Origin of the sequence: Megasphaera vaginalis (ex Bordigoni et al. 2020), assembly GCF_900240295.1 — a bacterium.
GTDB classification, from domain to species: domain Bacteria; phylum Bacillota; class Negativicutes; order Veillonellales; family Megasphaeraceae; genus Megasphaera; species Megasphaera vaginalis.
The window spans coordinates 173015-279447 of sequence record NZ_OEQB01000004.1 but is presented as its reverse complement, the minus strand read 5'-3'; the positions used below and the strand labels follow the sequence as shown (position 1 = coordinate 279447).

Annotated in this window: 101 protein-coding genes, 1 pseudogene and 1 riboswitch; of the genes and pseudogenes, 54 read left to right on the top strand and 48 right to left on the bottom strand. The window is 50.4% G+C overall.

The window, feature by feature from the left end; translation table 11 throughout:
- On the bottom strand, window positions 1–1137 hold a 1137-nt coding region (locus C0977_RS07115), incomplete at its 3' end, for an aminotransferase class I/II-fold pyridoxal phosphate-dependent enzyme (RefSeq protein WP_101912897.1).
- Window positions 1124–1600, bottom strand: coding sequence for an NUDIX domain-containing protein (locus C0977_RS07110; protein WP_101912896.1), 477 nt, complete (start codon window positions 1598–1600; stop codon window positions 1124–1126). The genes C0977_RS07115 and C0977_RS07110, both read right to left, overlap by 14 nt.
- Before the next feature lie 461 nt (window positions 1601–2061).
- Here C0977_RS07110 and C0977_RS07100 point away from each other — a divergent pair, with 461 nt between their 5' ends.
- The 16 genes from C0977_RS07100 (at window position 2062) to C0977_RS07025 (ending at window position 16810) form a co-directional block, all read left to right on the top strand.
- Window positions 2062–2376, top strand: coding sequence for a YdcP family protein (locus C0977_RS07100; protein ID WP_000420681.1), 315 nt, complete (start codon window positions 2062–2064; stop codon window positions 2374–2376).
- Window positions 2377–2391: 15 nt separating this feature from the next.
- On the top strand, window positions 2392–2778 hold the full coding sequence (locus C0977_RS07095; RefSeq protein WP_000985040.1) for a YdcP family protein: 387 nt from the start codon (window positions 2392–2394) through the stop codon (window positions 2776–2778).
- A 39-nt stretch (window positions 2779–2817) separates the two neighbouring features.
- On the top strand, window positions 2818–4212 hold the full coding sequence (locus C0977_RS07090; protein ID WP_002368310.1) for an FtsK/SpoIIIE domain-containing protein: 1395 nt from the start codon (window positions 2818–2820) through the stop codon (window positions 4210–4212).
- A gap of 2 nt (window positions 4213–4214) precedes the next feature.
- Window positions 4215–4370 (top strand): hypothetical protein, encoded by a 156-nt coding sequence (locus C0977_RS07085; protein ID WP_002390709.1) that lies wholly within the window; start codon window positions 4215–4217, stop codon window positions 4368–4370.
- 32 nt (window positions 4371–4402) lie between these two features.
- Window positions 4403–5593 (top strand): MobT family relaxase, encoded by a 1191-nt coding sequence (gene mobT / locus C0977_RS07080; protein WP_002368311.1) that lies wholly within the window; start codon window positions 4403–4405, stop codon window positions 5591–5593.
- A gap of 42 nt (window positions 5594–5635) precedes the next feature.
- Window positions 5636–5857: a hypothetical protein gene (locus tag C0977_RS07075; RefSeq protein ID WP_001009056.1), complete on the top strand. Its 222-nt coding sequence runs from the start codon at window positions 5636–5638 to the stop codon at window positions 5855–5857.
- A gap of 116 nt (window positions 5858–5973) precedes the next feature.
- Window positions 5974–6471: an antirestriction protein ArdA gene (locus C0977_RS07070; protein WP_002368312.1), complete on the top strand. Its 498-nt coding sequence runs from the start codon at window positions 5974–5976 to the stop codon at window positions 6469–6471.
- 13 nt (window positions 6472–6484) lie between these two features.
- Window positions 6485–6877 carry a conjugal transfer protein gene (locus C0977_RS07065; RefSeq protein ID WP_025186755.1) on the top strand — a complete coding sequence of 131 codons (393 nt, stop codon included), beginning with the start codon at window positions 6485–6487 and terminating at the stop codon, window positions 6875–6877.
- Window positions 6861–9308 (top strand): ATP-binding protein, encoded by a 2448-nt coding sequence (locus C0977_RS07060; RefSeq protein WP_002368314.1) that lies wholly within the window; start codon window positions 6861–6863, stop codon window positions 9306–9308. The genes C0977_RS07065 and C0977_RS07060 overlap by 17 nt, the downstream gene beginning before the upstream one ends.
- Before the next feature lie 2 nt (window positions 9309–9310).
- Window positions 9311–11488, top strand: a complete 2178-nt coding sequence (locus tag C0977_RS07055; RefSeq protein WP_007556404.1) for a CD3337/EF1877 family mobilome membrane protein — start codon at window positions 9311–9313, stop codon at window positions 11486–11488.
- Window positions 11485–12486: a lysozyme family protein gene (locus tag C0977_RS07050; protein WP_014262668.1), complete on the top strand. Its 1002-nt coding sequence runs from the start codon at window positions 11485–11487 to the stop codon at window positions 12484–12486. Before C0977_RS07055 ends, C0977_RS07050 begins: the two co-directional genes overlap by 4 nt.
- Window positions 12483–13415: a conjugal transfer protein gene (locus tag C0977_RS07045; RefSeq protein WP_041250823.1), complete on the top strand. Its 933-nt coding sequence runs from the start codon at window positions 12483–12485 to the stop codon at window positions 13413–13415. The genes C0977_RS07050 and C0977_RS07045 overlap by 4 nt, the downstream gene beginning before the upstream one ends.
- A 259-nt stretch (window positions 13416–13674) precedes the next feature.
- Window positions 13675–13776: a tetracycline resistance determinant leader peptide gene (locus C0977_RS11230; RefSeq protein ID WP_207719977.1), complete on the top strand. Its 102-nt coding sequence runs from the start codon at window positions 13675–13677 to the stop codon at window positions 13774–13776.
- 15 nt (window positions 13777–13791) lie between these two features.
- A complete protein-coding gene (tet(M), locus tag C0977_RS07035) occupies window positions 13792–15711 on the top strand; it encodes a tetracycline resistance ribosomal protection protein Tet(M) (RefSeq protein WP_101912895.1) in 1920 nt (639 codons plus the stop codon).
- Window positions 15712–15828: 117 nt separating this feature from the next.
- Window positions 15829–15942, top strand: coding sequence for a cysteine-rich KTR domain-containing protein (locus C0977_RS07030; protein ID WP_200814240.1), 114 nt, complete (start codon window positions 15829–15831; stop codon window positions 15940–15942).
- A gap of 28 nt (window positions 15943–15970) precedes the next feature.
- The gene (locus C0977_RS07025) at window positions 15971–16810 is read left to right on the top strand and encodes a pyridoxamine kinase (RefSeq protein ID WP_101912893.1); all 840 of its coding nucleotides are present in this window, start codon (window positions 15971–15973) and stop codon (window positions 16808–16810) included.
- 70 nt (window positions 16811–16880) lie between these two features.
- On the opposite strand, the gene C0977_RS07020 is transcribed toward C0977_RS07025, so the two are convergent.
- From C0977_RS07020 to C0977_RS07005, 4 genes are read right to left on the bottom strand one after another with little or no spacing between them, the layout of a single operon-like run.
- Window positions 16881–17297 carry an EamA family transporter gene (locus tag C0977_RS07020; protein ID WP_101912892.1) on the bottom strand — a complete coding sequence of 139 codons (417 nt, stop codon included), beginning with the start codon at window positions 17295–17297 and terminating at the stop codon, window positions 16881–16883.
- Between the two features lie 16 nt (window positions 17298–17313).
- Window positions 17314–20292 carry an AAA family ATPase gene (locus C0977_RS07015; protein WP_101912891.1) on the bottom strand — a complete coding sequence of 993 codons (2979 nt, stop codon included), beginning with the start codon at window positions 20290–20292 and terminating at the stop codon, window positions 17314–17316.
- A complete protein-coding gene (locus C0977_RS07010; protein WP_234987597.1) occupies window positions 20289–21566 on the bottom strand; it encodes a metallophosphoesterase family protein in 1278 nt (425 codons plus the stop codon). The genes C0977_RS07015 and C0977_RS07010 overlap by 4 nt, the downstream gene beginning before the upstream one ends.
- Window positions 21566–22954 (bottom strand): PLP-dependent aminotransferase family protein, encoded by a 1389-nt coding sequence (locus C0977_RS07005; RefSeq protein WP_101912889.1) that lies wholly within the window; start codon window positions 22952–22954, stop codon window positions 21566–21568. The genes C0977_RS07010 and C0977_RS07005 overlap by 1 nt, the downstream gene beginning before the upstream one ends.
- A 165-nt stretch (window positions 22955–23119) precedes the next feature.
- Here C0977_RS07005 and bioB point away from each other — a divergent pair, with 165 nt between their 5' ends.
- Complete coding sequence (gene bioB, locus C0977_RS07000) at window positions 23120–24112, top strand: biotin synthase BioB (RefSeq protein ID WP_101912888.1); 993 nt, start codon at window positions 23120–23122, stop codon at window positions 24110–24112.
- On the opposite strand, the gene C0977_RS06995 is transcribed toward bioB, so the two are convergent.
- Window positions 24097–25362, bottom strand: a complete 1266-nt coding sequence (locus tag C0977_RS06995; protein WP_101912887.1) for a hexokinase family protein — start codon at window positions 25360–25362, stop codon at window positions 24097–24099. The genes bioB and C0977_RS06995 overlap by 16 nt on opposite strands.
- A 221-nt stretch (window positions 25363–25583) precedes the next feature.
- Here C0977_RS06995 and thiS point away from each other — a divergent pair, with 221 nt between their 5' ends.
- The 6 genes from thiS to C0977_RS06965 all read left to right on the top strand — a co-directional run bounded on the left by thiS (window position 25584) and on the right by C0977_RS06965 (window position 29913).
- On the top strand, window positions 25584–25778 hold the full coding sequence (thiS, locus tag C0977_RS06990; RefSeq protein ID WP_101912886.1) for a sulfur carrier protein ThiS: 195 nt from the start codon (window positions 25584–25586) through the stop codon (window positions 25776–25778).
- A gap of 57 nt (window positions 25779–25835) precedes the next feature.
- Window positions 25836–26603: a thiazole synthase gene (locus C0977_RS06985; RefSeq protein WP_101912885.1), complete on the top strand. Its 768-nt coding sequence runs from the start codon at window positions 25836–25838 to the stop codon at window positions 26601–26603.
- Window positions 26604–26615: 12 nt separating this feature from the next.
- Entirely contained in the window at window positions 26616–27779 is a 1164-nt protein-coding gene (thiH, locus tag C0977_RS06980; protein ID WP_101912884.1) for a 2-iminoacetate synthase ThiH, read from the top strand.
- Window positions 27780–27782: 3 nt separating this feature from the next.
- Window positions 27783–28571 carry a sulfur carrier protein ThiS adenylyltransferase ThiF gene (thiF, locus tag C0977_RS06975; RefSeq protein WP_101912883.1) on the top strand — a complete coding sequence of 263 codons (789 nt, stop codon included), beginning with the start codon at window positions 27783–27785 and terminating at the stop codon, window positions 28569–28571.
- Between the two features lie 220 nt (window positions 28572–28791).
- Entirely contained in the window at window positions 28792–29382 is a 591-nt protein-coding gene (locus C0977_RS06970; protein WP_101912882.1) for a thiamine phosphate synthase, read from the top strand.
- A 9-nt stretch (window positions 29383–29391) separates the two neighbouring features.
- On the top strand, window positions 29392–29913 hold the full coding sequence (locus C0977_RS06965; RefSeq protein ID WP_101912881.1) for a cysteine hydrolase family protein: 522 nt from the start codon (window positions 29392–29394) through the stop codon (window positions 29911–29913).
- A gap of 385 nt (window positions 29914–30298) precedes the next feature.
- On the opposite strand, the gene C0977_RS06960 is transcribed toward C0977_RS06965, so the two are convergent.
- The 4 genes from C0977_RS06960 to C0977_RS06945 are packed head-to-tail and all read right to left on the bottom strand — an operon-like array spanning window position 30299 to window position 34359.
- Window positions 30299–31429, bottom strand: a complete 1131-nt coding sequence (locus tag C0977_RS06960) for an amidohydrolase family protein (protein WP_101912880.1) — start codon at window positions 31427–31429, stop codon at window positions 30299–30301.
- A gap of 12 nt (window positions 31430–31441) precedes the next feature.
- Window positions 31442–32737 (bottom strand): MFS transporter, encoded by a 1296-nt coding sequence (locus tag C0977_RS06955; protein ID WP_101912879.1) that lies wholly within the window; start codon window positions 32735–32737, stop codon window positions 31442–31444.
- Between the two features lie 27 nt (window positions 32738–32764).
- Window positions 32765–33652, bottom strand: coding sequence for an NAD(P)-dependent oxidoreductase (locus C0977_RS06950; RefSeq protein WP_101912878.1), 888 nt, complete (start codon window positions 33650–33652; stop codon window positions 32765–32767).
- A gap of 26 nt (window positions 33653–33678) precedes the next feature.
- Window positions 33679–34359 carry an RraA family protein gene (locus C0977_RS06945; protein ID WP_101912877.1) on the bottom strand — a complete coding sequence of 227 codons (681 nt, stop codon included), beginning with the start codon at window positions 34357–34359 and terminating at the stop codon, window positions 33679–33681.
- Between the two features lie 174 nt (window positions 34360–34533).
- Here C0977_RS06945 and C0977_RS06940 point away from each other — a divergent pair, with 174 nt between their 5' ends.
- Complete coding sequence (locus C0977_RS06940; RefSeq protein ID WP_101912876.1) at window positions 34534–35415, top strand: LysR family transcriptional regulator; 882 nt, start codon at window positions 34534–34536, stop codon at window positions 35413–35415.
- Between the two features lie 259 nt (window positions 35416–35674).
- Here C0977_RS06940 and C0977_RS06935 read toward each other — a convergent pair whose 3' ends face one another.
- From C0977_RS06935 to C0977_RS11215, 14 genes are all read right to left on the bottom strand, one after another.
- The gene (locus tag C0977_RS06935) at window positions 35675–36793 is read right to left on the bottom strand and encodes a YadA-like family protein (protein WP_101912875.1); all 1119 of its coding nucleotides are present in this window, start codon (window positions 36791–36793) and stop codon (window positions 35675–35677) included.
- Window positions 36765–37226, bottom strand: a complete 462-nt coding sequence (locus tag C0977_RS11225; protein WP_288906694.1) for a hypothetical protein — start codon at window positions 37224–37226, stop codon at window positions 36765–36767. Before C0977_RS11225 ends, C0977_RS06935 begins: the two co-directional genes overlap by 29 nt.
- 91 nt (window positions 37227–37317) lie before the next feature.
- The gene (locus tag C0977_RS06925; protein ID WP_101912873.1) at window positions 37318–38196 is read right to left on the bottom strand and encodes an ESPR-type extended signal peptide-containing protein; all 879 of its coding nucleotides are present in this window, start codon (window positions 38194–38196) and stop codon (window positions 37318–37320) included.
- Between the two features lie 255 nt (window positions 38197–38451).
- The gene (locus C0977_RS06915; protein ID WP_023053810.1) at window positions 38452–39819 is read right to left on the bottom strand and encodes an MATE family efflux transporter; all 1368 of its coding nucleotides are present in this window, start codon (window positions 39817–39819) and stop codon (window positions 38452–38454) included.
- Window positions 39820–39850: 31 nt separating this feature from the next.
- Window positions 39851–40393, bottom strand: coding sequence for a TlpA family protein disulfide reductase (locus C0977_RS06910; protein ID WP_101912871.1), 543 nt, complete (start codon window positions 40391–40393; stop codon window positions 39851–39853).
- The gene (locus C0977_RS06905) at window positions 40372–41235 is read right to left on the bottom strand and encodes a 4Fe-4S binding protein (protein WP_234987596.1); all 864 of its coding nucleotides are present in this window, start codon (window positions 41233–41235) and stop codon (window positions 40372–40374) included. Before C0977_RS06905 ends, C0977_RS06910 begins: the two co-directional genes overlap by 22 nt.
- A complete protein-coding gene (locus C0977_RS11220) occupies window positions 41228–41359 on the bottom strand; it encodes a CD1871A family CXXC motif-containing protein (RefSeq protein ID WP_268802362.1) in 132 nt (43 codons plus the stop codon). Before C0977_RS11220 ends, C0977_RS06905 begins: the two co-directional genes overlap by 8 nt.
- Before the next feature lie 400 nt (window positions 41360–41759).
- Window positions 41760–43232: a hypothetical protein gene (locus tag C0977_RS06900; protein WP_101912870.1), complete on the bottom strand. Its 1473-nt coding sequence runs from the start codon at window positions 43230–43232 to the stop codon at window positions 41760–41762.
- Window positions 43233–43398: 166 nt separating this feature from the next.
- Window positions 43399–44289: a MaoC/PaaZ C-terminal domain-containing protein gene (locus C0977_RS06895; RefSeq protein WP_101912869.1), complete on the bottom strand. Its 891-nt coding sequence runs from the start codon at window positions 44287–44289 to the stop codon at window positions 43399–43401.
- Window positions 44290–44298: 9 nt separating this feature from the next.
- Complete coding sequence (locus C0977_RS06890; protein WP_101912868.1) at window positions 44299–45432, bottom strand: acyl-CoA dehydrogenase family protein; 1134 nt, start codon at window positions 45430–45432, stop codon at window positions 44299–44301.
- A 23-nt stretch (window positions 45433–45455) separates the two neighbouring features.
- On the bottom strand, window positions 45456–47012 hold the full coding sequence (locus tag C0977_RS06885) for an acyl CoA:acetate/3-ketoacid CoA transferase (protein WP_101912867.1): 1557 nt from the start codon (window positions 47010–47012) through the stop codon (window positions 45456–45458).
- 26 nt (window positions 47013–47038) lie between these two features.
- The gene (locus C0977_RS06880) at window positions 47039–48436 is read right to left on the bottom strand and encodes a GntP family permease (RefSeq protein WP_101912866.1); all 1398 of its coding nucleotides are present in this window, start codon (window positions 48434–48436) and stop codon (window positions 47039–47041) included.
- A 163-nt stretch (window positions 48437–48599) separates the two neighbouring features.
- The gene (locus C0977_RS06875; protein ID WP_101912910.1) at window positions 48600–49025 is read right to left on the bottom strand and encodes a DUF898 family protein; all 426 of its coding nucleotides are present in this window, start codon (window positions 49023–49025) and stop codon (window positions 48600–48602) included.
- 29 nt (window positions 49026–49054) lie between these two features.
- Window positions 49055–49186 carry a hypothetical protein gene (locus C0977_RS11215; RefSeq protein ID WP_268802361.1) on the bottom strand — a complete coding sequence of 44 codons (132 nt, stop codon included), beginning with the start codon at window positions 49184–49186 and terminating at the stop codon, window positions 49055–49057.
- 60 nt (window positions 49187–49246) lie between these two features.
- On the opposite strand from C0977_RS11215, the gene C0977_RS06870 reads away from it, so the two are divergent.
- The 9 genes from C0977_RS06870 to C0977_RS06830 all read left to right on the top strand — a co-directional run bounded on the left by C0977_RS06870 (window position 49247) and on the right by C0977_RS06830 (window position 59273).
- A complete protein-coding gene (locus tag C0977_RS06870; protein ID WP_101912865.1) occupies window positions 49247–50089 on the top strand; it encodes an aldo/keto reductase in 843 nt (280 codons plus the stop codon).
- A gap of 69 nt (window positions 50090–50158) precedes the next feature.
- The gene (locus C0977_RS06865) at window positions 50159–51106 is read left to right on the top strand and encodes a 2-hydroxyacid dehydrogenase (protein ID WP_023053874.1); all 948 of its coding nucleotides are present in this window, start codon (window positions 50159–50161) and stop codon (window positions 51104–51106) included.
- A 216-nt stretch (window positions 51107–51322) separates the two neighbouring features.
- Window positions 51323–52741 (top strand): sigma-54 interaction domain-containing protein, encoded by a 1419-nt coding sequence (locus C0977_RS06860; RefSeq protein ID WP_159459042.1) that lies wholly within the window; start codon window positions 51323–51325, stop codon window positions 52739–52741.
- 256 nt (window positions 52742–52997) lie between these two features.
- Window positions 52998–54356: an acyclic terpene utilization AtuA family protein gene (locus C0977_RS06855; RefSeq protein ID WP_101912863.1), complete on the top strand. Its 1359-nt coding sequence runs from the start codon at window positions 52998–53000 to the stop codon at window positions 54354–54356.
- A gap of 4 nt (window positions 54357–54360) precedes the next feature.
- On the top strand, window positions 54361–54678 hold the full coding sequence (locus C0977_RS06850) for a hypothetical protein (protein ID WP_200814237.1): 318 nt from the start codon (window positions 54361–54363) through the stop codon (window positions 54676–54678).
- A gap of 43 nt (window positions 54679–54721) precedes the next feature.
- Entirely contained in the window at window positions 54722–55984 is a 1263-nt protein-coding gene (locus C0977_RS06845) for a hydroxymethylglutaryl-CoA reductase, degradative (RefSeq protein WP_101912862.1), read from the top strand.
- 15 nt (window positions 55985–55999) lie between these two features.
- Entirely contained in the window at window positions 56000–56449 is a 450-nt protein-coding gene (locus C0977_RS06840; protein WP_101912861.1) for a hypothetical protein, read from the top strand.
- On the top strand, window positions 56449–57822 hold the full coding sequence (locus C0977_RS06835) for a tripartite tricarboxylate transporter permease (RefSeq protein ID WP_101912860.1): 1374 nt from the start codon (window positions 56449–56451) through the stop codon (window positions 57820–57822). The genes C0977_RS06840 and C0977_RS06835 overlap by 1 nt, the downstream gene beginning before the upstream one ends.
- Window positions 57823–58010: 188 nt before the next feature.
- Entirely contained in the window at window positions 58011–59273 is a 1263-nt protein-coding gene (locus C0977_RS06830) for an RNA polymerase factor sigma-54 (RefSeq protein ID WP_101912859.1), read from the top strand.
- A 13-nt stretch (window positions 59274–59286) separates the two neighbouring features.
- Here C0977_RS06830 and C0977_RS06825 read toward each other — a convergent pair whose 3' ends face one another.
- Window positions 59287–61185 (bottom strand): sigma-54 interaction domain-containing protein, encoded by a 1899-nt coding sequence (locus C0977_RS06825; protein ID WP_101912858.1) that lies wholly within the window; start codon window positions 61183–61185, stop codon window positions 59287–59289.
- Between the two features lie 256 nt (window positions 61186–61441).
- Between C0977_RS06825 and iorA the strand changes: the two genes are divergently transcribed.
- From iorA to C0977_RS06790, 7 genes are all read left to right on the top strand, one after another.
- Window positions 61442–63226 (top strand): indolepyruvate ferredoxin oxidoreductase subunit alpha, encoded by a 1785-nt coding sequence (gene iorA / locus C0977_RS06820; RefSeq protein WP_234987595.1) that lies wholly within the window; start codon window positions 61442–61444, stop codon window positions 63224–63226.
- Between the two features lies 1 nt (window position 63227).
- On the top strand, window positions 63228–63803 hold the full coding sequence (locus C0977_RS06815; protein WP_023053120.1) for an indolepyruvate oxidoreductase subunit beta: 576 nt from the start codon (window positions 63228–63230) through the stop codon (window positions 63801–63803).
- Between the two features lie 37 nt (window positions 63804–63840).
- Window positions 63841–65229 carry an amino acid permease gene (locus C0977_RS06810; protein ID WP_101912857.1) on the top strand — a complete coding sequence of 463 codons (1389 nt, stop codon included), beginning with the start codon at window positions 63841–63843 and terminating at the stop codon, window positions 65227–65229.
- Between the two features lie 33 nt (window positions 65230–65262).
- Window positions 65263–66450, top strand: coding sequence for a pyridoxal phosphate-dependent aminotransferase (locus tag C0977_RS06805; RefSeq protein ID WP_023053130.1), 1188 nt, complete (start codon window positions 65263–65265; stop codon window positions 66448–66450).
- Between the two features lie 37 nt (window positions 66451–66487).
- Window positions 66488–67825, top strand: a complete 1338-nt coding sequence (locus tag C0977_RS06800; protein ID WP_036242476.1) for an acetyl-CoA hydrolase/transferase family protein — start codon at window positions 66488–66490, stop codon at window positions 67823–67825.
- Window positions 67826–68146: 321 nt separating this feature from the next.
- Complete coding sequence (locus C0977_RS06795) at window positions 68147–69610, top strand: sensor histidine kinase (protein WP_101912856.1); 1464 nt, start codon at window positions 68147–68149, stop codon at window positions 69608–69610.
- A complete protein-coding gene (locus C0977_RS06790; RefSeq protein WP_023053138.1) occupies window positions 69607–70299 on the top strand; it encodes a response regulator transcription factor in 693 nt (230 codons plus the stop codon). Before C0977_RS06795 ends, C0977_RS06790 begins: the two co-directional genes overlap by 4 nt.
- On the opposite strand, the gene C0977_RS06785 is transcribed toward C0977_RS06790, so the two are convergent.
- The 7 genes from C0977_RS06785 to C0977_RS06760 all read right to left on the bottom strand — a co-directional run bounded on the left by C0977_RS06785 (window position 70289) and on the right by C0977_RS06760 (window position 75898).
- The gene (locus C0977_RS06785) at window positions 70289–70855 is read right to left on the bottom strand and encodes a class I SAM-dependent methyltransferase (protein WP_101912855.1); all 567 of its coding nucleotides are present in this window, start codon (window positions 70853–70855) and stop codon (window positions 70289–70291) included. The two genes, C0977_RS06790 and C0977_RS06785, sit on opposite strands and share 11 nt — an antisense overlap.
- A complete protein-coding gene (locus C0977_RS06780) occupies window positions 70848–71423 on the bottom strand; it encodes a phosphatase PAP2 family protein (protein ID WP_101912854.1) in 576 nt (191 codons plus the stop codon). Before C0977_RS06780 ends, C0977_RS06785 begins: the two co-directional genes overlap by 8 nt.
- Before the next feature lie 26 nt (window positions 71424–71449).
- On the bottom strand, window positions 71450–72061 hold the full coding sequence (locus tag C0977_RS06775; protein ID WP_101912853.1) for a hypothetical protein: 612 nt from the start codon (window positions 72059–72061) through the stop codon (window positions 71450–71452).
- Window positions 72062–72175: 114 nt separating this feature from the next.
- Window positions 72176–72859, bottom strand: coding sequence for a response regulator transcription factor (locus tag C0977_RS06770; RefSeq protein ID WP_101912852.1), 684 nt, complete (start codon window positions 72857–72859; stop codon window positions 72176–72178).
- Window positions 72860–74083 carry a HAMP domain-containing sensor histidine kinase gene (locus tag C0977_RS06765; RefSeq protein ID WP_234987594.1) on the bottom strand — a complete coding sequence of 408 codons (1224 nt, stop codon included), beginning with the start codon at window positions 74081–74083 and terminating at the stop codon, window positions 72860–72862.
- An 81-nt stretch (window positions 74084–74164) separates the two neighbouring features.
- Window positions 74165–74329 carry a hypothetical protein gene (locus tag C0977_RS11160; RefSeq protein WP_234987593.1) on the bottom strand — a complete coding sequence of 55 codons (165 nt, stop codon included), beginning with the start codon at window positions 74327–74329 and terminating at the stop codon, window positions 74165–74167.
- Between the two features lie 201 nt (window positions 74330–74530).
- On the bottom strand, window positions 74531–75898 hold the full coding sequence (locus tag C0977_RS06760) for an aminopeptidase (RefSeq protein WP_101912851.1): 1368 nt from the start codon (window positions 75896–75898) through the stop codon (window positions 74531–74533).
- 131 nt (window positions 75899–76029) lie between these two features.
- Here C0977_RS06760 and C0977_RS06755 point away from each other — a divergent pair, with 131 nt between their 5' ends.
- The 6 genes from C0977_RS06755 to rpsR all read left to right on the top strand — a co-directional run bounded on the left by C0977_RS06755 (window position 76030) and on the right by rpsR (window position 82175).
- Entirely contained in the window at window positions 76030–77217 is a 1188-nt protein-coding gene (locus tag C0977_RS06755) for a M20 metallopeptidase family protein (RefSeq protein ID WP_023053136.1), read from the top strand.
- Between the two features lie 138 nt (window positions 77218–77355).
- On the top strand, window positions 77356–79431 hold the full coding sequence (gene fusA / locus C0977_RS06750; protein WP_023053121.1) for an elongation factor G: 2076 nt from the start codon (window positions 77356–77358) through the stop codon (window positions 79429–79431).
- 186 nt (window positions 79432–79617) lie between these two features.
- The gene (locus C0977_RS06745) at window positions 79618–80961 is read left to right on the top strand and encodes an acetyl-CoA hydrolase/transferase family protein (RefSeq protein ID WP_101912850.1); all 1344 of its coding nucleotides are present in this window, start codon (window positions 79618–79620) and stop codon (window positions 80959–80961) included.
- 202 nt (window positions 80962–81163) lie between these two features.
- Window positions 81164–81448, top strand: a complete 285-nt coding sequence (rpsF, locus tag C0977_RS06740) for a 30S ribosomal protein S6 (protein ID WP_023053152.1) — start codon at window positions 81164–81166, stop codon at window positions 81446–81448.
- 16 nt (window positions 81449–81464) lie between these two features.
- Window positions 81465–81899, top strand: a complete 435-nt coding sequence (locus C0977_RS06735; RefSeq protein WP_023053146.1) for a single-stranded DNA-binding protein — start codon at window positions 81465–81467, stop codon at window positions 81897–81899.
- Between the two features lie 45 nt (window positions 81900–81944).
- The gene (rpsR, locus tag C0977_RS06730) at window positions 81945–82175 is read left to right on the top strand and encodes a 30S ribosomal protein S18 (RefSeq protein WP_023053149.1); all 231 of its coding nucleotides are present in this window, start codon (window positions 81945–81947) and stop codon (window positions 82173–82175) included.
- A 45-nt stretch (window positions 82176–82220) separates the two neighbouring features.
- Here the strand turns inward: rpsR and C0977_RS06725 are convergent, their stop codons facing one another.
- Window positions 82221–83111 carry a diacylglycerol/lipid kinase family protein gene (locus C0977_RS06725; protein ID WP_101912849.1) on the bottom strand — a complete coding sequence of 297 codons (891 nt, stop codon included), beginning with the start codon at window positions 83109–83111 and terminating at the stop codon, window positions 82221–82223.
- A gap of 144 nt (window positions 83112–83255) precedes the next feature.
- Between C0977_RS06725 and C0977_RS06720 the strand changes: the two genes are divergently transcribed.
- The gene (locus tag C0977_RS06720) at window positions 83256–84869 is read left to right on the top strand and encodes a gamma-glutamyltransferase family protein (RefSeq protein ID WP_101912848.1); all 1614 of its coding nucleotides are present in this window, start codon (window positions 83256–83258) and stop codon (window positions 84867–84869) included.
- Between the two features lie 188 nt (window positions 84870–85057).
- Here the strand turns inward: C0977_RS06720 and C0977_RS06715 are convergent, their stop codons facing one another.
- A complete protein-coding gene (locus tag C0977_RS06715; RefSeq protein ID WP_101912847.1) occupies window positions 85058–85939 on the bottom strand; it encodes a hypothetical protein in 882 nt (293 codons plus the stop codon).
- 143 nt (window positions 85940–86082) lie between these two features.
- Between C0977_RS06715 and C0977_RS06710 the strand changes: the two genes are divergently transcribed.
- A complete protein-coding gene (locus C0977_RS06710; protein ID WP_101912846.1) occupies window positions 86083–86448 on the top strand; it encodes a DUF134 domain-containing protein in 366 nt (121 codons plus the stop codon).
- Window positions 86441–87277, top strand: coding sequence for an Mrp/NBP35 family ATP-binding protein (locus C0977_RS06705; protein ID WP_101912845.1), 837 nt, complete (start codon window positions 86441–86443; stop codon window positions 87275–87277). Before C0977_RS06710 ends, C0977_RS06705 begins: the two co-directional genes overlap by 8 nt.
- Before the next feature lie 17 nt (window positions 87278–87294).
- Here the strand turns inward: C0977_RS06705 and C0977_RS06700 are convergent.
- The 3 genes and pseudogenes from C0977_RS06700 to C0977_RS06690 form a co-directional block, all read right to left on the bottom strand.
- Window positions 87295–88528 (bottom strand): annotated as a pseudogene (locus tag C0977_RS06700) (branched-chain amino acid transport system II carrier protein).
- A gap of 73 nt (window positions 88529–88601) precedes the next feature.
- Window positions 88602–88704, bottom strand: a riboswitch (SAM riboswitch).
- A 455-nt stretch (window positions 88705–89159) separates the two neighbouring features.
- Window positions 89160–89447, bottom strand: coding sequence for a hypothetical protein (locus tag C0977_RS06695; RefSeq protein ID WP_023053144.1), 288 nt, complete (start codon window positions 89445–89447; stop codon window positions 89160–89162).
- A gap of 30 nt (window positions 89448–89477) precedes the next feature.
- Window positions 89478–90659, bottom strand: coding sequence for a DNA polymerase IV (locus C0977_RS06690; protein WP_101912844.1), 1182 nt, complete (start codon window positions 90657–90659; stop codon window positions 89478–89480).
- A 144-nt stretch (window positions 90660–90803) separates the two neighbouring features.
- On the opposite strand from C0977_RS06690, the gene C0977_RS06685 reads away from it, so the two are divergent.
- The 5 genes from C0977_RS06685 to C0977_RS06665 all read left to right on the top strand — a co-directional run bounded on the left by C0977_RS06685 (window position 90804) and on the right by C0977_RS06665 (window position 96394).
- Window positions 90804–91712 (top strand): LysR family transcriptional regulator, encoded by a 909-nt coding sequence (locus C0977_RS06685; protein WP_101912843.1) that lies wholly within the window; start codon window positions 90804–90806, stop codon window positions 91710–91712.
- 156 nt (window positions 91713–91868) lie between these two features.
- A complete protein-coding gene (locus tag C0977_RS06680) occupies window positions 91869–93221 on the top strand; it encodes an MFS transporter (protein WP_023053150.1) in 1353 nt (450 codons plus the stop codon).
- Between the two features lie 180 nt (window positions 93222–93401).
- The gene (gene phnD, locus C0977_RS06675) at window positions 93402–94334 is read left to right on the top strand and encodes a phosphate/phosphite/phosphonate ABC transporter substrate-binding protein (RefSeq protein ID WP_101912907.1); all 933 of its coding nucleotides are present in this window, start codon (window positions 93402–93404) and stop codon (window positions 94332–94334) included.
- Window positions 94327–95775 carry a sensor histidine kinase gene (locus C0977_RS06670; protein ID WP_023053907.1) on the top strand — a complete coding sequence of 483 codons (1449 nt, stop codon included), beginning with the start codon at window positions 94327–94329 and terminating at the stop codon, window positions 95773–95775. The genes phnD and C0977_RS06670 overlap by 8 nt, the downstream gene beginning before the upstream one ends.
- Window positions 95768–96394 (top strand): response regulator transcription factor, encoded by a 627-nt coding sequence (locus C0977_RS06665; protein ID WP_023053906.1) that lies wholly within the window; start codon window positions 95768–95770, stop codon window positions 96392–96394. The genes C0977_RS06670 and C0977_RS06665 overlap by 8 nt, the downstream gene beginning before the upstream one ends.
- Before the next feature lie 119 nt (window positions 96395–96513).
- Here the strand turns inward: C0977_RS06665 and C0977_RS06660 are convergent, their stop codons facing one another.
- The 10 genes from C0977_RS06660 to C0977_RS06615 all read right to left on the bottom strand — a co-directional run bounded on the left by C0977_RS06660 (window position 96514) and on the right by C0977_RS06615 (window position 106198).
- The gene (locus tag C0977_RS06660; protein ID WP_023053909.1) at window positions 96514–97497 is read right to left on the bottom strand and encodes a peptidoglycan-binding protein; all 984 of its coding nucleotides are present in this window, start codon (window positions 97495–97497) and stop codon (window positions 96514–96516) included.
- Window positions 97498–97708: 211 nt separating this feature from the next.
- Window positions 97709–98476 carry a TatD family hydrolase gene (locus C0977_RS06655; protein WP_101912842.1) on the bottom strand — a complete coding sequence of 256 codons (768 nt, stop codon included), beginning with the start codon at window positions 98474–98476 and terminating at the stop codon, window positions 97709–97711.
- Entirely contained in the window at window positions 98476–100410 is a 1935-nt protein-coding gene (gene metG / locus C0977_RS06650; protein WP_023053958.1) for a methionine--tRNA ligase, read from the bottom strand. Before metG ends, C0977_RS06655 begins: the two co-directional genes overlap by 1 nt.
- A 38-nt stretch (window positions 100411–100448) precedes the next feature.
- Window positions 100449–101285, bottom strand: a complete 837-nt coding sequence (gene rsmI / locus C0977_RS06645; RefSeq protein WP_023053935.1) for a 16S rRNA (cytidine(1402)-2'-O)-methyltransferase — start codon at window positions 101283–101285, stop codon at window positions 100449–100451.
- 17 nt (window positions 101286–101302) lie between these two features.
- Entirely contained in the window at window positions 101303–102037 is a 735-nt protein-coding gene (locus tag C0977_RS06640; protein ID WP_023053955.1) for a tRNA1(Val) (adenine(37)-N6)-methyltransferase, read from the bottom strand.
- Window positions 102027–102869, bottom strand: a complete 843-nt coding sequence (locus C0977_RS06635) for a PSP1 domain-containing protein (protein WP_101912841.1) — start codon at window positions 102867–102869, stop codon at window positions 102027–102029. The genes C0977_RS06640 and C0977_RS06635 overlap by 11 nt, the downstream gene beginning before the upstream one ends.
- A complete protein-coding gene (locus tag C0977_RS06630; RefSeq protein WP_023054050.1) occupies window positions 102870–103856 on the bottom strand; it encodes an ATP-binding protein in 987 nt (328 codons plus the stop codon). It lies immediately after the preceding gene.
- A gap of 100 nt (window positions 103857–103956) precedes the next feature.
- Window positions 103957–104778: a LarC family nickel insertion protein gene (locus C0977_RS06625; protein WP_023054043.1), complete on the bottom strand. Its 822-nt coding sequence runs from the start codon at window positions 104776–104778 to the stop codon at window positions 103957–103959.
- Window positions 104779–104798: 20 nt separating this feature from the next.
- Window positions 104799–105785, bottom strand: a complete 987-nt coding sequence (locus C0977_RS06620; RefSeq protein WP_101912840.1) for a nicotinate-nucleotide--dimethylbenzimidazole phosphoribosyltransferase — start codon at window positions 105783–105785, stop codon at window positions 104799–104801.
- Between the two features lie 86 nt (window positions 105786–105871).
- On the bottom strand, window positions 105872–106198 hold the full coding sequence (locus C0977_RS06615) for a thioredoxin family protein (RefSeq protein WP_023054034.1): 327 nt from the start codon (window positions 106196–106198) through the stop codon (window positions 105872–105874).
- Window positions 106199–106433 lie beyond the last annotated feature (235 nt).

Below are 106433 nucleotides of genomic sequence, written 5' to 3'. Positions count from 1 at the left end.
AGCCCGCACCAGGGCCGCCGCCGGCGCCGCGTCATCGCCGATCGTCAGCAATGCCAGCACGTGATGTCCCGCCGTCAGTTCCACTTCAATTCCTTCCCGGCGCAGCTCTTTTTCCGCCGCCGCACCGTCAAGACCGAGAGCGGCCACATCGATAGTCAGTTTCGTTTCATCAAAGGCGGCTACGCCGTCATAGGCGCAGATCTCCCGTCCGAAACAGCGAATGCCGCTGATGGCATTCAGCTCGCGGCGTACGCGCCGCGCCAGCGATACTGCCGCCGGCACCAGTCTGCCGCCGTCTGCCGCCATCTGCCGCCGCGCTTCATCCAGCGAGGCGAGCAGCCAGTAATTGGGACTTGTCGACTGTACCAGCGCCATAGCCCGCGCCACCCGGTCCGTATACGGAAACCCCTTGCGGCAGTGAAGCATCGACGTCTGCGTGACGGACCCCAACAGCTTGTGCGTACTCTGGGCCACGCAATCGGCGCCGCAGGCCAGGGCCGCCGGCGGCAACGCCTCGGCGAAGGCCAGATGAGCGCCGTGCGCTTCATCGACGAGAACAAGAAGGCCCCGGTCATGCGCATAAGCCGCCATGGCGGGCAAATCGACGGCAATCCCGTCATACGTGGGATAGGTAAAGACGACGGCCCGCGCCCGGGGATGCGCCGCCACCGCCTGCTGCAGGGAATCCAATGTCGGTCCCAGCGTCACTTCCTCGGCGGCGGCAAAACGGCTTTCCATATAGACCGGCGCGGCGCCGCAGAGGATCAATCCGTTCAACACGCTGCCATGCGCTTCGCGGGGGATGATGACCTCGTCGCCGTCGCAGCAGACAGCCAGCAGCATGGCGGCAATACAGGCCGTCGTCCCATTGACGGAAAAAAAGGTTCGCCCGGCGCCGTACAGCTCGGCAGCCAAGGCCATAGCCTCCCGAAGCGCGCCGTGCGGCTGAAAAAGATCATCCAGCGCATACATCAACCCCAGATCCCGACGCAGGGCTTCGCCGAAAAGCTCGCGCTGGTATGGCGAAGCGCCTCTGCCGCCCTTATGGCCCGGCGTATGAAAGGGCACCATCCGCCGGCGGCAGTAGTCTTCCAAGGCTTCGGCAAAAGGCGCCTGCAGCTGTCTATTCTCCGTCATAACGAACCTCTCCGAAAGCCTGCAAAAACGGCTGCACCTGCCGCCAGCCGCCGGCACCGGCAAACGCCCTCATTTGCCGCAACGAGCGGCAGAGAGAACCGTGAAGCCTGTATCCGCCGAGCTCCTGCGGCCCGACCCAAGCATACTGCAAATGTTCATGCGAAAGGCGGACAGCCGCCGTTTCCGCCGCCGCCGCGAAAATCACCCCGTTCAGGCAGCTGCCGCCGCAGCAATAATGCCAGATCCCGACAGGCGCCAACACGGCGACGGCAAGACCCGTTTCTTCATGGACCTCACGCCAGAGCGCCGCGATAAAGTCTTCATCCTGCTCCAGTCCGCCTCCCGGAAATTCCCAGTGATGGCGGCGGCGGCCGTCATTTTTCTGAAGCAGCAGCAGTTTCCCGCCGTGAAAAACCATCGCTTTCACGCTCTGCCCCATTTTTCCTTTTTTCTCCTGCTCCATGGACGCCCTCCCTCGTATATGTTGATGCTATTGTACCACATCACCTTTTCGGCCGCTATCCCGTAACAGTACAGAATCATCTCTTTCTGTCCCGTTTACTTTTATTTATTTTTTTATTCTAAAAACAGTATAAAAATCTAATTATCCGCATAAACACTGGACTTATCACACTTTATCAAGGTCAAAACCACTCAATTTACTACTAATTTACTACTTATGAATGAGCTTTGATACGACGATTTATCCTTGAAAAGTGAAGATACAAAGATACTTCCAATAAAATTGAATATTTAATAGGTAGACACTTCAAAAAATGAGGTGTCTATTTTTTTACCCAATATTTGAAAGGAAGTGAACTTATGAAAACAGAAAATCAAGAATCAAAAGGTCGCTCCCCTCCCTTTAAGACCATCAAACAAACAAGATTTATCAAACAATAAAAAGAAAGGATAGGTAAAAATATGGAACTTAAATTTGTGATTCCCAACATGGAAAAAACATTTGGCAATTTAGAATTTGCTGGCGAGGATAAAGTAGAACAGCGAAGAATCAACGGACAATTAACTGTCTTATCTCGAAGCTACAACCTCTATTCTGACGTTCAAAGAGCAGATGATATTGTGGTGGTGCTTCCTGCTGAAGCTGGAGAAAAACATTTCGGCTTTGAGGAACGTGTAATGTTAGTCAATCCACGTATTACCGCAGAGGGCTATAAAATTGGTACTCGTGGATTCACAAATTACCTTTTACATGCGGACGACATGATAAAAGAATAAAGAAAGAGAGGAAAAATGATGAGATTACCTAATGGCATTGTATTAGATAAAGACGCTACATTTGGAGAATTAAAGTTTTCAGCACTCCGTCGTGAAGTACGAATCCAAAATGACGACGGTACGGTTTCAGATGAAATCAAAGAACGTACCTATGATTTAAAATCCAAAGGGCAAGGACGTATGATTCAAGTGAGTATTCCTGCCAGTGTTCCTTTGAAAGAGTTTGACTATAACGCAAAAGTGGAAATCATCAATCCAGTTGCAGATACCGTCGCTACCGCTACCTTCCGAGGGGCAGATGTTGACTGGTATATCAAGGCAGACGATATTGTATTGACGAAAGATTCCAGTACCTTTAAAAATCAGCCACAACCTAAAAAAGAGCCAGCCACGGATAAATAGTCATGCTACTTCCACTAGAGAGAAAGGAGGAAATCCCGCATGAAACAGTTTGGCATTCGTGGTAAAAGGATTCGCCCAAGTGACAAGGATTTAGTCTTTCATTTTACAGTAGCGTCCTTACTGCCAATTTTCCTGCTGGTTATCGGACTGTTTCATGTGAAGACAATCCAGCAGATTAACTGGCAGGACTTTAACCTATCACAAGTAGACAAGATTCACATTCCCTATTTAGTTATTAGTGTTAGTGTCGCAATTCTTGTCTGCTTGCTGGTGGCATTTCTATTCAAAAGATATAGATATGATACAGTAAAACAACTGTACCACCGTCAAAAGCTGGCTAAGATGGTACTTGAAAACAAGTGGTATGAATCGGAACAGGTCAAAACAGATGGCTTCTTCAAAGATTCGTCCAGTCGTACTAAGGAAAAGATAACCTACTTTCCCAAAATATTTTATCGCCTTAAAGATGGTTTAATACAGATGCGAGTGGAAATCACGCTAGGAAAATATCAAGACCAGCTCCTACACTTGGAAAAGAAATTAGAAAGCGGATTGTACTGTGAGCTGACGGATAAAGAGTTAAAAGATTCTTATGTGGAATATACCCTGCTCTATGACACCATCGCCAGTCGTATTTCTATTGATGAAGTCCAAGCCAAAGATGGCAAACTACGCTTGATGGAAAACGTATGGTGGGAATATGACAAGCTCCCTCACATGCTCATAGCTGGTGGTACAGGTGGCGGTAAAACTTACTTTATACTGACACTGATTGAAGCCTTGCTTTATACAGATTCTAAGCTCTATATTCTTGACCCAAAGAACGCCGACCTTGCCGACTTAGGCTCTGTGATGGGGAATGTCTACTACAGAAAAGAAGATATGCTCTCCTGCATTGACCGTTTCTATGATGAAATGATGGCACGAAGTGAAGCTATGAAAGAGATGGAAAACTATAAGACTGGCGAGAACTATGCCTACTTAGGACTTCCTGCAAACTTTCTTATCTTTGATGAATACGTGGCTTTCATGGAAATGCTGGGAAATAAAGAAAATACCGCAGTCTTAAACAAGCTCAAACAGATTGTCATGTTAGGTCGTCAAGCTGGCTTCTTTTTAATACTGGCTTGTCAACGTCCAGACGCAAAATATTTAGGCGACGGAATCCGTGACCAGTTTAATTTCAGAGTGGCACTTGGAAGAATGTCTGAAATGGGCTATGGCATGATGTTTGGCAGTGATGTACAAAAAGATTTCTTCTTAAAACAAATCAAAGGTCGTGGCTATGTTGATGTGGGAACAAGTGTCATATCAGAATTTTACACTCCCTTAGTACCAAAAGGTCATGACTTTTTGGAGGAAATAAAAAAACTAACCAACAGCAGACAGTCCACGCAGGCGACGTGCGAAGCGAAAGTCGCAGGTGTGGACTGATCTTGCTGGCTGGTGTGGCGATAGCCACGCCAGCACCTAACCCCCCGTATCTAACAGGGGGGTACAAATCGACAGGAAACAGTCAAAAAAATAGCAGAAAATTCTTTGGTTACAAGGAGTTTAGAAAATTTCGTGGTATGTCAAATGAGCTTCAATAGTTGACATACCTTTTTTAATTGGAGGGATTTAACTGAATGAACAAACTTTGATACAGCATTTAAAGGAAAAACGGTTGGCTTATGGGCTATCTCAAAACCGACTGGCTATTGCTACAGGCATTACAAGGCAATATCTTAGCGACATTGAAACTGGCAAGGTTAAGCCATCAGACGAGTTGCAACAATCCCTTTGGGAAACTCTGGAACGCTTCAATCCCGATGCCCCACTTGAAATGCTCTTTGACTATGTAAGGATTCGCTTTCCCACAATGGACGTACAGCATGTGGTTGAAGAAATATTGCAATTGAAACTTTCCTATTTTCTTCATGAAGACTATGGCTTTTATTCTTATTCAGAACATTATGCCTTAGGCGATATATTCGTTCTCTGCTCTCATGAGATAGACAAAGGTGTTCTGGTGGAATTAAAAGGTCGTGGGTGCAGACAATTTGAAAGCTATCTTCTAGCACAACAAAGAAGCTGGTATGAGTTCTTTATGGACGCTTTGGTGGCTGGTGGCGTGATGAAACGCCTTGACCTTGCCATCAACGATAAAACAGGGATTTTGAATATTCCCACACTGACGGAAAAATGCCTACAGGAAGAGTGTATTTCGGTGTTCCGCAGTTTCAAGAGCTATCGCAGTGGCGAACTGGTACGCAAAGATGAAAAGGAATGTATGGGAAACACGCTTTATATCGGTTCATTACAAAGCGAAGTCTATTTCTGTATCTATGAAAAGGACTATGAGCAGTACAAGAAAAATGATATTCCCATTGAAGACGCAGAGGTTAAAAACCGTTTTGAAATCCGACTAAAAAATGAGCGTGCCTATTATGCAGTACGTGATTTACTTGTCTATGATAATCCAGAGCATACAGCTTTTAAGATTATCAATCGGTATATCCGCTTTGTGGATAAGGACGATTCAAAAGCACGTTCCGATTGGAAACTCAATGAAGAATGGGCATGGTTTATTGGAAACAATCGTGAACGATTAAAGCTAACCACAAAACCAGAGCCTTACTCTTTCCAAAGGACACTAAACTGGCTATCTCATCAAGTCGCCCCGACCTTAAAGGTTGCTATTACACTTGATGAAATTAACCAGACGCAGGTTGTGAAAGACATTCTCGACCATGCGAAACTGACAGACCGACACAAGCAGATTTTAAAGCAACAGTCGGTAAAAGAACAGGACGTGATAACGACAAAAAAATAACTTAAATACAAATTCACTGCATACAGAAAGGAGAACATTTTTATGAATTTTGGACAAAACCTTTATAACTGGTTTCTATCAAATGCTCAATCACTGGTACTTTTAGCAATCGTTGTAATTGGCTTGTATCTTGGCTTCAAGCGTGAGTTTAGTAAACTGATTGGCTTTCTCATCATTGCGATTATTGCGGTGGGCTTGGTGTTCAACGCTGCTGGAGTAAAAGACATTTTATTAGAGCTATTTAATCGCATTATCGGTGCTTAAATTAAACCGTTATTTTGTGGAATATAAGTGGTTTTCTTATGTTCCGCAAAAGAATGGTACACCAAACGAAGTGCGGTAGGGATTTTTGAATCTCTACAAAGAAAGGACGTGAACACATGGACGATATGCAAGTCTATATTGCCAACTTAGGTAAATACAATGAAGGAGAATTAGTCGGTGCTTGGTTTACCTTTCCCATTGATTTTGAAGAAGTCAAAGAGAAAATCGGCTTGAATGATGAATACGAGGAATACGCCATTCACGATTATGAGTTACCCTTTACGGTTGACGAATACACTTCTATTGGCGAACTCAATCGCCTATGGGAAATGGTATCGGAGTTGCCAGAGGAACTACAATCCGAGCTATCTGCTCTGCTCACTCATTTTTCAAGTATTGAGGAACTAAGCGAACATCAAGAGGATATTATCATTCACTCGGATTGTGATGATATGGCAGATGTCGCACGTTACTACATTGAAGAAACTGGAGTATTGGGCGAAGTGCCAACCAGTCTTCAAAACTATATTGATTACGAATCCTATGGTCGTGATTTAGAAATTTCGGGAACTTTTATCACAACCAATTATGGGATTTTTGAAATCGTCTATTGAAAGGATTGATTCTATGAAGAAAATACGAAGCTATACCAGTATTTGGTCTGTTGAGAAAGTGCTGTACTCCATCAACGATTTTAGACTTCCGTTTCCCATAACCTTTACGCAAATGACGTGGTTTGTCGTGTCACTGTTTGCGGTTATGATACTTGGCAACTTGCCACCTCTTTCCATGATTGAGGGAGCATTTCTCAAATATTTTGGAATTCCTGTGGCTTTCACATGGTTTATGTCTACAAAAACCTTTGATGGTAAAAAGCCTTATGGATTTTTGAAGTCTGTCATTGCTTATGCACTGCGACCAAAGCTGACCTATGCAGGGAAAAAAGTAACCCTTGGCAGAAACCAGCCACAAGAAGCCATTACGACAGTTAGGAGTGAATTTTATGGCATATCCAATTAAATACATTGAAAATAATCTGGTCTGGAATAAAGATGGCGAATGTTACGCCTATTATGAGCTTATTCCTTACAATTACTCATTCCTAAGTCCAGAACAGAAAATACAAGTGCATGATTCTTTCAGACAGCTTATCGCACAAAATCGTGATGGCAAGATTCATGCTCTACAAATCAGTACAGAATCCAGCATACGTTCTGCACAAGAACGTTCCAAAGAGGAAGTAACTGGCAAACTCAAAGTAATTGCCTATGACAAAATCGACCAACAGACAGACGCTTTAATATCCATGATTGGCGAAAATCAAGTGGACTACCGCTTCTTTATCGGCTTTAAGTTGCTTCTCAACGATCAAGAGTTTTCTATGAAAAGTCTTACCGTTGAAGCCAAAAATGCTTTGTCTGATTTTGTCTATGATGTGAACCATAAGCTAATGGGCGATTTTGTCAGCATGAGTAATGATGAAATCCTGCGTTTTCAGAAGATGGAAAAGCTCTTGGAAAATAAAATCTCTCGTCGTTTCAAAATCCGTAGACTGGATAAGGACGACTTCGGCTATCTGATTGAACATCTTTATGGACAGACAGGTACAGCTTATGAAGATTATGAGTACCATCTATCAAAGAAGAAGCTGGATAATGAAACGCTGATTAAATATTATGACCTTATTAAACCGACCCGTTGTCTGGTGGAAGAAAAACAGCGATACCTAAAAATTCAACAGGAAGACGAAACCGTCTATGTGGCGTACTTTACCATCAACAGCATTGTCGGCGAATTGGACTTTCCGTCCTCTGAAATCTTCTACTACCAGCAACAGCAATTTACATTCCCGATTGATACTTCTATGAATGTGGAAATCGTGGCAAACCGTAAAGCACTAAGCACCGTTCGTAATAAAAAGAAAGAACTAAAAGACCTAGATAACCACGCATGGCAAAGTGATAACGAAACCAGCTCTAATGTGGCGGAAGCTCTGGAAAGTGTCAATGAGCTGGAAAATAATTTAGACCAAAGCAAGGAATCCATGTATAAGCTCTCTTATGTGGTGCGTGTTTCCGCAAATGACTTGGACGAATTGAAACGTCGTTGTAATGAAGTGAAAGATTTTTATGACGATTTAAGTGTCAAGTTGGTACGACCATTTGGAGATATGCTGGGCTTACATGAAGAATTTTTACCATCAAGCAAGCGTTATATGAATGACTATATTCAGTATGTAACCTCTGATTTCTTAGCTGGACTTGGTTTCGGTGCTACTCAAATGCTTGGCGAAAATGAGGGTATTTATGTTGGCTATAGCTTAGATACAGGACGCAATGTCTACCTCAAACCTGCTCTTGCCAGTCAAGGGGTTAAGGGTTCAGTAACCAATGCATTAGCGTCTGCCTTTGTAGGTTCGCTAGGCGGTGGAAAATCCTTTGCGAATAACCTTATCGTCTATTATGCAGTGCTTTATGGGGCACAAGCAGTGATTGTTGACCCGAAAGCGGAACGTGGCAGATGGAAAGAAACCTTGCCAGAAATCGCTCACGAAATTAATATTGTCAATCTGACTTCTGATGAGAAAAATAAAGGCTTACTTGACCCTTACGTGATTATGAAAAATCCCAAAGATTCTGAATCACTGGCAATCGACATTTTGACGTTCCTTACGGGGATTTCATCACGAGATTCTGACCGTTTCCCTGTTCTACGAAAAGCCATTCGTGCTGTAACTAATAGTGAAGTGCGAGGTCTTCTGAAAGTGATTGAGGAATTACGGGTTGAGGGAACTCAAATAAGCACCAGCATAGCCGACCATATCGAAAGTTTTACAGACTATGACTTTGCACATCTGCTCTTTAGTGATGGATATGTGGAGCAGTCTATCAGTCTTGAAAAACAACTGAACATCATACAGGTTGCCGACTTGGTACTTCCCGATAAAGAAACCTCCTTTGAGGAATATACCACAATGGAGTTACTATCGGTGGCAATGCTGATTGTCATTAGTACCTTTGCGTTAGACTTTATCCATACAGACAGAAGCATTTTTAAAATTGTTGACTTAGACGAAGCGTGGAGCTTCTTACAGGTGGCACAAGGTAAAACACTGTCTATGAAACTGGTTCGTGCTGGACGTGCTATGAACGCTGGGGTATATTTCGTGACCCAGAATACAGATGACCTTTTAGATGAAAAGCTGAAAAATAATCTTGGTTTGAAATTTGCGTTCCGCTCTACTGACCTTAACGAGATTAAAAAGACCCTTGCCTTTTTCGGCGTTGACCCAGAGGACGAAAATAATCAGAAGCGATTGCGTGATTTGGAAAATGGACAGTGCCTTATCAGTGATTTATATGGTCGTGTCGGTGTGATACAGTTCCACCCTGTATTTGAAGAACTGCTCCATGCCTTTGATACCAGACCGCCTGTGCGAAAAGAGGTGTAAATGTGAAACCATCAATATTAAACAGAATAAAATCAAACTGGACGCTGAAGCGTCTAGGTAAAGTGGCAATGACAGTGGCTTTCACACTTGTGATTGCCATTTTTCTTTTAGCCATGATGGGAACAGTGGTTCAAGCTGCGGGCTTGGTAGATGATACAATCAATGTGGCAAATGAGTACAGCCGATACCCACTTGAAAACTATCAACTGGATTTTTATGTTGATAATAGCTGGGGCTGGCTACCGTGGAACTGGTCGGACGGAATTGGAAAACAAGTCATGTATGGCTTATATGCCATTACCAATTTTATTTGGACAATCAGTCTTTATGTTTCCAATGCGACTGGCTACTTAGTTCAAGAAGCCTATTCCCTTGACTTCATTTCTGCTACAGCAGATTCCATTGGCAAGAATATGCAGACCCTTGCAGGAGTTACGCCTAGCGGACTATCAACAGAGGGATTCTATGTTGGATTCCTCTTACTCTTGATTTTGGTTCTTGGGGTTTATGTTGCCTATACAGGACTGATAAAAAGAGAAACTACAAAAGCGATTCATGCCATTGTGAACTTTGTCATGGTATTTATCCTATCAGCTTCCTTTATTGCCTACGCTCCCGACTACATTAAAAAAATCAATGATTTTTCATCAGACATCAGTCAAGCCAGCTTATCACTTGGCACAAAAATTGTCATGCCCCATTCCGATAGTCAAGGCAAGGACAGTGTGGACTTGATACGTGACAGCCTATTTTCCATACAGGTTCAACAACCGTGGCTACTGCTTCAATACAACAGTTCAGACATTGAAAGTATTGGTGCTGACCGTGTGGAAAGTCTACTTTCAACCAGTCCAGACAGTAATAATGGAGAAGACAGAGAAAAAATTGTAGCAGAAGAAATCGAAGACAGAAACAATGTGAACATGACGATTACAAAAACTATTAACCGCTTGGGTACAGTCTTCTTTCTCTTTGTATTCAATATCGGGATTTCTATATTCGTATTCCTACTAACAGGAATCATGATTTTCTCGCAGGTGCTTTTTATCATCTATGCTATGTTTCTGCCTGTGAGCTTTATTTTAAGTATGATTCCATCTTTTGATGGTATGTCGAAACGAGCCATTACTAAACTCTTTAATACCATTTTGACACGAGCTGGAATCACGCTGATTATTACGACAGCCTTTAGTATTTCAACCATGCTCTATACCTTATCGGCTGGTTATCCGTTCTTTTTGATTGCCTTTCTACAGATTGTGACCTTTGCAGGAATCTACTTCAAACTGGGCGATTTAATGAGTATGTTTTCGCTTCAAAGCAACGATTCTCAAAGTGTGGGAAGTCGTGTGATGAGAAAACCTCGTATGCTTATGCACGCTCATATGCACCGCCTACAGCGTAAACTTGGACGCTCCATGACAGCTTTAGGTGCTGGCTCTGCCATTGCCAGTGCTACAGGAAAACAAGGACAGTCGGGTAGTTCTGGTAGGACACAAGCAGATCACACCCGTCCAGACGGACAGGAAAAATCAACACTTGGAAAACGTATCGGACAAACAATCGGAGCAGTTGCTGATACCAAAGATAAAATCGTTGATTCTGCTGGTAATCTCAAAGAACAGGTTAAGGATATTCCGACCAATGCAAGATATGCAGTGTATCAAGGAAAATCCAAAGCAAAAGAAAATGTTCGTGACCTAACTTCCAGTATTTCTCAAACCAGAGCAGACAGAGCCAGCGGACGCAAGGAACAGCAGGAACAAAGACGCAAAACCATTGCAGAGCGTCGCTCTGAAATGGAACAGGTCAAACAGAAAAAACAGCCAGCTTCTTCCGTTCATGAAAGACCAGCTACTAAGCAAGAACAATCTCATGATGGACAGACCGCAAAACAATCTTCTGTTCAGGCTTTACGCATGGAATCTCAACAAGCCAAACAGGAGCGTCCAGCAGTTAAGTCCGATTCTTCAAGTTTAAAAGCGGAACGTCAAAACCGTACTACACAAGAAAGAACAGTTCAAAAGCCAGCAACTTCAACTACACCAGCAGACAGAGCTTCACAACGTCCAGTCACAAAAGAGCGTCCGTCTACTGTTCAAAGAGTTCAAAGTCAAAACCTTAGAAATAGACCACCAATAAAATCCGCCACTATCAAGAAAGGCAGTAAGAAACCATGAAACTGAAAGCTTTAGTGATTGGTGGTTCTGGGCTATTCTTGATGGTCTTCTCACTACTTCTGTTTGTTGCCATTTTATTTTCAGATGAACAAGATGGCGGTTTTTCAAACATTCACTATGGCGGTGTGAATGTTTCCGCAGAAGTGCTGGCTCATAAGCCTATGGTAGAAAAATACGCTAGAGAATATGGCATTGAAGAATACGTCAATGTACTGCTTGCTATTATACAGGTGGAATCGGGCGGTACTGCCGAAGATGTTATGCAGTCCTCGGAATCCCTTGGTCTACCACCCAATTCATTGAGTACAGAAGAATCCATCAAGCAAGGTGTGAAGTATTTCAGTGAATTATTAGCCAGTAGAGATAGGCTCGGTGTGGATTTGGAATCGGTTATCCAGTCCTACAATTATGGCGGTGGCTTCTTAGGGTATGTGGCTAATCGTGGAAACAAATATACCTTTGAACTGGCTCAAAGTTTCTCTAAGGAATATTCAGATGGCGAAAAAGTGTCCTATCCCAATCCAATAGCCATACCCATCAATGGGGGCTGGCGATATAACTATGGCAATATGTTTTATGTTCAGCTTGTTACGCAGTATCTTGTCACAACTCAATTTAATGATAATACGGTACAAGCCATCATGAACGAAGCACTGAAATATGAGGGTTGGAAGTATGTCTATGGCGGAGCTTCCCCGACTACTTCATTTGATTGTAGCGGACTGACACAATGGACGTATGGCAAAGCTGGGATTAAATTACCACGAACCGCACAACAACAATATGATGTGACCCAACATATCCCACTATCCGAAGCAAAAGCCGGCGATTTAGTTTTCTTTCATTCTACCTATAACGCTGGTTCTTATATTACTCATGTTGGCATATACCTTGGCGATAATCGAATGTTTCACGCAGGAGACCCTATCGGCTATGCCTACTTAACAAGCTCCTACTGGCAACAGCATTTAGTAAGAGCAGGACGAATCAAACAATGAGAAAGGAAGATTCAATGATGAAATTCAGAAAAAATCAGAATAAAGAAAAACAGATACCAAAGGAAAAGAAACCTCGTATCTACAAAGTCAATCCTCGTAAAAAGGTTGTAATTGCCTTATGGGTGCTTTTAGGGCTTAGTTTTAGCTTTGCGATATTTAAGCACTTTACAGCTATTGATACCCATACCGTTCACGAAACAACTATCATAGAAAAGGAATACGTTGATACTCATCATGTAGAAAATTTTGTAGAGAACTTTGCGAAAGTTTACTACTCATGGGAATTAAACGACAAATCTATTGATAATCGAATGGAAAACCTCAAAGCCTATCTGACAGAGGAACTTCAAGCTCTCAATATCGATACGGTTCGTAAAGATATTCCTGTATCGTCTTCTGTAAGAGGGGTTCAGATATGGACGGTAAAAGCGGATGGCGAAAACCAGTTTGATGTGACTTATAGTGTAGACCAGTTGATTACAGAGGGGGAAAATATAAAGACCGTCCATTCTGCTTATGAATTGACAGTCTATGTTGACAGTGATGGAAATATGGTTCTTATTAAAAATCCGACGATTACCAGCGTTCCAGAAAAATCAGATTATACACCAAAGATAAAAGAAAGTGATGGCATGGTTGATTCCACCACAACCAATGAAATCAATGAGTTTCTAACAACGTTCTTTAAATTCTACCCGACCGCAACCGTAAAAGAACTTTCTTACTACGTGAATGATGGGATTTTGAAGCCGATCAGAAAAGATTATGTCTTTCAAGAATTGGTAAATCCTATTTATAATCGCAAGGATAATCAAGTCACGGTATCACTGGCAGTAAAGTATCTCGACCAGCAGACCAAAGCAACGCAAGTATCTCAATTTGATTTGGTGCTAGAAAAGGTAGGAAATAACTGGAAGATTATAAAATAACTTTTAGTACATGGTTATAGCTATTTGTAACTGCTATTTTGTAACCACGTTCTCCTTTGACAAAAAATCGGATATATCTTTACAAATGTACTCTTATGTGCTAATGTTAATGTAAGTATATAAAAGGAGTTAATAAATATGCGGCAAGGTATTCTTAAATAAACTGTCAATTTGATAGTGGGAACAAATAATTAGATGTCCCTTTTTAGGAGGGGTTAGTTTTTTGTGCCCAGTTTAAGAATACTTTTATCATGTGATTATGAAGTATACAGAAAATATCTGTATGCTTATGATTGTGCATTTATTTCCCAGTGATAAGAGTATCTGTCACTGGGATTTTTTATGCCTTTTTGGCTTTTGAATGGAGGAAAATCACATGAAAATTATTAATATAGGTGTTTTAGCTCATGTTGACGCAGGAAAAACTACTTTGACAGAAAGCTTACTATATACTAGTGGAGCGATTGCGGAGTCAGGAAGCGTGGATAGAGGCACAACAAGAACGGATACTACATTTTTAGAACGTCAGCGAGGAATTACAATTCAGACAGCAGTAACCTCTTTTCAGTGGAAAGATATTAAGGTAAACATCATAGATACTCCAGGACATATGGATTTTTTAGCAGAAGTATATCGCTCGTTATCAGTTTTAGATGGGGCAATCCTACTAATTTCTGCGAGAGATGGAGTACAAGCACAAACTCGGATATTATTTCATGCACTAAATAAAATGGGTATTCCCACAATCTTTTTTATCAATAAGATTGACCAAAATGGGATTGATTTATCAACGGTTTATCAAGATATTAAAGAGAAACTTTCTATGGAAATTATAATCAAACAGAAAGTAGAACTGCACCCTAATATTTGTGTGATGAGCTGTACGGAATCTGAACAATGGGATACGGTAATAGAAGGAAATGATTACCTTTTGGAGAAATATATACTTGGGAAATCATTGGAGATATTAGAACTCGAACAAGAGGAAATCAGAAGATTTCAGAATTGCTCCTTGTACCCTGTTTATCACGGAAGTGCAAAAAGCAATATAGGGATTGAGCAGCTTATAGAAGTGATAACAAATAAATTTTATTCATCAACATACAGAAAGAAGTCTGAACTTTGCGGAAATGTCTTCAAAATTGAATATTCGGAAGAAAGACAACGTCTTGCATATGTACGCCTTTATGGCGGTGTCCTGCATTTGCGGGATTCGGTTAGAATATCGGAAAAGGAAAAAATAAAAATTACAGAAATGTATACTTCAATAAATGGTGAATTATGTAAAATTGATAAGGCTTATTCCGGGGAAATTGTTATTTTGCAAAATAAGTTTTTGAAGTTAAATAGTGTTCTTGGAGATACAAAGCTATTGCCACAGAGAGAGAGAATTGAAAATCCGCTCCCTCTGCTGCAAACAACTGTTGAACCGAGCAAACCTCAACAAAGGGAAATGTTACTTGATGCACTTTTAGAAATCTCCGACAGTGACCCGCTTCTACGATATTATGTGGATTCTACGACACATGAAATCATACTTTCTTTCTTAGGGAAAGTACAAATGGAAGTGACTTGTGCTCTATTGCAAGAAAAGTATCATGTGGAGATAAAAATAAAAGAGCCTACAGTCATTTATATGGAAAGGCCGTTAAAAAAAGCAGAGTATACCATTCACATCGAAGTGCCACCGAATCCTTTCTGGGCTTCCATTGGTCTTTCTGTAGAACCGCTTCCATTAGGGAGCGGAGTACAGTATGAGAGCTCGGTTTCTCTTGGATACTTAAATCAATCGTTTCAAAATGCAGTTATGGAAGGGATACGCTATGGCTGTGAACAAGGATTGTATGGTTGGAATGTGACGGACTGTAAAATCTGTTTTAAGTATGGCTTATACTATAGCCCTGTTAGTACCCCAGCAGATTTTCGGATGCTTGCTCCTATTGTATTGGAACAAGTTTTTAAAAAAGCTGGAACAGAATTGTTAGAACCATATCTTAGTTTTAAAATTTATGCACCACAAGAATATCTTTCACGAGCATATAACGATGCTCCTAAATATTGTGCGAACATCGTAGACACTCAACTGAAAAATAATGAGGTCATTCTTAGTGGAGAAATCCCTGCTCGGTGTACTCAAGAATATCGTAATGATTTAACTTTCTTTACAAATGGACGTAGCGTTTGTTTAACAGAGTTAAAAGGGTACTATGTTACTACTGGTGAATCTGTTTGTCAGCCCCGTCGTCCAAATAGTCGGATAGATAAAGTACGATATATGTTCAATAAAATAACTTAACACATTTTATATTGTTATATAAATGTGGCTTCTTGTTAAACGAGATGAAATATTCTTTAATACAGATTTAAATTAAATGTAAAGGAGGAGATAATTATTATAAACTGTGAGTGGGTACTGTGTCCCATCTGTGGAAATAAAACACGTTTGAAAATAAGGGAAGATACTGAATTGAAGAACTTTCCTCTCTATTGTCCTAAATGTAGACAGGAAAATTTCTGTAAAATATAGTACAGATAAAAAAATGGAGGGTTGCATCATGACAACAAAACGAGTCCTTGCAATACATGATATGTGTTCTTTCGGCCGCTGCTCTCTGACGGCCGCGCTGCCGGTCATTTCATCCATGGGTATTCAAGTCTGCCCGTTCCCGACAGCGCTGTTCAGCAACAATCTGACGTACGGCACCTTCACCTTTACTGATTTCACGCCGCATATGCAAGAGTTCATGGATAAATGGCAGGAACTCGGCTATACGTACGACGCCATCTACAGCGGCTTTTTGGCTGATGGCGGCCAGACGGCCATTGTCGCCGAAGCGGCGGCGCGTTTCGGCACAACAGACACGTTGATTGTCGTCGACCCGGCAATGGCTGACGACGGCGCGTTGTATCCCGTCTTCAGCACAGCCTTTGTCGGCGAAATGCGCAAGCTGATCGGCAAGGCGACGGTTATCACTCCGAACTATACCGAAGCCTGTCTGCTTCTGGACCGTCCGTATTCCGCCGACGTCTTGACCACAAAAGAAGTGACCGACGTCTGCCGTCAGCTGACGCAGCTCGGACCGAAGCAGGTCGTCATCACCAGCGTTCCCGGCGCCAACGACGAGATTCGCAACATCAGCTACGACAGTCTCTCCGCTTCTTTCAATGAAGAAAAGACTTATCGCATCCCCTTCAGCACCTGCGGTACCGGCGATATTTTCACCAGTGTCCTCACTGGCGCGCTGCTTCGCGGCAAAACGCTCCACGATGCTGTAAAAACGGCTACGACCTTCCTCAGCCATGCCATCAGTTACACGTACAAAGCAAAATCGGATTACAGAGAAGGCGTTCAGGTAGAGCCTTGCCTGAAAGAGCTGGTAAAACTCTGTCCGTAATTTCCCTGCCGACCAATGAAAAAGGACCGATGAATCCGTTTCGATTCATCGGTCTTTTTTTATCCCCGTCTCACAGGATCATGACGAACGTGCCGAGAACGATAAGCGCCGTGCCGGCCGCCGTTTTCAGAGAAATACCTTCTCCCAAGAGCACCGCCGCCAGCAGTACCGTAAAAACGATGCTGCATTTGTCGATAGCCACAATCTGCGCTACGCTGCCTGTCTGCAACGCTTTGAAATAGCAGAGCCACGAAGCCCCCGTCGCCAAACCGGAAAGAAGCAGAAACCACCAGTTCCGACTCGTAAAGGATTGCAGCGAACTGCCGTGTCCGGCAATAAACACCATGGCCCACGACATGACAAGAACCACTACGGTGCGAACGGCAGTGGCCGTCGTGGAATCGACGCCATCCATGCCGATTTTCGCCAAAATAGCAGTCAGCGCCGCGAAAACAGCGGAAGCGAAAGCAAATAGCAATGCCGTCATCAGTATTCCTTCTTTCTCATGATCCTATCTTAATTGTACCCTTTTCTATTTCAAATAAATGCACGGCGCCGGCCCGCTCGGCAGCAATATCCCGTGCCAATCGTTGCGTTTCGGCGGAGCAGGTAAAGAGAAACAGCTGTTTTTCCGCCGCCAAATCGGCCAGAAAAGAGAGGGCCTCCTTTTGACGCACTTCATCAAAGCGGACAAAAACGTCGTCAAGAATCAGCGGCAGCGGTTCGATCTGTTTGGCAAACGCTTCTGCCAAGCTGATGCGGATAGCCAGGTAGATCTGATCTCCCAGACCGCTGCTCCATTGTTTTTCCGGGACCCGGCGCTGCGTATTGTCGACGGCAAAGAGCTGATGTCCGTCAAAGCTCGCCTGCAGCGTATAGCGTCCCTGTGTCATCCGTTCCAGGTATTCGCCGGCCCGGCTGATGATCAGCGGCTGGCGGACCCGTTCGTAGTAAGCCTGTGCCGCTTCAAGTATATGGGCGGCAAATACGTCGGTCAGCCAATCGTCGACAAGCCGTTCCAATTCGGCGGCGCCGTTTTCCTTGTCCTGCAGCAATCTCGCGGCGCTGTCATTCCTGGCCATGCGGCTGAGACGTTCAACAATGACGCCGCGCCGTTCGGCAATGGCCGCCAGTTTCTGTTCTCCTTCCGCCGCCTTCCGTTCATAAAAAGCACATTCTTCGTTCCAGAATTTCGGTTCGTGCACCTTCAATTCGCGGCGCAATTCGGCCAGTTCTGCCGGATTTTTGGCAATCAGCCGCAAATGGGCCTCCGACTGTTCGTGAATTTCGGCGTATTGACGGAATTGCTTGTAACGCAGCACCTTGCTGCGGAACTCCCCTGCTGTAGCGGCGCCGGTTTGTTCCATCAGGTACCCCATCTGCTGCCGCCGAATCTCTTTCTCCTTCTCCAAGCGGTCGATTTGTTCCTGTCGCTCTTCCTGCTGCCGGTCCTGCTCTTTGGCCACTTCCGCCTGCACGCGGATTTGCTGCCATTGGCGATATAGTTCTTCCGTCGTTTCCGGCGTACACTCCTTGCGGATGCCGAGAAGTTGAAAAAGTTGTTCCCCGTTATCGCGATAATAGACGAGTTCCTGATTCAGCGCCCCCTTCGTCTCCTGCCAATGGCGTTCTTCATCGGCCAATGCCTGCCACTGCCGCCAGTTCGCCGCAGCAGCAGTCAAATCGGCCGGTTTCAAGTGAATGAAGCCGCTCCCCTGCTGCCATTCCCGCCATTCCCGATCCAGACGGGCCGCTTCTTCGCGCCAATGCCGGCCGCGCTCTTGCCATTCCTGCTGCAAGGCCGTATACATGACATGCTGCTCCCGTTCCCAGGAAACGCGGCTTTCCCGTGTATGCCAATCGAGGTACCGGCGCCGCAGATCGTCCAGCGCTTCATCCCACGCTGCGGCCGCTGCCGTAGGCTGCAAGGCAATGCCTTCAGCCGCGGCCAGCCCGCTCAATTCCCGATCACAGGCGGCGAGCGCCGCTGACAGCCGCTGTTCTTCCTGCGGTACGCGGCCTCGGCGCTTGCCCTGATAGACGGCGGCAATACCGGCCAACAGCAAACTGGCAGCAACGCCGCAGCCGCCGAGCCGCATATCAATGGCGGCCAGCGCGATGAGAAGACCGAAAACGGCGGCAACGAGTACGAAGAGAACCGATAAGGCGAGGTACGTATGCGACGTTCCGGCCATTCCCTCTTGCAACCACGCAAGCTTTTCCGCCGTCTGCTGCCGTACGGTCAGCAACTGGCGGATCTTTTCCATATGGCGTCCCGTTTCCTGCCAGCCGTCCGCCGTCCGTTCCGCCGCATTGCTTGCCGGCTGAGCCGATCCCATCGGTTTCGGCTCGGCGGCCCGCCACTTCTCCTGCTCCTGCGCGACGGAATGCAGCTTCCGTGCCAGCGTCTCGGCCTGCTGCCAGTCAACCGCTTTCGGAATCGTCGCCGAGCCGGACCAGAGATGCAGCGTTTCGGCCAGGCGATTGCTGGCAAAGGCGCGGTCGACGGCGGCATCCTCACTGTCGTTCACGCGCTGCGCCGTTTCTCTCCACGCCGCCGCCTGACGGTGCAGCTCTTCTATCTGTTCACTGCCGCTGAGCCAGCGGTGCCATTCCTCCCGAAACGCCGATTTCGTGCGCAGTCCCTGTTTCAGCCCCGTGATCTCCAGATCGAATTCGTTCACCTTATCTTCCAGCTCTCTCCAGCGCTGTGCGCCGTCGGCGGGGAACTGCGCCACATCGGCGAGGGACTGCATGTGCTCCCAGGCATCGCAGCCGCGCTGATAGACTTCCCACGCCGCCAACGGCATCGCGATCCGCTCCAGCTGCTGCCGCGCTTCCTCTACGGCAACGCGAACGGTTCTGGCGTCGACGTGCGTCTTGCGTTCTTCCGCCTGCAACCTGGCAAATTCTTCTTCATCATAAGCCAACGCCTCAATCTTTTTATCGATGTCCTGTTGCGCCGCCAGCAAGAGATTGATCGGCTTTTTTCCCTGCGGTGAAGCGACAAAAAGATCATTCATACGACGCAGCAGGTCACGACGGATCACGCTCATGCGAATACCGCCTTCCATGCTGAAAAAATGACTGCGTACCGTTTCATTGGCGAGAATGCCGAATCCCTGCAGATCTTCAAGGCCGATGGCAAATATCTGGTCATAGGCGTTGCGGTCGAGACCGTGCCACCACAACACGGACGGCTCTTCGTGAAAAACAGTCGCACCGTCTGTAATATAAGATTCCTTTTCATTGCGGTAAATTCGATAAGACGACCCGTCTTCACGGCAGATATCCATATGTCCGAAATAACCGCGCCAATTGCCGCGCAAATAGCCGAAAAGCATGGACCGCACGTATTTCATCAATGTCGTCTTGCCGCTCTCATTCTGACCGTGGAGGACGATCAGACCGCGCTGCGGCGGATTCCATTCTACTTGATGATAAATACCGAAATCATCAAGGTTCATCTGCACTATTTTCATTGCCCCGTCCCCTTCTTGCCTGCCATGAGCCGTTCCATTCCCAACCATTTCGCCCGTTCAAAGGCCCCCAGAATACGGGCATCGCCGAGATTTCTTCCATATTCGCCGAGCCTGTCGAATTCCGGACGCTGCGCTAAAATTTCCCGCAGCTTGTCGAGTCGTTCTCCGTCCGGCAATTGTGACAGCGTATCGGCGGCGCGCAGATAATCACCGAGCATATCCGGCAGCCGGCTCCGTTCGGAACTGTTCAGCGGCGGCCGCGTCCGATTGTGAAGCCTGTCGATCATGACGAAAGCATATTTCCCCTTTTCTTCCTCTTGCCAGGCGTCCAGCCAATAACGGACGGCGTCGCCGTCATTGAGGACGGAGTACAATTGTCCCACTCCGGTAAAGGTCAGATTCAGGAACACAGGTTTGCCGAAAGACCGCCGCAAGTCTTCTTTCAAATGCCGAACGGCCTCGCGCAGCTGAGCCGTAGAATACAACTCGTCGATGGCGATCTCCGCTTCCTGCCAACGAACGACGCTGGTATCGATAAATTGCAGCTTCGCCGAACCGTACGGCCCGACTTCGACGTAATAACACCCTCGCGGCCCCGTTTCCGTCCGGTCGAGCCCCTGCGGATTGCCGGCGTAGACTACATACGGATCCTGTTGCAGCACCGCTTCTTTATGCACATGGCCCAAGGCCCAATAATCCATCCCCGTCGCCGTCAGATCAGCCAGCGAAGACGGCGCATACGGCGAATCACCGCCGTCAACCTGCGTATGGAGCAGCGCGATGGCATACCTGTCGTCGGCGCCGCGTTTGAAGCGTCGCGCCAGATTTTCCCTGACTTCCCGCTGTCCGTAACTCTGTCCGTATACGGCTGCCGCTTCCACTCCGTCTACGAGCAGCGGCACCCGTTCCGGCGCAGCGGCGGAAAAAACATGCACATTGGGCGGAAACGGAATTTCCGCTTTCCACAAATTGAGGGGGTCGTGATTGCCCGCAACCATAAAGACGGCAATCTTATGCTGCGCCAACGTGTGAAGCTGGCGCACGTAATCGAGCTGAGCCGCCAGATTGTGCTCGGCGCCGGTATAAATATCGCCGCACACGAAAAGGGCGTGCACATCCTTTTCGACAGCGATCTGTACAATTTTCTGAAAAGCCTTGAGCGGCGCGTTGCCGACGATCTGACGCCAGCGGTCGCTAAGTTCGGGAAGACGCCGGAACGGGCTTCCCAGATGCAGATCACCGCATTGAATAAAACGCAACGATTTTTCCATCATCAATCTCCTTCTCCCAACCAGGCGGCTTTAAGCGCCGCCACGGCAGCCGGCAAGTCGGCGCCCGGTATCTTTGAAAACGAAAGGAGAAACTGACATTTCTCTCCTTCTTCTTTCGTTTCATAAAACGGCGCCAGCGCCAAAACACGGCATCCCTTTGCCGCCGCCCGCCGCAGCAGTTCCTCTTCCGTACAGTCGCTGCGCAGCGAAACATGGCAGTATACGCCGGAAACGATCTTGCCCACATGCAGCGAAGAGCCGAAAGCGGCTTGCAGCAGGCGCCGCATGAGACCGCCCTTATCTTGATACTCCTTCCGCAACCGCCTGATTTGCCGCGTCAAATCGCCTTTGCGGATATACGCTGCCAGCGCGCATTGCTCGGCAACAGACGCGCTCTGTCGAAAAAGGGAGCGCCGTTCATTATATTTGGCCATGAGCTGCGGCGGCAAGACCATATAGCTGAGGCGAAGAAAAAAAGGCAACACCTTGGAAAGCGCTCCCATATAGATGACATGACCGCCGCTGTCAAGGCTCTGCAAGGCCGGTACGGGACGGCCGTAATACCGCAGCTCGCTATCATAATCATCTTCAATGATCAGTCCCGACCTGGCTTCAGCCCAGCGGAGCAATTGATAGCGCAAACCGACGGGCATGACCGATCCCGTCGGAAATTGATGGGACGGACTGATATAAGCCAGCCGGGCCTTACTTGCCTGCAACGGCGAAAGATCGAAATCCCCTTGATGCAAGGTCAGCGGCACGATACCGTAGCCGCTGCTGCGAAAAATCTCGCGGCCCAGCCGAAAGCCGGGATCTTCAACGGCGACGGAAGCGTGGTCGTCCCGCAGGAGCTGCGTCAAAATAGCCAACAGCGGCGCCGTCCCGGCGCCGACGATGATGTTTTCGGCCGAAGCGCGGACGCCCCGTTCGGCATACGCATAATGGCTGAGTACGTCGCGCAAGGTCCAGACGCCCTGCTCGTCTTGGCAGGACGACAGCAGCTCCGGTGAAGACAGGACGCGATTCATATGCTTTCGCCACGTATCGAGAGGAAAGCAATTCAGATCCATTGCACCGCTGCCGAAATCATATTGCCACTCCGCCTGCAGTCGCCTTGCCGGCTGCTGCGGCGGCAGCGCCGCCTGTCCCCGTTTATCCAGCAGAGCCACTTCATACCGCGCCTTGTGGCGCCGCAGAATATACCCTTCGCTGGCCAGCTGGTAATACGCCTTTTCCACGATCATTTTACTCACGCCCACAGCCTGCGCCAATTCACGAACCGATTCCAGCTTCGTGCCGCCGGCCATGTGCTGCTGCTCGATTTCCTTGCGGTAGTATTCATAAATTTGTACATAATACGGTTTTTTCCGTGTCCGATCAATTTGCAGCATCTCCGACTCCCCAACTCCCTGGCAATAGTATTTCCTGCCAGTATACTCGTTATATTCGTTGCGTTCTCTCTTTATTGTTAACCCGTTATTGCATTTGTTAATTTGACATTATGATTTCTCTTCCGTATACTAACCATATCTACTTGCCTGGAGGGGGAATCTGACATGGAACTTCAAAAACTGATAACGTATACGGAACGCGTCAACGGCGGCGGCGAGCTCACTAAGGAGGAAGCCCTGGAGCTGCTCTCTCTGCCCGACAACGACACGCCGCTGCTGCTGGCCTTCGCCGATAAGATCAGACAGCACTTTCACGGTGACGCCGTCGATTGCTGCGCCATCGTCAACGGCCGTTCCGGCAAATGTCCGGAAAACTGCCGTTTCTGCGCGCAATCGGCCCATTATGACACCGGTGTCAGCGAATATCCGCTGCTGAGCGAAACTGCGCTTCTACAGGCGGCGGCCAAGGCCAAAGCGGCCGGCGCCACCCGCTTTTCCATCGTTACCGGCGGCCGCTCCGTCACCGAAGGCCCTGAATTCACAGCCGTCCTGACCGCTTTGCGCCGCATCCGCAGCGAAGTCGGCATCGAAACGTGCTGTTCTCTCGGCCTGATCACGAACAAACAGCTGCACGAATTGAAAGCTGCCGGCGTCGGCCGCTACCACGCCAACATCGAAACGGCGCCGTCCTACTTCCCGTCGATCTGTTCGACACACGGCTTCGCCGACAAAGCCGCGCTGATCCGCATGGCCGGAGAAGCCGGCCTGCGCGTCTGCTCCGGCGGCATCATCGGACTGGGCGAAACGCCGGAACAGCGGATTGAAATGGCCTGTACGCTGCGTGATCTCGGCGTTGATTCGATTCCGCTGAATATCCTCAACCCCATCGCCGGCACACCGCTGGCAGCGGCGCCTCATCTGGAACCCTGGGAAATTTTGCGGACCTTCGCCGTCTTCCGCTTTCTCTTACCGCAGGCGCAGATCCGCACTGCCGGCGGCAGAGAAGCCAATCTGCGCTCCCTCCAGGCTTATGCCCTCACAAGCGGCCTGAACGGACTGATGATCGGCGGCTATTTGACGACTTCCGGCAATGCCGTTTCCGTCGATGCGCAGATGCTGGCCGACTTGAAACGGAAACCCGTTCAGCCGCAATGCTGATCTTCGCCGCCGACCATTGCCGCAGCGACGGCGGCACCGACAAGCTCTCCATTCCGGCTGATGGCGGGGTACGCCGGGAGCACCTGCGTCCGGCTCGGCTCGGCCGCCAGACAGGCCTGCATGCCGTCAGCCATGACCGCCAGACTGCCGCGCACTTCCGTCAATACGCCGCCGGCGACGGCTATTTTCTGTCGCGGTATAACAGCGTTGCCGTACACATGCCGCAAGACAGCGGAAACGGACGCTCCGGCGAGCTGCGCGGAACGGACAAAAATAGAGGCCCCTATCTTGCAAAGATGCTCCACATCCGCCGGCGGCACGAGACGATTCCACAAGCGCCCCATACAATGCCGCGTCTCTCGCAGACAAGACGTTTGCAGCAGTCCGTTCATCTCTGCCGTCGTAAAGAACGGAATATCGGCGCAGTCGAAATAATCACACAAGACGTGTCGGTAGATTTCGGCAAGATACGCGCCGCCGATCATCTTCCCCAACACCTGACGCCCCGGCTGCGGCGAAGCCTCATCAACGCGCCGGTCCCAGACCGTCCCCGTCAGCTCGCTGAACGACGCTGCCGCCGCATGGACGAGCATCTGCCGCCGCGGTTCATACCAGCAGACCGTAAAGCCGGCGTCGCAAACGACGCCGACAGCGACATCGCCATACCGGTACGCGGCAGCCAATAACGATGCTGCCGCATCGTTGACGACAGCCTTCACGCGGCACCGCGCCAGGCCGCGCCGTTCCAGCGCCTGCTGCAGCAGTTCGCCGGCGGCCTTTCCCGTCAACAGCCGAAGCAGCTGCGCTTCTCGCGGCGAACGCGGCGCTACGGCAAACGGCACGGTCAGTCCGAGCGCGCAAGGCGGCGTTGTGCCGACGCATTCGGCAACGGCGGCGGCGAGAAAATCAAAAAACGCCGCTGCCGTCGTACCGTCGTCAGCGTCATCGTAACACGCCGTCCGCACGGGACGCTGCACCGTCTTTTCCAAGATATAGTATCCTTTGCCGAAAAGACGGACGCGGCCAACGCTGACCTTGGTGCCGGCGAAGGTCAGCGCCAAGTAGAGTCCCTGTTCCGTACCTGCAGGCAGCGGCAAGTACGACGGCTGCACCGAAAACGCCGCCTCCACGCCGTTCAGTGCCCGTTCCAGCTCGTGCTGAAACGCCGCAGAAAACGTTTTCAGCCTGTCGTCGGTCCAGTAAAACCGCTCGGCCCAAGCGCTTCGGTCATCTTTACGTATCGTCGCCATGCGACACCTCCTCTGCCCAAACAATACTACTTTATTTTACCATAAACCAAGAAAATCTGTATCACCTTAACGAAAATTCCGCAACTTATCATTGAAATTTTTTCCGCAAGCGTTTATAATTCATAACAGAGTGAGACCGTAAAGGCCGCACGAAGGGGTACACCACCGTCGGTGTATTTCTTCGTGCGGCCTATTTTTGTGAGAAAGGAGATGCGTACAGGATGATTCGCATCAATGGCAGCGAAATTGCCGCTGCAACCTTGCCGTTGCTGACGTATTTGCAGGAACGCGGCTTTCGGACCGACCGCATTGCCGTCGAACTGAACGGCGCCATTGTCAAGCGCGGCGATTATGCCGCAACGCTGCTGAAAGACGGCGATACGGCGGAGATCGTCCACTTCGTCGGCGGCGGCTGAAATACGAACAGGACCGGATCACTGCAATTTCACTACATTTTCAGCGAGGTGTTTACGATGACAGATGATAAACTCATTCTCGGCGGTCACGAATTTTCGTCCCGCTTCATTCTCGGTTCCGGCAAATACAGCGTCGACTTGATTCAAAGCGCCGTCGAAGCAGGCGGCGCCGAAATCATCACGATGGCGCTGCGCCGTGTCGAAGCCGGCCAAAAAGACAACATCATGGATTTCATTCCCAAAAGCATTACGCTCCTGCCGAACACGTCCGGCGCCCGTACGGCCGATGAAGCCGTACGCATTGCCCGCCTGTCCCGGGAAATCGGCTGCGGCGACTTCGTCAAGATAGAAATCATGACCGATTCCAAATATCTCTTGCCCGATAACGGAGAAACTGTTAAGGCAACGGAAATTCTCGCCAAAGAAGGCTTCATTGTCTTGCCTTATATGTATCCCGATCTCTACGCCGCCCGCGCGCTGGTAACTGCCGGCGCCGCCGCCGTTATGCCCCTGGCCGCCCCGATCGGCACGAACAAAGGCCTGGCGGCACGGGAATTCCTGCAGATCCTGATCAACGAGATCAGCCTGCCGGTCATCGTCGATGCCGGTATCGGCCGGCCGTCACAGGCCTGTGAAGCCATGGAAATGGGGGCGGCCGCCATCATGGCCAACACGGCCATCGCCACAGCCGGCGACTTGCCGCGCATGGCCCACGCGTTCAAACTGGCGGTCGAAGCCGGCCGTGCCGCATACCTTTCCGGATTGGGACGCGTTCGGGACAAAGCCGTCGCATCCGATCCGCTTACCGGTTTTTTAGGCGATTGAGGAGGCTGAACTATGGCAGAAAAACGAATTGACCACATGCATTACTTACCGGACATGGATATCCTCGATTCGGATATGCTCGAACAGGTTTTAACGCACCACGCCGCCTTCCGCGACGAAGATTACGACAGCGCCGATGTGACGGCCGCCCTCGCCAACCCCCACCTGGAACCGCGCGACTTCATGGCCCTCTTATCGAAAGCGGCGCTGCCCCATTTGGAGGAAATGGCCTGCAAAGCCCGGGCCGTCACACGCCGCCACTTCGGCAATTCCGTCAATCTCTTCACGCCGATCTATTTCGCCAATTATTGCGAAAATTACTGCATTTACTGCGGTTTCAATTCTCATAATAAGATCCAGCGCGCCCGCCTGACGGACGACGAACTGCACAGGGAATGTCGGAACATCGCCGTCTCGGGACTGGAAGAAGTCCTCATGCTCACCGGCGAAAGCCGTCATATGTCGGACGTCGCCTATATCGGCAATGCCATCCGGATCGCCCGTCAGTATTTCCGCGTCGTCGGCGTCGAAATCTATCCCGTAAACGTCGATGAATACCGGTTTCTCCATGAATGCGGCGCAGATTACGTCACCGTTTTCCAGGAAACGTACAACGCCGATAAGTATGAAACACTGCATCTGGCGGGACACAAACGGATCTTCCCTTACCGCTTCTACGCGCAGGAGCGAGCCATTCTCGGCGGCATGCGCGGCGTCGGCTTCGCCGCTCTCCTCGGTCTCGACGATTACCAAAAAGACGCCGTAGCGACGGGCATGCACGCCTGGCTCATGCAGCGCAAATATCCGCACGCCGAAATCTCCCTCTCCTGCCCGCGTCTGCGGCCGATCATCAACAACGATAAGATCAATCCGAAAGATGTCGACGAACGGCGTCTCGTCCAGATCATCTGCGCCTACCGACTCTTCCTGCCCTTCGCTTCGATTACCGTATCGAGCCGCGAGAACGCCCATTTCCGCAACAATATCATCAAAATTGCCGCCAATAAGGTCTCTGCCGGCGTTTGTGTCGGCATTGGCGGCCATCTGGAAGAGTCGGGCCAAGAAAAGGGCGACGAACAATTTGAAATCAGCGACAACCGCTCCTTCGACGAAATGTACGCAGCCGTAAAAGCGGCCGGCATGCAGCCTGTCACAAGTGAATATATCTATGTATAAGCCATGAAAATCAAACTGAACGGAAAAGAAACGGTAACGGCGGCCGGCCATCTCTACGGACTGCCGCATCCCGCTCACGCCGTCATCATCCTGAACGGTTACGGCATGTCGGCAGACGCGCCCCTCGCCGACGGCGATGAAGTATACATCATTTCCAAAGACGAATTGCCGCCGCAGGACGCGCTGGAACGAATGCTTTGCGCCCGTCACACGCCGCAGGTCTATGAAAAGGTCAAAGCCGCGACCGTCGCCATTGCCGGCCTCGGCGGTCTCGGCTCCAACGTCGCCGTCTATCTGGCCCGATGCGGCATCGGCGGACTGCATCTCGTCGACTTTGATACTGTCGACGTCAGCAATCTGAACCGCCAATCCTATTTCATCCGTGATCTGGGAGAAAAAAAGACCTTCGCGCTGGCCCGGCAATTAAGAGAAATCAACCCCTTTCTAAAGATCCGCACGGATAACGTGAAAGTTACGGCGGAAAACGCCGTTTCTCTCTTTGCCGGTGACCCCCTGATCTGCGAAGCCTTTGACGGCGCCGAGGCCAAGGCCATGCTCGTCAATACGATGCTGACCGAGTGCCCCGACAAATACATCGTCGCCGCTTCCGGCATGGCCGGCTACGGTGACAGCAATGCCATCAAGACGAGAAAAGTCACGGACAGACTCTACGTCTGCGGCGACGGCAGCCATGCCGCCCGGCCCGGCCGCGGTCTGATGGCGCCGCGCGTCGCGATCTGTGCGGCCCACGAGGCCAACATGATCCTGAAAATTCTCGTCGACTTACGTTAGCTTTCTCCTCCCGCCATATTCTATCTGTTCTATTGCAGCAGAACAGGTAGAATATGGCATTTGTTTTCAAGCGTACATCATAGAAGATAAGGGCTGCATATAGGACGCTGAAAGGCGCTTTTCATTGACGATTTACCAATAATAATGTATATTACTGTTAGTAATGTATTCGTCGAGTTTAATCTCTTTTGTTTATTCCTAGATACTATCAGGTGATTCCATGGGTAAAATTATTGCAATAACCAATCGCCTTCTTTCACGCCGTGATTTTTGGGATCAGATCGAACTGATCGCCGCTTCCCCGGTCGACGCCATCGTACTGCGGGAAAAGACACTGTCCGAAGAAGACTATTTTGATTACGCAAAAAAAACGCTGCAGATCTGTAACGTTCACCAAACGCAATGTATTCTCCATACCTTCGGAAAAGCGGCGGTCCGTCTCCACGTTCCCCGTTTTCAGTGTTCCTTGGAATACTTGGAGACCCACTCCTCCATCCGCTACTACATGTCCACGCTGGGAGTATCGGTACACACGGCGGCAGAAGCGCGCAAAGCCGAGCTTCTCGGCGCGACGTACATCGTTGCCAGCCACGTGTTCCCGACGAGCTGCAAGCCCGATGATCCGCCGATCGGCGTTTCCACATTGCGGGACATTTGCGGCGCCGTCTCTCTTCCCGTCTACGCACTGGGCGGAATCACGCCGCAGACGGTACACGAACTGGAAGACGTCCCTACTGCCGGCATCGTCGTCATGTCCGGTCTCATGCAGTGTGACGACGCCAATGCCTACGTCGCCGAATTGAAGAAATGAGGCATCCCCATGAGCATACTCTATGTCATCATCGATATGCAAAATGATTTCGTCACCGGTCCCCTCGGCACGGCGGAAGCCAAAGCTGTCGCCCCGAAAATCGCCGCCAAGATTCAAGACCTGAAACGAAGCGGCGCCAGTGATTACGATATCCTCTTTACCAAAGACACGCACGATGAAGATTACCTGTTCACCCAGGAAGGCCGGAAACTGCCGGTACCGCACTGTATCCGCAACACGCCGGGCTGGAACATTTGCCGGGAACTGCTGCCTTACTCGCTCTTTGCCACGATCCTGCAAAAACCGACCTTCGGCTGCACCGATCTGGTCGGCGAAGCGGCCCCCTATGACGAAATTACCGTAATGGGCGTCTGTACCGACATCTGCGTTATTTCCAACGCGCTCCTGCTCAAAGCCTTCTATCCGGAAAAGAAAATCAGCGTCGACAGCTCCTGCTGCGCCGGTTCCTCGCCGGAAGACCATGAACGGGCCCTGCAATCAATGGCAGCGTGCCATATCGATATTGTATAGAACAGAAGGCGAATGCTCAATTCATCCCAATGGACTAGATAAATTATTTAAAACATCTTTAGACTGAGTATAGCAATCCACTAGACTCAGTCTTTTTATTTTATATGTATTTTTTTATTTTGATATTCTTTATAGATATAAACTTGCCTATATCTAATATTTTGAGTTTAAACATAAGTTCTTCTAAGTAGCTTTAATCTAGAATTCCATGAGTAAAATATTCGGCGAACAAACTAAATCACCCTTACTTATATCGCAATAGCAATATATAATTTTTTATATCACTTATGTTGTTAAGATAAAAGACTGAGGGCTGTAATGTACTAACCCTCAGTCAAAATTTAAACAATTTAATAATAAATCCTTAATTTTAATTTATTATTCCTTATAACTCAGCTCCTAGATAAACGATTTCCCCATCTACAATTGTTGCTTCAGCCTTAATGTATTGATAGCCGATTCTTTCAATATTATTCGCATCCAAAAATGAATGTGGTAAGTTACATATTTCAAACAAACAAAGATCAGCATTACTTCCTATCTTTATCGTCCCAATATAATCCTCTAATCCCATAATTCTTGCAGGTGTAAACGTAACTGCCTTAATTATTTTTTCTATACTCATACCAATATTCAAGTATTTCGACATAATGAACGCTAAATTTCTTGCCATAGCTGCTCCCGGAACATTAAACCCTTTACTTGTTAAATCCGTACTAATAACATCGGGTTCAAATCCGCATTCAAATGCTTTCATTGCTACCGTATAATCAAAATTAATACATCCATTCGCCGCATCCAATATTACGCCTCTTTGTTGAGCATCAAATATTTCCTCAGGCACACTCCCGTTCTGGTTCAATATAGTATTTCCATGCCCCTGGAAGCAATGACAATATATATCATCAGCGCGCAATAATGCCAAAATATCACTGGCACTTGCCGGCGAATCTGTCGTATGCACACACACCGGAACCCCCACTTCATGACCAAAATCCAGTGCCATTTTCAAGGGAATTGCCCCAAATTCTCCTATAGTATTATGGATGTATTTAATCTTTATTCCCTTAATAAGTTCTTTGTGGTTATGTAACAAATGGCTAATTTTCTCTAAATGCAATAGAGATGGATTTAATATTTCTGGCATGTTTCCCCCAGGCTGCCCCATAGGAAACACATTAATAAACATATAAGTTTTCATCAATCTAGAGAATGTCTCATTATAGAAACTATCAAAATTAATATACCCTACCGTACCTTGATCAACTACGGTAGTTACGCCATAAGGGAATAATAAATCTGGATTTATCCCATACATACTCCCACTATATACATGCGTATGAAAATCTATAAATCCTGGCGATACATATTTTCCGGCAGCATTAATTATATTCTTAGAAGGCTCATTATCTTCATAAGGAACTATTTCATTACCTTTAATGGCCATTGAGCCTTGGGTAATTTGCTCATTTTCCGGATCAATAATAATGGCATCTTTAATTACCAAGTCATACATATGCTTCCCCCCTTATATAGATGCATGTTTATGATGGAATGTTACAAAATATGCACTAATGACTCCTAACAAACAAATTGTCCCCGCTAATACAAATCCGGCATTATATCCATAAGTTGTGACCATTATCCCTGTAATAGTAGGCGCTAACATAGCTGCTGTTTGTCCCAAAAAATGCATAATTCCACCAAAAGCGCCCGTCCTAGTTGGGTCAATATCAATCAAATTACTCCAATAAATAGAATTGGAGGCAAGCGCAGCTGTATTTCCCAATGCCATCAAAGTTAGAACTGCGGTCATACTTCCCGCAAAAGGAATACAAATAAAGGAAGCTCCCGAAAGAAGCAATGAAGCCATCGCAACGCTATTTCTTGCTATTCTGAGATTTCCAGTCTTTTTAAAAATGAAATCAGCAATTCTTCCGCCTAATGGTGTAGAAAAAATAGGTCCAATCCAAGGTATCATCCCTAAATACCACAATGATTTAAGACTCATTCCATATACATCTTGCAAATACTTCGGCGTCCATGTGAGCAACATAAAAATAATATAACTTATTGCGAAAAAGCCGACAGTATTGAATAAATACGCTGGATTTTTAAAGAAATCATACCAATGAGATTGCTGTTTTTCCTTTTCTGATGCAACTACATCATTATCCACTCCGGACCGTATCAGTTTTATTTCTTCTTTATTGACTCGAATATTTTCTTCTGGTAAGTTTGTGAAAATCCTCGAGAACAATAAAACCCAAATCACTCCCAAGCCCCCTAAAATCAGAAATGCAGTTCTCCAATTGAAGAAGGAAATCAAAAACACTGCTACCGGAGCAGTAATAACAGATCCTAAAGGAGTTCCTATCAACGTAATTGAAGAAGTAAATGTTCTTTCTCCTGGCGCTACCCAATTAGCTAAAGTACGACTCATAGAGACAAAGGACGGCCCTTCTGAAAAACCGAACATAGTTCTAACAACAAAGAAGCCCGCCATAGCTGAACCGCCAAAAAGACTCATCCCTAATTCACCTGCATAGGCAGTCATAGCAACGAATACTGACCAAATTGTTACAAATACAATCCAGACGAAACGAGGGCCCTTTTTATCAGCAAGAATCCCCCCAAAGAGACCACCAAAAATATATCCATATCCAAAGAATCCCTGTATGCTTCCCCATTGAGATGAATTTAATCCAAATTCCCTAATAATATCTTGTTGAGCATAGGCCAATGCACCTCTATCAATATAATTAATCGTCATTATTAACAGAACCATAAATATGATCCAATATCTAAATTTAGATGCTTTCATAATTATAATCCTCCCTTTAGTAGTATTTTAATCATTGCTTCGCGCTTTATCCCACAAAACAGCTATATCGTGCCAATGATCCGGTCTTTCTTCGTGGAAATACTCATGCGCCCCCAAATCACGAAACCATTCCAAACGTTTTTCCGTAGCATTCGTCATAATGGGATCTACGCCGATATCTTCGAGCATTTTTTTGACATCGCTCATTTCATGGGCTTGCCTTGCTCCGTGCCAAGCACTGGCCACAACAAGATAATCATTATTAAAATCAAAACTCTTACCATCTAAAGTCGTACCGATGGATTCGATAACGGACTTTTCAACGCCTAATACATGCGCTGCTTCAAGCATTTCCGCACCTAATGCAGCAATCCCTTTCATATAAATACTACGAACAAATTTGATGGCAATGGCATCACCCGGTTTATCGGTAATTGCTTTAATATTCATTCCATAAGGCACCAGTGCATCAATAAAAGGATTGCACTTCGCACCGGAAACTAAAACAGGAACTTTATAGTGAGCCTGACTAAGACTGGCCATCAATGCCCCATCAATAAAATTACCGCCACGTTTACTAACTAATTGGCTTTCTCTTTTTTTAACGCTTGGCAAGCTAGTCGATAAATCGACAAGGATTTTTTCCCTCGTTACTGATGGCAACAATCCTTCCGTCGTCTTTAGAGCAAATGTTCCGGGAACTACCATCATAATAATATCGCACATATCTACTACATCTGTTCCCGAATTAAGAAGCTGAACACCGACAGCATGGGCCCGCTCAAAAACAAAATGGCCTTTCTCAGCATCATTCTGCATCACATCATATGCATATATTTCTTTTAATCCCTCATCAGTGAGCCCTTTACTAATTTCATATCCAACTTCACCGAAACCAATAAATCCTAATTTCATGACAACCTACTCCTTATCTCTTAAATCTATTTTACGATCTCAGCACCTATTTCTTTTAACTTATCGGCTACCCAAGGACGGATATACGTACCATCTTCAGTAATATGTTTCATAATCCCCGCTTCTTTTTCCATGACTTTTCTAGTAGCCGCAGCAACTTCTTCTGCTTCTTCCGGCTTAATTACAATGATGCCGTCTGCATCTCCTACAATAATATCGCCGGGACAAACTACCTTCCCTCCAAAGGAAATCACTGTGTTAATTTCACCGGGGCCATTTTTATATGGGCCGTTAGGCGTTACCCCTTTGGCATATACAGGAAAGTCCATTTCTGCTATTTCGCCTGCATCACGAATAGCGCCATCCACAATAACGCCGGCCAGTCCTCTTTTTTTGCAATAGGTGATCATTAATTCGCCAAAAATAGCCCGATTAGCATCTCCTCCGGCATCAATAACGATGACATCCCCCGGTTTTGCCATATCCATCGCAGCGTGGAACATCAAATTATCTCCTTCTGGAACTTTAACGGTAAAAGCAGTCCCTAATAACGGTGCATGGTTTAACGGGGATATATCAGAGCGCACAGCAGCCGTACGATTCATACAATCATCAATATTGGCAACCGGCATTCCTTGAAATAAATTTACCAGTTCCTTCGACGGTCTTTCAAAATTTTCAACAATTTTACACCCAACATTATTCATTTTAACCCCTCCCATAAATATTTAATATAAAACAACAGGTAATATAACAATAGTGATTGCGCATTCATCATGTTATTAATTACTTGTTGTTATTCTACATCACCTTGTTTGTGCGGTAAAATGAATATATAATTATTTTATTATCAATATTTTTCATATTTAGAAGGTGAATACATGCACATACACGACATCCAAGCTTTCTTAGCTATTGCACAAACCCGCAATATGAGCCGTGCTGCAGAAAACCTATTTATTACCCAAACAGCAATAACTCATAGACTCCAAAATTTGGAAAATGAATTGGGACTAACACTGTTTGAGCGAGGCAGAGGCATAAAAGAAATTACCCTAACACCTTCGGGAGAGGATTTCATGCCTATTGCAAGACGTTGGGAATCTCTCACAATAGAAATGGCTCATTTTAAGAAAGCCGGTGAAAGTCTCCACCTATCCTTTGGATCAGTACAATTACTTAATGATTTTATTTTCCCTACATTATTCCACCAGCTTTTCTTGCATGAACCGACTATTCACCTGGAAATTCATACCGAACACACTACAGAATTGTATCCTCGCGTAGACCAACGCATGATAGATATTGCTGTCGTTTGGCGCAATATGAAATATCCCAATATAAAGTGTATTCCGTGGAAACAAACACCTATGGTTTTATTGAAATCCGGGTCTCCCAAAACAGCCGGTCGTATTTTAGTAAAAAACAATCGTTTAAACACAAAATCAGAAATATATGTTCCTTGGACACCCGAATTCAAGGCATGGCATGATGACCATTGGCCTTCTGACATTTTTACATCTCCGACAATGCTGACAGGATCACCTTTACTCTTGCAACTCTTGCAGGATACGGACCGCTGGGCAATTGCGCCCTTATGGCTTGCCCAACGCGCCATAAAATCAGGCAACTTCACCTATGCCTTACTAGATGAGCCCCCTAAAAATCTGACAGCCTATATAATTACTCATAAGTCCCCTCGCCCCAGCACAAAACGAGCACTAGATCTTTTATCAGAGTATCTGAAAGATTTCAAAATTTAAAATATCCCATATGAATATTGTCAAAAAATCCCCTGACAGAAAATTTTCGTCAAAACTTTTTACATGAGAACTGTTTTCAATACTCAAAGAGTAAAAAACGTAAATCGATATTTTTACATTACAGGGGATATGGCCATTTTTATTCCCATTCTTCTCCATGCTGCAGAAACACGAAAAGAAAAAGCCTCGACGGCAACAACTGAATGGTTGTTGCCGTCGAGGCTTTTTCTTTTCAACGATGATGGCCTGTTTATGACCGTTAGTTTTTCAATGTATCCAGCCGTTGCAAAATGGTCTGCATTTGCGCCTTCATGGTCTGCATTTCTTCACGCTGCGAAGCGACGACTTGCTTCAGTTCCGCAATCTGCCTGTCCTGGTCCGCAATGACGCCGTGCAGTGCCGCGCCGGAATAACCGGCATAAGGATTGTGGCTGCCGAACTTAAGACTGACGCCGGCATTGAGCATATTTTCACCGCCGCCGAAACTGCCGCCGACAGAAATCATCGTCGTACCGTTCGGCCGATAGAAAGCGCCGACCGCCAGTGCGTTGGCGCCCCGATAATTGCCGTAGCCGGCAGAAAAATCCCATTTATCGTCGGGATCGAAATTCTGCGGATGCAACGCCGCCAACGCTGCCGCTCCGGCGCCGACACGATTCACCCGGCTCCCGAGTTCATGAACCGCCGGCAGTAAATTGGCGCCTGCATGATTTGCCACCTCATCAAGCTGCGCTTTGGTCACCGCATCATCTGCATTCACGCCTCTTCCGACATTGCTGATCGCCTTGCCGCCTGCATCAATACCGTTCTTCGTAATGGCGACAGCGTTCCCGTCGCTGCCTTTGACGGAGATCCCTTCTTTCCCGATCACCGTGCCGCCTGCAGCCAAACTGTCTACCTTCAGGTTCTTGCCGAGACTGATCAGCATATCGCCGCCATCATTTACGGCCGTGGATATGTTCACGTCAGCCCCTTTTATCGTCATGACACTGTTCAACGATTTCGCCGCTTCACCGCTATCGCCCTTAAACCGTAAGCCGTCGGCGAGCGTCGCTACCTGCTGTTCAGCGCCTTTCGGGTCTTTGTAAAGAATGCGGGTCGCCTTTTCGCCGACCTTGCCGTTTACGCCGGCAACGCCTGATCCCGTCCGGATATCCGTCAGTCCGTCTTTACCGTTCAGGCCGATGTGCCCTTCAGCGCCGTCTTTGCCTAAGGATATGGTGTTTTTCAGATCAAAGATTACCGTCGCTTTTCCCTCTGCATCTTTTGTGACTGTTGCCGTCGTGTTTTCTCCATCGACAAATTTTACCTGTCCGCCTTTGGCGACCGTCGTCACTTTGTCCGCGCCGTTACCGAAAAATATCCCAGGCGCTGGCATTATTGATCTGGCTTTCCGTCACCCCCAGTTTGGTTTTCCACGAAGCCACATTATCATCGGTCAGATTGCTTGCGTCCACCTTGGCAAAGGTATCACTCAACGTGTTCGTAATTCCCGCCTTATTTAAAGAATACGAAACCTTCGTCCCGTTCAGAGACGCCTTGATATTATCGTCGCCGGCAAACTCCAACGTCGGCGCCGCCGTGCCGTTGAGAGCCAAGTTGGCCGTCGCGCCGCCGCTCTTCACGTTAAAGCCTTGCGCCAATTGGGCATCGTACTTCGTATCCAGCGCTTGCAGCTGCGCCACATTGACAGCATCCGTAGCCTCGCTGCCGGCTGCCACGCCGATAATCTGACGGGTTGTATCGGTGCTCGCACTGCCGACGGCAATGGCGTTGGCCGTCGAATGCCAGGCGCTGCCGTCGCCTGCCACGGCCGGGGCCCAGCCGGTCGCGCCGGAAGACCGATCCGCGACAGACGCCGCGCCTAAGGCAACAGTATCCGTCGTATTGACAAGGGCGCCTTTACCGATTGCAGCCGATCCCTCCCCCCCGTGACACCGTGCCGCCTAAGGCGGCCATGGAATTATCGGCCGCCGCCTGACTGCCGCCGCCTAATGCGACACTGCTTACACCGGACGCCGTGGACATCGCGCCGGCGGAAAAAGCAAATTTCCCGGAAGAAGTCGTTTTATATCCGAGCGCAGTCGACGCCGTACCTAAGGCTTTAGCCATATACCCGTAGGCAAAGGAGAGCCATCCCTTCGTACTGTTTTGTATTGCCGCCTTTCCTTCCGGCGTCGTGACGTCAAAGGCACTGAGATCTCCGGCCTGTGACATATACCCGCCGGCAAAGGAATATGACGCGGCCGATACGTTATTGCGGCCCATAGCGCTCCCGCCATAGGACCACACCGTATTCTGATAGCCAGACGTAAGGGCCGAATACCCGTTCACCCTATTGAGTACACCCACGGCCAGCGAATTCTGTCCATCTATCTGATTATTCGTGCCGATGGAAGCCGAGCGGTCTGCCACCAACGTCGTGCCCGTAGGCGTATCATCAGCCCCTACAACCAAATAGCCATGGCTTCGCAAGCCCACCTCTGCCGTAACGTGTCCCATGTCAATCTTGGTGACAGGTAAGCCGCCCGCTGCGATATTATCCCGTAGAACCAGCCACCCATTGATGGTTACATTATCAAAAACAGCATCTATCGCCAGACCAGTTCCGCCAAACGCCACACTGCTCAGTGCCGCGACAGCAGCTATCCGGCCCGCTCGCCGCCTGCCGGATAAGCGCCGTCCGGCTCCTTGTCTGCCATCACGCCCCGCCATTTCGGAAACGACGACGTACCTGTTTTTGAGCTTACTCCAAATTACCTTAAATATCCGATTCAACATGCTCTTTCCCCTTTCATCCCGTCTCACGCGCCTAATTGTAGACACATTCCGTCATAAATATATCTTCCTGCTCTGCAAAAAGCAAGGTATATGACAAAATAATATCAACGGCAGCGGCAGTATACCGCCGCCTCACAACGGAACCGTTCCGAAGATGCAATGGGCTCGTAGCCTGCCTGATAGAGGAAAAAGCGCACTGCCGCAAAAAAAGCACCGGGGACAAAGTCCCCGATGCCCAAAGGCGGTATCGTCAGGTCACGTCAGCCGCTGCACATGCCGGCGGCGGATCAGGTGTTTTCGGAAACGACCGTATTCAATCGTCATCAGCACCCCCGTAACGGTCCAACTGACAGGATATGCGAGAATCAAGGTAAAATAGGTCGGTTCCCAAGCGAAAATCGTATAAATCCAGGTGATGCGGACGCCGCAGACGCCGATCATCGTCAGCACGGCCGGCGGCAGAGAATAGCCGTAGCCGCGCATAATCCCGGCAAAGACGTCGATGAAGATCTGAATAAATTCCAAGGTGAGAACCCATTTGATCCGCATGATCGTCAGCTCTGCCACCTGCGGATCGGAGTTGAACAGGCCGACGAGAGGCCGGGAAAAGAAATACACCGTGCCGCAAACGGCCAGCGTAAACAAAATATCCAGGGCCAGCGCCCAGGTCATGATATCCATGCAGCGGCGCAGTTTTCCGGCGCCGAAATTCTGACTGATAAACGTCGTACTCGCCTGCGCGAAGGAAACGATGATACAGTATACGGCCATCTCGATCGTAATACCGATGCTGCATGCCGCCATGACATCCGGCCCCAGACTGTTTACGGCCTCCTGAATCAGAATATTGGAAAGGCAAAAGACCATACCCTGCAGCGCTGCGGGCCAGCCGATCTGGACGATGTCCTGCAGCAGCGCTTTTTGTATGCCCAGTTTTTTCCACTCCAATCGGATACTGCTGTCATCTCGAAGCAGACAAATAAACAGGATGCCTGCCGACAGGGCCATCGCCAAAACCGTCGCCCAGGCCACGCCGGCAACGCCGTCGGCAAAGATCGTGACGAAAAGGAAATTCAGCACGCCGTTGACGGCAACGGAAACCAGCAAAGCCGCCAGCGGCGACTGCGTATTACCGCGGCTGCGAAAGATGGCCGCTTCAAAATTGTAAAGGCTGATAAACGGCAGGGACAGTAGATAAATGCGCAAATACGTTTCCGCCATAGGCCGGACCTCACCGGGAACGGCCAAGAGCGTCAGCACGGGCGTCGTGATCAGCTGGCCGATGAGCATGAGGACAAAACCGGCGGCAACAGCCAGAAGCCACGACGTATGCACGGCCTGACGGACGAGGTCCGGTCGCCGGCCGCCGAGATGACGGGCGATCACGACGTTGCTGCCGAGAGCCAAGCCGATAAAGAGATTGACGAGCAGGGCGATGAGCGCCAAGTTATTGCCGACAGCGGCAACGGCCTCTTTTCCGACGAACTGCCCCAACACAGCCACATCGGCAACGTTAAAGAGCTGTTCCAACAATGCCGTCAACGCCAGCGGCAGCGCAAAGAGGATCAGCTTATCCCAAATGCTGCCGTGAAGCATATCCGTTTTTTGTGAACGTACATACATATAAAACAGCTCCTATCATCTTCGCATGCCTTTACTTGTCCAGCGCCGGCGCCAGGAATTCGGCCAGTTCCTTGCCCGTCATGGCGCCAATGCGGACAGCCACGATGCGACCGCCTTTGGCAATCAAAAGGGACAGGGGAACGGCGTCAACGTGATAGTCCCGATTCAACTGTTCTCCGGCGGCGTAATAAGCGGGCATCGTAAAATTCTTCCGTTCCAGAAAAGCGGCGGCATCGTCCGACTTCGCATCAATGGCAACGGCGGCAAAATGAACGTCCTTGCCGTATGTTTCATAAGCCCTTTCGATATCCGGCAGCTCCCGCACGCAAGGCGGGCACCACGAGGCCCAAAAGTTCAGGTACACAGGCTTATCCTGATAAAGCGTCGCCAGCTGCACAGCCTGTCCGCCGAAAGACGTCAGCGCGAGATCCGGCGCCGTCATTCCCGCCTTCAGCGACAACTGCTGTTCGACGGTGTTTCCGTCAGACCGCGCCGCCGTTTCCGCACCGCCGCAACCGGCAAAGACAAGGGCGCAGCAAAGCAGCAGGCCGATCAAGAATCCTTTTTTGAACATAGAGAACAATCCTCCTTCAGAGAGAATGGAAAGGGTCGTTTAAAGGCAATCGCTCCGGACGGACAAACGCGGCGGCAGGCGCCGCAGGAAATACACTCCCTGTCGCCGGCGCGGCGCACATCCATCGGACAACGGCGCGCACAAGCGCCGCAGTGCGTACATGCCGTCTCCTTGACGGCAATACCGAACAACGCCGTCTTGTTGAAAAAGCCGTAAAAGGCGCCAAGGGGGCAGAAAAAACGGCAAAACGGACGGTAAACCGGCACTGCCGCCAACAATAACAGCGCCAATAGCAAAAACTTCCCTGCCGTCAACCAGCCGGCGGCGGCACGCAGCCGTTCACTGACGGCCAAAAGAGGCACCGCCGCCTCCAGCGTCCCGGCCGGGCAAAGATATTTGCAAAAAGCCGGTTCGCCAATGCCGGTAAGGCCAAACAGCAAGAGCGGTACGGCTGCCACGAAAGCCGCCATTCCGTATTTTCCGTACGTCAGCCGTCGCAGACGCGGCGATTTACGCAGCTTTTTGCCCGGCAACCGATACAAAAGCTCCTGCACAAACCCGAACGGGCAAAACCAGCCGCAGATAAAGCGGCCGCAAAGCAGCGCAGCGAGAAGCAGCGTGCCGACGACGTAGAACGGAATACGCAGGACCACGCCGCTGCAAGCGCTTTGCAGGGCGCCGACAGGACAGGCGCCCAAAGCACCGGGGCAGGAATAGCAATTCAGGCCGGGCAGGCAGAACGATTTCAAGGAGCCGTGATAAACGCTTCCCTGCAGGAAACCGTCCCAATTTCCGTTCGTCACGGCGGACCAGAGGCCCTGCACGGCAGTTCGCTTATCCAAGGCCGATACACTCCAGACAGACAGTGGCGGCCTTCTGCCATACCGCCGTCATCTCGCCGCGGCCGATACCGGCGGCAAGACACGCCAGCGCCGCCATGAACAGCCCAATCCGTATTCCCTTCATACCGACTCGTTTCCTCTCCGTCGTTTTTCCATCATTATACCATGCGTGCTCATTGACCGCGAAGAGCAAAACTGCCCAGATGCTTCTGCAAGAAGGCGATGATCCGTTCCGTGATCTGCGGATCCGATCATTCTCCCTGCCAAATTATTTTAATGAGTTTTAATTGCTGTGTAGTTTGCGTTTAACAGCAAGATTATTTCCTCTTGCTCCATTGAACACGGTCGATCATAATTTTTCTTGTTTATATCTGTCTTTTCTCAGGTAGATTTGTCTATTATCGTTTGAACCTAAAGGTTATCCGGCGATTTGGGTGCAGTTAAAGTTTTATCGCTATATCCTTGAGTCAAGAGCAACGGCACGGACGCTGTTTATATTGTCAGTAATATAGTTGCATACGATTTCAGTTTAAAAAATCTAATAAATATTGATATCTGTCATATAATCGTTGAAGTTCTTCTGCTGAATATTCTTTGTAACAGGGAAGTTGTTTCAATCCTTCAAAAAATTTATGAAAACATTGAATCAAGATCGGATTTTCTATTAAATAAATCGGCGCAACGCCACTTACAATAGCTTGAAGATTTTTCTTAAAAAAAGCGGTTGAATAGTTTGAATAAAAAGAAAGGTTGCATATATTCTCCGTATAACTGAGACCACTTGTCGGAACAATAAAACCAAGAGAGATTTTCGGATTCTCCTGCATCACTTTAAGTATCTGTTCTAAATGAAGACGCCGTTCCTCTTTTGACAGCTTATATGACAAATCGGTAAGATGAATATATCCTGTTTCTAAATATCTGATAATAGTATTAGTCGGTAGTATAAACTTTAACTCCGCTTTATCCATTAGCTTCTTCCATGTAATAAAAATACGCCGTACCCACTCTTCCGTTACCGCAGGCACTTCTCCGCTTCTCACTTTTTCAGATAGAGATATAAAAACCTCATCCGGTAAAAGAAATTCGAATCCGTTTGTCAAAAAATAGAAAAACCGCTGTGATGTAAAAAACGTATCTCTATACCCAAACCGTTCCATACCCAAGGTATCTTTTGGCAGGATAAGAACAGGACAAGTCATTAAATATGCCTTACATTTATTATAAAAGGCACGCACTTGTACGGCATCGGTAATCTCCATACAGACGTCTATATAACCATCGCCATCAAGCCAATATGCCAAAGCAAATCTATCTTCTACGACAATAATATTTTGATACGCTTTAAAGGTGCCTTCATGAATATAAAAATTGCAGTTTAATAAACTATCTAAGCATGTATACAGGACTTCTACCTGCGTTGCTGTCCTCTGTTCCAACAATTGCAAATCCAAACCCACATGAATAGTGCAACGCTGCTTTTTTATATTCAGATTACGGATCTGTTGCCAAAAATGATTTTTTCCCAAATTGCAAAGCTCCCCAGTAATTACCATTGACAAGGGAGCAAGATTATCTTCTAGGGAGACTAATAAATTATGCAACACTTTCTGGCAATCTGATTTTCCAAAAATAAATTCAGAAATAGCTGCAGCATTATTTCCCAATGGTTGTTTAACGCGCACGGATACTCTATATGCCCGGCACAGTATCTGCGCAATTTGAAAAGATAGTTCTTCAGAAAAAGAAATTTCCGGAAGGCCAAATGTATGGCAAAACTCTTTTTCTCTGTGTTCCTTAATAAAGATTTCCGCCAAAAATTTCCCTATATCCTGGTGTATTACATCCATATTTTTTGCTGCAGGCAGACGAGCACCCGTAATCCACTTACTTATATAAGAAACATCATAGCCAATGGTTTCTGCCAATAGTCCATATTTGATTTGTGCAAAAAGAACAATTCTTTTTAAGGTTTTCGCATAGACAGTATCGTTCATACAACAATGCTCCCCTCTTCATGTTTATAGTACAATTATATCATTGTTCAATTACACGTACACGATTCAAATTTATCGCTGAAATCCAAACAATAATAAGTACAGGAAGCAGCAAGATACCTCTCCCTGTACTTATTATTGTTTAACCGACAATTTGTAAATATATTTATTCCGTATATTCAAAAACGCCACGATCTAAAACAGCTCTTCCTGTCATCTTGTTGATAAATCGAAAATACACTTTCCCTTCTTCTATTCGCCAAATACGGACAGCTACCGGAGTGTCAGGAAAAAGGACACTTGTCATTTGCGCTGCCATACGACTCATCCTTTCCGGCTGCCCCGGGATAAGTTGTGCTATCAAATTGCGACAAGAAAAACCAAACGAACAAAGCCCCTGCATGAACGAAGTTTCAAACCCCATCTTCTGCGCATAGTCAGGATCAACATGGACCAAATTCGTGTCTCCGGTTAACCGATAGAGTAAATTCTGCACAGGGCTGATATAATCATCAACTTCAATATCCGGTTCTCTATCAGGAATAACAACAGCGCTCTTCGGCATTGGCTTGCCGCCAAACCCGCCGGCCTCATGGAAAAATGTGGTCGAATAATTTGTGCACACATCGTTACCAGCTTCATCTCGTACAACCACTTTGGTCTTAACGACAGCACCTTTTCCTTCTCCACGATCATAAACATCGGTAATTTCATCTTGCCATTGAAAAGTTCCTTTAATCGCATCAATAGGACGATGCATAATAATTTCGTGATCCATATTTAAAAAGGAAATAGTCGGTTTGATAATATCATTGGCAATCATCGATCCCGGCAGCGGCATCCACTGATACGGCCGAACATTGACCGTCCCCCAATACGGTATCGTTCCGTATGTCGGCAAGGCTTTCAAATTTTTTTCATACGTATATGACAGATCTTCCCGTTTTGCTCCGACTGCCAACGCATATAACACAATATCACGCCAATTGTATTCCAAATATCTCGGTTCCATTTTTTTTCCAATTAATATTTCTCCCAGATTAACCTTACTCATCATTATCCCACCTTATTTCAATATTTGTCTGCTGATAACTAACCGTTGGATTTGGTTCGTTCCTTCATAAATCTGCGTAATTTTAGCATCACGCAGGAGTCGTTCAGCCGAATATTCTCTGGAATACCCGTATCCTCCCATAATTTGAATAGCATCTAAAGCAATTTGTACAGCCCTATCTGATGCAAACGTTTTAGCCATGGCCGCTTCTTTTCCATAGGATTGACCGCTGTCTTTTAGTGCTGCCGCATGGTAGGTCAATTGTCTGGCCGCTTCAATCTGAATAGCCATATCTGCTAAGGTAAATGCAATTACTTGATTGGCACATATGGGTTTTCCAAACTGTTCGCGCACTTTCGAATAGTCCTTCGCCATTTCATAAGCAGCTTCCGCAATACCGACTGCCTGCGCTGCAATACCAATGCGAGCAGTATCTAAAGTAGCCATAGCAATTTTAAACCCTTCTCCGTCTTTCCCTAATTGGTTGCCTTTTGGAATCCGACAATTATCAAAAACTAATTCAACTGTAGATGAAGCTCTGATACCCATTTTCTTTTCATGCTTACCAATACTAAATCCAGGAGTCCCTTTTTCTACAATAAATGCGGACAATCCCTTAACTCCTTTGGATTTATCCTTAGAGGCAAAAATGACAAATGTCCCAGCCACACCACCATTGCTGATAAAGCATTTATTTCCGTTTAAAATATATTCATCTCCATCGTTTGTTGCCGTAGTCATGACCTTAGCCGCATCAGAGCCGGCTCCCGGTTCGGTCAAGGCAAAAGCCCCTATCATTTCACCCCTTGCCAACTTTGGCAAATATTTCTTTCTTTGTTCGTCCGTTCCAAAATTTAGAATAGGCAGAATACCTGCAGCATTATGTACAGCTACAATCGCCCCAGTTGCCGCACACGCCTTAGAAATTTCTTCTAAAGCGACCATACTGGCTACCGTGTTAAGTTCGGAACCGCCATAAATCTCTGGTACAAGCATGCCCATAAAGCCGGCTTGACTTAATTGGCGGATATTTTCCCAAGGGAATTCTTCTGTTTCATCATAATAAGCTGCCTGCGGGGCAAGTATCTTTTCAGAAATTTCTGCTGCAATATGACGAATATCCTGCTGTTCCGATGTTAAAATCATAATTTTTCCTCCTCATTGCTGTCTTAGTCAGAAAGCTGCATTCCCATGCATTCATCTTTAAAAATTCTTGTGTCCATCATCTTTAGATCCGGCGAAACAATCGGTTCGAAATCCATTTGAGCCAACACATCTTTTTGTAAGTCAATTCCAGGTGCAATCTCGGTTAAAACCAATCCTTCATCACCTAACTGAAATACACATCGTTCCGTAATGTAAAGTACCGTTTGCTGATGTTCTCTGGCAAACGTACCACTGAAAGTAATCTGATCAATATTCTTTAAAAACTTATGCACCGCGCCTTCCTGGTTGATAATAAGTTTACCATCCTGTACTTCTTCCTGCAGGCCTTTAGCCGTAAAGGTACCACAAAAAACAACTTTAGGAGTGTTTTGCGTAATGTTGATAAACCCACCGCAACCGGCAATTCTCCCTTTAAATTTGCTGACATTTAAATCACCATTGCTGTTCGTCTCTGCTAAACCCAGATAGGCGATATCCAAACCGCCGCCATCATAAAAATCAAACTGATACGGATGCTCCATGATAGCTTCCGCATTAGCCGAAGCGCCAAATTCTCCGCCGCCGGCCGGTACACCGCCAATCGGTCCCGCTTCGACAGTCAAGATCAATTGATCTCCCACCTGTTCTTCATTGGCTACGGACGACACCCCTTCGGGGATACCGATACCTAAGTTGACCACAGCATGGGGAACTAATTCCATAGCAGCTCTGCGGGCAATAATCTTTCTTGCGCTCATCGGCATCGGCGGAATCTGTGACAAAGGAATCCGCGTTTCACCTGCATAGGAAGGATTATATGCCGTTCCATACGATTGTTCCGAATATTCGGGAGCCGATGCAACGACAACATAATCTACGTCAATTCCCGGTACAACAACGTCTTTAGGAGAAATCGTTCCGGATTCGGCCAAACGCTCCACTTGGACGACAACGATACCGCCGGAAGCCTTTGCTGCTAAGGCCGCCGATACCAATTCCAATTTTACAGCTTCATGCTCTGTCGAAATATTACCGTTCATATCCGCAGTTGTTCCCCGCAAAAAGGTAACATTAACGGGAAACGGTTTATACCACAAAAATTCTTCACCGTTCATATGAACAACTTCAATTAACTCATCCGTTGTAACATCATTTAGTTTGCCGCCTTCCACTCTGGGATCCACAAACGTATTCAACCCTACGCGAGTAATAATCCCAGGCTTGCGGGCCGATATATCTCGTATCCATTGAGTAAGCGTTCCTTGCGGCCAATTATAAGCTTCCACCTTATTATCTGCAATCATCCGTCCCATCTTAGGAGCCAAATTGAAATGTCCGCCGACAATGCGTTTAACCAGACCTTCATGAGCTAAGCGATTCACACCTCGATAATCCCCGTCCCCGATGGCTGCGCTATGAATAATAGTTAGATTGTTAGGGTGACCTTCACTCAAATACCGTTTTTCTACTGATTCCAGCAGTTCTTCCGGAATATTGCTGCCAACAAATCCGCAAATACATATTGTTGCTGAATCCGGTACCAACTCAGTCGCTTCTTTAGCAGAAATTATTTTTTTCATAATAAAATTATACCTCCCTTATGTTTTTAAACAATACCCGTTATGGCATATAAAAACACCGCAAAAAAGGCAACAACAATTTTAAATACAGTAATCGCAAATATATCTTTGTATGATTCTTTATGTGTTAATCCACAAACTGCCAGGATCGTAATAACGCCGCCATTATGCGGCAAACTGTCCAGTCCCCCTGAAGCCATTGCCACCACACGATGAAGAACTTCCGCCGGAATACCGGCTGCAGCCGTTTCTGCCAACCAATGCTGCCCAAAAATTTCCAAAGCGATACTCATGCCACCCGAAGCTGATCCCGTAATACCGGCTAGCACATTTACCATCAACGCCGCATTAAATAAAGGATACCCAGCACCAACATTTAACAAGACATTAGCAATCTCCGTAAATCCGGGTAATATGGCAATCACATTACCATAACCAACTTCTGATGCCGTATTCATAATTGCCAGCAAGGATCCTAAGGCTCCCGCATTAAGCGCTATTTTCAAGCTGCTACTCGGAGCAATAAACTTATATCCAAAAGCAGCGGCTAAAATGATAGATGCTAACAATCCTAAAATTAACGACCAGAGAGAAATTACACTTTGTACAGACTTAGCTACTAGAGGCAAGTTCATCTGTTGAAAGGGTTTAACTAAGTCAGGACTCCACTGATATGTTACTGAAAAGAAAAAATTGATTCCTAATACAGTCACAAGCGGAATAATGGAGATATACCATGGAGGTAATTTCCTATTTTCATCAGCTATCGATTCATTTAACACATGATTTCCATAACCCTCCCCACACCTGACAGCCAATTTCCGTTTCCATTCTAAATACAGATAACTCAAAACAACCAAAATAATGCCACAAATCAACCCCAATTTAGGAGCTGCATACGTAGTTGTTCCTAAATACACAGTGGGAATAATATTTTGAATTTGTGGAGCCCCTGGAGCACAATCCATTGTCAGGGTAAAAACCCCCATAACCAGCACAGCGGGAATCAATCGCTTAGGAATATCGGCTTCCTTAAATAAAGCAGAGGCAAACGGGTATATGGCAAAAACACAAACAAACATACTGACCCCACCGTAGGTAAGAATCATACAGGCAATTGCCACAGCTGCAATTGCTTTCTCTTTTCCAATAACATGGATAACTTCTTTTGCAATGCTTGCCGCCATCCCGGTTTCTTCCATCACTTTCCCAAATACTGCCCCTAAGAGAAATATGGGAAAGAAAGACTTAATATAGATAACGGCCTTTCCCATGAACAACTCGGTATACCCAGGTAATAACTGCAAATCAGACATACTCGCCGCTACTAAAGCACATACCGGTGCAAATAAAATAACAGAAAACCCCCGGTAAGCAATCGTAACTAATAAAACTAAACTTAAAATAACACCAATAACTTCCATAAAAACACTTCCTTTCTTTAGATATTTCGATCCTCAATGTATTTTGATTGTAAAATGGAAAAGCATTGATTAATATACACAAACTTCCGACAACAAGTGCCGTAATTTATAAAAAAATGACAGCGTTGACATTTTACTGTCAACGCTGTCATTTTTATGTATACTAGATCGTCTTCTCTCCTTCCCGGGAAGCAAAATACGTATGGCTGACTCGCCAGCGTTCATAGGACACATAGACGATGAGCAGGAAGAGTCCGAACGTGACGCAGGTCAGAACAATCCACAGCAGACTGCGCCAAAAAAGTTCCCACCCTGTACCATCAAAGAAAAGCTGTCGTCCCTGAATAAAGGTGTGGCGGTTTCGCCAACGTAGATACGCGGCCCAGACCCACGGCGTGGCGATACCGAAGGTGACGGCGCCGGCAACTGTCAGCAGCAGCATATACCCGGCGCAGGCCAGATAGGTGCCGGTAAATGTCGACTCCGGTCCGGCCGGAACGTCCGGCGCCGCGCTGGAAACGGTTTCACCGCATTGAGGACAAAAGCGGCTGTCATCGCGCATTTCCGCGCCGCAATGTTTACAAATCATCGTATAACCCTCCTGTCGTTTCCAATACGTCAATGCCTTACCGTTCCCGCCGACGCGGCGGGAATCTGATAAATCATCTTTACTATACTATACCAGATAGTGCCGGCGCGAGGAAAGGGAATAGCGCGGCGCCGCTTCACCTGTCCGCCTGTCCCCGTCACCGTTTCTCCTTCCCGCCGCCCGGACTTTGCAGTACAATAATTGTTAAGGAGGGATTCCATATGGAAACAATTACGTTATATAATGGCGTCGTCATGCCCCTTGTCGGCTTGGGAACGTTTAAGATCGACGACGCGGCAGCAGGCGAAGCGAATATTATCGACGCCATTCACTGCGGTTACCGCCTGCTCGACACGGCGCAGGCTTACGGCAACGAAGAAATCGTCGGCAAAGCCGTCAAGCGCAGCGGCGTCGATCGGCATGAGTTGTTTTTGACGACAAAAATCTGGTACCGTTCTTTTGAATCGCCGGACTGCGAAAAAAGTGTCGAAGCTTCTCTGCGAAAGCTCGGCACCGATTACCTCGATCTGCTCTTGCTCCATTGGCCTTACGGCAATATATACAATGCATGGCGCACGCTGGAAAAACTTTATCGGGCAGGCACGGTCCGCGCCATCGGCGTGTCAAATTTCATGGAGAGCCAGCTGCTGGATCTGTTGGAATTCAACGATGTCGCTCCGGCAGTGGATCAGGTGGAGACGCATCTGCGCTGCCAATATCCGTCGCTCCACGCGCTGCTGCGGGAACGCGGCATTGCGCACCAGGCCTATTCACCCTTCGGCCGATTTAAGGACCCGACGATGTTCACGGCTCCCGCGATCACGGCTATAAGTGAAAAGTACGGCAAGACGCCGCAGCAGATCGCGCTCCGGTTCTTCACGCAAGACGGGATTTCCGTCGTCCCCAAGTCAATGCGCCGTGAGCGGCTGTTGGCAAACAAAGACCTTTTCGACATTTCTTTAACTGACGAAGAAATGACTGCGCTGCGGCAAATGAACAGCGACCTGTATCTCATCGGCAACAGTCAGGACGGCGCTTTTACGAAAGCCTTTTTCGCCCGCTGATTTTCATTTACTTCCGCAACAAAGATACGTATAATAATACATATACATTACGAAAAGGAGACGATATCCATGAAAATTGTATTGCTCGAATCTCTCGGAATCACGCAAGAATTACTCGATTCGTATGTCCAGGCGTTGACGGCGGGCGGTCATGAGTTTACCGCTTATGAACGAACTGACGACATAGCCGTGCAAATCGAGGAAGCTAAGGACGCCGACATCCTGATGATCGCCAACATGCCGTTAAAAGCGGATGTCATCAACGCCTGCCCGAATCTGAAATACATCAACGTCGCTTTCACCGGCGTCGACCACGTGGCGCTTGACGCCGCCAAAGCCAGAGGCATCAAGGTCAGCAACGCTTCCGGTTATTCTACCGTCGCCGTTGCCGAGCTGACGCTGGCCATGATCCTTGATCTGCTCCGTTATGTGCCGCAAGTCGAAGCGGCCTGCCGCGCCGGCGGCACCAAAGCCGGCTTCATCGGCAGTGAGCTGGAAGGCAAGACAGTCGGCATCATCGGTACCGGCGCCATCGGCACAAAAGTCGCCGAGCTCGTGCACGCCTTCGGCGCCAAGGTTATCGCCTATAACGGTTTCTCCAACAAGGCGGACACGGATCTGATCAAATACATGCCGCTGAAAGACATGCTCTCCCAGTCCGACATCGTTTCTCTCCACTGCCCCGTAACGGATAAATCCCGCGGCCTGATCAACGCCGAAACGATCGGCTGCATGAAACCGACGGCGTTTCTCGTCAATGAAGCCCGCGGTCCCGTCGTCGATTCCCAAGCTTTAGCGGACGCCTTGAACAGCGGCAAAATCGCCGGCGCCGGCATCGACGTTTTTGAAACGGAACCGCCCTTGGATACAAACCATCCGCTGCTCCACGCCAAAAATACGATCGTCACGCCGCACGTCGCTTTCGCCACAAAGGAATCCATGGAAAAACGCGCCGTAATCGTCTTCGATAATATTCATACCTTCCTGGCCGGTAAGCAGCAGAACGTCATTTTATAACCTTACAACGAAACGAGCCTATCGAAACAGCTTTTTAAAATCGATTCCGGATGACCGGAATCGATTTTTTTTGATGGAAAAAGCGGGCGAATCGCCGCCGGCCGGACTGCGCCGCGTCGAAAAGGGCGCACAATCGCAGCTGCACAAAACCGCCATATTTTTAATACAAAGACTACCTTTCCGATAAAAAACATGTACAATATAGGAAAAGAGGTGATGATGATGATCGAAACAGCTGCCAATCCTCCTATACCGTCTGCAATGTTTTTTGCAGCCATGGATACCGTCACGGAAGGCGTCGTGATCATTGATACGGATTCCCGCATTATCTACGTGAACGACGCCTATACCAAGATTCTTCGCGTAAAAAAAGAACAGGTCCAATGCAAACGAATGGCGGAGATAGAACCGGACGCCCTCATTTTACATACGCTGAAAGACTATCAGCCGCGGCTGCACCAATGCGTCGAAATAAAATCACGCGGAAAAAAAGTAACCGTCAATATTACGCCTGTTTTTCAGGAAAACAAATTTATCGGCGCCGTTTCCGTATTTAAAGATATTACCGATATTTCTCTCGCCCGTCAGGAATTGATTACGACGCGTAATCTCAGCCAGTCCATTTTCAAATCGGCTGCCGGCGAAAACAGTAAGCTGCCGGCGGCCTATTCCTATATTATCGGACAGGACCCGCAGTTCATACGCTGCTTGAAAATGGCTGAAATCGTGGCCCCCACGGATGCAACGGTATTAATTGAAGGCGAAAGCGGCGCCGGAAAGGAAGTTTTTGTAAATGCCGTCCGCGTTTGCAGTGGCGGTCGCAAACAGCCGTTCATCAGCATGAACTGCTCCGCCATTCCCGACACGCTCATTGAGAGCGAGCTGTTCGGTTATACATCCGGCTCGTTCACCGGCGCTATTAAGGGCGGTAAAGCAGGAAAATTTGAACTGGCAAACGGCGGTACCATCTTCCTCGATGAAATCGGAGAAATGCCTTTATTTATGCAATCCAAACTCCTAAGAGTACTCCAGTCCGGAGAAATCCAAAAAATCGGTTCCGATAAGATTCAAAAGGTCGACGTCCGCGTCATTGCCGCCACCAACCGCAACCTGCAAAAAATGGTTGAAGCCGGAACGTTCCGGGAAGATTTGTATTTCCGACTGAACACATTTAAAATCGTCATTCCTCCGCTGCGAAAGCGCGGCAACGATATCCTGCTTTTAGCGAATTTCTTTCTGAAAAAATTCGCCGATAAATATCATAAAAAACTCTCCCTTTCGTCAGATACCTGCCAGGTCTTGCGAAGCGGTTCCTGGTTCGGCAACGTCCGTCAATTGGAAAGCTGCATTGAATATGCCGTTATCGTATGCACGGAAACGGAAATACAGCCCCGCCATTTGCCGGAAGAGCTTCATCGTATAGATACGGTAAGCGGCGCCGCTACTTCCGAAAAAAAGCGGTCTCCCGTTCGCCTGCAGGGCCAGCTGAAAGACGAAATCAGAGACGTGGAAAAAGAAAAAATTCTTCAGGCATTGCAACAAACAAAGGGAAATAAAACGAAAGCCATGGCCTTACTCGGCATCAGCCGCAGAACCTTTTATAAAAAAATAAAAATGTACGGAATTTCACAATGATAATATACAAAGTAAACAAAGCTGTTTACTTTGTATATTATTTCCACTGTTGTATACACCTTTAAAGTATACAACAGTGTTTTTTATTTATTGTTTTCATTCTCTTTAACTGTATTAAAATCGCTTCATTAAGCCGTTTTTATCTTTTACATCAATATTGGTACGATAATTTCTTATACTCTGTTGTATCACATTGCTTGTAAAACAAGTAAATGATCGTATTCACAAATTGTATTCAGAAAAGAGGTCAATACGTATGAAAACAATCCGAATAGGCGGCGGCCAAGGGTTCTGGGGCGACTTGAGCGACGCTCCTATCGCCATGGCTAAGCAGGACAACCTGGACTACATCTGCTGTGATTACCTGGCAGAATTGACATTATCCATTATGCGGCGCCAACAAGAAAAACGGCCTGAAGCCGGTTATGCCCGCGACTTCATCAAAGCGCTCGAAGGCATGCTTCCGTATATTGCCGAAAAAGGAACGAAAGTCATCACCAATGCCGGCGGTATGAATGTAAAAGCCTGTGTCGAAAAAGTAAAAGAAGTCATTAACAACGGAAATTACCACTTAAAAGTCGGCTACGTTCTCGGCGACGATGTCCGCGAACTTATCCCCGAACTGCGGGCCAAGGGGATTACGATGAAGCATATGGATACGGGCGAAGATATTGACCGCATTCTCCCGAACATGGTAAACGCCAACGTATATTACGGCGTAGAACCAATCGTCAAATGCCTGCAAGACGGCGCCGACATCATCATTCTCGGCAGATCGACGGACACCGCCATGTTTGAAGCGCCGCTCATCCATGAATTCGGCTGGAACCTCGACGACTGGACAGCCAAAGCCACCGGCATTCTGGCGGGCCATCTGTGCGAATGCGGAGCCCAGGCCACAGGCGGCAATTACGATTACGACTGGGAACACGTACCGAGTCCGGAAAATCTGGGCTATCCCATTGCAGAAGTCAGCGAAAAGGGCAGCCTCGTCCTGACAAAAACAAAAAACACGGGCGGTCTCGTTACTCCGCAGTCGGTAAAAGAACAACTCATGTATGAAATTCACGACCCGTCTCAATATATTACGCCCGACGTCATCGCCGATTTCAGTCGCATTACCCTGGAAGAAATCGAAAAAGACCACGTTGCCGTCAAAGGCGTAACCGGCACCCCGGCTCCCGACACCTTGAAGCTGTGCGTCGGCTATCTGGAAGGATACCGTAATGTGGCCTACCTGCCGTATTCCTGGCCCCGCGCACTCGACAAAGCGAAACTGGCCGCAGATATCCTTGACAAACGGTTGGCCATGAAAAACGCCCAGATCGTCCGTAAAAACATCAGCTACCTTGGCGTCAACGCCTTACACGGCCCGCTCGCGCCGGAACTCAACGCAGACCTGAACGAAGTCGTTCTCCGGTATGCCATTATGACGGAAACCAAAGCGGAAGGATTAAAATTGACGCCGGAAGTTGCCGCCGTCAGCAATTTAAACGGCCCTGCACAAGGTTGCTTCTTCGGCGGCCGTACTCGCCCGAGCGAAGTATTTGCTCTCTGGCCCACATTGATTCCTCGTGACGCGATTACATTAACCACTTATGTTGAGGAGGTTTAAGATAATGAACGTACAATTAAAAGATATTGCCCATGGACGCTGCGGAGATAAAAGCGATACGTCAAACATCTGCATCTACGCCCGCAAACCGGAATATTATGCAGCAATGGAACAACAATTGACGGCCGATCGCGTCCGCCGCCATTTTGAAGGACTGGTATTCGGCGATGTCACGCGATACGAATTGCCCCAACTCGACGGCTTTAACTTCGTCATGCACCATGCCCTGGACGGCGGCGCCACTCGCTCACTGCGTCTCGACACGTTGGGCAAGTGTATGGAAGCCGCATTGCTTCGCATGGAAATTGAACTTGATACCTAATTAAACTACGAACATTACAGCCCACAGAAAGGATGAATTTATCATGAAAACAAATCAATATTCCGGATTCCATAAACTTACATTAGAAAAAAGAGCACAAGAAGTTGCTGAATTTGCAAGCTTATCTTCAGAAGAACTCGACCGTATTGTAAAACCGGGCGCATTACCGAATGAAGTTGCCGATCATTGTATCGAAAATGTAATTGGCACTTACCAATTACCGATGGGTATCGCTATGAATTTTGTTATTGACGGGCAGGAAAAAGTTATTCCCATGGTTGTAGAAGAAGCCTCTATTGTTGCCGCCGCATCCAATGCCGCAAAAATGGCACGAAGCAGAGGCGGTTTCCATACCAGTTATACAGGTAATATTATGATTGCACAGGTCCAGGTCGTGGATATCTCTAATCCCTATTTCGCCTGCCAGGAAATATTACACCATAAAGAAGAAATCCTTTCTATTGCAAATAAAAAAGATCCTGTACTCGTCAAAATTACCGGAGGTGCTAAAGATATCAACGTCCGTGTCGTTGATTCAATTATTGGCCCAATGGTTGTCGTTCATTTGATTGTCGATACCGGAGATGCAATGGGAGCTAACGCGGTAAACACGATGGCCGAAGCCGTAGCACCGCTTATTGAACAGATAACCGGAGGCACTGTAAAACTCAGAATTCTTTCAAACCTGGCGATCTATCGACTGGCACGAGCAACGGCAACATTCGATAAAGAAGTTATCGGCGGAGAAGACGTTGTCAACGGTATAATAGCCGCATATGCATTCGCCGAGGCAGATCCATTTCGTGCAGCAACGAGTAATAAAGGGATAATGAATGGAATGGATCCGGTTGTCGTTGCTACAGGAAATGACTGGAGAGGAATGGAAGCGGCCGCACACTCGTACATGTATTATAAATACGGAAAATACACCTCCATGACCCGTTGGGAAAAAGATATAAACGGCAACTTGACAGGTTCTATTGAGCTACCGATGATGGTAGGATTAGTCGGCGGCGCCACCAAAATCCATCCCGGGGCACAAGTTGCTATTAAAATACTGGGGGTAAAAACAGCGGAAGAACTTGCCCGCATTATCGCTGCTGTCGGATTGGCCCAAAATTTCGCAGCCATGCGAGCTTTGGCTACAGACGGAATTCAAAAGGGGCACATGAAACTTCATGCCCGAAACGTCGCTACCGTAGCAGGAGCAAAGGGAGACGTTCTTGAAAAAGTAGTAGCCCGGATGATTGCAGAAAAAAATATAAACGTTGAGTATGCGAAAGAGCTGATTACACAAATGACCTAAGGAGGTTATCCCGCTATGAGACAGGAACCATTAGCAGATATATGGGGAGACACTGTAACTCTGCACGATTTAAGTAAAGGGATCCTAATTGGAATTGCCATTAGCTTGAGTTGCTACTTGGGCGCAAGTTATCTCATAGGCATGCAGTTTCCTAACTTGGACAACAAATTGATTTCGGCCTATTCATTACTTTTCGGGATCGGCGGGTGTGTATTGTCAGCCGTCGTTTGTGCCAATTTGTTTAAGCCTAAACGATCATTAAACGAAGAAGAGTTTTCCGCAGAAGATCGTGATCGTGTTTTGCAAGAATTACAAATAGACCCTGCAAAAGAAAAGGACGAATTAAAATACGTAGATAAAAAAGTTTTACAAGAAATGAAAGATCTAAAGTTATATGAATTATTCGCAGGACAAAGCGCAACGAATGAAGCCAGTAATCAAATCGTTGAGGGAGGTGGAAAGTAATGGATGGGATTGTCTTTAATGATTTGATCTGGGCAGTTTTCATGGCATTGGCCGGAGGCATTATTTTTTCCGGAGTCGGCTTGATTTCCGGAACAGACGAAACTTCTACAATTGCTCCTTTAACTCTTTTGATTGTCCTTTTAGGAGTCCCTCCTGTTGCTGTTTTCTCGTGGTTTATGGGAGCTGCCATCTCCAAACACATGATTCATGCGATTCCAACGGCCCTCATGGGAGTACCTGGCGACACGATGGCAGTTCCGATGCTGGAAGATGCCGCAGTATTGAGAAAGCTCGGTGTCCCGCACATGGCTTTGCGTAAAATGATTTCCGGTGGTATTATTGCAGCATTTCTTGCATTACCGGTCAGTGTAGGATTTGCTTCTCTACTTGCACCATTTGCTGACATCGTCAAAAGTTGGGCTCCAGTTGTATTTACAATTGCCTCAATCATTATTGCCTACACCTCCGGCGGTAAATGGGCCAGCCTGTTTGTATTGCTGCCCTTCGCTTTTTTCGTCCAAGGCCTGAATAAAATGGCTATTGCCAGCATTGGTCACGGTGTATTTATCAGTATGTTCTTGGGAATCGCAATCGGTCCAATGTTTGCCGATCTGATAACGGTTCTTTCACCTGGATCACGCCATTTATTAAAAAGGGAGTCTGCCCGTGAATTTTGGCTCGCTCCGGAATTAAAAACGTGGAAGGGCTATTTTCCTAATCCCGTTAAGATACTTTCAAAACACCAACTTTTATATAATGCAATGACTGCCGGAGTCGCCGCTCTTACCTTTACGTTCAGTCCTGTCGGAATGACTGTCATGATGGGTGAGTTTGTCGGGACTCGCATCAAAGGCCTATATCAGCGAATGACTTCTACGTTAGCAGTAATGAATGGCACAACGGAAGCGACATACATTGCCGAAACGATTATTCCCCTGTTGGCGTTCGGAATTCCTCTCAGTCCCGTTGGACTGGGTCCAGCGGCCCCACTATTTAATGCGCCTCCCGTATTTACTGCCCAGCCTGTTCATAACTTGCACAACTATATGACTGCAGCGGACTTTCTGATTTTTGGTTATATTGGACTGATTGTTGCCTTTTTTGTTGCTTATCCGTTCTCTATGAACTATGCCCGAACGGCAAGCGCATGGGTATTAAAGCACGTCAGTCAAGAAGCGATTATCAGTATGTTTTCCGGCTTAATTGTAGTTATTTCTTACTTTGAAGCCGGGATCGTCGGCATTGCCATCGCCGTAACGATTGCCATTTTCGGCGGTATTCTGAATCGTTTCTTCGGCGTGCATACGGGCGTGCAATACATGGTATATTATGCATCACCATGGCTAATGTTAACACTATTGGGAATTAAATAAATACTCATTTTGTTGATGCCAGAACATTAAGTAATATAGCATCGCTGTCCATATTTACATGTATAAAAAAGCTGTCGCAGTATCTAGCTGCGACAGCTTTTTATTGTCCGTTCATCTGCCAAGTCTCTTTTTTCATGGTATACTAACAAATATACGTACAGTTAGTATTCGCTGAGCAGGTGTCCGTAATGCCCGATATTTCCCTATCCTTACAGTTAAAACCGAAGCTGTCCCAATTTCAACAGCTCTCCATAAAAATTCTTCCCCTGCAGACCCATGACTTGACGCAGCTGTTGCAGGATGCAGCGACGGAAAACCCGCTCCTTGAGCTGCACTACCATGACGTGGCCGCTGCCGGAACGACGCCGCTCGATACGCCGAGCCGGCCGGCATCGGCGCGAGCATCGCTTTTGGCTCAGCTGCGGCTGCAGTCTTTATCGCAACGGATATTTGCGGCGGCGGCGCTGATCATCGGCTCCCTGGACGACAAGGGATTTTTCCCGGACGATGCCGTCTCACTCGGCGCGACCAAGGGCTTCACAGCGCAGGAAATGGCTTGTGGACTGGCGGCGGTCCAGCATCTTGACCCGCCCGGTATCGGCGCCGCGTCACTGCAGGAAGCGCTGCTGATCCAGACGCGCCGCAGTGAAAACGCGCCGCCCCAAACGGAACGACTTCTCCGCGACTTTTACGGTGACTTTTTGAACGGCCATTGGCAGCGTTTGAAAGAGTCCCTGCGCCTATCGTCGGACGACCTGCAGTCCATCATCGCTTTTTTGAAGACCTTATCATTGCAGCCGCTCTCCCGGATCAGTGAAGAGACAGCATACGTCCGGCCCGAAGTCGAAGTTTTCCTGACAGCGGAACAGACGCTGTCTTTCCGCTTTTTGCAAGAGCTGCCGACGGTTTCCTTCCGGGACGATCTGTATGCGGTATACGGCAAGGACGCCGACAGGAAAACAAAAACGTACCTGCACAAAGCGCGCCGCTCTTTTATCGATCTCGAAACGGCGCTGCGTTACAGGCGGCAATCCATCAGTCGCACGCTGGAAATTATCCTCCAAGTACAGCACGCGGCGTTTGTCGCCGCCGCCCCGCTCAAACCGCTCCTGCAAAAGGACATTGCCGCCGCAGCCGGCTTGAGCGAAGCCACGATCTGCCGCGTTTGCCGTGATCGTTATCTGCTTTTCAATAACCGACTGTACAGCTTTCATCAGTTCCTCGCCCAGCCCTACGCCTGCGGCAGACACAGCATTTCCGACGACGCCATCAAACGGCGCATTGCCGACTTGATCGCCAACGAGGACCCGCGACATCCCTGGTCCGATCAGGAGTTGACGGACACGCTCTGCCGCGACGGCATTACGATTGCCCGCCGCACCGTCGCCAAGCTGCGCCTCCAAGCGGGAATTCCCAAAAAATCATTGCGTAAAGTATTAGGACATAACTAAAGTGACGGCGCACTCATTGTTTCAGCCTGTTAAACAGAGTCTGACGGCTCAGATGCAGAATCTTAGCAACTTGAACCTTGGTATAGCCTTGATCCAACAGATCCTGAATGACTAATTGCTGGAAAGAAGCCTGTAGTTTTTTCATGTCCAAATCGGGGACCATCTCGTCATGGCGCAGCGTCCCGGTCACCGACGCCGGCTGTTTCACATCGTCAAAGAGCTCGCCGTAATCGTCGCTGCAACTGTCGCTGAATATATGATACCGCATGGCTACACTGTGCAGTTCGCGGATATTTCCCCACCAACGATGCCGTTCCAGGGCGTTTTGCAGCTGCGGCGGAACGGCTTTTCCCCGCCCCTTCTTTCCGGAAATTTTTTCCATAAAAAAGGCGAATAAATAAACGATATCTTCTTTTCGCTCATTTAGAGACGGCAGATTCAGCGTCAGCGTATTCAAACGAAAAAACAGGTCACGGCGAAACGCCCCGGATAAAACGGCCTGCATAATATCGGCATTGCTGGCGGAAATAACGCGGATATCCAAGGGAATGATATAGTCCGAGCCGATGCGCATGACTTCTTTCGTTTCCAGAACGCGCAGCAGTTTGGACTGAATATTGGGCGACATGCTGTTGATCTCATCGAGAAAAATCGTCCCGTTATGGGCCAGCTCGAAAAGCCCCGCCTTGCCTTCTTTGCGGGCGCCTGTAAAGGCGCCGCCGACGTAGCCGAAAAGTTCACTTTCCAACAAATCGGACGGCAGCGCCGCACAATTGACGACGACGAAAGGGCCGTTACGCCGCGGGCTGTGGTTATGAATGCTCTGCGCAAACAGTTCCTTACCCGTGCCGCTTTCACCTTGGATCAACACCGGCGCATCGTAAGTCGCCATCGTCGCGGCAGTGTGAATGATATTTTTCATGCCGTCGTTGATCGTCTTGATATCGGAAAAGTGATGCTGCGCCTGGAGACCCGTTTTGGACAACTTGTACCGAATATGTTTTTCCAGATGTTGCAGTTCCGTAACGTCGCGGATATTCAGCGCATAATGTTGGTCCCGATCGACGCGAAAAGTCGACGTCGTAATGACCAGCGTGTACGGGGCCAAGGTCACGATCTTTTCCTTCAGTTGCTGCGGCCCCGCCCCCTCTTCCAGGATGCCCGGCAAGACGTCGCGCAGGTAACCCGGATTGCCTGCCGTCTTTAAAAAGCGTTTGGCCATCTTATTGATATGGTATATTTTTCCGGCGGCGTCACAAATGATGATGCCGTCGTTGAAGTTTTCCAGGACGGCGCTGATCATGGCGCCCCAGTTTTGCCCTTGTCGCTTGAAGGATATCAATTCGCAGGCGTATTGGTACACAGAAAGGATAGCTGATTCACTGGGCCTGATCGGCATAATCGGCAGCGGCGTATTGGCGATCTGCGGCAACAGCGTGCAGCCGACAAGGACGGCGTCGGAAGTGACGGGAATTCGGTTGACAATGGTCCGCAATTCATGATATGTCGTATCGACACTGTAAGAGCTGTGGATCTTCAGCTTCTTCTTGATATCGTCGGAACAGAGCTCGGCATTAAAAATAAAATTTTTATTCAGCAGCAGATGAATCGTATTATACGACGCCACTTGATGAAGCGTGTAAAGCGTATCGCTTGTCGAGCTGTACAGACAAAGGATCGGCACTTCCGTAATCGTGCGGCTGAGAATCGAGTGGGAACCGCTGTTCGTAATAATAACCTGCGCACCGCCGGCAATCATGTCCTGCGCCTGTTTTTCAATATGCTCCAAGTCGATAATCCCGATTTCCGTCCGGATGTCGATCTTCTCCTGCTCCGACCGGTAAATCCAGAGAATCTGCTCAACTTCTTTTTTTAATATTTCATCGGCTAACAAAAATGATATTTTTTCCATGATTATCATCCCCTACCCGTACCAGTTCTCGTATGCTTCTATTGTAGCAAAGTAAACCCTGTCAGTAAAATATTGTCTACTTTTTTTACATAAGTTGCAGTTATTTCTGTTATGCTTTTTGGTAAACATAAGGTAAAACCTGTATTTCTATAATTGGCCCGAAAATTTCTTATATATCATTGCCTGAATGATTTTTTCGTTTTCTTTTTATGTTTTTATGGTATTTATATTTATATTTAAAGCAAGGAGGCTGTTTATGATGAAAAAACTAATGACAGGAGATGAAGCCGTCGCCAGAGGTTTATACGAAGCAGGCGTTTCTTTCGCTTCCGCTTATCCCGGTACGCCGAGTACGGAAATACTGGAAAACATTTCCGCTTACGATGAAGTTTATGCCGAATGGGCTCCCAACGAAAAGGTAGCCATGGAAGCCGCTATCGGCGCTTCCATGGCCGGCGTCCGCTCCTTTGCGTCAATGAAGATGGTCGGCGTCAACGTGGCCGCCGATCCGCTTTTCACCTTCTCCTATCTCGCTGTAAACGGCGGCTTCATGTTCGTTTCCGCCGACGATCCCGGCATGCATTCTTCCCAAAACGAACAGGACAACCGCAATTACGCCAAATTTGCCAAGATCGCGATGTTGGAACCGTCGGACTCGCAGGAATGTCTCGACATGACGAAAGGCGCCTATGACTTGAGTGAAAAATTCGGCGTTCCCGTCATGCTGCGTATGACGACACGCGTCTGTCACTCGAAGAGCCTCGTCGAAGAAGGCGTTCGCCAAGAAGTCTCCCCGGTCCTGTATGAAAAACACCGCGAACGGATGGATGCCGTTCCTGCCGTTTCCAAGGTCCGCCGTTACGTCGTTGAAGAACGGGAAGAAAAGCTGAAAGAGTACACGGAAATCTGTCCGTGGAACAGCACGGAAATGAACTCCACAAAAATCGGCATCGTCGCTGCCGGCGCCGCATACACGTACGCGAAAGAGGTCTTCGGCGAAAATGCTTCGTATTTCAAAGTCGGCCTGACCTACCCGATGCCGCTGAAAAAGATCAAAGAATTCAGCGAAGCCGTTGACGAGTTGTACGTCATTGAAGAACTCGATCCGTATATGGAAGAACAGATCCGCCAGGCCAGCATCGCCTGCCACGGAAAAGACGTCATCCCCAAGATTGACGAGCTGAATCCGAATATCATCGCCAAGGGCATTCTGCACGAAGAAAGTAAGGGCGTCGACGTACCGGACGACCTGCTCGTACCGCGGCCGCCAACTTTATGCGCCGGCTGTCCTCACCGCGGTTTCTTTTATGAACTGAGCAAACGTAAAAACACCGTCATGATCGGCGATATCGGCTGTTATGCCTTGGGCGGAGCCGAACCGCTGAACGCCAAGGACATCGCCCTTTGTATGGGCAGCGCCTTTTCCGTCGGCCACGGCATGGTACACAGTTTTGAACGGAGCCATCAGGATAAGCGCGTCGTCGCCGTCATGGGCGATTCGACGTTCTTCCATACAGGCATCAATTCGCTGACGGAAGTTGCGTATAACGGGTCCAATACGATCTGCGTCATCTTGGACAACCGCATTACCGGCATGACCGGCCATCAGGAAAATCCCGGCACCGGCTACAACATCAAAGGCGATCCGACGACGCTGATTGATCTGGAAGCCGTCGTCAGCGCCTTGGGAATCAAAAACATACGCACCGTCAATCCCTTGGACCTGAAAGCGATGAAAGAAACGCTGGACTGGGCTTACGCCATTACAGACGCCCCGTCGGTCATCATTACCAGATGGCCTTGCGTCTTGAAAAAATTCTCGAAAGAAGACCTGGAAGAATTTGCCATTGACAATCGTATTTTCGTCGTCGATCAAGAGAAATGCATCGGCTGTAAGAAATGTCTTTCCACCGGCTGTCCGGCACTGCGTTTTGATGACGAAAAGAAGAAGTCGTCCATCTCCGCCGCCGACTGCGTCGGCTGCAGCGTCTGCGCGCAAGTCTGCCCTGTGAGTGCTATTTCCCGGAAGGAGGTCCTTTAAGATGAATGACGTAAAAAGCGTATTGTTTGTCGGCGTAGGCGGCCAAGGAACGATTTTAGCCAGTAAGATCCTGACGATCGGCCTGATCGAAAACGGCTATGATGTAAAAATGTCGGAAGTTCACGGCATGAGCCAGCGCGGCGGCAGCGTCAGCACCCAAGTCCGCTTCGGCAGCAAGGTCCATTCGCCGATTATCGGCGAAGGCGCGGCAGACCTGCTCGTGTCTTTTGAGGAAATGGAAGCCGCCCGTTATGCGAAGTTCATGAAGCCCGACGGAAAGATCGTCGTCAACACGTACCGCATCCCGTCCATGCCGATCTTGTCGGGAGCCCGGAAATATCCGACGACAATTATAGAAGAGCTGGAAAAGAGAGCGACGGTACTGAAATTGGACGCTACAAAGATTGCAACGGACATTGGCAACCCGAAGAGCGCCAACATCGTTCTCCTCGGCGCCCTGATTAAAGCCTTGGATCTGACGGATATCGACTGGAAGGCGATCATCGCCAAAACGGTCAAACCGAAATTTATCGATCTCAATTTACAAGCCTTTGCGTTAGGCTTCAACGCAGTATAATGAACTATCTGTCCTTTCGAGAGGGGATGAACCAATTATGACGTTCTTCAGACGGAAATCTTTTGATGAACTGATGGCAACAACGCAGGAAAAGAAATTGACGAAAGCGTTGGGAGCCATGGATATAACCTTGATGGGCCTCGGCATCATCATCGGCACGGGCATCTTCGTCCTGACCGGCATCGGCGCCGCCAAGTACGCCGGACCGGCGCTGATGTTGTCCTTCGTTCTTGCCGGCGTGACCTGCGCTTTTGTTTGTCTTGCGTATTCGGAACTGGCGTCCTTTTTACCTGTCGCCGGCAGCTCGTATACGTATGCCTATGCGTCTTTAGGAGAAATCTTCGGCTGGTGGGTCGGCTGGAGCCTGATTCTGGAATACTCCGTCGGCGCCAGCGCCGTTGCCGGCGGCTGGTCCGCCTACTTCGTCGGCATCCTTCACTCCTGCGGCATCGATTTGCCGAAAGCGCTGACTATGGTGCCGGCAGACGGCGGCATCGTGAATTTGCCTGCCGCCGCCGTCGTGCTCCTGGCTACGCTGCTGCTGGTCATCGGCGTCAGGGAAAGCGCCAGAGTAAACAAGATTCTCGTATTCATCAAAATCGGCACGATCTTCATTTTCCTCTTCTTTGCAGCCCCCCATATCGATCCCGTCAACTGGGATCCCTTCCTGCCCTTCGGCTGGAAAGGCGTAACGGCAGGGACAGCCGTCCTGTTCTTTGCCTACTTGGGCTTCGACGCCTTGTCGACGGCGGCTGAAGAAACGAAAAATCCGAAACGGGATATGCCGATCGGCATCATTTCTGCCTTAACGATTTGTACGATTTTGTATATCGCCGTCTGCGCCACAATGACGGGCGTCGTGCCTTATCAAATGCTGAACACGGCGGCGCCGGCTTCTTATGTATTGGAATACATCGGCATGCACGCCGGCTCGGCCATCGTCGGCACCGGCGCTCTTTGCGGCCTTTCGACAGTCGTCCTGATGATGCTCTTCGCGCAAAGCCGCGCGCTCTATTCCATGAGCCGCGACGGTTTGATGCCGATGTCGCTGTACAAGGTTCACTCGAAGTTCCATACGCCCTATAAGATCCAAATTATCGTCGGCATTCTCGTCGCCTGCATCACGGGCTTCACGCCGATCCAGATCGTCGCCGAAACCTGCAGCGCCGGCACGATTTTCGCATTCCTCTGCTCCTGCGTCGGCATCATCGTCCTGCGCCGCATCTATCCCGACAAACCGCGTGCCTTCCGCTGCCCTGCAGTCCATATCATCGCGCCTTTGGGATTTATTTTCTGCGCCTTTATCTTCACGCAGCTCTCCTGGCACACGCTGGCGCTCTTCGTCTTTTGGTCCATTCTGGGCCTGATCATCTATGTGGCCTACGGTCATAAGCACAGTGTCATAAACAATCATCCTGAGGTATAATAAAAGGGAAAATATGATATAGGAGTGATCAATATGGCTTCACAAGAAATGTACCGGCTCGGTTCGCAAAGTTCCGTGATCCGTGAACTCTTCACTTACGGCCAGGAACAGGCCGCCAAAGTAGGCGCGGAAAACGTCTTCGACTTCAGCATCGGCAACCCGACGGTACCGGCGCCGGAAGACGTTCGCCAGGCGATCATCGACATCGTCTCTTCCCGTCCGTCCGTCGCCGTTCACGGGTATACGGCGGCAGCCGGCGACACAGCCGTCCGCAAAGGGCTGGCAGACTATATGAACAAGACCTACGACGCGCGCGTATCAGCCGATAATTTCTACATGACCTGCGGCGCCGCCGCCTCGCTGACGATTACGCTGAAAGCCCTGGTCGAATCGCCCGACGACGAAGTCATCGTCATCGCGCCGTTCTTCCCGGAATATACGGCATTCATCGCCAACGCCGGCGCCAAGACAGTCATCATTCCGCCCGACACCGACCGATTCCAGATTTCTCTCGACTTGCTGGAAAAGGCGATTACCCCGCAGACGCGGGCGATTATCATCAACTCGCCGAACAATCCGTCAGGCGTCGTTTACGCTTCGGAAACGTACGAAGCGCTGAGCGTCCTGCTGACCAAAAAATCGAAAGAAGTCGGCCATCCCATTTACGTGATCGCCGACGAACCGTACAGAGAAATTATTTACGACGGCCTGCCCATCCTCTACGTGCCCAAGTATTACAGCAACACGATCATCTGCTATTCTTACAGCAAATCGATCTCCCTGCCGGGCGAACGCATCGGCTATATCCTGGTTCCCGATTGTGCCGCCGACAGCAAAGCCGTTTACACGGCAGTCTGCGGCGCCGGACGCTCGATGGGCTTCGTCTGCGCGCCTCATCTCTTCCAGGATGTCGTCTTGCGGTGCCTGGGCCGGACCTCGGATATCTCCATTTACGACGGCAATCGCCGTCTTCTTTACAACGGTTTGAAGGAAATGGGCTATGACTGCGTTTACCCCGGCGGCGCCTTTTATCTCTTCGTGAAATCGCCGGAAGCCGACGCCAACAGCTTCTCCGCAAAGGCGAAAGCCTTGAATCTCCTGATCGTTCCGGCCGACAGCTTCGGCTGCCCCGGCTATGTCCGCATTTCCTACTGCGTCGACCCGGAAATGATCAAACGGTCGCTGCCGGTATTCCAAAAGCTGATGGACAGCTACCGTTGAAAAAAGGCGCTACATTCTTATGAAATCAGGTGATGCAATGGATTTCCATGCAGAATACAGGCAAAAACTGGTCACCGCCGAAGAAGCCGTAAAGGCCGTCAAATCCGGTGACTGGGTCGATTACAGCCAGTGCTGTTCCTTTCCCGAAAGTCTCGACGCCGCGCTGGCCCGGCGCCGCGATGAATTGACGGACGTCAAGATCCGCCACGCTATTTCGACCAAAAAAGTACAGGTCGTCGAAAACGATCGTGAGCATCAGGCCTTCACGTACAACCTCTGGCACTGCTCCGGCCTGGATCGCTCCTATCTGGACAAGGGCTTGGCCTATCACGCGCCGATGCTTTTCCGCAACTGCGGCTCCTATTATACGCGCGGCACGGCTCCCGTCGATGTCGCCATGGTCACCGTCGCGCCGATGGATAAGAACGGCAATTTCAATTACGGCCTGACCAACTGCTGCCAGCAGGAATTGCTTGACGCGGCGCAGACGATCATCGTCGAAGTCAATCGGAACATGCCCGTCATCAGCGGCATCGCCAATGACCACATCCATATTAGCGATGTCGATTACGTCGTCGAGAGCGACGTGCCGCTGGCCACGCTGCCGAACCGCGCGCCCAGCGAAATCGATCAGCAGATCGCCGCACATATCTTCCCTTATTTGCACGACGGCATGACTTTACAGCTCGGCATCGGCGGCATGCCCAATGCCCTGGGCGCTCTTATTGCCGCATCGGATCTGAAAGACCTGGGCATGCACACGGAACTGATGAGCGACGGCTATCTGGAACTCTACAAAGCCGGCAAGATCACGAACAAAAAGAAAGTGCTCAACCGCCATAAAGGCGTCTTCTCCATCTGTATGGGAACGCCTGAGCTGTATGCGTTCCTCGACTGCAATCAGGCGATTCTGTCGGCGCCGATGGCGTTCGTCAACAATCCCGCCGTCATCGCCGAACTCGACGACTTTATCTCCATTAACAGTTGCATCGCCATGGATCTGTACGGACAGATCTGTTCCGAATCTTCCGGCACGCGGCAGATCAGCGGTACAGGCGGACAGCTTGACTTTGTTACCGGCGCCTATGCCGCGGAACACGGTCGGGCCTTCCTGGCCATGCCGTCCATGTACGTCGACAAAAAAGGCGTTCGCCATTCCAACATTTTGCCGTACTTTACGCAAGGCGATGTTATTACGACGCCGCGAACCCAGGCGCCATACATGGTAACGGAGTACGGCATTGCCGAACTCAACGGACTGGCGACGTGGCAACGGGCGGAGAAAATTATTTCTCTGGCTCATCCCGACTTCCGCGAAGAGCTGATCAAGGCCGCCGAAGCCCAGCGAATCTGGCGGAAGAGCAATAAAAGATAGTACCAATCAGCATTCACCATTTTTCCACCCCATAAACGAACAAAGCCCTGCCGTGTAATCACGGCAGGGCTTTGTTCGTTTATTCGCGTTTAAAGGCAGCGCTGCGGCTGCCTGGCAGACAAAAAAACAGATACCCTCTGCCGGAAGAGGCGCGGGAGTTTGGGAGTTCGGAAGTTTTGCGCCCCTCACCGGCAGAACGTATCGCCTTACCTTCTCTACAGAAGGCCCCTTTATTTTGTCAGAAAAATATAATGATACTTGAAACAAATATTAAACAAAAGTTAAAATTTAGTGTATCATAAATTTACGGAGGGGAGTTATATGACGATCAAAAAACGACTCATCTTGTCCCATCTGCTGGTGTTCATCGTACCGATCCTGATGACAGTCGTCGTCCTGGTAACGATCGCCGCAGGGCTCTGGAAATTCTCGCAAAGCAATAATCACGTCGCCGTGGAATCGACGCCGCAATTCAATTATATTTCTCAGGCAGTGCATCACATCTTGCTCCGCGCAATGGAAGGCGACCCGTCGCAAGAGGAAAATATGACGTGGCTGCTGCATATTCTCGAACCGAAGCAGTCGTATATCCTTGCGACTAAAGACGGCCGGCCCTTTTATACGTACGGCGACAAAACGCTGCACCCTTTAACGGCGCATATTGCCGGCAAGGCGGCGGCAGCGACGGGTAAGAAAGAAGTATATACGGAAACGACACCGACGACATGCTATTACTATGAAACGGGCACGATAACCGGCAGCCCTTATACGCTCTGTATGGTCAGCAAACAGATGCTCTACAGTACGGACCGCGCCATAGAGAACGCGACGCGGCAAGGCCTTTGGGTCATTTTGATCTCCTTCGTGCTGATTTTGCTGCTGACCATTATTTTCCTGTCTCACTTTATCATGCGCCACATCCTGCCGCCGCTGCAAAAGTTACAAGACGGCGCCGAAGAAATCAAAAACGGCAATTTACAGGTACAGCTTCATCATACGGCGCATGATGAATTCGAAAAGCCCCTCGCCATGTTCAATGTCATGACCGCCGCACTGCATCATTCTCTGGAAGCGCAGACCGCGGCGGAGTCGGCCAGGAAGGAACTGCTCGCCAGCATCTCTCACGATCTCCGCACGCCGCTGACATCCATCAAGGCTTACGTCGAAGGGCTCCTCGACCACGTCGCCCGGACACCGGAACAGCAGGAACGGTATTTGCAGACGATCAGGCGGAAAGCCGACGACATGGACCGCATGCTGGATCAACTCTTCATGTTTTCGAAGCTTGACCTGCCTACATTCGGAACGGAGCTTCAGCCGCTGGCGCTAAGCCAGGTCGTCACAGGGCTCCTGGAAGCAAACGAAGCGGAATGGCGACAAAAAGGAGCCGTCATCGAAACGGTCCTCGATCCGACTGCGCGCATTGACGGCGACGCCGCGCTCTTGGAACGGATCCTCACAAATCTGATCGCCAACAGCATCAACTATAAAACGGCGGATACGGTACACATCGTCATCACCACCGCGGTCACAGACGCTGCGGCAACGCTTTCCGTCACCGACGACGGCCCCGGCGTCGCCGTCGAAGACCTGCCCAAGCTGTCGGCCCTGTTTTTCCGAACGAACAGGGCCCGCAGCGACGTTGCCAAAGGCAGCGGCCTCGGTCTTTCCATCGTCACCAAGGCCGCCGCCAAAATGCGGGGCCACACGCAGTTTGCCGCCGTACAGCCACACGGCCTCGCCGTTTCAATTACCTTTCCGCAAAAGGAGGCGGTCCGTAAATGAACGAAAAAATTCTGATTATTGAAGATGATTCAGATATTGCCAATATTGAAAAAGATTATCTGGCCATGAACAACTACGACGTCACCATCGTTACTAACGGCGACGCCGGCATCAGCGCCGCGATAAACGGCGCCTACGACTTGATTCTCCTTGACGTCATGCTGCCCGGACCGGACGGCTTCAAGGTCTGCCGGGCTCTGCGCGATGTAATCGACATTCCCATCGTCATGGTCACGGCGAAGCGGGAAGATATCGATAAAATTCGCGGTCTCGGCTTCGGCGCCGACGATTATATCGAAAAACCGTTTTCACCGACCGTCCTCGTGGCCAAGGTAAAATCCCATCTGGCTCAATACGCCCGTCTGAAAGGCGCGGCGGCGCATGCCAAAACGGTCATCCGCTTCGGCGCCGTGGAATTGCACCGGGACACGCATGCCGTCTTCGTCGACGGCATCGAAAAAAACTTGCCGAACAAGGAATTCTCCCTGCTGGAATTCTTAATGCTCAACGCCGACGTCGTCTTTAGCCGCGACACGCTTTACGATCGCATCTGGGGTATGGACTCTCTCGGCAATACCGCCACCGTACCGGTTCATATCAACCGGATCCGCGAAGCCATCGAAGCGGATCCGGCCAATCCGGTCCACATCCTGACGATCTGGGGTGTCGGTTATAAATTCAAACCGTAAGCGGGTGGAAGGACCGACACGTGTAAATAACGGCAGGCGGCAAATTATGTAAGGTAAAGGAAAGGCGTACAGACGGAAAAACACGGTGAAACCGGCGATACATCTGCGTGGAATATTGATAGGCGACAAAGAGCCCGCCGGCGGCAAGGGAATGATCTACAGCCTGCAGCACCGCTTCCCGCTCTTCTTCTCCGAATACGGCAAAGGGCAGTCCCGAAATGATGCAATCCGCATCTGTCAGCCCGTAGTATCGCAGAATCTCCGGCAGCGACGCCGCTTCCTTTCCATAAAGGAAATCCGGATACGTCCGCATCAGCTGCCGCCGCATAACATCGTCCTGCTCAATGACGACGACACGGCATTGTCCGGTCTTATGAGCCGCTATATACTGCGTAAACACACCGGTCCCCGCCCCCAGTTCAACGACAGTGCGCAATTCTTGCCACGGTACGTCTTGGAACATCTTTTCCGTCAAATACCGGGAACTCAGCGTCAAGCTGCCGATTTTACGCGGCGCCTGCAAAAACTTTTTAAAGAACTGAAATCGCTCACTCATGACGAATCCTCCCTTGCTGTACCGTAAACAGCTGCCGAAAACGGTTGCCGAGGCGCTTCGAAACCTGCCAGACGACACTGCCGATGCTGACTCCCAAGACGGCGCCGGCCAAAACATCTGTCGGATAATGCACAAACAGATAAAGGCGGGAAAAGGCCACAGCGCCGGCCGTTATCAACGCCGCAATGCCATAGCGCCGCCCCAGGCCGGCGTATAAGACGGCAGCCGAGGCAAAAGAAGCCAACGAATGACCGGACGGAAACGAATAGTCCGACGCGCTCGCGACCTGCACCGCCGTCATCACATCAGGATAGACGAAACAAGGCCTGACGCGCATGACCAGATGCTTCAACACCCCCGGCCCGATAATGACGCTGCCGATCAGCGCGGCAAAAAGAATATAGCCGAGACGGCGCGTAGCCGGACGCAGGATCAGTCCGATCCCGATCGCTACCCAAAGGTACTCCAGGTAGCTGACGCCGATCATGACCGGCGTCAGCTGCGAATATACGAGATGGTTCTGTATCCAGAACAATATCTGCGTATCTGCCAATTGAATCATTTCCATGACGTGTCCTCTTTCTGCCGAATCAATCAGGCGACATCGATATGCAATACTTCACCGGTAACAGCGTCAATCTGTATCTTGTATTTCACGCTGTCGCTCTTGCACGAAATGTCATAAATCGGCCGGAAAGAGGGCTTGCTGTTTACGGCTGCTGCCGGAACTGCCTGCGGCGCTGCCGTCACAGGCTGTGTGTCGCCTGTTACCGGATTCTGCCGCAACGTCTGTTCGTCCCGGCGTTGTTCGCCGCCTTTCTTCTTGCCCTCATGCTTTGCATGTTTTTCTTCCTTGTCTGTATCCTTCTTTGCTCCTCCTACGGAATCGCGCAACGCAATTTTGCCGTAAGTCACGTTATTTTCATCAAGACCGAGCGCTTGCGCCGTTAAGGATCGGATCTTTCCTTCATCCAGCAGGACAAGGCCTTTCTTTTCCGCTTCCAGCGCGACGATTCTCGTCTGCGCCGCGACGGCCTGCGTCTTTTCCACATCTTTCTGATGGTGCTTCCAGGCGGCGCCGCCGCCTGCCGCGATAGCGACAACGACAAGTACGGCGGCAATTCGTTTCATTACCTTTTTCGTACAAACTTTTTTTACCTGTTCTGCAGCGTCCTGTATGTTTTGCTTATCCGTAATATTTTTCATGATCTATTCCTCCTTGGCGAGAACAATGATTTGTTTTTACGCTTCAGAGTATACAGACCAGTTCTAAACAATCGTTAACAAAACAAAAAAGCTTTGCTTACGTTTTCCAAACGATTAAAGGGCAAATCGATAGCCTGCGCCCCACACGGTCTGAATGTATATCGGTTCCTGCGGATTCGGCTCGATCTTCTCCCGAAGGCGATTGACATGTACCATGACCGTCGCATTGTCGCCGGCGGCATCAAAGCCCCAGATCTTCTCGAACAGGCGGTCTTTGCTGAAAACGATACCGGCATTTTTCGCCATGAAAAGCAGGAGTTCGAACTCTTTATGCGTCAATCTGATCTCCTCTCCGTCCCGAAAGACCCGATAGGCATCGGGCTGTATTTCCAACCCTCTGACGCTGATCACCTGCTGTTCGGGTACGGCTTTTGTCAGGCGTTCGTACCGTCCCAAGTGCGCTTTGACCCTGGCAACCATCTCGCCGGGGCTGAAAGGCTTCACCATATAGTCATCGGCGCCCAGTCCCCGGCCGCGAACCTTATCGATCTCTTCCCGCCTGGCGGAGACGATGATGACGGGAATATCCCGTTCTTTGCGCAATTCGCGGCAAATATGAAACCCGTCAAGTCCGGGCAGCATGATGTCCAGGATGACGAGGGAAACGCTGCTGTCCAGCGCCTGCCGCAAGCCTTCTTCCCCGTTAACGGCATGAGCGACCGTAAAACCGTTGGCCTCCAGATAGTCCCGTTCCAATTCAAAAATATTACTGTCGTCTTCTACGATCAAAATCTTCATCTATGCTTCCCCCTTCTCCAGCGGCAGAACAACGACAATCGCCAGCCCTCCTGCAACGGACCGTTCCGCCCGGACTCTGCCGCCCATGGCTTCCGTAATCTGCCGGACAATAGCCAGTCCCAGGCCGCTGCCTTTGGCAACGTTGCTGCGCGCCGCATCGGTTCGATAGAACGTGTCGAACAGCGCCGGCAATTCTTCCGCCGCGACGCCGGCGCCGTCATCGGCAAAGGTCAGAACGACGTCTTCTCCCTTGCAGGTCAAGGCAATCTCTACGTGAACGAATTCCGCCTGCTTATATTTCAAACTGTTCGATAAAATATTATCGACAAGCCGTTCGAATTGTACTCTGTCAATCTGTACTGTCACGCTTTCATCCGTATTTCGCAGCGATAACAGGAGCCCCTTTTCCGCCAGCGCCTCCCGCCGCTCGCCGACATAGTCGGCAAAATAGTCTCGCAGCGATACCGGCACGAGACAAAAAGCCGTCTGCCCCAAATCGAGTTTGGAAAAGACCGACAAGCTTTCTACCAATTTTTCTAACGTGCAGGCACTTTGCACGATTTTTTCCACATAATGGCGGCGCTTTTCCTCCGTTTTCGCAATACCGTCCAGTATACCGCTGGCATACCCTTTCAAACTCGTCAGCGGCGTCGCTAGGTCATGAGAAATGCCGGCGATCATGATCTTGCGGTTTTCCTCGTATGTCTCCTGCCGCTGCTGCGCTTCCAGAAGCTTCAGCCGCATTTGCTCAAAATCTTTGCAAACGGCGCCGATCTCATCTTGTGCGGCTGCCGGCAAAGGCTGGTTCAAATTGCCGCGACAGATTTCCACCGTCGCATCCTGCAACGCCGCCAACGGATTCAGAATCTGGTCCGACAAAAGGCGCGACAAATAGATTCCGACAGCGATGATCTGGATAATAGCCAGCCCGATAATAATGATAAAGATCACTTCGGCGCCCTGTCGGATCCGCTTTCCCGTGAGACCCAGAAATTCCCCTTCTCTGACGGTTCCGGCGGCGATTATGCGGATAGGGTTATTTTTGGCGGTATAGCGGAACGTAAAGTCTTCATCCTGCCAGGCAGCCTGCGACGACGTCCCGTTTTCGCCGCGTTGCAGAGCCGCCGCTCCCGGCGAAGCATAAACGAGCCGTCCTTCTTTCTCGATTAACACGCGAACACCCATATCTTCCAGTAAGGCGCAGTCCTCCGCTATATCTTTCAAGCGAAATCCGTCTTTACGCTCCGCCTTGTCGCGTAGCGACGCCGCGGAAAACTGGACCAGCAGCTCCGGCCCTTTTTCCGGCTACAAAATAGCCAACGCCCGCGGCGGTACAATTCCAGAAAACTGAAAAACGGCAAAAATCCCCGTACCGAGCAGAAAAAGCAGCGCCACCGGTATGACGACCATCAGGAAATTGGCCAGAAAGAGACGGCGGCGCAACGGCATATCTCCTATGCGCAGGTTCACGACAATCACATCCTTTCCCTACGGTATCGTTCCTCGGACCGCGTGACTGACGGCGGGCCGGCAACGATACGTCCTTCTTCAGTATAATCGAACATCCTTTTCTTTTTCTAAACCGAAGTTAAAGAAATGGTAAACATATTGCAAAAAGAATGTCGTCCCGCTGTCCACGGCAGAACCACACTCTCCTCAAAGCTATCCTCTTCACTTGCTTTCAAAAAACGCTTTATATGCCAAATAGGCGCTGTACGCATCGGCTTTGGCCACAAGTTCGAGCGGGGCATGCATGCTGAGCATCGCTACGCCGCAGTCGACGACGTCACAACCCCAGTCGGCCATAATATAGGCGATCGTTCCGCCGCCGCCCTGGTCCACCTTGCCGAGCTCGCCGGTCTGCCAAGGCACGCCGGCGGCATTGAAAATCTGCCGGACTTTCGCTAAAAATTCGGCGTTGGCGTCGTTGCTGCCGGCCTTGCCGCGAGCCCCCGTGTATTTGCAGAGGCAGATCCCGCCGCCCAGCCTGGCCGCATTGTCTTCTTCATACGCCGCCGGAAAAACGGGATCGAGGGCGGCGCAGACATCAGCCGAAAGAACTTCGCTGCGACGCAGCGCGCGGCGCAGATAAAGAGACTCTTGCCGCCCCTGCAGCGCCAAAAGCTCTGCCGTAAAGTCGAGAAAATACGAAGACTGAACGCCCGTATTGCCGACGGAACCGATTTCTTCTTTGTCGGCAAAAAGGGCGACCTGCGTCCTCGCACCGGCTCCGGCATCAAGGATGGCCGCCAGATTGGCATAAGAGCAAACGCGGTCATCATGACCGTGGGCCATGATCATCGAACGGTCAAGGCCCACGTCACGGCTCTTCTGGGCGGGAATGATTTCCAGTTCGGCACTGGCAAAATCCTCTTCTTCAATGCCGTACTTTTCTTTCAACAGCGCCAAAATCGCCGGCTTTGTCTTTTCCTCCGTGCCGTTGATGCCGACAATAGGCATCAGCATTTCGCCCTCAATAGCCTCATTCAATTTTTTGGCCGCCTGATCCTTGCCGAGGTGAGGTAACAAGTCGTTAATATAAAAAACGGGATCGTCCGGCGCGTCACCGATGGAAATGTCGATCTTGCCGCCGTCGGCCGTATAAACGACGCCGCTGAGACTTAACGGCCGGCAGACCCATTGGTACTTTAAAATACCGCCGTAATAGTGGGTTTTGAAATAAACGATCCGGTTCTGTTCGACGACGGGAACCGCTTTAAGATCCAGCCTGGGGCAGTCGATATGGGAACCGACGATCTTCATGCCCTTTTCGATGGGCTCCGTGCCGATCACGGCCAGAATGACCGATTTGTCTTTCTGGTTCCAGTAAACCTTATCACCGGCGTGAAGCTCCGTAAAACGGTCAAAAGGCCGGAACCCGGCGCTTTCCGCCTGGCCGATAATCTCCCTGTTGGCCAGCCGCTCCGTCCGCGCCGTATCCAGGAAAAGACGGTAATTTTTACTGTATTCTTCCATCTGAACCCGCTCTGTTTCAGAAAAACGGGCCCAAACGTTATTTTTTTTATCATAGCTCTTCATAAAATTTCTCCTCCATGGTATAATTAATCAATTTCTCAATAATGTACCTGCTGTCATCCGATATCGGTACTTATATATAGTTAATTATAGTATAATCTCACAAAAAGGGAAGAGGATTCGGGGGGATCTCCATGACGGTAAAAAAAGATAAGTTACGGGAATTAGTAGAAAAATATGCAGAGCGGATTCGCGTCCTGCGACGTACGATCCACGCTCACCCGGAAACATCGAATGAAGAGTATCAGACGGCGGCGCTCCTGGCGGCGGAAATGAAAGAACTCGGCCTCGACGTCAAAACCGGCATCGGCGGCAACGGCCTGATCGGTACGCTGCACGGCAGAAAACCGGGACGAACGGTCGCCTTGCGAGCCGATATGGACGCCCTGTCGATCAGCGAAGCGACGGAACTTCCCTTTGCCTCACGCCATGCCGGCAAAATGCACGCCTGCGGCCATGACGGCCACATGAGCATTCTCATGGGCGCGGCCCATGTCCTCAACGAATTGCGCGACACCTTTGACGGCGACATCATTTTCGTCTGCCAGCCGGCTGAAGAAAATTCGCCGCACGGCGGCGCCAAAAGCATCGTCGCCTCCGGCGTCCTCGACGGCATCGACGCCATCTACGGACTCCATGTCTGGCCGACGCTGCCGACTGGCCAAATCGGCGTCAAAGCCGGCCCTCTCATGGCCGCATCCGACCGCCTGACCGTGACCATCCGCGGCAAAGCCAGTCATGCCGCCATGCCGCACAAGGGAATCGACGCCGTCGTCGCCGCCTGCCGCTTCGTCTCCGCCGCGCAAGACAGCATCAGCCGCAAGATCAATCCCCTGGCGCCGGCAGTACTCACGTTCGGTAAAATCACCGGCGGCACGCGCTACAATATCATGGCCGACGAAGTCGTCATCGAAGGTACCTGCCGGACCTATGACAAGGAAACACAAGCCGTGATTGAAGGACATTTGCAGAACCTGATCCGAGGCTTCGACACGATCTACGGAACCGAAAGCGAGCTAGCTTACGAAAAAGGCTACGGCGCCGTCGTCAACAGTGCGGAACAGGCGGCCTTCGCCGCCGCCGTCGCCGCCGAACGCTTCGGCGAAGAAGCGTTGCCGGCAATCACCGAGCCGGCCATGACGGCAGAAGATTTTTCCGGTTATCTGGAAGTGTATGACGGCGCCTTTTTCTGGCTCGGCGCGACGGCTCCCGGCGCCGTCGTATACCCGCTGCACAACGAGCGCTTCAGTCTCGACGAAGACTGTCTGCCCGTCGGCGTCGAAATGCTGTCGGCTCTGGCCTTGGCGGCTTTAAAAAAGTAAAACACCGATCGCGTTGCAGTTTTATTTTACGCCGCAGAGGCGGCTTCGCTTTTAAAAATATTATTTCGCAAAAAAAGGAAAATCACCTCAGCATAACGAATCATATAAGTAACGTGATTCATAGGAGGCGATTTATTGATGAAAGAATATGCAAGCGATAAAATCCGTAACGTAGCTGTACTCTCTCATGACGGTGCCGGCAAGACGGCAGTCGTTGAATCCCTGCTTCTCGCCTGCGGCGCCGTATCCGGTGTCGGTACAGGCAAGGATAACAAACACATCATGGATTTCGAACCGGAAGAAATCAAACGGAACGTGACGATTCAACTAGGCATCGCGCCCTGCGAATGGCAGGGCTACAAGCTGAATTTCCTCGATACGCCGGGGTATTCGGAATTTTGCGGCGAAGTCCGCGCCGCGCTGCGAGCCAGCGACGGCATCCTGCTGGTCGTTTCCGCCGAATCGGGTGTTGAAATGGATACGGAACGGGCCTGGGATTACGGTATCGAACTGCAGCTGCCGCGCATGGTCTATGTCAACAAAATGGATGCCGAACACGCCGACTTTTTCGGCTGCCTCGAAAAAATGCGCGCCGTCTTCGGCAAATCAATCATGCCTTTGCAGATACCGATCGGTGAAGGCAACGATTTCCGCGGCATTATCGACGTCTGCAAGATGATTGCCTGGGAATGGAAAAACGGCAAGGCGGAAGAAATAAAAGTGCCGCCTGAATACATGGCCAAAGCCCGCGAAGTACGCGAAATGTGCATGGAAGCCGCCGCCGAAGGCGACGACGAACTGCTGGAAAAATATCTCGACGGCCAGGAACTGACCTTGGAGGAATTGCGGCAAGGACTGCGGCAAGGCATGCTCACGGGGCGCGTTTGCCCTGTCATGTGCGGCAGCGCCACCTACCATATCGGCACGACGGAACTCTTGGGCCGTATCATTCGCTACATGCCCGACGCGTCACAGAAAGTCATGATGGGCACGGATAAAAAAACAGGCGATCCCGTCATGATGTACCCGAACAAACCCTTTACCGGTTTTGTCTTCAAAACGCTGATCGATCCTTTCGCTGGCAAGCTGAGCTACCTGCGCATCTTCTCCGGTGAATTGAAAGACGGCGACAAACTGTACAACGTCACCCAGGATAAGGAAGAAAAACCGGGCAAGCTTCTCACGCTCGTCGGCAAAGAACAGGTTCCCGTCGAAAAAGCGACTGCCGGCGACATCGTCGTAATCCCGAAGTTGTCCAACGCCCGTACGGGCGACACATTCGCCACTGCAGAAGCGCCTGTCGAATATGATCCCATCCGCTTCCCGCAACCGCTCCACACGGTAGCCCTCGTACCGGAGAAAAAAGGCGAAGAAGAAAAACTCACCAATGCGCTGAACCGCATCGGCGAAGAAGATCCGACGTGCCAGGTCACGAAAGATACGGAAGGCCACCAAGTCCTGCTGCGCTGCATGGGTGACGTTCACCTCGACCACATCATGAATAAAATGGAACGGAAATACGGCGTCAAAGCAATTCAGCAGGAACTTTACATTCCTTATCGCGAAACGATCCGCGGTACCGTTACAGTAGAAGGCAAGCATAAGAAACAAAGCGGCGGCCACGGGCAATTCGGCCATGTTTTCCTCCAAATCGAGCCGCTGACGAACGGCGAGGAATTTGAATTTGTCGACGCCATCTTCGGTGGCGCCGTACCGCGCCAATATATTCCTGCCGTTGAAAAAGGCGTTCGAGAAACTCTGGCCAAAGGGCTGCTGGCAGGCTACCCCATGATCAACGTCAAAGTAACCTTGACAGACGGCTCCTATCATCCTGTCGACTCGTCGGAAATGGCCTTTAAGGTCGCTGCGGCGCAAGCGTTGAAAAAAGGCGTCCCCGATGCCAAACCGGCTATTCTTGAACCGATTTACAATGTCGATGTCGTCGTACCCGAAGAATTCATGGGTGACGTCATGGGCGATTTCAGCGGCCGTCGCGGCCGCATCCTCGGCATGGAACATCATCGCAACCGCAACGGCATTATCGTCGTCAAAGCCCAGGTTCCCCTGGCCGAAATGAGCGGCTATGTCACGGTGCTGCGCTCCATGACCCAAGGCAAAGGCACCTTCAACATGACCTTCTGCGCTTATGAAGAAGTACCGAAAAAGACGATGGACGAAATCATTGAAAAAGCAGCTACCGAATCAGAAGAATAAGTCCTCCTCTCACGTTTTCCCGGCATATGATTCGAAAATATGCCGGGAATTTTCATTGGCTTATGCATTTAAAGTATGATTAAAAGGCATTTCTTTCTTGTATATATGTACCAAAAGTTTTATAATAATATGTGAAATACAGAACTTAATCGTTTTATTAATCACAGAAAGGTTTGGTGAAAAGAAATGTCTCAATGGACAGATATGTACCGCCAAAAGCTGACGACTCCGGAAGAAGCCGTAAAGGTCGTTTGTTCCGGCGAATGGGTAGACTACGGAATGGCTACGTCGCAACCGATTTTACTGGATAAGGCCCTGGCCAAACGCAAAGGCGAACTGAAGGACATTAAAGTGCGCGGTTCCTTCTCTTTTGCGCCTCGTGAAATCGTAGAATGCGATCCGACTCGTGAAACCTTTACCTTCATGAACTGGCACATGAGCGGGTATGACCGCAAGTTATGCGCAAAAGGGCTGAATAACTTCATTCCCATGTGTTACCGCAACGAACCGTCCATATACCGCGATCTCCTCGACGTGGACGTTGCCATGATCACCGTAGCGCCGATGGACAAAAACGGATTCTTCAACTTCGGGCTGAACATCTCCGCCACTGAACAGATCACCAAAAAAGCAAAAAAAGTCATCGTCGAAGTCAACGAAGCAATGCCTCGCGCCTTAGGCGGCCGTGGTGAACACATCCATATTTCCGATGTCGACGCGATCGTTGAAGCCGGCAACATCCCGATGCCGACGATTCCCTTTACAACGGGTGACGAAATCGACCAGACCATCGCCAAACTGGTCGTCAACGAAATCCCCAACGGTGCTACGCTGCAGCTCGGCGTCGGCGGTTTACCGAATTCTGTCGGCGCCATGATCGCCGATTCCGATCTAAAAGACCTCGGCATGCATACGGAAATGCTCGTCGACGCTTTCTATCTGATGTACAAAAAAGGCCGTCTCACGAACAAGCTGAAAGCTCTCGACAGAGACAAAGCCGTCTGGGCCTTTGCCGTCGGCTCGCAGGACCTCTATGACTGGGTTGACGACAATCCCTTCTTGGCAGCATTTCCCGTCGATTATGTAAACGATCCCTGCGTCATTGCGCAGATTGATAACTTTATTTCCATCAACAACTGCATTGAGCTCGATCTCTTCGGGCAAATCTCTTCCGAATCATCCGGTACGAAACATATCAGCGGCAGCGGCGGTCAACTTGACTTTGCCGACGGCGCTTATCGTTCCAAAGGCGGTAAGAGTATCATCGCCTTGCGCTCAACCTTTATGAACAAGAAAACGGGCAAAGCCGAATCCCGTATCCGTCCGACACTGATCCCGGGCACGACCGTTACGGATCCTCGCTCGCAGGTAAACTATGTCGCTACAGAATACGGCATCGTCAATCTCATGGGCGCATCGACCTGGGAACGTGCCGAAAGACTGATCGGCATCGCACACCCCGACTTCCGCGAAGAACTGATCAAGGAAGCGGAAGCCATGAATATCTGGCGTTACAGCAACAAACGCTGAGGCAGGGCTGTAAGAAGCAGGCTGAGGACGATTCCTCAACCTGCTTTTTTTGCCTGCTCCGCAGCGCAGTGCAGGCCCGGACTTTGTGTCCGCCCTTGTATTCTTCCTCCGCTTATGCTAAAATATAAAGGCTTGATTAGGTCAGGCATCTTCCTGCCCTTTTTTCGTGAAGGGCCATATGTCCAAAAGAGGAGGTGATTTCGTGAAAAAGTACGAAGTCATATTTATCGCAAAACCGCTTGAAGAGGCTGAAGTCGATCCGATCGTCGAATTCGTCAGCAATCTTCTGACAAAGAACGGTGCAACAATTGAAAAGGTTGATCGCTGGGGTAAACGGCATCTCGCGTATCCTGTCAAAAAACAGAACGACGGATATTACACCTTGATCAACTTCGAAATCGAGCCGTCTGCGATTTTCGAAATTGACCGCGTCATGAAAATCCGTGACGAAATTTTGAAACACTTAATCGTTAAGATCGGCGAATAATCGGAGGCGCAAAGGCATGAACTCAGTACAATTGATGGGCAATTTAGCCCGTGACCCTGAAATTCGTTTTACGAAAACAGGCAAAGCTGTCGCCAGATTCACGGTTGCCTGCACACGCACGTACGTGCCGGCAGGAAGCCAGGAACAGCGCGAATTAACTGATTTTATTCCTTGTGTTGCCTGGGGTAATTTGGCAGAAAGCTGTGGCAATAATCTCGCCAAAGGCAGCCGTGTGTTCGTCGAAGGCCGCATTTCCGTTCGTTCCTACGAAACAGCGGAAGGCCAAAAACGGTACGTCACGGAAGTCGTCGCCGACTTTGTCGGGCAGACCTTGGGAAGCGATTCCCGTCAGTTCAGTGCCCAGCCGGCATCGCCGCAACAGGGTCCGGCCTCGTCCGGAAGCGGGTTTGACGGCCTTGGCAGTGATTCAGACGAAGAAATCCCGTTCTAACCATGCCAAATATCCCTTTTATATTCTAGAGGGAGGAAACTATACATGAGAAGAGATCGTTCAAGAAGACCGAGAAGAAAAGTTTGCAACTTCTGCGTCGATCATGTTGATGAAATCGATTATAAAGATATTGCCAAACTTCGCCGTTTCACGACAGAACGCGGTAAAATCTTGCCGCGCCGTGTTTCCGGCGTCTGCGCCAAACATCAGCGCAAACTTACGATCGCCATCAAACGGGCCCGCGCTATCGCCTTGCTCCCGTATACGGCGGAATAAGACAAAAAAAGACCATCTGACGGTGGTCTTTTTTTATTTCGTCCTTCAAGCGGGCACATACACGGAGAGAAAGGACGGCAGGATCTCGAGACGCAACGGAAAAGCCGGCCCGGCGTCACCGTCAACGTTGCTGGTCAGCGGTTCCTGGTCCATGAGCGAAACGGTCACCTTGGAGACTGTCGATAAATACATGTATTCGGAACTGAGAGGCATGCCGGCCAAGATTTCCGGCACCGTCTTGACTAAATCCAAATACGTAAAATCCTTAAAAACGGCCAGCCAGATCTTGCCGTCGTTAACGCGAGCCTGCGGCGCCAAATTGCGGAAGCTGCCAACCGAATTCGTCAACATGGCAATGACCAGCGGCGACCGATGAATAAATTCGCCCTTTTCCGTCGTAATCTTAAAAAGCGACGCTCTGTGCGTCTGCAGCGCTTTCAGTCCCGTCAAAAAATACGCCAGCGGTCCAAGCCGCGTTTTCTGCTCGATCGACACATTGCTGACAGCTTCCGGCATAATGCCGGCAGCAACGGTATTGACGAAATACCGGTCATTAACTTTGCCGATATCGACCTTTACGGTCTTCGTCTTTTTCAGCATGGCGATCGCCGCTTCCGGATGAAGGGGAATGCGGAGCGCCCGTGCCAAATCGTTCACCGTACCCATGGGAATAAAACCGAAATTGATTTCCTGCCGGGCCTGCGCCAAGCCGTTGACCGTTTCATTGAGCGTCCCGTCGCCGCCCATGCAAAAAACGGCATCATAGCCGGCTAAAGAAGCTTCCCTGGCCCATTCCGTAGCATCTCCCGCCTTGCCCGTTTCCCGCAGTTCCACTTCTGCAAACATCGTTCGCAGCTGGTCGTATAAATTTTCTTTGTGGTATTTGGCCCGCTCTCTTCCGGCAGTCGGATTGACAATTAAGATGGCCTTAGTCAATCAAATTCCCCTCCTCAAAGGTAATGACGTCGTATTATTTTATTATATCCGTATCCTTCCCGTTTGAGAAGAGCCACATTGTAAAATGCATAGGGCCTGTGCTATAGTGAAGATGTCTAAAAACCGCAGAAAGAAGGGATTATCATGTCATTCTCCTACCATGCCGGACTGTATCCGTATCCGTCGCGACGCGAAGTCGTCTACGGCCGCAAGGGAATGGTCTGCACGTCGCAGCATTTGGCGGCACAGGCCGGCCTCGATGTGCTGAAACAAGGCGGCAACGCTGTCGATGCCGCTCTGGCCACGGCTATTTGCCTGACCGTTCTCGAACCGACGAGCAACGGTATCGGCAGCGACCTTTTTGCGCTGATCTGGACGGGCGGAAGGCTACACGGGATCAACGGCAGCGGTCCGTCTCCGGCGCTGCTGACCAGAGACCGCGTCACAGCCGCCGGGTACGACGCAATGCCGCTGCGGGGCTGGCTTCCGGTCATGGTACCGGGCGCCCCGGCGGCGTGGGCGGCAATCCATGACCGCTTCGGCCGCCTGCCCTTCGAGCGGCTCTTTGCCGCCGCCATCGCCTACGCCGAAGAAGGGTATGCCGTAATGCCGACATTGGCGGCAATGTTAGCGGCTGAATGGGACGCCTTCTCCGACTTTCGCGCGCAGCCCGCCTTTGCCGGCCTTTTTTCCGTTTTTTATCCGACCGGAAAGCCTGCCCAACCCGGCGATCTGCTCAAATTGCCGGCCTTAGGCCGCACGCTGCGCAGTCTCGCCGCCAGCCGCTGCCGCAGTCTTTACGACGGTCCAATCGGAGCTGCCGTCGCCGCCTTTTCTCTGCAAACAGGCGGTCTCCTGCGCCAAAGCGATCTTGCCGCTTATCAGCCGCAATGGGTAGACCCGATCTGCACCAACTACCGCGGTTACGATATTTGGGAAATGCCGCCGAACGGACAGGGGCTCGTCGTCCTCATGGCTTTGAATATTGCGTCCCGCATGACCTTTGCCCAACGCGATACCGTCGACACCCTGCACCGACAAATTGAAGCCATGAAGCTCGCTTTTACAGACGGGAAAACCCATATCGCCGATCCGAACTGCATGAAAACGAACACAGCCGATCTCCTTGCCGATGCCTATGCCGAAAAACGCTACCGTGAAATAGGCGCCGCCGCGCTTTTGCCACAGCCAGTCGATGCCGATAACGGCGGCACCGTCTATCTCTGTACAGCCGATGAAGACGGCACCATGGTCTCTCTCATTCAGAGCAACTTCGCCGGTTTCGGCTCCGGAATTGTCGTCCCCGGCTACGGCATTTCCCTGAACGACAGAGGCAACAACTTCAGCCTCGACACGGCCAGTGACAATTGCGTCGGACCTTCCAAGCGGTCATACCACACGATCATACCCGGATTCGTCACGAAAAACGGCGATGCCGTCGGCGCTTTCGGCGTCATGGGAGCTTTCATGCAGCCGCAGGGACAATTTCAAGTGCTGATGAACACCATCGACTTTCATCTTAATCCGCAGGCAGCGCTGGACGCGCCCCGTTGGCAATGGCTCGGCGGCAAGAAAATCGAAGTCGAGCGGGGCATACCGCAAGCGCTTATTGACGGACTCACAGCCAGAGGTCACGAAGTCTCCGTCAATGCCGATCCCCTGCCTTACGGCAGAGGACAAATCATTTGGCGCAATGAAGACGGCGTCTTAACAGGCGCTACGGAACCCCGTGCCGACGGCGTCGTCGCCGCCTGGTAAGCTACGGGCGCAACAGCTGCCCGTCAATAGATAGGGAAGGCCGGCGCTGCAATCGCGCCGGCCCTTTTTTAACGGCTATGTCCAACTATTTCGTCCTTATATCATCAAAAAACCGTCACTCCCTATTTGTCGCAACAGTGATGCGCCCCGCCCATATCCGCAAACGACCCGCAGTTTCATCAGTCCTGTCAGCGGCGATGGGGCGCCCGATGATGCGGCGGCGGGCTCACGCGGCGAGGCGGCGGACTCATACGATGGCGGTGCGAATGACGCCAACGCCAATCGTCATCCCAGCCAAATCCCCAGCCGAATAAAACGGGAAGATAATACGCTTGCGATTGCCGGAGACGCGTATAGTAGTCTTTCGGCACGACAAAAATATCGACAACATCATTTTTTACCAGATTTCCGACCGTAATTTGTGCCGCTATCGCCGTTTTTCCACAGGCAACGGGCGTGATGACGCCGTCACTTGAAACGGCGGCAACGGCGTCGTTCAAGCTGTGCAACGCTACCGCGCAGGGTACATTGCCGGGTACAGCTACGGCCAACGCGCCTTGCGTACCTAACGGAATTTTCCCGGGAACAGCCTGTATCCTTACTTTTTGCAATAACGTTGCCGCCGACCCGTAAATCAGCTGCGTGTCCCCTTCACTGCGGACACGCCAGACATTCGTGCCGTCTTTGGCCGTCAGGTACTCGCCCAGTCGTTCCCGCGTTGCCTCGTCATAGGTACAGACGCGATAAAAATATTTATCGCGAAGTTCTTTGTCCACGCGGTAATAGTGTTTTCCGCTCCCTTGATCCAATCCGGTAAGCGTTGCCGGTAACTGTTCAATGCGCGCCGTAAGCTTAGCGTATGTCGTTCCTTTCGTAAGATAATAGTCGTCAACTTTCGGCAAGTTGACGGCCGGATCCGTTACGGCGCCCTGCCGTTTTGGCTGTGTCGCTGCCGTCGCCGACGGCGCGGTGACGACGGTTACCGCCGTATCGGCGGCAAGGGACGTCGCACCGCCCGGAACTGCCAGCCAAAAGGCTGCCGTTACAGCATATATCTGCCATGTTTTCATATAAAAACCTCCTCATTCGGCGGGTATATACAAATTGTATCATACTTTTTGCCGCCGTGATGGCTATTTTTTAAGGATATTTGACATATGTCATTTATATTTCTATAATAAAGACGATGCATTCTGAAAGGAGGTGTCTTCCCATGGCCAGACCGTCGCGTTGCCGCAAGGTTTGCGCCTTGCCTCAGGTCGATGAATTTCTCCCGGCAGACGAGAAAAAAATGCGGCCTACTGTCGTTATGACCGTCGATGAGTACGAGGTTATTCGCCTCATTGATCTCGTCGGTCTGACACAGGCGCAATGCGCTGTACAGATCGCCGTTTCCCGCACAACCGTAACCGGTATCTATGAAACGGCGCGCCGCAAGCTTGCCGATGTCGTTATCCATGGAAAACGCCTCCTGATCGAAGGCGGCAATATCAAAACCTGTCAACGGGCCGCCACGTGCCGCGCACTCTGCTGCCGTGCCGCCCTTGGGAGAGCAAAAGGAGACGATAGAAATGAGTGAAAACTGTAATCAAAGCTGCTCCAGCTGCAGCAGCAACTGCAGCAGTCGCAAAGAACCGCAAGATTTATTGGCAAAGCTTCACGAAGGCAGCCAGGTCAAGCATGTCATTGCCATAGTCAGCGGTAAAGGCGGCGTCGGTAAATCATTAGTTACCTCTCTGCTGGCAACGCAAATGCAGCGGCAAGGGTATAAGACGGCCATTTTGGACGCCGATATTACGGGGCCGTCCATTCCGACCACCTTCGGCCTCCATAAGCGCGCAAAAGGCGCGGAAAACGGCATTTATCCCGTAGAAACGAAGACCGGTATCAAAGTCATGTCTATGAACGTTCTCCTGGAAGATACGGGCGATCCCGTCGTCTGGCGCGGCCCCGTCATTGCCGGCGCCGTTACGCAGTTCTGGACCGACGTTCTCTGGGGTGATATCGACTACATGTTCGTCGATATGCCGCCCGGTACCGGCGATGTTCCCTTGACCGTATTCCAGTCCCTGCCGATTGACGGCATTTTCGTCGTCACCTCCCCGCAGGAGCTGGTTTCCATGATCGTGGAAAAGGCATTGCGCATGTCGGAGTTGATGAAAGTCCCCGTCCTCGGCCTGATCGAAAATATGAGTTACTTCGAATGTCCCGACTGTCACAGCCGTCATGAGATTTTCGGGCCGAGCCGCGCCGACGCTTCGGCGGCAAAATACGATATCCCCCACGTCGCCAAACTGCCGATCGATCCGAATTTCGCAGCCCATTGCGATAAAGGCGAAATCGAAACATACGGCGCAACGTATTTGGAAGACACAGCCGCTTATTTGACCGGCATTTTCGGTAAATAAGCAAAAAAAGCCATCTCTTATGAGATGGCTTTTTCATTTTCCGGACCGATTGCCGTTTCGCGGCGCACGTGTCCCCACACAGCGCCGCCGACAAAGCCGATGAGAAAGGGCGTGATCCAGCCAAAGCCGTAAGACGACAACGGCGTGACCGCCACAATGACCTTAGCGGCTGCCATGCCGCTAAGGCCCGGAAACGCTTCAAGCAACGCATAGATAACGACCAAATAGGTCGCCCCTCTATACGCGCCGTCATTGGGAATGACCTTGGCAAACGTCCCCAAGACCATTAATGCCAGTACGGGCGGATAGGAAATGCTGTAGATCCACCCGATATACGTAACGATGCCGTCAACGCCCAAAAGCGCCGTTGCCGCCGATACCGCCGCCGTCACGATAACGAAAAAACGATACGACACCCTTCCCGCCGACAGCGCGCTGAATAATGGCGACAAGTAACGCGGCACGGCCAATGGACTGTTCGTAATCTCCGCTGACACAGGCCCCCATATAAAGAAGACTGCCATAAATAACCAGAAGCAGAATAACCGTAATCAGGCCGCACAACACCATCGCTTCATTGCGCGATTTCCGCGTCGTATACCCCTTGGCCTCGACGGCACCGATAAACAAGGAAGCCATGATGAAGCTGACCAGAACGTCACCGGTATTATATCCGCCCAAGAAAGCATTGACAAAAGCATTCTCCACAACGGGATCTGCCGGCGTCCCCAAGGGAAAAAAGATGCCAGCCGCACCGACAACAATGAGGATCAACGCCAATATCGGAGTCAAATATTTGCCCATCTTATCAAAAACGCTGCCTTCATCAAAGGTAAAAAAATAGGCGACGGCAAAATAAATCAGCACGCCGGCAGTAAAAGGCAGATCGGGAAAATTCCCCTGTACGCCAAGCTGAACGGCCGTCGCGCAAGTCCGCGGAATGGAAACAAAGGTACAGATAATCATCAGCAACGTTAATAAGATATGATACGTGTGCTTGCCGACATGTGCCGTAAGACGCCGCACATCACCGCACCGGTTAATAACCAGAAGCGCAAACACAGGCAACAGAATGCCTGACAAGGACAGCCCGAGCAGTGCCGGAAGAAAAGCGGTCCCGCTGCTCAAGCCCAACTGCGGCGGAAAAATAAGATTGCCGGCGCCGAAGTACGTCGCAAAAAAAGCAAATCCGAGAATAAAAACGTCTCGTAGCCGCACCGTTCGGCCGGCAAGTGTTTTCGTTTCAATCATGACGATTCCCCCTAACGAATGATTGCACAAAAAAATGCGTCATCATAACGATGACGCACCTGCAAAACCCCTATTGTCATCTGTCGCCATCGCCGTGGCGCTGGAATTGGCACCTTTCCTTCCGGAAGGTTGCCGCAGCGTCGTCGGGCCAGTCCCTCAGCTGCTCTAGATGCATATTGTAATGAGACTTCTTCACTATATACCGAAAATGCTCCCCCGTCAAGCCTATCCTTTTCCGTGCACGTTCTCGCACCAGCCGTTTCCCATGACCAAAATGTGGACAACCGGCTCAAAACAGCTGTAAAAAATGGCGTAATTACGCCATTTGTACAATTCTTCACACAAAATTTACCCTTTTCAGGATAACTTATACACAAAATCACAACACCTGTACACAGCCGTTTCGCCTTCCGTCAAGATTCCGCCTTATCCTCTCCAATATGCGAATAGCAGGAGATAAGCCACGGCTCTTTCCGCCTGGAGATATCTGAGTTATCCACAATTTAAGCGGTATCTCGTCTCGAAAAGAAGGAGAAAAAGCGGCGAAAAACAGGGCATTTAAAGCCTATACACAGACAGGCGCCAAGATTGTGTGTAATTTGTGCATAACATGTGGCATATGACGAAAAAATCAATCTACCTTGCGGCTCCAATCAATATGCACACCCAGTTCCATCCAGACCTTCGCCAGCGCCAATCGCATCGTTTCCCAACTGGCGACAGGCCGTTCTTTGATCGTCTCGAAAAAAGACAGATCGACATAGTTGTGAAGCGTCTGGCAGGTCGTCAGGTACTCGTAAACCTTTCGGTTGATCTCGTCATTACAAAGATGAACCTGTACGGTCCGTGTATCTGCATCGTATTGAATATACCCGTTATCATTCGTTCCCGTATGCGCAGCTATTTTGTATATGGCCATCGTAAAAAACCTCCTTCAGTTGCTGACTGTTTATTTTCTCGTCTCTCTATCTTGTGATAATTCCCAAAGAAACCCCTTCATGATCGCTTGTCTGCCGAACCGTTCCTGCAGTCTGTCGATCGCCGCCGTCACCTTTTCCTGTGTTTCCGCATCGTCAGAAAAAAGATCGCCCTGTATTTGCAGCGGCTGCAATTGACTGACCGTCAGCCCTAAAAGCCGTATCGGCTCAAACGCCAGATCTCTGGTAAAAAGCCGTTTGGCCGCAAAATACAACTGCGCTTCCGCGCAAGTCCCCATCGTATCCAGCGTCAACGACCGCGTCACGGTCCGAAACGACGCAAACCGGACCTTGATCGTTATCGTTCGCCCCATAAGGTGATTCCGGCGCAATCGCCAGGAAACTTCATTCGCCAAGATGCGGAACTGTTCGTCCGCTTCACGGCGCGTCTGCAGATCGTGCGGATAGGTGTGCTCGCTGCCGACAGATTGCGGCCGGCGGTGCACCGACAGCGGGCGGTCGTCAATGCCGCAAGCCAACTCGTAAATACGCCGCGCCTGCTTGCCGACGGTACGCTCCAGCGCAGTCGGGCCGACGGCGGCGATATCGCCGATGTGACGGTAACCGGCACGTTCCAACGCAGCGGCCGTAACCTTGCCGACGCCCCAAAGTCTGCGCACCGGCAACGGCGCCAGCCGTTTCTGCTCTTCACCGTAACCGATCAGAACCAGTCCGTCAGGTTTTTCCAAGTCCGATGCCAGCTTCGCCAAAAATTTGTTGGGCCCGATGCCGACGGAAGCCACTAATCCCGTTTCCCGCAAAATATCCGCCTTGATTGCCTTGCCGAGATCCGTGACAACCGTATAATGCCCTTCCATTCCCGAAATATCCAAAAAAGCCTCATCTAGCGACAAGGGTTCGATATACGGCGAATACTGTGAGAAGATAAGGCGTATTTGATGCGATATGCGCCGGTAGTGCGACATGCGAACAGGCAGAAATACGCCGTTCGGACAGCGCTGCCGCGCGACCTTCATACTCAGCGCCGAATGAACGCCGCAGGCTCTGGCCTCATAAGAAGCCGTCGCTACGACGCCGCGGTCCGTCAGGCCGCCGACAATAACCGGTAATCCGCGCAGAGCAGGGTTGTCGCGCTGCTCTACAGAAGCATAAAACGCATCCATATCCACATGCATAATCCAACGTTTAGGCATTTTGCAGCGCCTCTCTTTCCATTACTGCTATTATACAACGTTTTTCCCAGTAAAATATAGGTGATTTCTCATCTTTTATCACGCTGTAACCGCTGCAAAAAAGTTGCGAGTATGGTAAGATAATTACGTATAGGAGGCGAGCATATGGACTTATTCCAACTGACATACTTCATTGAAGTTGCCCATAAAAAAAGTTTCACAAAGGCTTCAAAATCGCTGCACATCAGCCAACCTTCCATCAGCAAAGGCATCAAGGCGCTGGAGGAAAATTGGAATGTCCGCCTTTTTGACAGAAACGGAAAAAATGTGGAACTGACGGAAATGGGAATCTACCTGTTGCCGAAGGCGGAAGCGCTGATCAAGGAGTTCAGTCAGCTGAACGAGGACCTGAAGGCGCCGAGCCTGCTGAATTCCGGCAAGCTTGCCGTCGGCATTCCGCCTATGGTCGGCTCTTCTTTCATCTCTCCTTTTATTCATTATTTCACGACAGCCTATCCCGATATCGAATTGGAAATCAAAGAAGTCGGCTCACAGGAAGTCATTTCGGCCATTGACGACGGCGTCATCCAGGCCGGCTTCGTAGCCTTGCCGATCACGACGGAAACGCCGTATGAATTCTTTATTTTCAACAAGGAATGTCTGGAAGTCGTCTTGTGGAAAGATCATAAGCTGGCAAAGAAAAACCAGCTGACCCTACAGGAAATCAAGGAGGAACCGCTCGTCTACTACCCGAAAACGTTCAGCCTGAATCCCTTTATCCGCTCTTTTTATCAAGAGCTCATGACCGATCCGAAAATCGTCTGCCAGAGCAGCAACTGGGATTTTCTCGTCGAAATGGTCCGCACCAAATTGGGCATCGCCTTATTGCCGGAAACGATCTGCCGCCGCATTCCCGACGGTGATGTCATCCATATTCCGCTGACAGATCCGCAGATTCCCTGGACCTTGGCAATGATCTGGAAAAGCAAAGGCTACTTGTCACACCCGACACGAACCTGGGTTCAGTCTTTCAAGGAATTTTTCAACAAACGGCCGAGCCGCAGCTGTCGGTAAGCGCCACGTTTTATCTCGAAATACCTTCTCGCCGGAGAGGGTATTTTTTTGTCGGAAAATTTCCTACAAAAAAATCAGAAATCTTCCGATTTTCCGATTCCCCTAAGTTTACGATAATAAAGATATCATAAACTACATCGAAAGGTGGTATTTTTCATGTTAGATTTTATTTGGCGTTTCTTCAAGACGTCACCCGATGCGGAGCCGATAACCGACCAACGTGTCGTCAAGCAAAAGTTTGACAGCATTCGCTGGCGTGTTTTCGCTTCCATCACGATCGGTTACGCTTTTTATTACATTATCCGTCAAAGCTATTCGGTCATTAAAAAACCGCTCCTCGCTTCCGGAATCGTCACACCGACGGAAGTCGGGGTAATCGGCTCCATTTTCTTCATTACCTACGGTTTAGGTAAATTCACGAACAGTTTCCTTGCCGACCGCATGAACAACAAACGGTTCTTTTCTTTCGGTCTTTTTATCTCTTCCTTGACAATGGTAGGTATGGGACTCGTGAATTCATTCGTTCCGTTGGCCATTCTTTGGGGCCTCAACGGTTGGTTCCAGTCTTACGGCGCCGGCCCTTCGATCGTCGCGCTGAATCAATGGTTCAGCAACAAACAACGCGGTACACTGTACGGCGTCTGGTTTACCAGCCATAACCTCGGTTCGTCCTTTGCCTACTTCGCTATTGCCGCCATCGTTTCCGCCTACAACTGGTCGATGGGCTTCGTCGCCGCTGGTGTCATCTCCTTGATCGGCACGGCCTTTATCTACTTCGGCATGAACGACCGTCCCGAAACAATCGGCCTGCCCAACGGCGCCGTGTATTACGGTGAAAAATCACAGGAACAGGTCGACGCGGAAAAGAAAAAATCCGTCGGCGCCATGCAGTGGAATGCCGTCGTCAAAAACCCTGCCGTCTGGATTCTCGGGCTCTCCTCGCTCTGCGTATACATTGCCCGGTACGCCGTCGAAAGCTGGGGCGTCGTCTACCTGACGTCCGCCAAGGGCTACGACATCATGGGCGCCGCCGGAGTCATGGCGTACATGCAGGTCGCCGGCATCTTCGGCGCGTTACTCTGCGGCTGGATCTCCGACAAGTTCTTTAATCACAAGCGCAATGCGCCGGCTCTCATCTACGGGATTCTTTATTCCGCTTCCATCGCCGGTTTCGTATGGGCTCCCCAGTCATTTACGACAGATTTGCTCTGTATGACCTTTTACGGCTTTACCATGGGCGCCCTGGTCTGCTACATGGGCGGTCTGATGGCCGTCGACATCGTTCCGAAACGCGTTACCGGCGCGGCAATGGGCATGATCGGCCTCCTCAGCTATGCCGGCGCGGCCATTCAGGAATTTATTACCGGTAAACTGATGACAATTACCGTCGTCGAAGGCGTAAAAACATATGATTTCGGCTATGCTACCGCATTCTGGGTCGGCGCTGCCGTCCTTTCCACACTCCTTGCTCTCCTTGTCTGGAATGCTAAGCCGCAAGACGATGAGTAATCGTTAACTAAAAAGAAGGCCATATATATGGCCTTCTTTTTAGTTGCCTTGAACCGGCGGTTGCAGATTATCGCGGCGACTGTCGGACAAGGCTCCGCCGGCCGGCAAGATACTGACGGCCGAAATAGTTTATGGTATGATGGAAGTAATAAACAGGTGCGGCTAAGGAGGAAACGTTTTATGAGATTGTTGCGGCCCATCGTATTTTTTTCAGTCACCGTGCTTTGCCTGCTCCTTGCCGGCTGCTCATCGCCGCAAGGGCGCATCGACTTTTCCGCCACACAAGACGAAGCGGCGTCAACGACGCCGGAAACGGCGGAAGCAAAGCCGTTGCGCATCGCCTTTGCTTCCGTTATGTCGCCGTTGGAAACTCGCCAGGCGTACCAGACGATGATCGACTATATCGCCGTCAAAAGCGGCAGGCCGACCAAATTGCTGCAGCGACGGACCTACGGTGAGCTGAATCGGCTTCTTGCCGACGGCGACGCCGATATCGCCTTCGTCTCGACAGGGGCCTATGCCGCTTATCGCGGCGGCAGGCCGATCGAAATTCTGGCAATGGTGCAAACGAAGGGAACCATTTTCTACGAAACCTACGTCATTGCCGCCAAAGACGGGCAAGTCCGCTCTTTCGAAGATACGCGGCAACGGGTTTTCGCATTCACCGACCCGATCAGCTATTCCGGGCGCCTTGCCGTCGATTACCGCCTGCTTGATGAACAGACGACGGCAGACGCTTATTTTCACCACTACTTCTATACATACAATCACGATAAATCAATCTGGGCCGTTGCCAATCACCTTGCCGACGCCGCCAGCGTCGACAGCCAGATCTACGAACACATGCTGGAAGAAAATCCGCAGCTCCGTGAAAAAGTGACGATCATCGCAACGCTTTCAAAAGCGCCGACGGGACCGGTCGTGATGCGCAGTGATTTGCCGGCAGCGGAAAAGGCCGCCTTGCGGCAACTGTTTTACGCCCTGGGCAGTGAAGCGTCGCTCCGACCGGCGCTGCGCCAGGCAATCATCGATCAGTTCATACCGCCGCAGCCGGAACTGTATGAGCCGCTGCGCAGGAATTATCTCCGCACACAGAGAGAGCCAGGTGAGTGAGATAAACGGACACAGTCTCTATGTAAAATTCAATATCCTCCTCGTCGGCGCCATCTTCATCAGCGGCCTTGTCATGGGCGCCGTACTCCTCTACACGACCAGCCGCTCCCTGGAAGAAAACCTTGACCAGACAGGCACGGAAATCGCCGTTTCCGTCGGCTCCGTCATTAGCAGCCAAATTCTCGTCGACGACCGCTTCGCCATTACGGAACAGCTACTGGCAATTAAGAACAAAAACCATCACGTCCGTTATATTATCGTCACAAAGCCGCAAGGAGACATCCTGACCAGCACCTTTACCGCCGGGCTGCCGCAAGGATTGCCGCAACAGCGACGACCGATAGGAACGACGGAATATGATACGATCACCTTTGACAGCAACGAAGGCTATATCCGTGAAATCATGTACCCCATTGACGACGGCTTAGTCGGTTATCTGCGCATCGGCATGATGGAAAATGAGATGTACGAGCTCCTGCTGCGCCGCGGTCTGGAATTATTCGTCCTCATCTTCGTCGTCTGCACCGTCGCGTCGTTCTTCGCATCCCGCTTCGCCTACGCGTTCCTGCTGCCCCTGCAAATGATGTCGGAAGCCGTCCGCCGTCTCGGCAGCGGCGATTATACCGTAACAGTCGAACCCGACGCGGACAAAGACATTGGCGGGCTGGCAGCCGCCTTCAACGATATGACCGGAAAGCTGCGGCAAAAAGACGCGGAGAATTCGGCCCTGCTGGCTTCGCTTCAGGCGAAAGAAGCGCTGCGTCTGCAACTGATCAACCGCCTGTTCACGGCCCGCGAAGATGAACGGCGCCGTATTTCCGGCGAACTTCACGATGAAGCCGGCCAATCTATGGCCTCCATTCTCGCCTATCTGCGCGTTCTCAGGGAATATATTCCGACCGAAACGGGACGGGCTCTCCTCGCCAATGTTCGTACCGTCACCAAAGACACGCTGGAAAGCCTGCGACGTCTCGCCGTCAACCTCCATCCGCCCCTTCTCGACGACCTGGGACTCGTCAGCGCCATGGAAAAATATATGGAAACCTTCCGCAGCGCCCATGAAGAACTGACGCTCGAATTTTCTCACACAGGAAATTTCGACGACCTGGCCCGCCCCGTATCCCTGCTCTGTTACCGCACGCTGCAAGAAGGGCTGACAAACATCGTCAGCCACGCTCACGCCTCCGCCGTATCCATCAGCCTGCAGCGCCTGGAGGGAACGCTCAATATGACGATCAGCGACGACGGCGTCGGCTTCAACCCGGACGACGCGGAAAAAGCCCGCCTGGAAAACCATCTGGGCCTCGTCAGCATGCGTGAACGAGTAGCATTGTTGAACGGCACGTTTACCCTTAACAGTATCCCGAAAGGAGGCACGACGATCCTCATTACCCTTCCCTTGCCGGAAGAAATGACCTTCGGATCGCCAGATCATGAATAAACTCCGCATTCTCTTAGCCGACGACCACCGCGTCCTGCGCACCGGTCTAAAGCTTCTTTTACAGTCACAGCCCGATTTTACCGTCGTTGCCGAAGCTTCTGACGGAAAAGAGGTCCTCTCCTTGTTGGAAACGGAAGAAATAGATGTCATCCTTCTGGATCTGTCCATGCCCGGCATGGGCGGCCTGGAATGCCTGAACCGTATCCGGAGCGCCGGTAACCCCGTAAAGATCATTATCCTCACGATGTACAGCGAGCAGCAATATGTCAAGGAGGTCATGATGCAAGGCGCCGACGGCTACCTCTGCAAAGATACGCTCGACACGGAGCTCTTTGCCGCCCTGCACAGCATCGCCGGCGGCAAGCGCTACCTCGGGGAAAAAGCGACGGCCGCACTCGTGGAAAGCCTCAGCGCCGAAAAACCGCCGGCGTTGTCGCAGCGAGAACTGGAAGTGCTGACCCTCATTGCCCGCGGCAATTCCCTTTCCGCCATTGCCGAACGGCTCTATTTATCGGTAAAAACCGTTTCCACCTATAAGACGCGACTCATGCGCAAGCTCAATTGTACAACGAATGCGGAACTTGTCGACTACGCTTTGAAGCGCCATTTACTGCACTGACCCGGTACTTGCACGATACGCCGCAATCACGCTTGCCGACACGCATAAAAAAGAGAACGTTTCAAGGGAAACGTTCTCTTTTTTACGTTTTTTTAATTACCTCCCGCCTTAGCGCGCCATCAGGTTACGACGCGTTTGGCGCCGACATAGCGCGATGACCAGTACGAACTGTTTAAATTATCGACGCTGACGCCGGCGTTCGTCGCGCTGATAAATTGTCCGTTGCCGATATAAATCCCCGAATGGGACACGCCGGGCAGATACGTCGAAAAAAAGACGAGATCGCCTGGTTGCAGGTTCGGTGCTGATACCGTATATCCGACGCCGTACTGCGCATCGGCTTCGCGAGGCAAGTCAATCCCGACGGCAGAATACACGTAACGGGTAAATCCAGAGCAATCGAAGCCGGCTGGCGTCGTACCGCCGAAAACGTAAGGAACGCCGATATACTGATTGGCAATCCCCAAAACGCGCTGCGCAATCGCCGTCGTGGCGCCGTCGATGGCAATGGAACCGCCGTAGCCGCCGTTGCCGAAACGACGGATCGGCCCTGTCGGCAATACTTGCCCCGTCAGCGCATAGAAAGTCGCCTTGCCGACGATTCCGTCGGCGTCCAGACCGCGCTGCCGCTGAAACTCGCGGATCGCCTGTTCCGTACCGCTGCCGAAAACGCCGTCGATAACGACGCTATATCCGTGCGACGCCAAGGCCTGTTGTACGACCTGAATCTCATTATCAGCCGTAACGGCCATGGGCGCGATCGTCTGACCTGTTCCTGCCGAAGCGGCGTCAGTCTTTTTCTGCACGAAATGACTGCATTTATTCTCCGGCAACGCTTTACCCATAATCGCCTTATACGTCTGCGCTCCGATAATGCCGTCGATATCCAAGCCGTGACTGGTCTGGAACGCGCGCACAGCTCCCGCCGTCCCGCTGCCGTAATCTCCGTCGGCGTCGACCGCATATCCTGCGGCATTCAGGGCCTGCTGTATTTCCAGAATCTGCGGCCCCCTGTCACCGGGATGGAACGTAGCGCCGGCAGGCAAAACAGCCAGAGCCGCCACTGCACAAGCCAGAATCATACCGTTGTAAACCCATTTCATATCGATACTCCTTTTGGAATAACTATGTGATATCCGATCCTCTTAAGACCTGCTCCCAAATCGTCGCTGAACAAAACAAGCTATCCAAAAGATCATCACTTTTGGATAGCTTCACATTTCTTACATTGTTTTTACATTATAGCACGGAACCGGCTGATCGTCAAAAACCGGCGCCGATTGACGCTTGATCTTCTCATCAGCGCCTTTTCGCTCAGGGAATCCCGAATATCTTCTTGCCGTTCGCCGCCGTCTGTGCCATAACTTCTGCACCGGTAATGCCGCGCAGGCGGGCAATTTCTTCAGCGACGTAACGGACATAGGCAGGCTCATTGCGATGACCGCGATGCGGCGGCGGCGTTAAATAGGGGCAATCGGTTTCGATCAACATTCGTTCCAGCGGCAAGGCGGCGGCAAGGCGCTTGGCTTTCTTCGAATTCGGAAACACCGTCGTCCCCGTAAAGCCGATATAAAATCCCATTCCGATCAATTCCTCCGCCATTTCCAAACTTCCCGAATAGCAGTGAAAGACGCCGCGACATCCTTTGCCGTATTGCCGTAAAATGGCCAGCGTATCGCCATGCGCTTCACGGTCATGAATATCGATAGGCATATCCAACGCGACCGCCATTTTCACCTGCTCGATAAAAACGGCCTGCTGAATTTCCCGCGACGGTTCCGGCCAATGGTAATCCAGACCGACTTCACCGACAGCGACCACTTTCGGTTCCTCTGCCAGCCATTGCCGCAGCTGCGCAAAGGACTGCGGCGTCGCTTTGGCCGCATCTTCGGGATGAATGCCGACGGCGGCGTAAACCTGCGGATACGCGCGGGCCAGCGTAATCGCTGAAGCTGATGTTTCCAGATCCGTACCGGGACACAGCAAATAGGACACCTCTCCGTCAAAGGCCCGCTGCAACATGTCTTCGCGATCGCCGTCAAAAGCGGCGTCGTTGATGTGGCAATGCGTATCGAACAGCATCAGCGCACACGGCTTCCCGGCGCCATGCCATCGACAAAGACAACTTGAAGATGGTCATTGCCGTCGGACGCGGCGAGGATCATTCCGGCCGAATCGACGCCGCAAAGCTTCGTCGGCTTCAAATTCGTCACGAGAATGACATGGCGCCCGATCAGCTCTTCCGGCTTGTAATACTTGGCAATGCCGCTGACAACTTGCCGTTTTTCCGTCGCCAAATCGAGTTGCAGCTTCATCAGCTTTGCCGTTTTCGGCACTTTTTCACAGGCAATGACCTTGGCGACGCGCAAGTCCGTCTCACCGAACTGATCAATCGTAATTTCCGCTTTCACCGGTTCCTTCGCCGCCGGGCAGACGGGTGCCGCCGCTTCTTCCTTATCCTCGGCGATTTCTTCTTTCAAGTCGTACCGGGGAAAGAGCGCCGCCCCTTTCTGCACCGCCGTACCGGCAGGATAAGCGCCCCAGGTCTGTACGTCGTCGAGCCGCACCGCGTCGAAATCATGCAGCCCGAGTTGTTGCCACATATTGGCAGCGCTCTGCGGCATGAACGGACTGATCATGACGGCAATCATGCGAAGCGCTTCAACGAGATTATACAGTACGCTTTGCAGCCGTTCCGCCTGTGTCGGCTCTTTGGCGAGAACCCACGGCGTCGTTTCGTCTATATATTTGTTCGTGCGGCGCACGAAAGCCCAAAGCTCATTCAGGGCGTCATTAACCTTCATCTCGTCCATCTGAGCCGCAAAGAGTTCCGCCGTCTTCGCCGCCACTGCCGCCAATTCATCATCGACACCGGTTCTGACAGTCGCCGCCGCCACAACGCCGCCTTCGTATTTTTCGACCATCGCCAGCGTCCGCTGCAAAAGGTTGCCCAAATCATTGGCCAGATCCGAATTAATGCGGTTAATGAAGGACGGCAGAGAGAAATTGCCGTCCTGCCCGAGACGGATCTCTTTCAGCAAATAATACCGGAGCGCATCGGCGCCGTACCGTTCGATAAGCGGCAGCGGATCAACGACATTCCCCAGCGATTTGCTCATTTTCGTGCCGTCGACGATGAGCCAGCCGTGACCGAAAACCTTCTTCGGCAACGGCAAGCCGCAACTCATCAACATGATCGGCCAAATAATCGTATGGAAACGAACGATCTCCTTGCCGACCAAGTGCAGATCGGCAGGCCAGAATTTTTCGAACTGCTCCGTATCCGACCCGTATCCTATAGCCGTCAAATAGTTGGCCAACGCATCGAACCAGACGTACACGACATGCTTCGGATCCCAGGGAACCTTGATTCCCCAGTCGAAGGAAGTGCGCGAAACACAGAGGTCTTCAAGGCCGCTCTTAACGAAGGCGATCATTTCGTTTCGCCGTGACTCGGGCTGGATGAAATCAGGATTTTCTTCAATAAAACGCAGCCATCTTTCGGCGTATTTATTCATTTTCAGAAAATAGCTTTCTTCCTTGACCAATTCGAGCTCTCTGCCGCAGTCCGGGCAGACGTGCTTGCCGTCAGGCAGCTTATTTTCAGGCCAGAAAGTTTCACACGGCGTGCAGTACCAGCCTTCATACTGCGATTTGTAGATATCGCCGTTATCGTAAGAACGCTGCATCAGCGCTTGCACCACTTTTTCATGGCGTCTTTCCGTCGTTCTGATGAAGTCGTCATTGGAGATATTCAACTCTCGCCACAACTGCCGGAAAAGGGCGACGATTTCATCGACATATTGGATAGGCGTCATCCCCTTGGCCTCGGCGGCGCGCTGTATCTTCTGTCCATGCTCGTCGGAGCCGGTCAGGAAAAAAACGTCGTCGCCGCGCAGACGGTGAAAACGTGCCAAGGAATCGGCAATCGTCGTGCAATAGGTATGCCCGATATGCAGCTTGGCGCTGGGATAATAAATAGGCGTTGTAATATAATACGTTTTCTTTTCACTCATGGGATGATCCCCTCCTGTACCGGCAAATGAGCCGGCTGTTATAAAGTCAATACCGCCTGGTAGACCTCGCGCCGGGACACGCCGCAGCGCTTGGCGACGATACGGATAGCCTCTTTTTTATCTGCGCCGCCGTCCATCAGCTCCCGAACCAGCGCCGGATAATCGGCGTCCACTTCCGCCGTCGCCGGCGCCGCACCGGCGACGAGCAGAACAAACTCCCCGCGGCTGCCGCCTGCAGCCAGCGCGGCGTGGAGAGAAAAAAGCGTGCCGCGCAGATATTCTTCATATTTTTTCGTCAATTCCCGACAGAGTACGGCGCTGCGGTCGCCGAAAACCGCCGCCATTTCAGCCAGCACGGCTGCGATACGGTGCGGCGCTTCATAAAAAATAAGCGTGCCCGCCGTCTCTTTCAGTCCCTCCAGAACAGGCGTCCTGTGCTTTTTCGTCTTCGGCAAAAAGCCGACGAAAGTAAACCGCGTCGTATCCATGCCGGACGCGATCAGTCCCGTCAACGCCGCATTGGCCCCCGGCAACGGCACAACCGGAACGGCCGCCGCCAACGCCAGGCGAACCAGATCACTGCCGGGATCGCAGATGGCCGGCATACCGGCATCGCTGACAAGGGCGATCATCTCGCCCTGCCGCAGTCGCTCGATAAGCTGCGGCCCTTTTTCCGCCTTATTATGTTCGTGGTAGCTGAAAAGGGGCGTTTCAATGCCGTAAGCCTGCAAAAGAAGCTTCGTACGCCGCGTATCCTCGGCAGCGATCAGATCCGCTTCACGCAGACAGCGGACGGCGCGGTACGTAATATCTTCCAAGTTGCCGATAGGCGTCGCGCAAAGATATAACGCTCCCTTCTGAAAAACTTCAGCCATACAAGCCTCCTCTCCGCTCAACGCCTGCCATATAGCTGCAGTACTTCCGCACTGTACGAACCATCCGCTTCATGCACGATAAGCGGCGCCGCGACACTGAGGCCGGGACTGCCGCCGCGAACGGCTTCCAACAGGAATATCTTGCTCTCTTTAATCGTCGTGCCGTAAACGAAGCGCAGCAATTTCGGCTCCATGGCGGCGCTGCGCAGCGCCGCCAGAATCTGCGGCAAGCGCTCCGTAATATGAACGAGGCGAAAGCGACCGTGATATTTCAACGCATATTTTGCAGCGGTCATAACATCCGTAAGAGAAGCCGTCTCTTCATGGCGGGCCCGGCGAACGCCGTCGCTCTTGCTATATGCGCCGCGGAACAATTCTCGGTACGGCGGGTTGGCATAAACAAAAGAAAACTGACCGCTTTCCGCCCACTGTCCGATATGTCGGTAATCCTCTTCGATCACGGTAATTTGCGAAGCCTTCCCGTTCATCGCGACATTGCGCCTGGCAATATCGGCCATGACGGGATTCAATTCCGCCGCCACAATATCCGTAGCGCCGCGGGCCGTCAGGAGCAGCGGAATCGCCGCCGTCCCCGTCCCCAGATCGAGAACGGGCCCTTTGGGAACCGTTCCGAAATGAGCTAACAGAACCGTATCGAGAGAAAAACAGAACTCATCGTCGCGTTGAATGATCTTCATACCGCCGGTGAGCAGATCATCAAGCCGCTCGTGGTCATGCAAATCAATGGTCATCTTCCGGCTCCGCCATATCCGACCAGGCAACATTGACACTGCGGCCGGACTCCAACTGCACCCGAACGGTACGATCCTTCATATGCACGCGAAGAATCGTGCCCAGTCCCTCGTCAGTAATAACGCGTTTGCCGACAGTCGGCAGTTTCTGATGCTGATTGCACTTCTGACAATTCTGGCATTTTAATTCCCCCGACGTGTACAGGGGATTTTCATACCGAAGACAACACATGAGCCGGCCGCAGATACCGGATATTTTCGTCGGATTCAGCGACAATCCCTGGCTTTTCGCCATCCGAATGGAAACCGGCTTGAAATCACCCAAAAAGGAAGCGCAGCAAAGAGGCCGGCCGCAATAACCGATGCCGCCGATCATTTTCGCTTCATCGCGCAGGCCAATCTGCCGCAGTTCGATACGCGTCCGAAAGACAGAAGCCAGATCGCGAACGAGTTCACGGAAATCAATACGGCCGTCGGCGGTAAAGAAAAAGATAATCTTCCCCATATCGAAGGTATAATCGACATCGATCAGTTTCATCGGCAACTTATGTTTTTCTATCTTTTCCAGACAAATGGAAAAGGCTTTTTTTTCTTTCTCTTTATTTCGTTCAAGCTGTTTATAGTCCTTCGGCACGGCGCGCCGCAAAATCGGTTTCAGCGGCTGCACGACATCGTCCTCCGCCACCTCACGGGGCTCAATGGCGACTTTGCCGAATTCCATTCCCCGCGCCGTCTCTACGATAACACCGTCGTCTATGTCAAGGTCTATGCCGCTGGGGTCAAAATAATATACCTTCCCGGCCGGCTTGAACCGTATCCCTACAACGATCAACTAAACTCCTCCTTTTGCCTGCAGGAAGCCGAGACAAATATGATCCCGGATCAAGGAACCGTTGACATTCCGCGTCATCGCTTCCCAGCTTTCTTCAAGAACGCGAAGCAGTGTAAACACCGCCGCGTCGTCCCAATAAGGCAATAATTGCACTAATTCATCAAAGCAGCCCTGTAAACACAGCGCCGACTGCGGCAGACCGGCGCGAAGCACCGCCAGATCCCGCAAGACAGCCATGAGAACACGGATGAAAACCTTCATTTCCGCTTCGTCAACGGCGGCGACAAGAGTAAGCCATTTCGCATACGGACTGGGATGCGTCGCCAATATCTGCAGAAATTGCAGCGCCGCCGTCACCCCTTTTGTTCCTCTGCCTGATAAGAAATCGAGAGCGGCCTGCAAATTGCCGCCGCTCCAGCGAACGGCTTCCGCATATTGCTCCCGGCTGCCGCCGCAACAGCGAGCCAGTCCGTCCAACAAGTCGGCGGCGGCAATGGGCTGAAACGAAAATACCGTACACCGCGAGCGGATCGTCGCCAGAAGCAAGTCCGGCTGATCCGTCAACAGGATAAAATAAACGCCTGCCGGCGGCTCTTCCAACGTCTTCAGCATCCTATTGGAAAATTCAGCATTCATCGTCTCTGCATGACGAATGACGCAAACCCGCTTGCTGCCGCTGTCTCCCTGAAGGATCAGCGCTTCCTGAAGCTGTCGAAACTGCTCCACTTTCAGCCCCTTCCCGACAGGCGCCAAACAGAAGACATCGGCGCCGTCGCGAATCATAGCGCCGCCGGCTTCATCCCATGTCTGCAAAACGCTGCGGCCGACCATAGCGGACGCGACAGCACGGGCAAACGCACTCTTGCCCAAACCTGCAGGACCGGCAAACACGGCGGCATGCGGCATGCGGTCGGAAGAAAGGAGATGGGCCAATCTTTTTTTCAATTCTCCGTGCCCGATAAGGCCGGCGAAAAAAGCGCTATCCATATCGTTTCCTCCATACTGATCATGGTTACTCTTAATTTAATTATTATAAAAAAAATCGGCTGTAAAGTCCAGTTTTACAGCCGATTTCATCTTCTCCGACCTACGGTTTCAGCGCTCCGCATTCACCGACAAAGCCGCGCAGCACATTCGGTATTTCCAGATTCTTCGTTCCGGCTCCGTAAGCAATAGCGGTATGAATAAACTCTTTCGGCCGCGGCCCGCTGTAAACGGCCAAAGTCCGAACCAGCGCCGCGCCTGTCGGCGTGACCAGTTCACCTTTGATCGTCGTACTGTAATAGGGCAAGCCCGTCAGCAGTTCCGCCGTTGCCGGCGCAGGTACCGGCATAAGGCCGTGCGCACAGCGAACGAAGCCGCTGCCGACATGAAGCGGCGACGTGCCGATCTGCTCGATCCCCAGATAATCAAGACACCAAATCGTGCCGACAATATCGAGAATACAGTCAACGGCACCGACTTCATGAAAATGCACTTCATAGGGAGACGTGCCGTGCACCTTGGCTTCCGCGCCGGCCAGTTCCCGAAAAACAGCCGTGCTTTTCATCTTGATCGTCGCGGAGAAAGGCGCGGCATGAATGATCTCTTCAATCTCTTTCAACCCGCGATGGCTGTGGTGTCCATGGGGCGCTCCGCCTGCGGCGTCAGCATCCGGAAGAGTGTGCGGCTCGTGGTGTTCGCCGCAACCGTGCGAACGATGTTCCGACGCCGCGGCAAGAATCACATCGTAATAAAGGGCCTGGATACCCGTCTTCACGACGGACTCACAGGTCATTGCGTAGCCGGTCAGCCCTAAAGACGCCATGGCGTCCTTAAACGCCGCGAAAGGCACGCCGCATTGCAGCAACATACCGACAAACATATTACCGCTGATGCCTGAAAAACAATCCAAATACAATGACTTCATCGCCTTCGCTCCTTTTTCATCTATTCCGTCAGCAACTGCACGGCGGCGTCCAAAAGAGACAGCCCCAACACCGAGCCCATAGCGCAATCCGCATGGGCCGCCGTCTGCAAAAACGGCTGCATTCCCAATTTCCGCATCTGCATGCGGTGAACCGGTTCCACATATGCCGCCGACGGCAGAACATAGTCAAGGGCGTGCGGACAAAGAGCCCCTGCCGTCAGCACAGCCGCACCGGTAACGGCGTTATCGAAAACAACGGCCAGACGACGCTTTGCCGCCGCCAAAACAACACCTGTCAGCGCAGCGATATCAGGAGCGCCGAAGTACTGGAGAATGCGCAACGGTTGCCGCCCGTCCACACCGGCTTTTTCCCACAGCCCCTGTAAATTTTTCATTTGCCGCGCCGCATGCGTATCGGCCCGAAGCAAATCGAGATTGGCGGACAAAAATGGCGCCGTCACCATAAAAGCCGAAAGCAGAGCGCGCTCACCGAGATTGCCCAAGGCAATGGCGGTATACCCTTCATCAGCGAGATTTTCCGCCACCTGAACGCCGCTGAACAAAGCATCGAGCATTTCATCTTCCGTCATCGCCGCTTGCCTGCCGAAAAAGCGGCTGCCATGCATCACTTTCAATACCTGGAATCCCGGTGATTCGGGCAGATCCGCTTCCAGACCGACGTCCAGCAAAAGAACTCCGGCCCCGATCCGATGGGCGATCTTATTGACGGCCCCCCTGCCGGAAGCGATCTCCAACGCGTCGGCTTTACTGTTTCTTCCTTTCGTTTCATTTTCACCGCCGTCTACGGCATGATCGGCGGCAAAAATGACGACCCCTTTCCGCAGCGGCGCTGGCGCCGCCGTTCGTCTGATGCCGGCCAACTGCGTCGCCAGCGCCGCAAGTCGTTTGTCGCCGTCAACGGAACGCATCTTTTTTTTGCAAACTGCCGCTGCCGCCGCGTCAGCCGGTTCGATCGCCCCGATCAAATACGCCAATTCACTGTCCATTTCGGTCCTCCGCAAATAGTTTTATTCCCGTTACGAGAAAAACCGGGGAACGAAAGAACGACTCCCGTTCCCCGGCTCCGCACCGGTTACTCCGTTACGCCCTGCTCCTGCAGCCATCCTTCCATCGCTTCCAACGAAGCCGGCGCCGTCAGCAATGCGCCGTGGTTGCCGTTTTTATAGACGACCAGGGACGGAATGAATTCGACCTGAAGGCGCTGCGCCAGTTCCGGATCATGATCGGTATCAATTAACGCGAGCGGTAAGCGACCGTCGAACTTCTTATCCAACTCGTCGAGAAGCGGCCGCAGCTGCTGGCAATGAGAGCACCAGGTTGCCGAAAATTCAACGAGAACCGGGCCTTCCGCCTGTTCTACCTTTGCTGCAAAATTTTCTTTTGTCACCGTAAATAACATGGAAACATCCTCCTCTCAGTAACGCGCCTTCCTGCCGGGAATCCTGCGTCAAGGCACCGTAACATCTCCGCACCGCCGCTTCAAAATCCGGTTCCGAAAGAAACGGCGGGACGCTCCCGATAAAAAGGGCAAAAGGCGATTAACTTCATTTGTCGCGAGTTCACAAATACCGCCGACAGGGGAAACCAGGCTCGCAGCCCGCGCCGCCGGCAGTAACCTTACCCCACAACTGCAT

Coding starts and splice junctions, on each gene's coding strand:
- C0977_RS07110 (WP_101912896.1), bottom strand. CDS start 1,600: ATGGAGCAGGAGAAAAAAGGAAAAATGGGGCAGAGCGTGAAAGCGATG.
- C0977_RS07100 (WP_000420681.1), top strand. CDS start 2,062: ATGGAACTTAAATTTGTGATTCCCAACATGGAAAAAACATTTGGCAAT.
- C0977_RS07095 (WP_000985040.1), top strand. CDS start 2,392: ATGATGAGATTACCTAATGGCATTGTATTAGATAAAGACGCTACATTT.
- C0977_RS07090 (WP_002368310.1), top strand. CDS start 2,818: ATGAAACAGTTTGGCATTCGTGGTAAAAGGATTCGCCCAAGTGACAAG.
- C0977_RS07075 (WP_001009056.1), top strand. CDS start 5,636: ATGAATTTTGGACAAAACCTTTATAACTGGTTTCTATCAAATGCTCAA.
- C0977_RS07070 (WP_002368312.1), top strand. CDS start 5,974: ATGGACGATATGCAAGTCTATATTGCCAACTTAGGTAAATACAATGAA.
- C0977_RS07065 (WP_025186755.1), top strand. CDS start 6,485: ATGAAGAAAATACGAAGCTATACCAGTATTTGGTCTGTTGAGAAAGTG.
- C0977_RS07060 (WP_002368314.1), top strand. CDS start 6,861: ATGGCATATCCAATTAAATACATTGAAAATAATCTGGTCTGGAATAAA.
- C0977_RS07050 (WP_014262668.1), top strand. CDS start 11,485: ATGAAACTGAAAGCTTTAGTGATTGGTGGTTCTGGGCTATTCTTGATG.
- C0977_RS07045 (WP_041250823.1), top strand. CDS start 12,483: ATGAGAAAGGAAGATTCAATGATGAAATTCAGAAAAAATCAGAATAAA.
- C0977_RS11230 (WP_207719977.1), top strand. CDS start 13,675: ATGAAGTATACAGAAAATATCTGTATGCTTATGATTGTGCATTTATTT.
- C0977_RS07025 (WP_101912893.1), top strand. CDS start 15,971: ATGACAACAAAACGAGTCCTTGCAATACATGATATGTGTTCTTTCGGC.
- C0977_RS07020 (WP_101912892.1), bottom strand. CDS start 17,297: ATGACGGCATTGCTATTTGCTTTCGCTTCCGCTGTTTTCGCGGCGCTG.
- C0977_RS07015 (WP_101912891.1), bottom strand. CDS start 20,292: ATGAAAATAGTGCAGATGAACCTTGATGATTTCGGTATTTATCATCAA.
- C0977_RS07010 (WP_234987597.1), bottom strand. CDS start 21,566: ATGATGGAAAAATCGTTGCGTTTTATTCAATGCGGTGATCTGCATCTG.
- C0977_RS07005 (WP_101912889.1), bottom strand. CDS start 22,954: ATGCTGCAAATTGATCGGACACGGAAAAAACCGTATTATGTACAAATT.
- bioB (WP_101912888.1), top strand. CDS start 23,120: ATGGAACTTCAAAAACTGATAACGTATACGGAACGCGTCAACGGCGGC.
- C0977_RS06995 (WP_101912887.1), bottom strand. CDS start 25,362: ATGGCGACGATACGTAAAGATGACCGAAGCGCTTGGGCCGAGCGGTTT.
- thiS (WP_101912886.1), top strand. CDS start 25,584: ATGATTCGCATCAATGGCAGCGAAATTGCCGCTGCAACCTTGCCGTTG.
- C0977_RS06985 (WP_101912885.1), top strand. CDS start 25,836: ATGACAGATGATAAACTCATTCTCGGCGGTCACGAATTTTCGTCCCGC.
- thiH (WP_101912884.1), top strand. CDS start 26,616: ATGGCAGAAAAACGAATTGACCACATGCATTACTTACCGGACATGGAT.
- thiF (WP_101912883.1), top strand. CDS start 27,783: ATGAAAATCAAACTGAACGGAAAAGAAACGGTAACGGCGGCCGGCCAT.
- C0977_RS06970 (WP_101912882.1), top strand. CDS start 28,792: ATGGGTAAAATTATTGCAATAACCAATCGCCTTCTTTCACGCCGTGAT.
- C0977_RS06965 (WP_101912881.1), top strand. CDS start 29,392: ATGAGCATACTCTATGTCATCATCGATATGCAAAATGATTTCGTCACC.
- C0977_RS06960 (WP_101912880.1), bottom strand. CDS start 31,429: ATGTATGACTTGGTAATTAAAGATGCCATTATTATTGATCCGGAAAAT.
- C0977_RS06955 (WP_101912879.1), bottom strand. CDS start 32,737: ATGAAAGCATCTAAATTTAGATATTGGATCATATTTATGGTTCTGTTA.
- C0977_RS06950 (WP_101912878.1), bottom strand. CDS start 33,652: ATGAAATTAGGATTTATTGGTTTCGGTGAAGTTGGATATGAAATTAGT.
- C0977_RS06945 (WP_101912877.1), bottom strand. CDS start 34,359: ATGAATAATGTTGGGTGTAAAATTGTTGAAAATTTTGAAAGACCGTCG.
- C0977_RS06940 (WP_101912876.1), top strand. CDS start 34,534: ATGCACATACACGACATCCAAGCTTTCTTAGCTATTGCACAAACCCGC.
- C0977_RS06935 (WP_101912875.1), bottom strand. CDS start 36,793: ATGCCAGCGCCTGGGATATTTTTCGGTAACGGCGCGGACAAAGTGACG.
- C0977_RS06925 (WP_101912873.1), bottom strand. CDS start 38,196: ATGTTGAATCGGATATTTAAGGTAATTTGGAGTAAGCTCAAAAACAGG.
- C0977_RS06915 (WP_023053810.1), bottom strand. CDS start 39,819: ATGTATGTACGTTCACAAAAAACGGATATGCTTCACGGCAGCATTTGG.
- C0977_RS06910 (WP_101912871.1), bottom strand. CDS start 40,393: ATGTTCAAAAAAGGATTCTTGATCGGCCTGCTGCTTTGCTGCGCCCTT.
- C0977_RS11220 (WP_268802362.1), bottom strand. CDS start 41,359: ATGAAGGGAATACGGATTGGGCTGTTCATGGCGGCGCTGGCGTGTCTT.
- C0977_RS06900 (WP_101912870.1), bottom strand. CDS start 43,232: ATGAACGATACTGTCTATGCGAAAACCTTAAAAAGAATTGTTCTTTTT.
- C0977_RS06895 (WP_101912869.1), bottom strand. CDS start 44,289: ATGATGAGTAAGGTTAATCTGGGAGAAATATTAATTGGAAAAAAAATG.
- C0977_RS06890 (WP_101912868.1), bottom strand. CDS start 45,432: ATGATTTTAACATCGGAACAGCAGGATATTCGTCATATTGCAGCAGAA.
- C0977_RS06885 (WP_101912867.1), bottom strand. CDS start 47,012: ATGAAAAAAATAATTTCTGCTAAAGAAGCGACTGAGTTGGTACCGGAT.
- C0977_RS06880 (WP_101912866.1), bottom strand. CDS start 48,436: ATGGAAGTTATTGGTGTTATTTTAAGTTTAGTTTTATTAGTTACGATT.
- C0977_RS06875 (WP_101912910.1), bottom strand. CDS start 49,025: ATGATTTGTAAACATTGCGGCGCGGAAATGCGCGATGACAGCCGCTTT.
- C0977_RS06870 (WP_101912865.1), top strand. CDS start 49,247: ATGGAAACAATTACGTTATATAATGGCGTCGTCATGCCCCTTGTCGGC.
- C0977_RS06865 (WP_023053874.1), top strand. CDS start 50,159: ATGAAAATTGTATTGCTCGAATCTCTCGGAATCACGCAAGAATTACTC.
- C0977_RS06860 (WP_159459042.1), top strand. CDS start 51,323: ATGATGATGATCGAAACAGCTGCCAATCCTCCTATACCGTCTGCAATG.
- C0977_RS06855 (WP_101912863.1), top strand. CDS start 52,998: ATGAAAACAATCCGAATAGGCGGCGGCCAAGGGTTCTGGGGCGACTTG.
- C0977_RS06850 (WP_200814237.1), top strand. CDS start 54,361: ATGAACGTACAATTAAAAGATATTGCCCATGGACGCTGCGGAGATAAA.
- C0977_RS06845 (WP_101912862.1), top strand. CDS start 54,722: ATGAAAACAAATCAATATTCCGGATTCCATAAACTTACATTAGAAAAA.
- C0977_RS06840 (WP_101912861.1), top strand. CDS start 56,000: ATGAGACAGGAACCATTAGCAGATATATGGGGAGACACTGTAACTCTG.
- C0977_RS06835 (WP_101912860.1), top strand. CDS start 56,449: ATGGATGGGATTGTCTTTAATGATTTGATCTGGGCAGTTTTCATGGCA.
- C0977_RS06830 (WP_101912859.1), top strand. CDS start 58,011: ATGCCCGATATTTCCCTATCCTTACAGTTAAAACCGAAGCTGTCCCAA.
- C0977_RS06825 (WP_101912858.1), bottom strand. CDS start 61,185: ATGGAAAAAATATCATTTTTGTTAGCCGATGAAATATTAAAAAAAGAA.
- iorA (WP_234987595.1), top strand. CDS start 61,442: ATGATGAAAAAACTAATGACAGGAGATGAAGCCGTCGCCAGAGGTTTA.
- C0977_RS06815 (WP_023053120.1), top strand. CDS start 63,228: ATGAATGACGTAAAAAGCGTATTGTTTGTCGGCGTAGGCGGCCAAGGA.
- C0977_RS06810 (WP_101912857.1), top strand. CDS start 63,841: ATGACGTTCTTCAGACGGAAATCTTTTGATGAACTGATGGCAACAACG.
- C0977_RS06805 (WP_023053130.1), top strand. CDS start 65,263: ATGGCTTCACAAGAAATGTACCGGCTCGGTTCGCAAAGTTCCGTGATC.
- C0977_RS06800 (WP_036242476.1), top strand. CDS start 66,488: ATGGATTTCCATGCAGAATACAGGCAAAAACTGGTCACCGCCGAAGAA.
- C0977_RS06795 (WP_101912856.1), top strand. CDS start 68,147: ATGACGATCAAAAAACGACTCATCTTGTCCCATCTGCTGGTGTTCATC.
- C0977_RS06790 (WP_023053138.1), top strand. CDS start 69,607: ATGAACGAAAAAATTCTGATTATTGAAGATGATTCAGATATTGCCAAT.
- C0977_RS06785 (WP_101912855.1), bottom strand. CDS start 70,855: ATGAGTGAGCGATTTCAGTTCTTTAAAAAGTTTTTGCAGGCGCCGCGT.
- C0977_RS06780 (WP_101912854.1), bottom strand. CDS start 71,423: ATGGAAATGATTCAATTGGCAGATACGCAGATATTGTTCTGGATACAG.
- C0977_RS06775 (WP_101912853.1), bottom strand. CDS start 72,061: ATGAAAAATATTACGGATAAGCAAAACATACAGGACGCTGCAGAACAG.
- C0977_RS06770 (WP_101912852.1), bottom strand. CDS start 72,859: ATGAAGATTTTGATCGTAGAAGACGACAGTAATATTTTTGAATTGGAA.
- C0977_RS06760 (WP_101912851.1), bottom strand. CDS start 75,898: ATGAAGAGCTATGATAAAAAAAATAACGTTTGGGCCCGTTTTTCTGAA.
- C0977_RS06755 (WP_023053136.1), top strand. CDS start 76,030: ATGACGGTAAAAAAAGATAAGTTACGGGAATTAGTAGAAAAATATGCA.
- fusA (WP_023053121.1), top strand. CDS start 77,356: ATGAAAGAATATGCAAGCGATAAAATCCGTAACGTAGCTGTACTCTCT.
- C0977_RS06745 (WP_101912850.1), top strand. CDS start 79,618: ATGTCTCAATGGACAGATATGTACCGCCAAAAGCTGACGACTCCGGAA.
- C0977_RS06735 (WP_023053146.1), top strand. CDS start 81,465: ATGAACTCAGTACAATTGATGGGCAATTTAGCCCGTGACCCTGAAATT.
- rpsR (WP_023053149.1), top strand. CDS start 81,945: ATGAGAAGAGATCGTTCAAGAAGACCGAGAAGAAAAGTTTGCAACTTC.
- C0977_RS06720 (WP_101912848.1), top strand. CDS start 83,256: ATGTCATTCTCCTACCATGCCGGACTGTATCCGTATCCGTCGCGACGC.
- C0977_RS06715 (WP_101912847.1), bottom strand. CDS start 85,939: ATGAAAACATGGCAGATATATGCTGTAACGGCAGCCTTTTGGCTGGCA.
- C0977_RS06710 (WP_101912846.1), top strand. CDS start 86,083: ATGGCCAGACCGTCGCGTTGCCGCAAGGTTTGCGCCTTGCCTCAGGTC.
- C0977_RS06705 (WP_101912845.1), top strand. CDS start 86,441: ATGAGTGAAAACTGTAATCAAAGCTGCTCCAGCTGCAGCAGCAACTGC.
- C0977_RS06695 (WP_023053144.1), bottom strand. CDS start 89,447: ATGGCCATATACAAAATAGCTGCGCATACGGGAACGAATGATAACGGG.
- C0977_RS06690 (WP_101912844.1), bottom strand. CDS start 90,659: ATGCCTAAACGTTGGATTATGCATGTGGATATGGATGCGTTTTATGCT.
- C0977_RS06685 (WP_101912843.1), top strand. CDS start 90,804: ATGGACTTATTCCAACTGACATACTTCATTGAAGTTGCCCATAAAAAA.
- C0977_RS06680 (WP_023053150.1), top strand. CDS start 91,869: ATGTTAGATTTTATTTGGCGTTTCTTCAAGACGTCACCCGATGCGGAG.
- phnD (WP_101912907.1), top strand. CDS start 93,402: ATGAGATTGTTGCGGCCCATCGTATTTTTTTCAGTCACCGTGCTTTGC.
- C0977_RS06665 (WP_023053906.1), top strand. CDS start 95,768: ATGAATAAACTCCGCATTCTCTTAGCCGACGACCACCGCGTCCTGCGC.
- C0977_RS06660 (WP_023053909.1), bottom strand. CDS start 97,497: ATGAAATGGGTTTACAACGGTATGATTCTGGCTTGTGCAGTGGCGGCT.
- C0977_RS06655 (WP_101912842.1), bottom strand. CDS start 98,476: ATGCTGTTCGATACGCATTGCCACATCAACGACGCCGCTTTTGACGGC.
- metG (WP_023053958.1), bottom strand. CDS start 100,410: ATGAGTGAAAAGAAAACGTATTATATTACAACGCCTATTTATTATCCC.
- rsmI (WP_023053935.1), bottom strand. CDS start 101,285: ATGGCTGAAGTTTTTCAGAAGGGAGCGTTATATCTTTGCGCGACGCCT.
- C0977_RS06640 (WP_023053955.1), bottom strand. CDS start 102,037: ATGACCATTGATTTGCATGACCACGAGCGGCTTGATGATCTGCTCACC.
- C0977_RS06630 (WP_023054050.1), bottom strand. CDS start 103,856: ATGGATAGCGCTTTTTTCGCCGGCCTTATCGGGCACGGAGAATTGAAA.
- C0977_RS06625 (WP_023054043.1), bottom strand. CDS start 104,778: ATGAAGTCATTGTATTTGGATTGTTTTTCAGGCATCAGCGGTAATATG.
- C0977_RS06620 (WP_101912840.1), bottom strand. CDS start 105,785: ATGGACAGTGAATTGGCGTATTTGATCGGGGCGATCGAACCGGCTGAC.
- C0977_RS06615 (WP_023054034.1), bottom strand. CDS start 106,198: ATGTTATTTACGGTGACAAAAGAAAATTTTGCAGCAAAGGTAGAACAG.